105 protein-coding genes and 1 tRNA gene (1 of these 106 running past the window's edge) are annotated in these 115,343 nt (G+C 50.1%); 55 read left to right on the top strand and 51 right to left on the bottom strand.

What is annotated here, in order from left to right; translation table 11 throughout:
- From leuA to CDA54_RS14010, 5 genes are all read left to right on the top strand, one after another.
- Nucleotides 1-16: the 3' end of a 2-isopropylmalate synthase gene (gene leuA / locus CDA54_RS14030; protein WP_099035651.1), read on the top strand. The gene continues 1,538 nt to the left of window position 1, outside the view; 16 of the gene's 1,554 nt are visible here — the last part of the coding sequence; its start codon lies off the left edge, out of view; the stop codon is at nt 14-16.
- Nucleotides 17-1,114, top strand: coding sequence for a 3-isopropylmalate dehydrogenase (leuB, locus tag CDA54_RS14025; protein WP_099035650.1), 1,098 nt, complete (start codon nt 17-19; stop codon nt 1,112-1,114).
- Nucleotides 1,114-2,514, top strand: a complete 1,401-nt coding sequence (gene leuC / locus CDA54_RS14020) for a 3-isopropylmalate dehydratase large subunit (protein ID WP_099035649.1) — start codon at nt 1,114-1,116, stop codon at nt 2,512-2,514. Before leuB ends, leuC begins: the two co-directional genes overlap by 1 nt.
- 97 nt (nt 2,515-2,611) lie before the next feature.
- A complete protein-coding gene (leuD, locus tag CDA54_RS14015; RefSeq protein ID WP_099035648.1) occupies nt 2,612-3,211 on the top strand; it encodes a 3-isopropylmalate dehydratase small subunit in 600 nt (199 codons plus the stop codon).
- A gap of 99 nt (nt 3,212-3,310) precedes the next feature.
- Nucleotides 3,311-4,516, top strand: a complete 1,206-nt coding sequence (locus CDA54_RS14010; RefSeq protein ID WP_099035647.1) for a cyclic di-GMP phosphodiesterase — start codon at nt 3,311-3,313, stop codon at nt 4,514-4,516.
- Nucleotides 4,517-4,855: 339 nt separating this feature from the next.
- Here CDA54_RS14010 and CDA54_RS19960 read toward each other — a convergent pair whose 3' ends face one another.
- Nucleotides 4,856-5,638, bottom strand: coding sequence for a potassium channel family protein (locus CDA54_RS19960; protein ID WP_099035646.1), 783 nt, complete (start codon nt 5,636-5,638; stop codon nt 4,856-4,858).
- Nucleotides 5,638-6,540 (bottom strand): DUF350 domain-containing protein, encoded by a 903-nt coding sequence (locus CDA54_RS14000; protein ID WP_099035645.1) that lies wholly within the window; start codon nt 6,538-6,540, stop codon nt 5,638-5,640. Before CDA54_RS14000 ends, CDA54_RS19960 begins: the two co-directional genes overlap by 1 nt.
- 384 nt (nt 6,541-6,924) lie before the next feature.
- Between CDA54_RS14000 and glnE the strand changes: the two genes are divergently transcribed.
- Nucleotides 6,925-9,756, top strand: a complete 2,832-nt coding sequence (gene glnE, locus CDA54_RS13990; protein ID WP_099035643.1) for a bifunctional [glutamate--ammonia ligase]-adenylyl-L-tyrosine phosphorylase/[glutamate--ammonia-ligase] adenylyltransferase — start codon at nt 6,925-6,927, stop codon at nt 9,754-9,756.
- Nucleotides 9,757-10,088: 332 nt separating this feature from the next.
- On the opposite strand, the gene CDA54_RS13985 is transcribed toward glnE, so the two are convergent.
- Both CDA54_RS13985 and lpxL read right to left on the bottom strand, forming a co-directional pair.
- Entirely contained in the window at nt 10,089-10,697 is a 609-nt protein-coding gene (locus CDA54_RS13985) for a TcpQ domain-containing protein (protein ID WP_099035642.1), read from the bottom strand.
- Between the two features lie 27 nt (nt 10,698-10,724).
- Entirely contained in the window at nt 10,725-11,672 is a 948-nt protein-coding gene (lpxL, locus tag CDA54_RS13980) for an LpxL/LpxP family Kdo(2)-lipid IV(A) lauroyl/palmitoleoyl acyltransferase (RefSeq protein WP_099035641.1), read from the bottom strand.
- A gap of 157 nt (nt 11,673-11,829) precedes the next feature.
- On the opposite strand from lpxL, the gene CDA54_RS13975 reads away from it, so the two are divergent.
- The gene (locus CDA54_RS13975) at nt 11,830-12,870 is read left to right on the top strand and encodes an XrtA/PEP-CTERM system-associated ATPase (RefSeq protein WP_099035640.1); all 1,041 of its coding nucleotides are present in this window, start codon (nt 11,830-11,832) and stop codon (nt 12,868-12,870) included.
- Nucleotides 12,871-13,075: 205 nt separating this feature from the next.
- Here the strand turns inward: CDA54_RS13975 and lysS are convergent, their stop codons facing one another.
- The 4 genes from lysS to CDA54_RS13955 all read right to left on the bottom strand — a co-directional run bounded on the left by lysS (nt 13,076) and on the right by CDA54_RS13955 (nt 18,249).
- Complete coding sequence (lysS, locus tag CDA54_RS13970; RefSeq protein WP_099035639.1) at nt 13,076-14,614, bottom strand: lysine--tRNA ligase; 1,539 nt, start codon at nt 14,612-14,614, stop codon at nt 13,076-13,078.
- A gap of 43 nt (nt 14,615-14,657) precedes the next feature.
- Nucleotides 14,658-15,756 (bottom strand): peptide chain release factor 2 gene (gene prfB / locus CDA54_RS13965; protein ID WP_099035638.1). Its coding sequence is split into 2 segments (ribosomal slippage): nt 14,658-15,680 and nt 15,682-15,756, totalling 1,098 coding nucleotides; the frame shifts between segments, so codons are not numbered across the junction.
- A gap of 551 nt (nt 15,757-16,307) precedes the next feature.
- A complete protein-coding gene (locus CDA54_RS13960; protein WP_099035637.1) occupies nt 16,308-17,345 on the bottom strand; it encodes a general secretion pathway protein GspB in 1,038 nt (345 codons plus the stop codon).
- Nucleotides 17,338-18,249: an ExeA family protein gene (locus tag CDA54_RS13955; RefSeq protein WP_099035636.1), complete on the bottom strand. Its 912-nt coding sequence runs from the start codon at nt 18,247-18,249 to the stop codon at nt 17,338-17,340. The genes CDA54_RS13960 and CDA54_RS13955 overlap by 8 nt, the downstream gene beginning before the upstream one ends.
- Nucleotides 18,250-18,509: 260 nt before the next feature.
- Between CDA54_RS13955 and CDA54_RS13950 the strand changes: the two genes are divergently transcribed.
- From CDA54_RS13950 to srmB, 3 genes are all read left to right on the top strand, one after another.
- A complete protein-coding gene (locus tag CDA54_RS13950; protein ID WP_099035635.1) occupies nt 18,510-19,748 on the top strand; it encodes a multifunctional CCA addition/repair protein in 1,239 nt (412 codons plus the stop codon).
- A gap of 122 nt (nt 19,749-19,870) precedes the next feature.
- Entirely contained in the window at nt 19,871-20,593 is a 723-nt protein-coding gene (locus CDA54_RS13945) for a sulfite exporter TauE/SafE family protein (RefSeq protein ID WP_099035634.1), read from the top strand.
- A gap of 645 nt (nt 20,594-21,238) precedes the next feature.
- Complete coding sequence (gene srmB / locus CDA54_RS13935) at nt 21,239-22,477, top strand: ATP-dependent RNA helicase SrmB (RefSeq protein WP_099035632.1); 1,239 nt, start codon at nt 21,239-21,241, stop codon at nt 22,475-22,477.
- A 194-nt stretch (nt 22,478-22,671) separates the two neighbouring features.
- Here srmB and CDA54_RS13930 read toward each other — a convergent pair whose 3' ends face one another.
- Nucleotides 22,672-23,724 carry a TonB family protein gene (locus CDA54_RS13930; RefSeq protein ID WP_180237224.1) on the bottom strand — a complete coding sequence of 351 codons (1,053 nt, stop codon included), beginning with the start codon at nt 23,722-23,724 and terminating at the stop codon, nt 22,672-22,674.
- A gap of 346 nt (nt 23,725-24,070) precedes the next feature.
- On the opposite strand from CDA54_RS13930, the gene rdgB reads away from it, so the two are divergent.
- From rdgB to CDA54_RS13915, 3 genes are read left to right on the top strand one after another with little or no spacing between them, the layout of a single operon-like run.
- On the top strand, nt 24,071-24,664 hold the full coding sequence (gene rdgB / locus CDA54_RS13925) for an RdgB/HAM1 family non-canonical purine NTP pyrophosphatase (RefSeq protein ID WP_099035630.1): 594 nt from the start codon (nt 24,071-24,073) through the stop codon (nt 24,662-24,664).
- 7 nt (nt 24,665-24,671) lie between these two features.
- Entirely contained in the window at nt 24,672-25,814 is a 1,143-nt protein-coding gene (gene hemW / locus CDA54_RS13920) for a radical SAM family heme chaperone HemW (protein WP_099035660.1), read from the top strand.
- Between the two features lie 50 nt (nt 25,815-25,864).
- Nucleotides 25,865-26,998: an AI-2E family transporter gene (locus CDA54_RS13915; protein ID WP_099035629.1), complete on the top strand. Its 1,134-nt coding sequence runs from the start codon at nt 25,865-25,867 to the stop codon at nt 26,996-26,998.
- 89 nt (nt 26,999-27,087) lie between these two features.
- On the opposite strand, the gene CDA54_RS13910 is transcribed toward CDA54_RS13915, so the two are convergent.
- From CDA54_RS13910 to CDA54_RS13895, 4 genes are all read right to left on the bottom strand, one after another.
- The gene (locus tag CDA54_RS13910) at nt 27,088-28,296 is read right to left on the bottom strand and encodes a methyl-accepting chemotaxis protein (RefSeq protein WP_099035628.1); all 1,209 of its coding nucleotides are present in this window, start codon (nt 28,294-28,296) and stop codon (nt 27,088-27,090) included.
- Between the two features lie 121 nt (nt 28,297-28,417).
- Nucleotides 28,418-29,194, bottom strand: coding sequence for a DUF2884 family protein (locus tag CDA54_RS13905; protein WP_099035627.1), 777 nt, complete (start codon nt 29,192-29,194; stop codon nt 28,418-28,420).
- Nucleotides 29,195-29,477: 283 nt separating this feature from the next.
- Nucleotides 29,478-29,981 (bottom strand): PAS domain-containing protein, encoded by a 504-nt coding sequence (locus CDA54_RS13900; protein ID WP_099035626.1) that lies wholly within the window; start codon nt 29,979-29,981, stop codon nt 29,478-29,480.
- 1 nt (nt 29,982) lies between these two features.
- Nucleotides 29,983-30,978 (bottom strand): response regulator, encoded by a 996-nt coding sequence (locus tag CDA54_RS13895; protein WP_099035625.1) that lies wholly within the window; start codon nt 30,976-30,978, stop codon nt 29,983-29,985.
- A 298-nt stretch (nt 30,979-31,276) separates the two neighbouring features.
- Between CDA54_RS13895 and CDA54_RS13890 the strand changes: the two genes are divergently transcribed.
- Complete coding sequence (locus tag CDA54_RS13890; protein WP_099035624.1) at nt 31,277-32,227, top strand: DUF3034 family protein; 951 nt, start codon at nt 31,277-31,279, stop codon at nt 32,225-32,227.
- Complete coding sequence (locus CDA54_RS13885; protein WP_099035623.1) at nt 32,224-32,652, top strand: group I truncated hemoglobin; 429 nt, start codon at nt 32,224-32,226, stop codon at nt 32,650-32,652. Before CDA54_RS13890 ends, CDA54_RS13885 begins: the two co-directional genes overlap by 4 nt.
- Nucleotides 32,653-32,683: 31 nt before the next feature.
- Here the strand turns inward: CDA54_RS13885 and CDA54_RS13880 are convergent, their stop codons facing one another.
- Nucleotides 32,684-34,834, bottom strand: a complete 2,151-nt coding sequence (locus CDA54_RS13880) for an EAL domain-containing protein (protein ID WP_099035622.1) — start codon at nt 34,832-34,834, stop codon at nt 32,684-32,686.
- 186 nt (nt 34,835-35,020) lie between these two features.
- The gene (locus CDA54_RS13875; protein ID WP_099035621.1) at nt 35,021-36,598 is read right to left on the bottom strand and encodes an ATP-binding protein; all 1,578 of its coding nucleotides are present in this window, start codon (nt 36,596-36,598) and stop codon (nt 35,021-35,023) included.
- A gap of 294 nt (nt 36,599-36,892) precedes the next feature.
- Between CDA54_RS13875 and CDA54_RS13870 the strand changes: the two genes are divergently transcribed.
- Together CDA54_RS13870 and CDA54_RS13865 are read left to right on the top strand one after the other, a co-directional pair.
- Nucleotides 36,893-37,258, top strand: coding sequence for an Hpt domain-containing protein (locus CDA54_RS13870; RefSeq protein ID WP_099035620.1), 366 nt, complete (start codon nt 36,893-36,895; stop codon nt 37,256-37,258).
- Nucleotides 37,242-38,468 (top strand): response regulator, encoded by a 1,227-nt coding sequence (locus CDA54_RS13865; RefSeq protein WP_180237223.1) that lies wholly within the window; start codon nt 37,242-37,244, stop codon nt 38,466-38,468. The genes CDA54_RS13870 and CDA54_RS13865 overlap by 17 nt, the downstream gene beginning before the upstream one ends.
- 266 nt (nt 38,469-38,734) lie before the next feature.
- On the opposite strand, the gene CDA54_RS13860 is transcribed toward CDA54_RS13865, so the two are convergent.
- Nucleotides 38,735-39,064: a hypothetical protein gene (locus tag CDA54_RS13860; RefSeq protein WP_099035618.1), complete on the bottom strand. Its 330-nt coding sequence runs from the start codon at nt 39,062-39,064 to the stop codon at nt 38,735-38,737.
- Nucleotides 39,065-39,189: 125 nt separating this feature from the next.
- Nucleotides 39,190-40,002: an MbnP family copper-binding protein gene (locus tag CDA54_RS13855; protein ID WP_099035617.1), complete on the bottom strand. Its 813-nt coding sequence runs from the start codon at nt 40,000-40,002 to the stop codon at nt 39,190-39,192.
- 253 nt (nt 40,003-40,255) lie between these two features.
- Between CDA54_RS13855 and CDA54_RS13850 the strand changes: the two genes are divergently transcribed.
- Both CDA54_RS13850 and CDA54_RS13845 read left to right on the top strand, forming a co-directional pair.
- On the top strand, nt 40,256-41,665 hold the full coding sequence (locus tag CDA54_RS13850) for a YdgA family protein (protein WP_180237222.1): 1,410 nt from the start codon (nt 40,256-40,258) through the stop codon (nt 41,663-41,665).
- A gap of 177 nt (nt 41,666-41,842) precedes the next feature.
- Nucleotides 41,843-41,919: transfer RNA gene (locus tag CDA54_RS13845), tRNA-Ile, on the top strand.
- A 200-nt stretch (nt 41,920-42,119) separates the two neighbouring features.
- On the opposite strand, the gene CDA54_RS13840 is transcribed toward CDA54_RS13845, so the two are convergent.
- The 3 genes from CDA54_RS13840 to CDA54_RS13830 form a co-directional block, all read right to left on the bottom strand.
- Entirely contained in the window at nt 42,120-44,048 is a 1,929-nt protein-coding gene (locus CDA54_RS13840; RefSeq protein ID WP_099035615.1) for a GGDEF domain-containing protein, read from the bottom strand.
- Nucleotides 44,049-44,376: 328 nt separating this feature from the next.
- Nucleotides 44,377-45,120, bottom strand: a complete 744-nt coding sequence (locus CDA54_RS13835; protein ID WP_099035614.1) for a MauE/DoxX family redox-associated membrane protein — start codon at nt 45,118-45,120, stop codon at nt 44,377-44,379.
- Between the two features lie 170 nt (nt 45,121-45,290).
- On the bottom strand, nt 45,291-46,463 hold the full coding sequence (locus CDA54_RS13830; RefSeq protein WP_099035613.1) for a helix-turn-helix domain-containing protein: 1,173 nt from the start codon (nt 46,461-46,463) through the stop codon (nt 45,291-45,293).
- Nucleotides 46,464-46,651: 188 nt separating this feature from the next.
- Here CDA54_RS13830 and CDA54_RS13825 point away from each other — a divergent pair, with 188 nt between their 5' ends.
- From CDA54_RS13825 to CDA54_RS13800, 6 genes are all read left to right on the top strand, one after another.
- A complete protein-coding gene (locus CDA54_RS13825) occupies nt 46,652-47,323 on the top strand; it encodes a DUF2306 domain-containing protein (protein WP_143452299.1) in 672 nt (223 codons plus the stop codon).
- A 135-nt stretch (nt 47,324-47,458) separates the two neighbouring features.
- Complete coding sequence (gene cueR, locus CDA54_RS13820; protein ID WP_180237221.1) at nt 47,459-47,854, top strand: Cu(I)-responsive transcriptional regulator; 396 nt, start codon at nt 47,459-47,461, stop codon at nt 47,852-47,854.
- A 65-nt stretch (nt 47,855-47,919) separates the two neighbouring features.
- Entirely contained in the window at nt 47,920-50,382 is a 2,463-nt protein-coding gene (locus tag CDA54_RS13815) for a heavy metal translocating P-type ATPase (RefSeq protein WP_099035611.1), read from the top strand.
- Nucleotides 50,383-50,525: 143 nt separating this feature from the next.
- Nucleotides 50,526-51,509 carry a LysR substrate-binding domain-containing protein gene (locus CDA54_RS13810; RefSeq protein ID WP_099035610.1) on the top strand — a complete coding sequence of 328 codons (984 nt, stop codon included), beginning with the start codon at nt 50,526-50,528 and terminating at the stop codon, nt 51,507-51,509.
- Between the two features lie 99 nt (nt 51,510-51,608).
- Entirely contained in the window at nt 51,609-51,941 is a 333-nt protein-coding gene (locus CDA54_RS13805; RefSeq protein ID WP_099035609.1) for a hypothetical protein, read from the top strand.
- Between the two features lie 292 nt (nt 51,942-52,233).
- A complete protein-coding gene (locus CDA54_RS13800) occupies nt 52,234-53,043 on the top strand; it encodes a substrate-binding periplasmic protein (protein WP_143452297.1) in 810 nt (269 codons plus the stop codon).
- A gap of 7 nt (nt 53,044-53,050) precedes the next feature.
- On the opposite strand, the gene CDA54_RS13795 is transcribed toward CDA54_RS13800, so the two are convergent.
- The 4 genes from CDA54_RS13795 to CDA54_RS13780 all read right to left on the bottom strand — a co-directional run bounded on the left by CDA54_RS13795 (nt 53,051) and on the right by CDA54_RS13780 (nt 56,512).
- Complete coding sequence (locus CDA54_RS13795) at nt 53,051-53,662, bottom strand: YitT family protein (RefSeq protein ID WP_099035607.1); 612 nt, start codon at nt 53,660-53,662, stop codon at nt 53,051-53,053.
- Between the two features lie 62 nt (nt 53,663-53,724).
- Nucleotides 53,725-54,738, bottom strand: coding sequence for an ester cyclase (locus CDA54_RS13790; RefSeq protein ID WP_099035606.1), 1,014 nt, complete (start codon nt 54,736-54,738; stop codon nt 53,725-53,727).
- A gap of 18 nt (nt 54,739-54,756) precedes the next feature.
- The gene (locus CDA54_RS13785) at nt 54,757-55,758 is read right to left on the bottom strand and encodes a cupin domain-containing protein (protein ID WP_099035605.1); all 1,002 of its coding nucleotides are present in this window, start codon (nt 55,756-55,758) and stop codon (nt 54,757-54,759) included.
- Between the two features lie 13 nt (nt 55,759-55,771).
- Complete coding sequence (locus tag CDA54_RS13780) at nt 55,772-56,512, bottom strand: SDR family NAD(P)-dependent oxidoreductase (protein ID WP_099035604.1); 741 nt, start codon at nt 56,510-56,512, stop codon at nt 55,772-55,774.
- Between the two features lie 120 nt (nt 56,513-56,632).
- Here CDA54_RS13780 and hisD point away from each other — a divergent pair, with 120 nt between their 5' ends.
- The 4 genes from hisD to CDA54_RS13760 are packed head-to-tail and all read left to right on the top strand — an operon-like array spanning nt 56,633 to nt 60,385.
- Nucleotides 56,633-57,910, top strand: a complete 1,278-nt coding sequence (hisD, locus tag CDA54_RS13775; RefSeq protein WP_099035603.1) for a histidinol dehydrogenase — start codon at nt 56,633-56,635, stop codon at nt 57,908-57,910.
- Nucleotides 57,911-58,933 (top strand): LacI family DNA-binding transcriptional regulator, encoded by a 1,023-nt coding sequence (locus CDA54_RS13770; RefSeq protein WP_099035602.1) that lies wholly within the window; start codon nt 57,911-57,913, stop codon nt 58,931-58,933.
- A complete protein-coding gene (locus CDA54_RS13765; protein WP_099035601.1) occupies nt 58,926-59,636 on the top strand; it encodes an alpha/beta fold hydrolase in 711 nt (236 codons plus the stop codon). The genes CDA54_RS13770 and CDA54_RS13765 overlap by 8 nt, the downstream gene beginning before the upstream one ends.
- Nucleotides 59,624-60,385 carry an HpcH/HpaI aldolase family protein gene (locus CDA54_RS13760; protein WP_099035600.1) on the top strand — a complete coding sequence of 254 codons (762 nt, stop codon included), beginning with the start codon at nt 59,624-59,626 and terminating at the stop codon, nt 60,383-60,385. The genes CDA54_RS13765 and CDA54_RS13760 overlap by 13 nt, the downstream gene beginning before the upstream one ends.
- A gap of 57 nt (nt 60,386-60,442) precedes the next feature.
- On the opposite strand, the gene CDA54_RS13755 is transcribed toward CDA54_RS13760, so the two are convergent.
- The 3 genes from CDA54_RS13755 to CDA54_RS13745 are packed head-to-tail and all read right to left on the bottom strand — an operon-like array spanning nt 60,443 to nt 64,068.
- A complete protein-coding gene (locus CDA54_RS13755) occupies nt 60,443-61,321 on the bottom strand; it encodes a nuclear transport factor 2 family protein (RefSeq protein ID WP_099035599.1) in 879 nt (292 codons plus the stop codon).
- 2 nt (nt 61,322-61,323) lie between these two features.
- Nucleotides 61,324-62,409, bottom strand: a complete 1,086-nt coding sequence (locus tag CDA54_RS13750) for a nuclear transport factor 2 family protein (RefSeq protein ID WP_099035598.1) — start codon at nt 62,407-62,409, stop codon at nt 61,324-61,326.
- Between the two features lie 42 nt (nt 62,410-62,451).
- A complete protein-coding gene (locus CDA54_RS13745; protein ID WP_099035597.1) occupies nt 62,452-64,068 on the bottom strand; it encodes a sodium:solute symporter family protein in 1,617 nt (538 codons plus the stop codon).
- A gap of 128 nt (nt 64,069-64,196) precedes the next feature.
- On the opposite strand from CDA54_RS13745, the gene CDA54_RS13740 reads away from it, so the two are divergent.
- From CDA54_RS13740 to CDA54_RS13725, 3 genes are all read left to right on the top strand, one after another.
- Nucleotides 64,197-65,192 carry a nuclear transport factor 2 family protein gene (locus CDA54_RS13740; RefSeq protein ID WP_099035596.1) on the top strand — a complete coding sequence of 332 codons (996 nt, stop codon included), beginning with the start codon at nt 64,197-64,199 and terminating at the stop codon, nt 65,190-65,192.
- 360 nt (nt 65,193-65,552) lie between these two features.
- Nucleotides 65,553-67,946 (top strand): TonB-dependent receptor, encoded by a 2,394-nt coding sequence (locus CDA54_RS13730; protein WP_099035594.1) that lies wholly within the window; start codon nt 65,553-65,555, stop codon nt 67,944-67,946.
- 175 nt (nt 67,947-68,121) lie between these two features.
- The gene (locus CDA54_RS13725) at nt 68,122-68,796 is read left to right on the top strand and encodes an SDR family oxidoreductase (protein ID WP_099035593.1); all 675 of its coding nucleotides are present in this window, start codon (nt 68,122-68,124) and stop codon (nt 68,794-68,796) included.
- A gap of 436 nt (nt 68,797-69,232) precedes the next feature.
- Here the strand turns inward: CDA54_RS13725 and CDA54_RS13720 are convergent, their stop codons facing one another.
- Both CDA54_RS13720 and CDA54_RS13715 read right to left on the bottom strand, forming a co-directional pair.
- The gene (locus CDA54_RS13720) at nt 69,233-70,615 is read right to left on the bottom strand and encodes a M16 family metallopeptidase (RefSeq protein WP_099035592.1); all 1,383 of its coding nucleotides are present in this window, start codon (nt 70,613-70,615) and stop codon (nt 69,233-69,235) included.
- On the bottom strand, nt 70,599-71,933 hold the full coding sequence (locus CDA54_RS13715) for a M16 family metallopeptidase (protein ID WP_099035591.1): 1,335 nt from the start codon (nt 71,931-71,933) through the stop codon (nt 70,599-70,601). The genes CDA54_RS13720 and CDA54_RS13715 overlap by 17 nt, the downstream gene beginning before the upstream one ends.
- A 212-nt stretch (nt 71,934-72,145) precedes the next feature.
- On the opposite strand from CDA54_RS13715, the gene xseA reads away from it, so the two are divergent.
- A complete protein-coding gene (xseA, locus tag CDA54_RS13710) occupies nt 72,146-73,474 on the top strand; it encodes an exodeoxyribonuclease VII large subunit (RefSeq protein WP_099035590.1) in 1,329 nt (442 codons plus the stop codon).
- 24 nt (nt 73,475-73,498) lie between these two features.
- On the opposite strand, the gene CDA54_RS13705 is transcribed toward xseA, so the two are convergent.
- The 11 genes from CDA54_RS13705 to ndk form a co-directional block, all read right to left on the bottom strand.
- On the bottom strand, nt 73,499-74,380 hold the full coding sequence (locus CDA54_RS13705) for a hypothetical protein (protein ID WP_229748074.1): 882 nt from the start codon (nt 74,378-74,380) through the stop codon (nt 73,499-73,501).
- 123 nt (nt 74,381-74,503) lie between these two features.
- On the bottom strand, nt 74,504-74,974 hold the full coding sequence (locus CDA54_RS13700) for a SixA phosphatase family protein (RefSeq protein WP_099035588.1): 471 nt from the start codon (nt 74,972-74,974) through the stop codon (nt 74,504-74,506).
- Nucleotides 74,975-74,976: 2 nt separating this feature from the next.
- The gene (gene der / locus CDA54_RS13695) at nt 74,977-76,422 is read right to left on the bottom strand and encodes a ribosome biogenesis GTPase Der (protein WP_099035587.1); all 1,446 of its coding nucleotides are present in this window, start codon (nt 76,420-76,422) and stop codon (nt 74,977-74,979) included.
- An 11-nt stretch (nt 76,423-76,433) separates the two neighbouring features.
- Complete coding sequence (gene bamB, locus CDA54_RS13690) at nt 76,434-77,696, bottom strand: outer membrane protein assembly factor BamB (protein WP_229748075.1); 1,263 nt, start codon at nt 77,694-77,696, stop codon at nt 76,434-76,436.
- A complete protein-coding gene (locus CDA54_RS13685) occupies nt 77,693-78,310 on the bottom strand; it encodes a YfgM family protein (RefSeq protein ID WP_099035658.1) in 618 nt (205 codons plus the stop codon). Before CDA54_RS13685 ends, bamB begins: the two co-directional genes overlap by 4 nt.
- Nucleotides 78,311-78,319: 9 nt before the next feature.
- Complete coding sequence (gene hisS, locus CDA54_RS13680; RefSeq protein ID WP_099035586.1) at nt 78,320-79,600, bottom strand: histidine--tRNA ligase; 1,281 nt, start codon at nt 79,598-79,600, stop codon at nt 78,320-78,322.
- 104 nt (nt 79,601-79,704) lie between these two features.
- Nucleotides 79,705-80,820, bottom strand: a complete 1,116-nt coding sequence (gene ispG, locus CDA54_RS13675) for a flavodoxin-dependent (E)-4-hydroxy-3-methylbut-2-enyl-diphosphate synthase (protein ID WP_099035585.1) — start codon at nt 80,818-80,820, stop codon at nt 79,705-79,707.
- A gap of 37 nt (nt 80,821-80,857) precedes the next feature.
- Nucleotides 80,858-81,799, bottom strand: coding sequence for a RodZ domain-containing protein (locus CDA54_RS13670; RefSeq protein WP_099035584.1), 942 nt, complete (start codon nt 81,797-81,799; stop codon nt 80,858-80,860).
- A gap of 51 nt (nt 81,800-81,850) precedes the next feature.
- Nucleotides 81,851-82,855, bottom strand: coding sequence for a type IV pilus biogenesis/stability protein PilW (gene pilW, locus CDA54_RS13665; RefSeq protein ID WP_099035583.1), 1,005 nt, complete (start codon nt 82,853-82,855; stop codon nt 81,851-81,853).
- A gap of 28 nt (nt 82,856-82,883) precedes the next feature.
- A complete protein-coding gene (rlmN, locus tag CDA54_RS13660; RefSeq protein ID WP_099035582.1) occupies nt 82,884-84,005 on the bottom strand; it encodes a dual-specificity RNA methyltransferase RlmN in 1,122 nt (373 codons plus the stop codon).
- Nucleotides 84,006-84,155: 150 nt separating this feature from the next.
- Nucleotides 84,156-84,587 carry a nucleoside-diphosphate kinase gene (gene ndk / locus CDA54_RS13655; RefSeq protein ID WP_099035581.1) on the bottom strand — a complete coding sequence of 144 codons (432 nt, stop codon included), beginning with the start codon at nt 84,585-84,587 and terminating at the stop codon, nt 84,156-84,158.
- A gap of 509 nt (nt 84,588-85,096) precedes the next feature.
- Here ndk and sufB point away from each other — a divergent pair.
- The 7 genes from sufB to CDA54_RS13620 are packed head-to-tail and all read left to right on the top strand — an operon-like array spanning nt 85,097 to nt 91,185.
- Nucleotides 85,097-86,533 (top strand): Fe-S cluster assembly protein SufB, encoded by a 1,437-nt coding sequence (sufB, locus tag CDA54_RS13650; protein WP_099035580.1) that lies wholly within the window; start codon nt 85,097-85,099, stop codon nt 86,531-86,533.
- Between the two features lie 13 nt (nt 86,534-86,546).
- Nucleotides 86,547-87,311 carry a Fe-S cluster assembly ATPase SufC gene (sufC, locus tag CDA54_RS13645; RefSeq protein WP_099035579.1) on the top strand — a complete coding sequence of 255 codons (765 nt, stop codon included), beginning with the start codon at nt 86,547-86,549 and terminating at the stop codon, nt 87,309-87,311.
- The gene (sufD, locus tag CDA54_RS13640; RefSeq protein WP_099035578.1) at nt 87,308-88,567 is read left to right on the top strand and encodes a Fe-S cluster assembly protein SufD; all 1,260 of its coding nucleotides are present in this window, start codon (nt 87,308-87,310) and stop codon (nt 88,565-88,567) included. The genes sufC and sufD overlap by 4 nt, the downstream gene beginning before the upstream one ends.
- Complete coding sequence (locus CDA54_RS13635; RefSeq protein WP_099035577.1) at nt 88,564-89,796, top strand: aminotransferase class V-fold PLP-dependent enzyme; 1,233 nt, start codon at nt 88,564-88,566, stop codon at nt 89,794-89,796. The genes sufD and CDA54_RS13635 overlap by 4 nt, the downstream gene beginning before the upstream one ends.
- Before the next feature lie 18 nt (nt 89,797-89,814).
- Complete coding sequence (locus tag CDA54_RS13630) at nt 89,815-90,180, top strand: HesB/IscA family protein (protein ID WP_099035576.1); 366 nt, start codon at nt 89,815-89,817, stop codon at nt 90,178-90,180.
- A 43-nt stretch (nt 90,181-90,223) separates the two neighbouring features.
- Nucleotides 90,224-90,757, top strand: a complete 534-nt coding sequence (gene sufT, locus CDA54_RS13625) for a putative Fe-S cluster assembly protein SufT (RefSeq protein ID WP_099035575.1) — start codon at nt 90,224-90,226, stop codon at nt 90,755-90,757.
- A gap of 17 nt (nt 90,758-90,774) precedes the next feature.
- Nucleotides 90,775-91,185, top strand: coding sequence for a SufE family protein (locus tag CDA54_RS13620; protein WP_099035574.1), 411 nt, complete (start codon nt 90,775-90,777; stop codon nt 91,183-91,185).
- Nucleotides 91,186-92,040: 855 nt separating this feature from the next.
- Here CDA54_RS13620 and CDA54_RS13615 read toward each other — a convergent pair.
- Nucleotides 92,041-93,204 carry an IscS subfamily cysteine desulfurase gene (locus CDA54_RS13615; RefSeq protein ID WP_099035573.1) on the bottom strand — a complete coding sequence of 388 codons (1,164 nt, stop codon included), beginning with the start codon at nt 93,202-93,204 and terminating at the stop codon, nt 92,041-92,043.
- A 2-nt stretch (nt 93,205-93,206) separates the two neighbouring features.
- The gene (gene iscR / locus CDA54_RS13610; RefSeq protein ID WP_099035572.1) at nt 93,207-93,686 is read right to left on the bottom strand and encodes a Fe-S cluster assembly transcriptional regulator IscR; all 480 of its coding nucleotides are present in this window, start codon (nt 93,684-93,686) and stop codon (nt 93,207-93,209) included.
- 136 nt (nt 93,687-93,822) lie between these two features.
- Here iscR and CDA54_RS13605 point away from each other — a divergent pair, with 136 nt between their 5' ends.
- Nucleotides 93,823-94,143, top strand: a complete 321-nt coding sequence (locus CDA54_RS13605; RefSeq protein ID WP_229748076.1) for a helix-turn-helix transcriptional regulator — start codon at nt 93,823-93,825, stop codon at nt 94,141-94,143.
- A gap of 16 nt (nt 94,144-94,159) precedes the next feature.
- Here CDA54_RS13605 and cysE read toward each other — a convergent pair whose 3' ends face one another.
- Nucleotides 94,160-94,963: a serine O-acetyltransferase gene (gene cysE, locus CDA54_RS13600; protein WP_099035571.1), complete on the bottom strand. Its 804-nt coding sequence runs from the start codon at nt 94,961-94,963 to the stop codon at nt 94,160-94,162.
- A 14-nt stretch (nt 94,964-94,977) separates the two neighbouring features.
- The gene (gene trmJ, locus CDA54_RS13595; protein WP_099035570.1) at nt 94,978-95,709 is read right to left on the bottom strand and encodes a tRNA (cytosine(32)/uridine(32)-2'-O)-methyltransferase TrmJ; all 732 of its coding nucleotides are present in this window, start codon (nt 95,707-95,709) and stop codon (nt 94,978-94,980) included.
- A 183-nt stretch (nt 95,710-95,892) separates the two neighbouring features.
- On the opposite strand from trmJ, the gene suhB reads away from it, so the two are divergent.
- Nucleotides 95,893-96,672 (top strand): inositol-1-monophosphatase, encoded by a 780-nt coding sequence (gene suhB / locus CDA54_RS13590; RefSeq protein ID WP_099035569.1) that lies wholly within the window; start codon nt 95,893-95,895, stop codon nt 96,670-96,672.
- Between the two features lie 387 nt (nt 96,673-97,059).
- On the opposite strand, the gene secF is transcribed toward suhB, so the two are convergent.
- The 6 genes from secF to queA all read right to left on the bottom strand — a co-directional run bounded on the left by secF (nt 97,060) and on the right by queA (nt 102,834).
- Nucleotides 97,060-98,001: a protein translocase subunit SecF gene (gene secF, locus CDA54_RS13580; protein ID WP_099035567.1), complete on the bottom strand. Its 942-nt coding sequence runs from the start codon at nt 97,999-98,001 to the stop codon at nt 97,060-97,062.
- Nucleotides 98,002-98,013: 12 nt separating this feature from the next.
- On the bottom strand, nt 98,014-99,858 hold the full coding sequence (gene secD, locus CDA54_RS13575; RefSeq protein ID WP_099035566.1) for a protein translocase subunit SecD: 1,845 nt from the start codon (nt 99,856-99,858) through the stop codon (nt 98,014-98,016).
- A gap of 16 nt (nt 99,859-99,874) precedes the next feature.
- Nucleotides 99,875-100,021, bottom strand: coding sequence for a hypothetical protein (locus CDA54_RS19620; protein WP_180237220.1), 147 nt, complete (start codon nt 100,019-100,021; stop codon nt 99,875-99,877).
- A 57-nt stretch (nt 100,022-100,078) separates the two neighbouring features.
- Nucleotides 100,079-100,417: a preprotein translocase subunit YajC gene (yajC, locus tag CDA54_RS13570; RefSeq protein WP_099035565.1), complete on the bottom strand. Its 339-nt coding sequence runs from the start codon at nt 100,415-100,417 to the stop codon at nt 100,079-100,081.
- Between the two features lie 89 nt (nt 100,418-100,506).
- A complete protein-coding gene (gene tgt / locus CDA54_RS13565) occupies nt 100,507-101,634 on the bottom strand; it encodes a tRNA guanosine(34) transglycosylase Tgt (RefSeq protein ID WP_099035564.1) in 1,128 nt (375 codons plus the stop codon).
- Between the two features lie 150 nt (nt 101,635-101,784).
- Entirely contained in the window at nt 101,785-102,834 is a 1,050-nt protein-coding gene (gene queA / locus CDA54_RS13560; RefSeq protein ID WP_099035563.1) for a tRNA preQ1(34) S-adenosylmethionine ribosyltransferase-isomerase QueA, read from the bottom strand.
- 206 nt (nt 102,835-103,040) lie between these two features.
- Here queA and CDA54_RS13555 point away from each other — a divergent pair, with 206 nt between their 5' ends.
- Complete coding sequence (locus CDA54_RS13555; RefSeq protein WP_099035655.1) at nt 103,041-104,672, top strand: methyl-accepting chemotaxis protein; 1,632 nt, start codon at nt 103,041-103,043, stop codon at nt 104,670-104,672.
- Nucleotides 104,673-104,783: 111 nt separating this feature from the next.
- On the opposite strand, the gene CDA54_RS13550 is transcribed toward CDA54_RS13555, so the two are convergent.
- A complete protein-coding gene (locus tag CDA54_RS13550) occupies nt 104,784-105,056 on the bottom strand; it encodes a DUF6471 domain-containing protein (protein WP_099035562.1) in 273 nt (90 codons plus the stop codon).
- A gap of 153 nt (nt 105,057-105,209) precedes the next feature.
- On the opposite strand from CDA54_RS13550, the gene CDA54_RS13545 reads away from it, so the two are divergent.
- The 12 genes from CDA54_RS13545 to CDA54_RS13490 all read left to right on the top strand — a co-directional run.
- A complete protein-coding gene (locus CDA54_RS13545; RefSeq protein WP_062481534.1) occupies nt 105,210-105,599 on the top strand; it encodes a DUF2170 family protein in 390 nt (129 codons plus the stop codon).
- 13 nt (nt 105,600-105,612) lie between these two features.
- On the top strand, nt 105,613-106,293 hold the full coding sequence (locus CDA54_RS13540; protein WP_099035561.1) for a PspA/IM30 family protein: 681 nt from the start codon (nt 105,613-105,615) through the stop codon (nt 106,291-106,293).
- A 15-nt stretch (nt 106,294-106,308) separates the two neighbouring features.
- Entirely contained in the window at nt 106,309-107,352 is a 1,044-nt protein-coding gene (locus tag CDA54_RS13535; protein ID WP_099035654.1) for an ion channel, read from the top strand.
- Nucleotides 107,342-107,989, top strand: a complete 648-nt coding sequence (locus CDA54_RS13530; protein WP_099035560.1) for a YjfK family protein — start codon at nt 107,342-107,344, stop codon at nt 107,987-107,989. The genes CDA54_RS13535 and CDA54_RS13530 overlap by 11 nt, the downstream gene beginning before the upstream one ends.
- A gap of 581 nt (nt 107,990-108,570) precedes the next feature.
- Nucleotides 108,571-108,987, top strand: coding sequence for a DUF350 domain-containing protein (locus CDA54_RS13525; protein WP_099035559.1), 417 nt, complete (start codon nt 108,571-108,573; stop codon nt 108,985-108,987).
- Between the two features lie 12 nt (nt 108,988-108,999).
- Complete coding sequence (locus tag CDA54_RS13520; RefSeq protein ID WP_099035558.1) at nt 109,000-109,644, top strand: DUF1190 family protein; 645 nt, start codon at nt 109,000-109,002, stop codon at nt 109,642-109,644.
- 160 nt (nt 109,645-109,804) lie between these two features.
- Nucleotides 109,805-110,968 carry a glutathionylspermidine synthase family protein gene (locus CDA54_RS13515; RefSeq protein ID WP_099035557.1) on the top strand — a complete coding sequence of 388 codons (1,164 nt, stop codon included), beginning with the start codon at nt 109,805-109,807 and terminating at the stop codon, nt 110,966-110,968.
- A gap of 48 nt (nt 110,969-111,016) precedes the next feature.
- Entirely contained in the window at nt 111,017-111,568 is a 552-nt protein-coding gene (locus CDA54_RS13510; protein ID WP_099035556.1) for a rhomboid family intramembrane serine protease, read from the top strand.
- Nucleotides 111,569-111,804: 236 nt separating this feature from the next.
- A complete protein-coding gene (locus CDA54_RS13505; RefSeq protein WP_099035555.1) occupies nt 111,805-112,527 on the top strand; it encodes a YebC/PmpR family DNA-binding transcriptional regulator in 723 nt (240 codons plus the stop codon).
- 763 nt (nt 112,528-113,290) lie between these two features.
- Complete coding sequence (locus tag CDA54_RS13500; protein ID WP_099035653.1) at nt 113,291-113,539, top strand: RNA recognition motif domain-containing protein; 249 nt, start codon at nt 113,291-113,293, stop codon at nt 113,537-113,539.
- Between the two features lie 570 nt (nt 113,540-114,109).
- Nucleotides 114,110-114,598 carry a helix-turn-helix domain-containing protein gene (locus tag CDA54_RS13495; RefSeq protein WP_099035554.1) on the top strand — a complete coding sequence of 163 codons (489 nt, stop codon included), beginning with the start codon at nt 114,110-114,112 and terminating at the stop codon, nt 114,596-114,598.
- 204 nt (nt 114,599-114,802) lie between these two features.
- Nucleotides 114,803-115,343, top strand: a 541-nt coding sequence (locus tag CDA54_RS13490) for a hypothetical protein (RefSeq protein WP_188503279.1), incomplete at its 3' end; no start/stop codon positions are given.

Raw genomic sequence — 115,343 nt, 5'->3', positions numbered from 1 at the left:
AATAGCAGGGGTATAAATGTCTGAATATTCCATCGCATTATTACCCGGGGACGGTATTGGCCCTGAGGTGATGGAGCAAGCAGTGAAAGTGTTACGGGCCATTGAAGCGGCCTTTGAGCTGAAATTCTCACTTAAATCTTTCGATGTGGGCGGCGCAGCCATCGACAACCATGGTAAGGCTCTGCCTGAAGATACGCTGGCGGGCTGCGAAGCCGCCGATGCGATTCTTTTTGGCTCCATTGGCGGGCCGAAATGGGACAACCTGCCCTTAGACGAGCGCCCGGAGCGGGCTGCGCTACTTAAATTACGCAGCCATTTTGATCTGTTCAGCAACCTGCGCCCGGCACGGATTTATCCCGGCATGGAGCACCTGTCGCCACTTCGGGCCGATATTGCCGCCAGCGGCTTCGATGTAATGGTGGTGCGCGAACTCACCAGCGGTATCTATTTTGGCCAGCCCAAAGGCATACAGGGTGAAGGCGAAGAAGAATTTGCCTTTGATACCATGCGTTATTCACGCCGTGAGATTCGTCGTATCGCCAAACTGGCCTTCGAATCAGCGCGCCTGAGAAACAAAAAAGTCACCTCGGTAGATAAAGCCAATGTGCTGGTTTGCAGCCGTTTGTGGCGGGAAGTCACCGAGGAGGTGGCCACAGACTATCCGGATGTGACGCTGGAGCATATTTATATTGATAACGCCACCATGCAGTTGCTGCGCTATCCCAATCAGTTTGATGTGATGCTGTGCTCCAATTTATTCGGCGATATTATCAGTGATGAATGTGCCATGATCACCGGCTCCATGGGTCTGTTGCCCTCGGCCAGCATCAACGAACAGGGCTTTGGCATGTATGAGCCGGCAGGGGGCAGCGCCCCGGATATCGCCGGAATGGGTATCGCCAATCCTGTGGCACAGATTCTCTCCGCCGCTATGCTGCTGCGTTACAGCCTCAAACTAACGGCGGCGGCCGATGCCATCGAAATGGCAGTACAACACGCCCTTAAGGAGGGTGTCGTTACCGCAGAACTGTTGCCTGAAAGTCAGCGCAGCGAAGCCTGTTCCACCGCAGAGGTGGGAGATTACATTGCCAACAAAATTAAGGAACAGCACTGATGGGTAAGACCTTGTATGAAAAAATCTGGGATGACCATCTGGTGGCAAGAGCCGGAACCGACAACCTGATTTATATCGATCGTCACTTAATCCATGAAGTGACCTCCCCACAGGCTTTTGCCGGGTTGGAGGAGAAGGGGCGCAACCTGCGCTGCCCTGAGCGCACGTTCGCCACCATGGATCACAGCATCTCCACGCGCTCGCTGGCACTGGATGCCTGCGGCCCCACCAATCAGCTTCAATTGATGACCCTGAAACAGAATTGCGACAAGTATGGCGTCGAGCTGTTTCCTGTCGGCCATCAGAAACAGGGCATTATCCATGTAATTGGTCCTGAACTGGGGCTGATTCTGCCAGGTATGACAGTAGTTTGCGGTGATTCTCATACCGCAACTCATGGCGCCTTTGGCGCTCTGGCGTTTGGCATTGGCACTTCGGAAGTTGAACACGTATTTGCCACTCAGACGTTAAAACAGGGTAAAGCCAAAACCTTACTGGTAAAGGTCGACGGCACCCTTCCGGTTGGAGTCACCGCTAAAGATATTATTCTTGCCATTATCGGTGAAATCGGCCATGCCGGTGCCACCGGCCACGTGATTGAATATGCCGGCAGCGCCATTGAAGCACTGAGCATGGAAGAGCGCATGACCATCTGTAACATGAGCATCGAAGCAGGCGCGAAGGCCGGACTGATAGCCCCTGATGAAACCACCTATGCCTATCTGAAAAACAGAGAACGCTGTCCGACAGGGGCAGATTGGGAACAGGCGTTATCCTATTGGCAACAGCTTAAGTCTGATGCTGATGCCCATTTCGATACAGTGGTAAATCTGCAGGCCTCAGACATTACACCTCAGGTTACCTGGGGCACCAACCCCGGTCAGGTCATCGGTGTGAATGAGGCGATTCCACAGCCACAAAGCTTCAGTGATGAGGTAAGCCGCACCTCGGCACAAAAAGCACTGCACTATATGGGCCTTCAACCCGGCCAGAAACTCAGTGATGTGGCTGTCAGCCATGTGTTTATCGGTTCATGTACGAACAGCCGTATCGAAGATTTGCGCGCCGCTGCAAAAATTGCCGCCGCGGGTAAGGTTGCTGAAGGCGTGACAGCAATTGTGGTACCTGGATCAGCCCAGGTAAAACAGCAAGCTGAAAGCGAACAACTGGACAAGATCTTTACCGAAGCAGGTTTCGAGTGGCGTTTACCGGGCTGCTCGATGTGCCTGGGTATGAATGACGACATTCTGAAGCCCGGCGACCGATGCGCCTCCACCAGTAACCGCAACTTTGAAGGTCGACAGGGCCGGGGCTCACGAACCCACCTGGTGAGTCCGGCTATGGCCGCAGCAGCCGCAATCAAAGGTCACTTCGTCGATGTGCGGGAGTTTGATGTATGAGCCTTCTGATAATGCAAGCTAAACAAGCGTTGCTGGACATAGCCGCAGCAGCAGCCGCAATTCGAGGCCATTTCGTAGATGTGAGGGAGTTTGAACAATGAGTGGTATTACAAATTTACGTGGCACCGCCGCGCCGTTAGATCAGGCTAACGTAGACACAGACCAGATAATTCCTAAACAGTTTCTGACCTCAGTCAGCCGCAAAGGGTTTGGCAAACATTTGTTTCACGACTGGCGTTATCTGGATCTGCATGAACAGGAACTCAATCCCGACTTTGCATTAAACAAGACTGAACATCAGGGGGCCAGCGTGTTGCTGGCGAGGCAGAATTTTGGCTGTGGAAGCAGCCGTGAACATGCTCCCTGGGCACTTACCGATTATGGTTTTAAGGTAGTAATCGCCACCAGCTTTGCCGATATCTTTTACGGTAACTGCATGAATAATCAGTTATTGCCCATACAGCTGAACAGTGACCAGATGGACAAACTATTCAATGCCGTGGCGGATGAACCTGCTCTGGAAATTGAGGTGGATTTGCCGGCTCAGCAGGTGCGCTGCAAAGCTGGCCAGTTTGATTTTGATATCGCCGAACATCATAAGCATAAATTGTTAAAAGGTCTGGATGCCATTGGTGAAACGCTGGAGCTGGCCGAAAAAATAGACAGCTACGAGCGATCTATCCCCGCCTGGCGTTGATCTGACGCAAGTCGGTTCAGAATATCCACTTACCCACCTTGATCCCGGGCCTGTTTTGCACAATAGTGCAAAGCAGGTCTGACGTTCCGAGAATATGTAATGCTGAAAATATTTCCCATTGACCAGGTTAGATCTGGCATGTTTGTTAATCAGGTGACTAAACAGACGGCCACTCTTAAGATAAAAACCCGCGGTCTGATAAAATCCCAGTCACAGGTACAACGACTGATTGACAAGGGCATCAGGGAAGTTGAAGTGGATCTGTCCCGCAGTGTGCTGGAACAACCGCTGGAAATTGAAGACGATGCTGATGCTTTGGCAGAGGGCCCTGCCAGTAAAGTAACCCACCAGAAACCTTCAGATGGAGAACGGCTGGGAACCGCTAACACACTTTATGATAAGGCAAAGAACGTACAATCGCGGTTCATCAAGAAAGTAAAAAACAGCCGCCCGAGCTCGGTAAAGGAACTCGAAGAGCTCAGCGCCGATATTATCGACTCAGTCTTTGAGGATCCTAATGCCATCTGCTGCCTGACTCTGATTAAAGAGAGAGACAAGTATCTGCTTGAGCATTCGCTTAACTGCGCCATCCTGATGGCATTGTTTGCACGTCATCTGGGTTTTGACAAGGAATTAATCGATAACCTGGGGCTGGCCGGACTGATGATGGATCTGGGGATGAATACCATTCCCCCGGATATTCTTAATAAAAAAAGCAAACTGGATAATCAGGAATGGCAGATTATTCACGGCCATGTCGATGTGGCCACAGAGATCCTGGACGCCGCCGAGATTGATAATCAGGTGATCAGAGAAGTGGTAACGCACCATCACGAGCGACTCGATGGCTCGGGCTATCCAAGCGGTTTGTCCGGCGATGCGTTGTCGGTTTACGCGCGCATGGCGGCTATTGTAGACAGTTATGATGCCATGACCTCAACAAGACCCTGGCGCAAAGCCTACTCTCCCACTCAGGCACTGAAACAATTACTGGGGTTCAGTCAGGGTCAGCTGGATCAATCTTTGGTACATCAGTTTATTCGCTGTATCGGGGTGCATCCGGTAGGCTCCCTGGTCAAACTAAAAAGCGGTAAACTGGCCATCGTTACCCGTGCCAACAAAGAAGATCCACTTAGCCCGATGGTGATGACTTTTTATTCCGTACGATCCGGCCACTATAACGAAATCAAGCAGCTCGACCTCAGCAAAGCTCAGGACGAGATTGAATCCAGCGTACGCCCGGAAGAGTTTAAGATTAATCTGACCAAATTCTTTAAAGAGGTTTTTTTACAGCAGGTTAAGTAACGCTGCTGCCCGTCATGCCCGAATGCCGTTATCGGGCTTGTCCAGCACCTCTGACAGCACGGTGTTATTGAGCAGCACATTGCTAATTCAAAGGTTGCTGGGCATCCAGCAGTCTTTAAGAAAGACAAAATAACCACAGAGGCGCAGAGAACACTGAGGATAAAAAGTGAGGGGAGAGGTGTCAGGAGTGAGGGCTAAAACCTTGTAGCCCATGATGTAGCGCAGCGAAATCCGGGAAAACATTTATCCTACGAACATCATTTCCTCTCGCAGAGGCGCAAAGGCGCTGGGTTCCCGCCAACAACTGCGGGAACGACTTCCGGTCATGCACGAATGCTGTTATCGGGCATCGTCAGAGGGCTTTTTATTGTTATGTTCCAGCAAATGATCAATTTTGTGATGCAGGGATTGAATAGACTCATCCAGTTCCTCCACATGCTGCTGCATTTTAATGATCCGTTTGTTCTGAACGGCCAGCTGGTCCTTTTCCTGCGGCGTTATAAAATAAGAAGCAATATAACCTGAAATCACACCAAACAGACTGACACCGCTCAGAATCAGCAGGATACTGACTACCCTGCCCGCTGTGGAAACCGGGTAGTAATCGCCATAACCTACGGTAGATATGGTCACCAGACTCCACCAGATAGCATCCTCTGCGGTACGAATATTCGAGCCGGGCAAATCATATTCAATCAGATAAATAGATAAACCTGATGCCCCTATTAACACCACCAGCACTACCATCATGGTAGCCAGGGTTGTCTGAATCCTGTCTTTAAGCGATGTCAGCAACAGATGCCGGGTGTCTTTGATCAGGCGGATAACCCTCACAACCTGCAAAAAGCGGGCGAGGCGGAAAACCTCTACAGCGGGAATGCTGGCGACAAAGTCAATCCAGTGCTCTTTTACATATAAAATCCGGTCCCGGCTCTGGCTCAGGTTGTAGAAAAAGTGCAGCAGAAAAACCACACAGATAATGGTGTCCATAATCAACAGGTAATGACGTACATCCTCGGGCAGGCGCATTACGATCAGTACCGAAATATTAACCACGGCAACGATGGACAGCACCATCATGCCAATATCGAAGGGACCTAACTTTGTTCTGTGTTGTGTCATCAGGAAACCAGCCCTAACAATAACAGCGCCACCCCGATTGTGAGCGCCATTTCGATACTTGCCACACCAATATTGTGTTGTTGGTCTACTTCCCGTACCAGATTAATTCCCTTTAGTACCAGTCTTTTAGCGACCCAGGCCAGGATAATCGTCAGCAACGTAAACAACAGCGCAATAAACAGCCAGTTGATCAGGTTACTGATATAAGCCCAGGGGTGGTAGACCAGTATCTTACTCGCAGCACTCACCGCAAAGGCAACGCCCAGCAAGTGGCCGCCATGCTGGATCGCCAGAGCCACCTGTCCCCGCACCAGTACGTCCTGCATAGAATCATTCTGGTTATCCTGGGCAAAGCGCCGTTCCATTAACCGGGTCGTCACCAACATCACGGTCTGCGCCACAAAAAAGCCACTCAGAATAGCGATGCCGCTATATAGCGTAAAACCCTCTGTCCATAACATTACGCTGCGTATAATGATCGCCGTCGCGATGGTATTCGCGCCATCTACCAGGCCAATACTCACGTTTCCCTGAAGTATCTGCTCACGCTTATTAAAGCGATTAAGAATGACCTTGTCATGGGCCCAACGACCTATTTTAATCAGGATAATACCGCCAATACCAAATACCAGCATTTGCAGTGACTGAGTCAGGTAGTCATCGGCGGAAGCTTGCTCTGCGGCACTCCAGACCACGATACTTAACGCCAGCAGACTGGAGGCGACACTCACGCCAAAGGCGAAATTATCTTTACCGGAGAGCTCATTGGTACTATCTACCCGGGTCCACAGGGTATACACCCAACGCATGGCAATCAGCAGCACCAGAGCGATCAGTATATCGGCACTAAAATAAGCCAGCATCTCCGGGTTATACGACAACGTCAGAATCTCTGATTCCATGGCATACCTGCAGTAAGTCAATAATGCTTTAATTATTCGTTACTTATCAGGCCAATTGCAAGGTAATACCCATTCATCCGGATAATTAACCAGTTCACAGCGAGTCAGAAGGGCTCAGGTCAATGCGCCGCTGCAAAGGCACAGTGGTTTTACTCAGACAAATGGCACCGAACAGAAAAGTCCTGCTGGCCACAAGCCTCAAACGCTCGCCTGGCTGTGTTATGGTCCTTTGCTTTAACCCCGCAACTCGTCAGAGCCATGCCCTATCAGAGAACATGTTTGTGCTCGTTGAATGGGTCATTATCCGGATGGAATGGTATAAGCTGTTGGATCATGATGAGGCTGCTGGCATATTGACTATATCGGCAATGTAGCAGGACAAAAATGATGCTCGAACACCAGGCGCAAGACTACTGGCAACAACTCATGGAGGCACACCCTCAGGCGAGCTGGCTGCCAAAACACCAACAGACTCTGTTAAAGGTGCTGGGCCTGAGCGATTTTATTGCCCGCAGTTGTATACAGGATCTGAGTGTCGTGAAACATTTACTGGAACACGAACAACTCAGCGCCCCGCATCCTGACTACTTATCTCAGCTGAATCAACGGCTGGAATCTGTCAGCGATGAAACGTCATTACATGAACAGCTGCGACAGTACCGCCGTCAGCAGATGGTACGCCTGGCCTGGCTGGATCTGACCAATCAACAACAGATTGAAGACTCCCTGGAGCAGGTTTCTGCACTTGCCGATGCGCTGATTACCTCTGCCGCCGACTGGTGTTACAGCAAACTGGCAGAACGCTTCGGTTACCCGATGCTGGACGATAAACACCAGCCTATGCTGATTATCGGCATGGGCAAGCTGGGTGGTGCGGAGCTGAATTTTTCATCAGATATCGATCTGATATTTTGTTATCCACAATTGGGTGACACACAAGGCGCCAAAAAAACCATTGAGAATCAACAGTTTTTCACCAAGCTGGGGCAAAAATTAATTGCCGCACTGAACCAGATCACCGCGCAGGGCCAGGTTTTCAGGGTAGATATGCGCTTGCGCCCTTTTGGCGACAGTGGGCCCCTGGTGATGCATTTCGCCGCTCTGGAAGACTATTACCAGGAGCAGGGCCGGGAATGGGAACGCTACGCCATGGTGAAAGGGCGGGTGATCAATACCAGCGGGCCTTTTGCCGACGAGCTTAAGGCGATCCTGCGCCCCTTTGTATTCCGTCGCTATATTGATTTCAGCGCCATAGATGCGCTGCGCAATATGAAAGCACTGATCAGCAAAGAGGTCAGACGCCGCCAGCTAACCAATAACATCAAGCTCGGTGCCGGAGGGATTCGGGAGGTGGAGTTTATTGTCCAGACTTTCCAGTTGATCCGTGGTGGCCGCGAACAGGATCTGCAACAGCCGGGGCTGCTGAATATCCTCAGCGTGCTCACAGAGCGGGAGTATTTGCAGCAGCCGGATGCGAAAAGACTACGCGACGCCTACCTGTTCCTGCGTAAAACTGAGCACTGCCTGCAACAATTTTCGGATGAGCAAACACAACAGCTACCCACTGATGAACTTGATCGCGCCAGACTCAGGCAGGTGATGGGGTTCACACAGTATGCTGAGTTCGAGACCAGGCTGAAAAATGAGATGGCCTTTATTCACGATCAGTTTATGGAGCTGATTGGTGATGAGCCCGAGCATCAGAGTATTGAGGAGCTCAGTGATCTGGCCGATCTCTGGACACTGCCACTGGACGATGAAGAAGCACTGCCAATACTACAGAACTTTGTTTCGGTCAGAGAAGGTGAAGGGTTCTGGCAGAAACTGAAAGTATTTGCTGAAGAAATGCGCCAGCGCAGCATGGGCAAACGCGGCCGGGAGACGCTGGACAAGTTAATGCCGGGCATGTTGCAACTGGTACTGGAATGCCATAAACCAGAGCAATTGCTGGAGCGAATGACTGCCGTCATTAAGTCCATTTGCAGACGCACCACCTACCTGGAATTACTGCTGGAAAACCGCGGTGCCATGGAACAACTGACCCGGTTATGCAGTGCCAGCCCCTGGATCGCCGAACAGATAACCCATTTTCCAATCCTGCTGGATGAACTGCTTAACTCCGAGCATCTGTATGAACTGACGCCCCTCAGCGGCTATGCGGACGAGCTCAGGCTCAGTATGCTGCGGATCCCGGAGCAGGATCTGGAAGCCCAGATGGAAGCCCTGAGGCAGTTCAAGCTCAGCCAGCAACTCAAGATTGCCGCAGCCGATGTTACCGGCGTGCTGCCGGTGATGGAAGTCAGTGACCACCTCACCTCTCTGGCAGAGGCCGTGATCCAGGAAGTGGTACTGGACGCCTGGCAGCAAATGGTGGCACGTTATGGACGCCCAGCAGGTATAGAGGATGGTCAGCTTGGTTTTGGGGTAGTGGCCTACGGCAAACTTGGCGGCATCGAACTGGGATACGGTTCCGACCTGGATCTGGTATTTCTGCACAACTGTGACTCACAAGAGGAAACAAGTGGTGCCAAGGCCATTGAGTCTGGCAATTTTTACATCAAGCTTGCGCAACGGATCATGCACCTGTTCAACACCAAAACGGCATCAGGAGATCTCTACGAAACAGATTTACGCTTACGCCCCTCTGGTAACGCGGGGCTGCTTGTCTGTCATATTATGGGGTTTGCCGAATATCAGCAAAAAGAAGCCTGGACCTGGGAGCACCAGGCGTTGGTAAGAGGTCGTTTTGTATTCGGTGACAAACAGCTGGCGCAGGATTTCAGCGATATCCGCAAGCAGATTTTGTGTCAGCAAAGAAGCCTCGCGCCCCTGCGGGATGATGTCAGCAAAATGCGTGAAAAGATGCGCGCTCACCTGAGTAAAGAACATAAAGATGGACGAGCGTTTGACTTGAAGCAGGGCCGTGGTGGCATTGCCGATATTGAATTTCTGGTACAGTACTGGGTGCTGGCCCACAGTGCTGCACATCCCGCGCTGTGCGAAAATTCAGATAATGTGAGAATTCTCAGAACCCTGGAAATTCATCAGGTTATCAGTCCGGACTGGGTCAATGTGCTGACCCAGGCCTATCTGATTTATCGCAATGCGGGGCATCAATACACGCTGGCCGGAGAACCGGCTATCGATACCTCGGATAATCTGCAGCAGTTGCAACAACAAGTCAGCAGCATCTGGCATGAGGTGTTTGAGCAATAACGGACTTCGATATCCCGGGCTTTTCTTTGTTTGATCTCGCAGAGGCGCAGAGATCGCCAAGAAGAACCGTTGCAGATCGATGGCTTCAGATTCTGTAGCCTGCAAGGAGCGAAGCGGATTGCGGGGATACAGGGGCGGCTTGCCGTATTCCGCTTCGCTACATCAAGGGCTACGGGTTTTAGCCCTCACTCCTGACACCTCTCCCCTCACTTCTTAGCCTCTGTGGTTAATCAGCTTTTTTTGCGTGAATTCGTGGTTAAAAAAGGCGCTGGGTTCCCACCAAACAACGCGGGAACGACCATCTGTCATGCTGTGGTTATCGCATACCCGAGCTATACAGGGCTGCAATATTGCCTGAGGTAATCGTTGACCCTGTCGGTGATCACAAAGGTTCGTTGCCGGGGGCAGAAAAAGGCTTCTACGGTACCATTGAAATTACTGTCTACGGCCCGGGCTATCTGCCCCAGCGCACCGGCAATGGTGTCTTCAACCTGAAAACTGCTTTTCACAACAAAATCCTGGTTAAGCTCCCATAGCAGTTGCATGCCTTCAGCCTGGGCGTAAGCGGTAATCACCTCTCTTAACGTCCCTCCGGCTTTAAACGTCCGGTATCTGTGCTCTCCGACCCAGCGGCCGGAAACCGGCTTCTGCAAACTCTCCATACTTTGTAATCGCTCACCAAGAGGTTGCTCCGATGTTTTAACATCCATCACAAAGTCACTGGTGTTTTCCAGAGACAATTCCGGACCGGAGCGATACTGTGCATAGAAGTCGGTCAGGCCGGTTGCCGGGTTCCGCTTAGGCTTTTGTCCTTCAGGTTTGGGGCTGGAACTACGGATCGCTTCCAGATTAATCACCACGGTAGCGATAATGATCAGCACCAGTGCCAATCCCAGGTGCCTTATCCAGACTGAGTTTGTTGAGACCTTTTTCTTTTTCATAATCCTGATGCAATAATCTCTGAGCGACTAATACAATGATTCGGGAGTGTGTTCAGGTCGGGTTTTAAACCTTTTATGCATCCACAAATATTGTTCCGGTGCTTTTAACACCATTTCTTCAATACGTTTGTTAATCCGGCTTACATCCAGTTTATCGTCTCCTGAGGGAAAATCTTCAAGCCCGGGCAAAATATGAACTTCGTAGCCCTTATCGGTACGCAGTGGCAATAAAAATACCGTTTCACAATTTGCCTGACTGGCAAACAATAAGGTACCGGTTGTGGTTGCCGTTTCTTTTACTGCAAAAAAGGGCACAAACTCACAGCGTTTAGGACCATAATCCTGATCCGGAAAATACAGACCTAATTCCTGATGGTTCAGGGCCTTGAGCATATCCCCCACTGCCCGTTTATTAATCAGATACTTGTTCGAGCGGGCGCGGCCATGGTACTGCATATACTCCATCAGCGGGTTGTTGTGCCGCCGGTAAAACGCCACACTGGGGTGTTTTAATCCTATCACTCTGCAGTTCATTTCCAGATTCATATTGTGAATCACCAACCCGAAGACGCCTTTTCCTTTGGCCAGTATCTGTTCAACATGCTCATAGCCAACAACACGGCTCAGTTTTTTTACCCGCCAATCCGGCCACCACCATCCCATGCCCGTTTCAAAAAGCGCCATACCGGCTGAATCAAGGTTGGCCTTAACGAGTTGCTCGCGTTCCTTTGCAGACAGATCAGGAAAGCTCAGCTCGATATTGCGCTGGGCCACTTTGCGTCTGGATTTAAGCACATAATAGAGCAAACGACCCACGCCTTTGCCAAGCCACATCTGTAACCGGTAAGGCAGCCAGGAGATCAGATACAGTATGATAATACTTAACCAGGTCAGCCAATATCGGGGATGAAAAAAGGAAAGTTGGAATTTGGGAGCTTTTACCTGCACGAACGACCCTGCGTCTTTTTCGGGCATTTTACCCCAGTACCTGAACACAGAGCAAATAAGCGATGCGTTAGCCGGATGTTTTATTATTTGCTTGTTTCTGGCTCTGCACTTAGCATGGGGCACTGCCAGACACTATTGACCTTACGCCACAGGCTGTACTCTTTCTAGGAAGCGAGTTTTACACATGTACGAGAGCTTTTACGGACTAAATGCCAAACCTTTCCAGCTTACGCCGGATCCGAGTTTTTTCTTTGCCAGTAAATGGCATAAAAGGGCACTCTCTTATCTGGAATATGGCCTGGCCCAGGCTGAAGGTTTTATCGTCATCACCGGAGGGATCGGCACCGGTAAAACCACCATTGCCAACAGTTTACTGGAAGAGATTCAGGATGATATTTTTGCGGCACAAATTGTAACGCCCAAATTGTCTCCCGATGAACTGGTTAAAATGGTGGCCAGTAAATTTGATATTAATGTTGCCGGTAAAACCAAGGCTGATATTCTCAAGGATCTGGAAACCTTTTTGTTTCAGCTCAATCAGCAGGGTAAACGGGCGTTGTTACTGGTGGATGAAGCCCAGAATCTGCCACTGGAAACCATTGAAGAATTGCGCATGCTGTCCAACTTCCAGTCCAAGGGCAAACCGCTGTTGCAAAGTTTTCTACTCGGTCAGGAAGAGCTGCAACCGATCCTCAGAGCCCCGAATATGGAACAGTTCAGACAACGTATTGTCGCCTCGTGCCATTTATCGCCACTGACTGATACAGACGTCAAAAACTATATCGAGTTTCGCCTCTATCATGCAGGCTGGCGCGGCGCGGCGCTGTTTACCGAAGGCGCTTACCAGAAAATATTTGAATTCACCAAAGGCGTGCCGCGCAAAATCAATACACTGACAGACAGGATCCTGCTGTATGGGTTTTTAGAAGAGCTCAAAGAGCTGGATGAAGCCGCAGTGGAAGCGGTGGTCGATGAAGTGGCCGATGAAATGTTTATTCAGGACTCACCCGCGGTCAAAGACAACAGCCCCATCAGAGAACCGGATCAACCAAGCTCCCCTTCTGCCCTCGTGACCAAAGACATTGAGTATTATAAGTCGATGCTCAAAGAGCTGACGGATGCGCTGGATGATGCCATCAGCCAGAAGGTCAAACTGACCCGCTATATCGACAAACTATTGAAGAAAAAGTACAAGACCTACGTGCGACTGAAATCCGACGAGTAATAACTAAATTAACCACAGAGACACAGAGGTCACAGAGGTTTTAAACGGTAAATACCTCTGCGATCGCCGCGCCCCTGCGAGATCCCAGGCTTTTACCTATTGATCTCGCTGAGACGCAAAGGCGCTGAGAACACTGAGGAAGCAACGGATTATACCTTCAAACTTCTCTGTGACCTCCGCGGCTGTGGTAATCAGCTTTTTGCTGTCACTCCTGCGGGCGCATATGGGGGAATAGGATCACGTCTTTGATGGTGGGGCTGTCGGTAAACAACATCACCAGACGATCGATACCGATGCCTTCTCCTGCTGTGGGGGGTAGCCCGTATTCCAACGCACGGATATAGTCTTCATCAAAGTGCATGGCTTCTTCATCACCGGCGTCTTTTTCTTCCACCTGTTTGCGGAAACGGGCGGCCTGATCTTCAGCATCGTTCAGCTCCGAGAAACCGTTGGCCAGCTCGCGACCACCAACAAAGAACTCAAATCTGTCGGTTATAAAAGGATTATCATCATTGCGACGGGCCAGCGGTGATACCTCCCAGGGATACTCGGTAATAAACGTGGGCTGATCCAGCCGCTCTTCAGCGGTAGCTTCGAAGATTTCGCACAAATATTTACCGGCCCCCCAGATGCCATCCACTTCAGGCTCTTTGATATGCAGGGTTTTCGCCATGGCTTTTAAGCTATCGAGATGATTCTCAGGATCTTTGATCGCCACTTTATCCGCTTCCGGCCAGTATTTGAGAATGGCGTCGCTCATGCTCAGGCGCGCAAAGGGCTGAGCAAAATCATAATGATTTTCTTCCAGCACTTCGCCTTCAGTATCCCGCACCGTATTAACAATATCTGTGGTACCGAGTACGTCTTTGGCCAGAGTACGCAACATGTCTTCGGTGAGATCCATCAGATCGCGATAATCGGCATACGCCTGGTAAAACTCGATCATGGTGAATTCAGGGTTATGCCGGGTAGACAACCCTTCATTGCGGAAATTACGGTTGATCTCAAACACCCGCTCAAAACCACCTACCACAAGACGTTTGAGATACAGCTCTGGCGCGATACGCAAATACATATCGATATCCAGCGCATTGTGGTGCGTTACGAAAGGCTTGGCCGTAGCACCGCCGGGGATCACCTGTAACATCGGTGTTTCCACTTCCATAAAGTCCCGCTCACTCAGATAACGGCGAATGCCGTTAACGATCTGACTACGAACCTTAAAGGTGTCACGGGTCTGCTGGCTCATTATCAGGTCCACATACCGCTGACGATATTTGGTTTCCTGATCAGCCAGACCATGGAATTTTTCCGGTAACGGACGCAATGATTTGGTCAGCAGGCTGTACTCGGCCATATTCACATACAGATCGCCCTTACCTGATTTATGCAGCACACCGGTAACGCCGATAATATCGCCGATATCCAGGCTGCCAAAACGGGCTTTGATATCTTTCTGAGCATCCTTACTGGCATAGGCCTGAATGCGGCCTTTCATATCCTGCAGCAATAAGAAGGGCCCGCGCTTGGCCAGAATACGCCCTGCCACACTGACAACCTGGTCCAGCTCCTCGAGCTGCGGTTTGTCCATGTCGCCAAATTTATCCTGCAGATCCTGGCTATAGTGCTGACGATGAAAATCATTCGGATGGCCGTTGGCCTTGCAGTTTTCACGGATCTCAGCCAGCTTTGTGCGGCGCTCTGCGATCAGTCGGTTTTCTTCCTGCTGGATATCTGTGGTCATGCTCACATTTCCTGATTTTGGTAACTAAATACAGACACTGTTATCAGAGTCCCGATTTCAGACTCGCCTGAATAAATTTGTCCAGTCCGCCATCAAGCACGGCCTGGGTGTTATGGGTTTCAACGCCGGTACGCAAGTCTTTAATCCGCGAGTCGTCCAGCACATAAGAGCGGATCTGACTGCCCCAGCCAATATCCGACTTGGTATCTTCCATGGCCTGCTTCTGCTCGTTTTGTTTTTTCATCTCCATTTCAAACAACTTGGCTTTGAGCTGCTTCATGGCCTGATCTTTATTCTTGTGCTGTGAACGATCATTCTGACACTGCACAACAATACCGCTGGGCTCATGGGTAATACGTACTGCCGAATCCGTTCGGTTAACATGCTGACCACCGGCACCACTGGCACGGTAGGTATCGATACGCAAATCAGACGGATTAATATCGATTTCAATATTGTCATCAATTTCCGGATAGGCGAAAGCCGAGGCAAAGGACGTATGCCGACGGTTGCCTGAATCAAAAGGTGATTTACGTACCAGGCGATGCACACCGGTTTCAGTGCGTAGCCAGCCATAGGCATATTCACCGCCGAACCGGATCGTGGCACTTTTTATACCGGCCACGTCGCCGTCAGACACTTCAATAAGGTCCGTTTTAAAACCATGATCCTCGCCCCAGCGCAAATACATGCGCAGCAGAATATTGGCCCAGTCCTGCGCTTCGGTTCCGCCGGAGCCGGCCTGAATATCCAGATAACAGTCGTTGGTATCCTGTGGGCCACTGAACATCCGCTTGAATTCAAGCCCCTCAAGTTTTTTGATCAGGCTGTCAAGTTCCTGCTGACCTTCATCAAGGGTTTCCTGATCTTCTGCCTCTACCGCCAGCTCCATCAGCCCCTCAACATCTTCGCTACCCTGCTCCAGTTCAAGAATCGTGTCGACCACGCTTTCCAGAGCGACTTTTTCTTTGCCCAATGCCTGAGCCCGGTCTGGTTCATTCCAGACATCAGGGTTTTCCAGTTCACGATTAACTTCTTCAAGCCGCTCTTGCTTCAGATCGAAGTCAAAGATACCCCCTAAGCGCCGCCGTGCGCTCGCGAACATCAGCTATACCGGTTTTCAGTGGATTGATTTCTAACATAAATCGGTCATTTTTCTACAAAACAAAGGAGGCGAATTCTAGCGGATTTGCAGCGCTTTGGACAGGGGCAGAACGTTATCAGATATCAGCTTTTTGAAGGTCAAAGGATGTTCAGCGGACTTATTGGCCCATGGCTAAGGAGACTCATTTGAATACTCAAGGTCACTGGATGCCCAGCAACCTTTGATTCGGGCAAGTGCAATACTTTGACACCCAATATTCAAAGAAAGCTGGATAAACCCAGCAACCTTTGATTCGGGCAAGTGCAATACTTTGACACCCAATATTCAAAGAAAGCTGGATAAACCCGATTACACCGCTCGGGCATGACAGTCGGTCTTTCCCTCATGCAGTTGGCGGGGATCCAGCGCCTTTGCGCCTCAGCGAGATCAACAAATAAAAGCCCGGGATCTCGCAGGGGCGCGGGGAGCGCAGAGAAAACTGACGACTCACTTGATACGAAACGGCTTTGTTTTCCTTTCGTGTCTTTAGTGTTTTTCGTGGTTGATAGCTTTTTTATCGCTGCAGCTCGGTGTAGTGAGCATATTTTATTACCAGTCGGTCAGGGCGCGCATGCTGAATTCCTGACCTTTGTAGGCAAGGATGACATGCTGTGACTGAATCGCCACAATCCGCAGTTCCTGGTCCAGCCATCCTCCTTCTTTGAGTTCCTGACCATTGACTCTGACCCAGCGATCTTTTGGATTAGAAGCAAACATATGCGCCGAAAATGACAATGAAGGTAACTCAGCCAGCACCCAGGAAGGCAATTGATCAACAGGCACAACCTCCTGGGGTGGTTCGACTGTGGGTTCAGATACACTGGTATCGGTGCTTTCCAGCGCCGATACCGCCTGACGGAACTTGTCCAACAGCTCAGGAGAAATATCCCCCGCCGCCGGACTCTCTTTTTCAGCCCGCACCCGCTGGCCTTCCTCTTGTGTCTGAGAATCGTTACGTTGCCCGGTAACGTTCGTCTGCGTGTTGCCGCGAGCAGTGATGCCAGCTTCATCAACAGATCTTGTGGCATCAGTTCTGGCAACCTCTTCAGAGATTTCTGGCAGCGCGGAGGTATCCGTACTGACTTTATCCGGAACCGGTTGGGAGAGAGTGGAAACGGGTTTTGCGGTTAGCTCAGCCTGAGCATCACTGGCAAATAACGTCATCCACATCGGGTAATTGGCGATATTCCAGCCCAGCGCCAGACCACCGATAAACACCAGCGCTGCCATACCAGCCTTACGGGAATAATAATGCCAGTTGTCTGGCAATGACTGAACCGAGGGCAGAAACAGACTGCGATGGAACTGATCGGATAACCGGCTATCAACCTGATTGCGACTGCTGTCCTGCATCAGTAACGTTTTTGTCGGTGAATGGGCAACCTGAGAGTCAGCCCCATCAGCGACTTCCACCGTCTGGGCAGGATCGATCTCGACTTCCTGTACACCCATTTCCCTGAGGCCTTCGATCATCGCCCCACTGGTGACTAACCCCGACTTACGAATTCGTACCGGACCATTTTGTGCAGTAATCTGCACAATCACCATTCCCGGCCTGAGCGCATCAATAGACAAAAATTCAGCCATGCCAGCTCCCTGCTACATAGCCCAGCAATACCCCTGCCAGCATTAGTCCGGATAATATCAGTGTCCACTGTTTGCCCTGGCGCTGACGCACCACATCCTCACCGAGGATCTGTCCGGCTGCGACCATAAACAGATAGCGATGCACAACCAGCTGCTGCTTGGTAAAAGCCAGTGTCAGTGCCCGATCACATAAAAGATTTATCACTCTGGGGATTCCCCCGGTGATCTGATAAATCGCGCCCAGTGTCGACGCTTTAAACAGGCCCTTGTCTCCCCCTGCGACCTGCAGGCGGTGAGCCACATACTCTTTGACTTCCTGAGCGTTGAGCGGCAACAGGTGGTAGCGGGCGGTGATACGTTGGGCAAGCTGACGCAATTCATTGCGTTTGAGCAGTTGCTGCAACTCAGGCTGGCCAATCAGTACAACTTTGAGTAGTTTCTCTCTGTTGGTCTCCAGATTGGTCAACAGGCGCAATTGTTCGAGCACTTCCGGCATCAGATGCTGGGCTTCGTCGATGATCAGAATAGTATTAATGCCACGATGATGGTTTTGTGCCAGATGCTTGAGGATCAGATCGGTATAGTGTTTGAGACTGGCCTGATTATCTTTGTAGGCAATCCCCAATTCGTCACAGATCGTTTCCAGTAACTCCAGCGCCGAAAGAGTTGGATTAAGAATCATCGCCACCTGGGTATTGTCCGGCAATTGTTGCATCAGCTTGCGTGACACGGTGGTTTTACCTGTCCCCACCTCGCCGGTCAGCATCACAAAACCACCGCTTTCCCTCAGGCCAAAAGTCAGATGGGCCAGGGCTTCTTTATGCCGTGGACTGAGAAACAAATAATCCGGGTTTGGCGCAATCGAAAAAGGATTATCCGCCAGACCGAAATAATTAAGATACATAGAAAACTGCGACGCCTGAGTAAAGTTGGTTTCTATCCTGAAACAAAAGTATCCGGGTCAAAAGCATAGATTTTCGCCCACAACCGGCACGGGAGAGCGCAGTGTGCCAGACAGACATCAGTACTCTCAACACAAAATCCGGGCCAAAAGACCGCTTCCAAACGAACAGCCTCTAAGTTAACGATTTGCCTGAAGCAAGTCAAAGCAGTAAACATGAATATTTGGCATAATAGAGCCAGGCTTTTTTAAAGAGAGATTTGATGCAAATTTATCTGGTCGGCGGCGCAGTCAGAGATACCTTACTCAACCACCCATTTCATGAACGGGACTATGTGGTGGTGGGCGCAACGGTACAGGAAATGCTGGATCAGGGCTTTCGCCAGGTAGGAAAGGATTTCCCGGTATTCCTGCACCCCAAAAGCGCAGAGGAATATGCCCTTGCCCGCACCGAGCGCAAATCAGGTCAGGGTTATACGGGCTTTGTCTGTGACAGCAGCACCGACGTGACTCTGGAACAGGATCTGATGCGTCGCGACCTGACCATCAATGCCATGGCTCAGGACAGCGAGGGGCAGATCATTGATCCTTATCATGGCCAGCAGGATCTCGAAGCACGGGTTTTACGGCATGTTTCCGATGCCTTTGTGGAGGATCCGTTACGGGTGTTGCGGGTCGCCCGGTTTGCGGCCCGCTATCATCAGTATGGTTTTACCGTCGCGCCGGAGACGCTGGCCCTGATGCGCCAGATCAGTGCATCCGGTGAACTGGCGACGTTATCACCGGAGCGTATATGGAAAGAAACCAGCCGGGCACTGATGGAGACCCATCCACAGGTGTTTTTTGCCGTGCTGCGCGAAGCCGGTGCAATGAACGACTGGTTTGGCGAGCTGGATGCGCTGTGGGGCGTGCCAAATCCTGAGAGATGGCATCCGGAAATTGATACCGGAGTACATACCATGATGGTGTTGGAGCAGGCAGTCAGCCTGTCTGACAAACTCACTGTGCGTTATGCCGCACTGGTGCACGATCTGGGTAAGGGGTTAACGCCGCCAGAGCACTGGCCATCCCACCGCGGCCACGAAAAATCCGGTCTCAAAGCGATTCAGGCTTTCAGCGACAGACTGAAAGTTCCCAATGACTGTCGGGATCTGGCCCTGCTGGTAGGTGAATTCCATACTCACGTGCATAAAGCACTGGAGCTCAAACCGGCCACGGTGCTCAAAGTCTTCAATCGCTGTGACGCCTGGCGAAAACCAGAGCGTTTTGAAGATCTGCTCATCGCCTGTACCGCAGATGCGCGAGGCAGAACCGGCTTCGAACAGATTCCGTACGATCAGGCCGATTATTTTCGCCAGGCACTCAAGGCCGCCAGCGACGCAGATGTGCAACAGATCATCGCCGCCGGTCATCAGGGCAAAGCCATACGCGACACCCTTGAACAACACCGGACCACCGCCATCGCCGAAGTCAAAAAGGCCTTTACTCAGGCCAGTGCCTGACGCAACTGATCGCCAATGGGCATTACTCACGAATGTGACAACCAACAAATTTCAGAAACCAGGGTCCTGATATGGCATGATCACCTCCAATTGGTTTTTCTGTATCAGTCATACGGGTGGCGATGGAATATCTGTGGTTAGGTTTTGCGGTCTGGCTGGGCTTTACCGCTCAGGCGGTGACAGGGTTTGGCAGTATGGTGATCGCCGTATCTCTGGGCAGTCTGATGTTCAGCATTCCGTCATTGTTACCCATTCTGGTGCCCCTGAATATCTTTATGACCGGCGGTATGGCCTGGCGTCTGCGCCGACAAACAGACTGGTCATTACTTACCACGATGATATTACCGCTGATGATACTGGGCATGGGCGCTGGCATCTGGCTGCTGGACAGCCTGCCACCGACCTGGCTTAAAACCGGCTTTGCGCTGCTGGTATTGTGGTTTTCCAGTCGCGAACTGCTCAAACTTTATCGTCGCCAACAAATTGCGGCCCGGCCTGACTGGTGGCAAAGACTGTGGATGTTTTTTGCGGGAATCGCTCAGGGGTTATATGGCTCTGGCGGCCCCTTGCTGGTGTACGGCATCAGCAGTCGTCAACTGGACAAAGCCACATTCCGGGCCACGTTGGTCAGTGTCTGGTTTGTGCTTAACAGCCTGTATTCGGTAGTGATGCTGATTCAGGGCCGGGTTCAGCCTGTAGCACTGACGATTCTGGCGTGTCTGCCCGTTCTGTATCTGGCGGTTAAAATGGGCGACTGGCTTCACCACCGGGTTGATGAACGCCAGTTCAAACTGGGTATTTGCCTGTTACTGATCTTCTCTGCCCTGGCGATGCTGGTGGGGTGAGGGGAATTATGAATGCTGAATTATGAATTACCACGTAGCCCGGATGTAGCGAAGCGGAATCCGGGTAAACCCATGGGCATTCTCCCAACCCGCAATCCAGCAGCCTTTGAATATATAACTGTGGCATTTTGTCTCCGAGAAGAGGCAAAGGTGCTGGACACGTCCGCTGTGCTTCTTGCAGGCTACGCCACTGAAGACTGATAGCTGGTGGAATGATCAGTGAGGCGATAGCCGTAAAGATAGAGGTACAAGGAATCAATTGGTTGGACTGACGGCATCAGGCCTCTTGTGTTGGTCGAATAAATTCGACTCCAGTACCTAAACATAGAACAAATAAACGGTTCAGTGGGAATTCAAAGCACCTTATACAAGGCGCTTGCTTGTAGGTTTAGTGGGCCTAAATCAAAAGCGAGGAACGCAGTAGAAGGGGCTTTGAAACCCACCCTCCGGGCGAACGCTAGCGACTCCATGGCGGTGTTACGCCATCTTGACGTAGAACAACTATGCCTGCGATGACGTGCCTTGCCCTGAAGGCGCTAGCGTTCGCTGAACCAGTCATTTGCTCTGTGTTTAGGTACTATTAGGGATTAGCCTGTTCATCCTTTATAATCGCGGCCAGATTGTGATCATAAGGGCGAGAGATTAATGTTTGATGAGTTGGATTTGGATGACGCGCTGGTCAGCGCCTGCCAGGAGATGGGGTTTAGTAAGCCCACCAGCATTCAGCAGTTAGTGATCCCGCCTGCCATGGAAAGCAAAGATATTCTCGCCTGCGCCCCGACAGGAACAGGCAAAACGGCTGCATTTTTACTGCCCGCCGCACAGTTCTTGCTGGACTATCCGCGCCGCCAGCCCGGCGCCGTGCGGGTACTGATTCTGGCACCAACCCGCGAGCTGGCATTGCAGGTGCACCAACAGGCACTGGCCCTGTTACGCTTTACCCCGTTAAAGTGCGGCGTGATCACCGGCGGCATCAACTACGGCACCGACCGCGAAACCCTTGAAGACATGCCGGATATTCTGGTGGCAACCCCCGGGCGATTGTTTGAACATATCGAAAAAGAGTCCTTTGATTGTCGCGAGATAGAAATCCTTGTACTGGATGAAGCCGACCGCATGCTGGACATGGGATTCAGCGCGATTGTGAATCAGATTGCCGCCGAGGCAAGATGGCGCAAACAAACCTTTTTGTTTTCTGCCACCCTGGAAGGACCCGGTATTGCCCGTTTTGCCAGAGACATCCTCAAGGACCCGGTTGAAGTTTCTGCCTCTCCTTCTCGTCGTGAGCATGCCAAAATTCTGCAATGGCTGCATTTTGCCGATGATGCCCAGCACAAATTCGCCCTGTTGCTTCATCTGCTTCGTAACGATATTCAGCAGGCCATCGTGTTTGTCAAAACCCGCGATCGTCTGATGGATCTCAAAGCCAGGCTGGATTCAGAAAAGTTGGATTGCTGCTATCTGCAGGGCGATATGCCACAGGATAAACGCAACCTGGCACTGGGCCGGTTCCGCAAGGGTGAAGTGAAAATTCTGCTGGCTACAGACGTAGCGGCCCGGGGTATCGATGTCGCCGACATCAGTCATGTGATCAATTATGATATGCCCCGTACCGCAGATATTTATGTGCATCGTATCGGGCGTACCGGGCGCGCGGGTAAAAAAGGCACGGCCATCTCACTGGTGGAGGCCCATGATTACCTTATGGTGCCAAAGATTGAGCGCTACACCGACCAGACGCTTAAAGCCAGAGTAATTGAGGGCCTGAGGCCGAAAAATAAAAAGCCCGCTGTGCCGGCAAAGAAAAAGAAAGTTAAAAACACCAGCAAAACCAAAAAAGCCGCAGCCAGGACTAAGAAAGTACGTAAAAACAAAGGCAAATAAAGACGGGGACATCGCTGGGTTCTCGCCAACGGCGGCGGCAACGACCGTCCGTCATGCCCGAATGCCGTTACCGGGCACCTAGTGACTTTATATTCACTGTGAACATGACATTAAAAGACACTGGATTCCCGCCGAGGCGCAAAGGTGCTGATATAAAAAAAACCTTCTGTATCTCTGTGCTGAAATCTGCTGTTTTATAATGCTGCGGTCTGCTCTGTTTCAGAGACGGGCTGCAGTTCTACCAACTTAAATTCACTGCCGGGCTTACCTTTTATCTTTACTCTGCATTCGCCCCAGCTGGGCGGTATCTGCCATGACACATCACTGACAGCTTTAAATGTTTGCAACTGACGTTCACAGCGCACTTCCAGAGTATTCAGCGTGCCGCTTACCTCTGCCAGCTGAAAGCCGGAGCGGCTGAGGTGATGATACCAGTAGCGACGCTCATTAATACGGGCCGACACAAACAGCGGTTGGTCACTGTCGACGATCTGGCGGATTTGCTCAACATAGGGTGCCATGGTCGCAATCAGCTCCTCACTATCTGGCACCTGTTGTAGCTTTTCGTAGGTGCTCAGGGCTTCAGTAAACTGATTCTGCGAGACCTGCAATACAAACAGCCGTTGCAGTACATAGCGTAATTGCACATCCGGTAAGCGCCTGGCGCTAATACCGGTAACACGCTTAAAACTTCTGATTTGCTGCTCAACATTACCCACCGCCTGCTGATATAGCCCGTCTATCATCCAATACCAGCCATCCTCAGTAAGATTCCATTGTGGCCGTTCTCTGAGCTCGTCGAGCCTGTCTTTAGCCTCTTCCAGTTGTTGATTTTCAAGCAGTTCCTGAATGGCGCGAATTCTGGATGCAAAACGACGGGTGACACCCTGGCGCTGCTTATGCAAAGCAAAATCCAGTTGCACCTTATAGCATTGCTGTACCGGCTCACCATCGACCAGCGCCGGTTCATATTGCCAGCGTCTGACAGCTCTTAAGGCTTCACGTTCAAACCCCGCAACGCCCGACGAATCGAGTACTACTGCATCCACAACCTCGCCCTGCTTGTCTACCACAAAGTCCACTCTGACCCAGCCCTCTTTACCGGCCCTGGCTTCAGAACGCGGATATTTGGGCGGGTCACGTTCGATGGGCTCTCCATTTTGTTGCTCTGACAACAACACATCCTGCTCGGTAGCAGTAGCAAAGAAGGGGAGTAATATAAGCAAAAACAATCCGGCGGCTTTCATCTTAGTTCCTTTAAGTGACTGAAAGGGAGTTATTAACCTTATAGCATCTGAAGCCATCGACCTGCAACAACCTCAGGAATGACTTGCTCAGGTTCTCTCTGCGTCCTTTGCGACTCTGCGTAACATTTAGAATTGTTTAATGATCTCGCAAAGGCGCAAAGGTTTAAAAAATCTTTTGGTCTCTGTGCCCTCTGTGACTCTGTGGTGAATGCTTTGGTCACTGAGCGCTGGGCGCTTCACCTTGCATAAATTGTTGGATTTAAGTCCAACCTACAACTCCGGCAACAATGACGCGGTGGCATAAACAACGTAAAATGCCGGCAAATTCCAACGGGCAGACAACACAATGCAAAAATGGGTCATGGCCACAGGCAACGCCGGCAAAGTGAAAGAACTCTCTGCCATGCTTACTCCGCTTAATGTGGATATACGGGTACAGAGTGAATTTGATGTGCCCGAGGTTGCGGAAACCGGCACTACCTTTGTGGAAAACGCCATTATCAAAGCCCGCCATGCGTCACGTATTACCGGCTTACCGGTTATTGCCGATGATTCGGGACTGGCAGTTGATGCGTTGGGCGGCGCTCCGGGCATTTACTCCTCCCGCTATGCCGGTGAGAACGCCACTGATGCAGACAATGTACAAAAACTGCTTGGCGCCCTTGAAGGCCAGACAAACCGCCAGGCCCGCTTTATCTGTGTGCTGGTATGGATGCGCCATGGCGATGACCCCACCCCGGTTATTGCTCAGGGACAGTGGCAGGGTCTGATTACGCAACAACCATCCGGCGACGGCGGCTTTGGCTATGATCCGGTGTTCCGGGTAGCATCACATCAGTGCACAGCGGCAGAGCTGGAAGCCAGACTTAAAAACCAGCTCAGTCACCGCGCACAGGCGCTGCAACAATTGCTGCCACAACTGGAAGCGGCTCTTGGCTGAATCGGCTTTGCAAACTCCGCCACTGGCGCTGTACATCCATATTCCCTGGTGCGTACAAAAGTGCCCCTATTGCGACTTTAACTCCCATGGTCAGAAAACGCCGCTGCCCGAATCGGAATATATCAGCCATCTGCTGGATGATTTAGCCACAGATGCAATGTTGGTGGGCGACCGCCCCATAAGCTCTGTTTTTTTTGGTGGCGGCACACCCAGCCTGTTCAGTGCCAAAGGCATTGAACGCATTCTCACCGGCGTGGGTGAGCGGGTTAACCTGGCAGATGACGCAGAAATTACCCTTGAGGCCAACCCGGGCACGGTGGAAAGCGAGAAATTTGCGGCATTTCGTCAGGCCGGAGTCAACCGCATTTCCATCGGTGTGCAGAGCTTTGGGCAGGATAAGCTTAAGGCCCTGGGGCGTATTCATAACGCCGAACAGGCCAGCCGGGCAGCGGGCTATGCCCACAATGCCGGGCTCAGCAGTTTTAATCTGGATCTGATGCATGGCTTACCGGATCAATCTGTAGATGATGCTCTGTCGGACCTTCGTCGTGCGATCGGGCAGCTGCCCCCACACCTTTCCTGGTACCAGCTGACCATCGAGCCCAATACCCTGTTTGCGTCAAAGCCGCCGGTATTACCCGATGATGATGTACTCTGGGACATCCAGCAACAAGGCCATACACTACTTGAACAAGCGGGATACCATCAATACGAAATCTCTGGCTATAGCCAGCCCGGGCACCAGTGTCAGCACAACCTAAATTACTGGCGTTTTGGGGATTATCTGGGTATTGGCTGTGGCGCTCACGGCAAGATTACCGATGCTGGCGCAAATCAGATCCTGCGCACGGTTAAGGTCAAACATCCCAAGGGCTATATGGACCTGAGCAAGCCCTACCTTTTCCAGAGTCATAATGTCGTCAGAGCCGACCGGCCTTTTGAGTTTTTTATGAATCGTCTGCGCCTCCTGGAGCCCTGCCCAAAGCAGGACTACGAGCGCTATACCGGCCTGCAGATCGCCGAATTCGGACTTGCCGGAAAACTGACCGGTGCCATCGATGCCGGGCTTATCAATGAAACCCCACAAAGCTGGCAATTAACAGAGTCGGGCAAACGGTATCTGAACAACTTGCTGGAGAAACTGGTTTAATTTTACCGCCCTGCCATACTGACCTGGGGCTGAATAAAAAGGGAAAAACTATGCAGGAAAAACTGGAACAGCGCTCATTTCTGCTATTACTGCTGCTTATCACCGGGCTGTTTGGTTATTTGCTCAAGCCATTCTTTGGCGCCCTGTTCTGGTCCTGCGTGATTGCTATTATGTTCTATCCCCTGCACCATTATCTGACAGAGCGTTGGTCGGGGCGTCGTAACCTGGCAGCTCTGACAACCCTGCTCATCTGCGCCATAATGGTGATTGTGCCTACTCTGTTCGTGGCCGCTTCATTTTTTCAGGAAGGCGCCAAAATCTACCAGAAACTGCAGGACGGCGATCTCGATCCCGGCACCTATGTGGAACAGCTCAAAACCGCCTTTCCGGCGGTACAGGACTTTCTCGGTCGTTTCGGTATCGATCTTGAAAAATTTAAAAGCCTGCTGGCCGATAGCGCCGTCTCTTCCAGCCGCTGGATAGCAGAGAACGCGGTGCAGCTGGGTCAGGGCACCATGACCCTGTTCCTGAATATCGGTTTACTACTGTATGTCACCTTCTTTTTTCTGCGTGACGGCCCGAAACTGGTGATGCTGCTGGTGCGGGCATTGCCAATGGGGGATGAGCGGGAACACCAGTTGTTTGATAAGTTCTCTGAGGTCACCCGGGCCACCGTGAAAGGCAATCTGGTGGTGGCTATTGCCCAGGGCACCCTCGGCGGACTGATATTCTGGATACTCGACATCCCCGGGCCAATCCTCTGGGGCGTGGTTATGACAGTGCTGTCGCTGATCCCTGTGGTGGGCGCCGGTCTTATCTGGGCGCCGGTGGCTATCTATCTGTTTGCCATCGGTGAGTGGGTGGACGCAGCCATACTCACTGCTTTCGGCGCCGTTGTTATCGGACTGGTAGACAATATCCTGCGACCCATTCTGGTCGGCCGTGACACCAAGCTGCCGGATTATGTGGTGCTGCTGTCGACGCTTGGCGGATTCAGCTTGTTCGGCATCAATGGCTTTGTTATCGGCCCGCTGATCGCCGCGCTGTTCCTGACATTCTGGGAGATTTTTATTCGTGAGTTCAACCCGGGGTTCGATCCCTCAGACCTCAGGGGTGAACCTGAACTGGAAGAATGGCAGGATAAGCAGGAACAGGCCAGCGAGGCTTCAGACAGCACTAAATAACAATCGCGTAAGGAATCATCTCTATGTTGTTCGCCTTTATCGCTATCATTGCTGACCTGATTTATACCAATCCGCATAGATAATTGGTATTACAAGAAGCGCTGCAGTTGTTTTTGGGTAGTCTGAGTCTCTACGGTCAGCTCCCGGATATCCGCTTCCACCTGCTGCATATCAGTGCGGATCTCAGCGCCCAGTTCAGAAATACGGGCCACTGATGTATGGGCCTGATCATAGGTATGTTTAAGAGAATGTACCGACTCGCCAATAGACACCAGGCGCTGGTTATCGGCCTGCAGTTGCTGCACCATGTCTTCGAAACGCTCGCTGGTGGTGGCAATATCCTGCTGCGCCTGCCCGGCCATCTCCGTCAGCTTTGCTGACTCCTGTTGTGTATCCTGCACCAGGGTTTCCATCTGGTTAATAAAGTTGCTGATTTGGCCCGTCGCTTCATTCACCTTAACAGACAGCGTGCGGACTTCATCCGCCACCACCGCAAAACCACGCCCTGCCTCACCGGCCCGGGCAGCTTCGATGGCCGCATTCAGCGCAAGTAAATTAGTCTGGTCGGAAAAATCCTGCACCATTTTAAGAATATCGCGAATACTCGACGCATTGTCCTTCAGGCCGCTGACTGTCTTGTCAAAGTCCCGCAGTAATTCATCAATATTACCAATGTCTTTTGACAGAACTGTTAGCTTGCGGGTTGAGGTAGCGGCAGCACTGAGGTTTTCCTTGGTGGAATGGGCCACCTCATCGGTTTTACTGACGATGGCCTGAATTTCGTCATTCACCTGCTGACTGGAGGCAAAAATCTCATCGCTGATACTGTCCTGACTGGCGGCGTTGGCAGAGGTATTATTCACCTTTGCCAGAACCGCCTGATTCTTTTCACTGGCCTCGCAGGCATGCGCACTGATGTCTTTGAGCAACGTAGAAAGATTGCTGACAAAGGTATTGTAACCCTCGGACAATTGCCTGAATTCATCATAGGTAAAAGCCGGCAGTCTGCCGCCCAGGTCACCCTGTTTGTGGTTGATTTCATCCAGATTCTGCACCATGGCCCTGACCGGGCGAACAATCAGGTAAATAAGGTAAAAAAGCGTAAACAAAAAAGCTATTACACTAACAATGGTCAGCGTCATCAGTACCGTCGCAGACTCGGTCCAGGCAGCGTCAGAAAAAGCCAGCCAGAGCGTTAACACCTGGAACATAAAAAGAAAGGTTACATTACCAATAATCTTGCGGGTAAGGGTGGCAAAGAAGGTTTTCTCAACAAAAAGGTAAAGATCCCTGAACATAGTTTCTCCCGCGCAACGGACACTGATTGTAGGGTAAACATAGTACCTCAACACCGTACAATTAAAACATGATGTAAATCATCCAAATAACAATATTATTAACGGCCTGAGCGGGGTTTTCTTAAGCGCCGCCGGTGACAATAAGATTGTAGGCCTGTAACTCAGGAACCTGCTCACGCAGTGCTTCTTCTATACCGTCGAGGCGCTTGATTTCATTACAGAACCATTCCGCTTTTTTACGCAAGGTATCGGCCTGTGGCGCCACCCGGCGCTCAATTTCCGCGCCCATGGTTTCCAAACGGGTAGACAGGTCTTCCATCTTGCGCTCGAGACTGGTATCTCCTTCTGATGCCAGGCCACCAATGGCAGTCAGAATGCCACCAACCGATGTACCCAGCGCCTGCTCTATTTCCTGCTCCAGTTCCGGATCCATCAGCTCATCCACATTTTCCAGACTGCGGGGGCCGATATAATAGTTGTTGCTGGCACGGATAAATTTCGTTTTCACTTTGGTGCGTACGCGCCACAAGGCATCCTGAAGACGCTGATAACTGTCATGCTCACTGCCCACCAGCCCAACATACACATGATCAATGGTGCCGATAGCCAGATCGACCCCCTCACTGGCCAGCAGGATCACTTTGGGAACCGCATAGCGCAACCCTTCTGCCAGTTCCTTCAGCTGCTTCTGCGCCTCAGAATTCAGCTCAAGCCATTCGCCGTGCACAATCAATTGATCGGTACCATTAATCTGATACAAGGTGCGGGTATCTTCAATCACACGAATATGCCGTTCGTTCACCACTAATCCGAACTGCAGATCCGCCTCGCACATAAACGCCGATTGAACCGGTTGTGCCAGCAATAACAAAATAAATGTAACCAAGGCTCTCAACATACACCCTCAAAGTATCCCGGTAACCCTGATAACCTGAATGATATCCTTCAGTCTTACAGTCTGCCCGGATGATTAACGTCGGTTGATATTGTGCTACCGGCGTGGAATATGGCAAAGGGCTGACAGACCAGTGCAACGAAAAACAGGTTACACTGCATCTGCACCTGAGCGTGCAGCAACGAAAAGGCTCTGCGGATATTCTGAGCCCCCACTGCGACATTGTACCCTATTCAACAACGGCTTATCGCTGCGCGGGAAAAGCACCACAAAAGCACAGCCAGTTTCAGACACCAGAAGGGGTCTCGGCCGCTTTTTCATTCAGCTCGCTTAAGATCACCTGCGTCGACTCCAGCATTTTTTTACCCACGGCCACATCGGTGACGTCATAAATCATCATGCAAATGTTGTCTACCTTGCCCGTGGTACTGATCAAAGGTGAGAGAGTAATATTCTGGTACATGAAATCTTCCGTGCCCGTGATAGGCCGGTAATTAGGAAACTTCAACAAATAGGGTCGCTGTTCCCAGATGATAAAGGCACGGTTTTTCAGCTCAAATACGGGCCGGGCTTTGTTTCGGAACCACACTTCATTGACTTCTGAAAACAGGCTGAATAATGACTTGCCCCTTACCTGACTGGGCAACAGCCCTGAGTGACTCTCCATAAAACCGTTCCAGAGGTTAACTTCAAATTCCCTGTTCAGCACCACCAAGCCCACATCGACAGTTTGTAACATGTCCATCATCCAGTGAAACTCTGTCAGATCGTTCAGTGCTTCATCGGTCATGCTAATCCTCCAACAAATGTGAGAGTTTGTTATTCATGGTTTCCATGGACTCTTCGGTAACCAGCAAGACCAGATCACAGTGCACCTGATAGCCTTCAAGGCCATAACTGAGCTCAATTGCCAGTGTCCGGCGCCAACGTGTCTTGTTGATGTTAATCAGTTCGGTGATATTCCTGTGCTGGCCCAGCACTTCCGGGTGGCCCTGACTGAAATGCATATCTAACTGGCTGGCCAGCCCGTTAAGGCAGGTTCCGATAAGAATATTGGCTGCATCCATTAACAGTTCCAGCTGAACCTGATCATCCACTTCTTCTGAGATGTTGAGAATCTTTGCCACATCGTTAAAGCTGGAGTCGCTGAGAATAAACAGTGCTTCACCACAAATCCCCGGCCCGACAAAGCCCTGACAGATACCGGACACGGTGTCTTTGTCTTCGATATCCTGCAGCATCATGTGCAGTTCAGAGGCTTCAATCAGATTAACATTTGGGATAGGCAGTTTAACAAAAACATTGAGAATCCGGGCTAAGTGATCACCGGCCTGCCCCATCGCGATATTGGTGATTTCCTGATATATGTCTCTGATATCAGGATCCAGATTAGCCAGCTCCGGCCTGTCTTCCTCTATCTGGCCGTGCATAATCCGGTGCCTGAGCAGCAACTTCTCAAAGGAACCCGGGCTCACCGGTTTTTCAATAAAATCTAGAGCCCCAAGACGCTTGACCCGCTGATGGGCCTCGGGCTGAATATCACCGGAGATTACGATAACTGTCGTTTTCAGGCCCTGCGTCTGAATGGCCTCAAGAACCTGATAGCCATCCATCACCGGCATATTCAGATCCAGCAGCAGTAACTGCCCTTTGCCTTCCTTTAGCGCGGCTATGGCTTCCTCGCCATGTTTGGCAAAATGCACGGACACATCCCAGTCTTCCGGCAGGCACTTAGCCACTTGTTTGCGCGCCACCAGGGAATCATCACAAATCAAAACTGAATACATATTTTTGGCCGGCCTGTAATAAGCGATGTCACCTTTGCCTTATCGGCAAAACCACAGTGTTGTTGAATTATGCTCTGACAACTTCGGAGCCGCATTCCGTCACAATATGCATGATGACGCTCAAAACGAACCTTCAGAAACACATCCATACTACCTATTGATAGCAAGAAAATTCGCTTTTACCAATGCCTGCAGAGCAATAAACTTATATTTCTGTGCCCACAGCTACCCGCTCAGGGCTGGAATCTGATTAAAAACCTCGCCATACTGGAATCTCGTCCCCGGATAGAGTAACGCTATGATAAAAAAACTGTTTTTCTGCCTGAGCCTGACCAGCCTGAGCCCGTTGGCCCTCGCCACTGGCAGTTCGCTGGTCGCCACTGGCGGCATCACCAGCTTTGAGGGAACCGCTGGTGGCGGAATCACTCCCTGGGCCATGATTGCCGGTTATGGCTCCAAAGAAGAAATTCACGGCACTGGCGCACTACAACAATTAGATTTGGGGGAATACCAGTTACGCACCGTTGGTGCTGCAATAGGATTTTACGACAGGGTGGAGTTGTCAGTGCAGCGCCAGAACCTCAAGGTGGAATCCGGTATTGTCAGCAACGTATTCAACCTGTTAACCGATGGCGCTGTCAATACTGCGCCGGGCACCGATATTGAACAGGATATCATCGGCCTGAAGGTAAAAGTCTTCGGGGATGCGGTTTTCGACCAGAACAGTCCCTGGCCTCAGGTCTCGGTAGGTGCCCAATATAAGAAAAACCGGGATTTCGACACGTCGCTGCCACTTTCTGATGGCTCAGTTCCTCTTCCTGACACGGGTGTTCCCCAGTTATTGGGCGCCACCGAAGACGCCGGCACGGATTTTTATGTTTCTGCCAGTAAACTCTGGCTTGGCGGTGCCTGGGGCAATAATGTGCTGGCCAACGTGACAGCCAGAATGACAAAGGCCAACACCTTTGGTTTGCTCGGTTTCGAATCGGCCGCTGATGATGGCTATGAACTGGAATGGGAAGGGTCTGTCGCGTTATTGCCGTCGCCTTCTACCGCCGTCGGTATAGAATGGCGCACTCAGACCAATCGCCTCGGTGGGCTGGCTGAGGAGAAAACCGTAACGGATCTGTTTATTGCCTACTTCCCGAATAAGCACTGGTCTTTAACCGCCGCTTATGTAGACCTCGGCAACCTTCCATTTGACCAAAAGGCCAGTGGCCTTTATCTGTCTGCAACGGTGAATTTATGAAATACCTTCGCACTTCCTTAATCCTGATTGTAACGCTGCTGGCAGGCTGTGCCGGCAAACCTGAGCCTGGCCTGTATGAGGAAATCGGCGGCTCTGAGACCTTATCAAAAGTCTTTGGCCTGTCCATTAACCGCATTTATAACGATCCGGTGCTTGGTCCTCACTTTGAAGGGGTACCGAAGTCGCATCTGCGCAAAATGCTCACCGAACAAACCTGTGCACTGATTGGCGGTCCTTGTGAATATACCGGTAAAGGAATGCGCGAATCCCATCAGGAGCGAAATGTGACCGAAGCCGAGTTTTACCGGCTTGTGGAGCATGTTCAACAAGCCATGCGCCTGATTGGTCTGAGTTTTGAGCAGGAAAACCGTATTCTGGCAGCGTTAGCGCCATTGAAGGAGGATATTATCTACCAGGCCCGATAACTGCCGTATAGTTGTGATCATGATGGCACAGTCAGGTTGGCAGCCGTTGTCGCGCAATACCTACAATCTGATCGAGTCGATAATTGCTGCAGTCTGCCTCTGTGGCGACCCCAAGCCTTAAGGTTCCGGTAAAAGGCACTTGCTCAGTGTATTGCCGGAACCTGTTTTGCAGCCTTTCACTCACCGCATCAGCGGATTGCTGATAATGCTCCACACTCAATAAAATCCATTCATACTCGCCCAGTTGCCCGAGCAGATCTGAATCACGACAATACCCCGAAAGCCAGTCCCTGACGCATTCCGCCATAGCCTTTGTGTTGTTATCCTCAACAACGGGGGCTTTTATGCTGAAATCAACCAGAGCAAAAGACAAGTTGCATTGCTGGCATAACTCAAGTGTCGATTGTGCCCGATGGAAAAACAGCTCCCACTTTAGTAAGCCCGACTGTTGTTGCCTTGCATTGTTGTCCTGTTCGGACAACTCGACTTCGAGCATCGCAGCGAGCATCGTCAGTTTCGTTCGCTGCGCGGCATCCAGACTGAATACAGTTGTCGCCATTACGCACAACGTGCCAACAACAAAGCCCTTAGGTGAATGCACAGGCACACCAGCATAGCCTCTCACACCATGCTCCGTGACCAATTCAGACTGGCTGAATCTGCTATCCAGACTGGCATCTTCCTGGCTCAGGGGGGCACCAGAACGCACGATTTCACTGCAAAATGAACCCCGCTCAGACAACACTTCATTGCCGATACCAATTCCTGACTTCACCCAGATTCTTTCACTGGCTGCAACAGTAAAAAGCGCTATGGGCTTTTTCAGTAATCGGCTGGCAAGATGGGTGATGCGATCAAAACGCCGTTGAGCAAGTGCATTGTCGATACCTAGCTGATTCAGTTCCGACTCACGGATTTGCTCCACGTCTTCAACCCATTTCAACAGCCATGAGAAGACCTGTTCAGCAGGTAATGGGCGTGAAATCAAGAACCCCTGCACCATATCACAACCCAACTCACGCAGAAATTCCCAGGAGGATTGCTCCTCAATCCCTTCAGCGACGACTTTCATGCCAATGTTCCTGCTCAGCTCTACCATTGAGCGGATAACCGCTCTGGATTCTGCATTGCAATGCGCATTGAGGCTAAAGGACTGGTCGATCTTTAACTCACTAAAGGGCATTCTGACGAGCTGTAACATGGAGGAATAACCCGTTCCGAAGTCATCGATGGCGAGTTGAAATCCATGTACCCGGAGCCGGGTCAACGTTTTCAGTGAATTCTCCGTATTCTCCATGGCGCAGGACTCTGTAATTTCCAGAATCACCTGTTCTGTATTGATATGCCATTGCTGACACAGGTCGCGCAGTTCAATGAACAAATCAAAATCCGACAGGGAAAGGGCCGATACATTCAGCGACAGCGTTAGTTGGTCAAAATCCAGCATAGAACAGGCTTTTACGCTCTGAGTGGCAATTCTCTCACGCAACCCCGCAAACCAACGTATGCCTTGTTCAAACAAATAACGGCTCAGGCTGTTAATGATTCCCTGTTCTTCCGCTTCAGAGATAAAGCGAGAAGGTGCCTGCCAGCCAAATTCAGGATGATTCCAACGAGCGAGGGCTTCGAACCCGGATACCATCCCGGTTTTGCAATGCAGTTTGGGTTGGTAGAAGTAGCACAACTGATCACGCTCTGTTGCCAAACGCAATGCTTCTTTATTCAGACAGGGATGGGGAGATACAGTTTCCGGTGGCGCAGGAGGGCGGGTAACAGAGGTCTCTACAAGTGCTGCGTTATGCTGGCCTAACAACTCCCGTAATTGCGCCGTGGAAAAAGGCTTTGCCAACAAACCTAAAATGCGCAAGCCACTGTCATCAGCGGTCCGTTTGGCCGACTCCAACACTTTCTGGTCCACCCCGCTGGTAATGATAATATCCGTCTGACATCCCTTCTTTGCCAGCTCACTCAGAATCTCTACCCCATCCATATCCGGCATCACCAAATCCAGCGCGATGACATCGGGTTGCCACCCCTCCAGCAACTCAAAAAATGTTCGGTGATTTGTCGTGAACCGGGATTCCATGCCGGTAAACCGGGCGATCCGATCAATAGTCTGGGCAGTAAGGGGATCATCGTCCAGGATTAGTATTCGGCCCTGAATCTTGGATTTCCCTTGCATAGTAAACCTCGCGGAGAAGGACTAACTGAATTTCAGGCGATTTGTTAAGCGTTTGCTGCACGGGCCATTACTTTGTGTATTAATCTGGCACCCTATCAGCAAAAGCCAGTTTTCAGTTGAACAGGTTTATTGTTCACATTTAAGGATTGGTGATAAACATGGGCTTGTCAAAGAACCACAACGGATTCACTGTTTACTGTCTTGCATCGCCAGCAGTGATTTTACAGTGTTCAGCAGCTCCACCCTTCTGAAGGGTTTTCTCAACATCCGCACGCCGTTATCCAGCCGGTTATTATGGATGTCTGCATTCCCGGTATAACCGGAAATATACAGCGCTTTCATCTGCGGATAAGTAGTGGCAACGTTTTCAGCAAGCTCTATTCCTGACATGCCTGGCATGATCACATCAATGATTATCAGTGACATTCCCCCCTGAGATTCAAGTATCTCCAGCGCCTGTTGCCCATGGCTTGCAGCAAAAACCTGATACCCGGCTCGGGTCAGTACATCTTCTGCAAATTTTCGCACCATTGTATCGTCTTCCACCAGCAATATACGCCCGGTGTCGCAAGAATCTGTCGTATCTGCTTCTTGCGGGGTGGAGACAGGTAAATGAACACCTGTTACTTTTGGCAAGTACAGCCTGATACTTGTTCCTTCACCCGGCTGTGAGTCGATATTGACCTGCCCACCGCTTTGCTTAACAAAGCCGAAAACCATGCTTAAGCCCAGACCGGTCCCCTTTCCCCTGGGTTTGGTGGTAAAGAAAGGTTCAAAGACTCTTTGTACGGTAACGTCATCCATACCGACACCGGTATCGGCGACACCGATCATGACATATTGATCGCTGTAAATACCCGGATGCTCTGTGGCATAAGCGTCATCCATGTGAATATTAGCCGTTTCTATTGTGAGCTTACCTCCCCCTGGCATAGCGTCCACCGCATTAATGCAAAGATTCAATAGCGCATTTTGCAACTGCGAAGGATCCACCACTGTTTGCCATAATCCAGCTGACCGTATCCACTCAATCTCGATATTATCGCCCAGCGTAGAGCGCAACAAAGGCTCCATATCATTGACAAGCTTATTCACATCCACTAATTCGGGAGAGTGTGGCTGGCGACGGGCAAAGGCCAATAACCTCTGGGTAAGGTCGGCGCCACTCTGGCCAGCCGACAGAATCAGTTCAGCAATTTCCAATAGTTCGTCTTTGTCAGCGTTAGCTTCGTTGTCTGAAACCAGGTCTATAAGCATATCGGCGTTACCCATCACCACGGTTAGCATATTGTTAAAATCATGGGCGATGCCTGCCGTTAACTGGCCAAGACTCTCCAGCTTATGAGCCATCCGCAACTGCTCTCCCAGCACATGCTCTCTGGTTATATTGTCGTGGGTGACCAATACATGATTATCACTTGTTTCTACTGGCCGAACTCTCATTCGGTACCATCTGGTCTCGCCGGGAACACCACAAGGATAATCCAGCTCAAAGTCCTGCAACTGGCCTTTGAGTACCGAAGCAATACCTTCTGCTGCCTCATTGGAGAAAGTGGAATGTTCACCTGTGCTTTGAAAACATACGCTGAGGTAATTCTGACCAACCGCGGCATCGGCCTGGGTCAGGCCGTTTTCCTTTGCAAAATCCCGCCAGCCTTTATTAACAGCAATGATCTTGCCGCTGCCGTCCACCAGTGCAATTTCCAGTGGCAGGGTATCCAGCAACACACCAAACTGGCTGATAAACTCCTGCTCCCCCCTCATAAACCCCTCTCCTTTTTCTGACACTTTCCGGCTTGTGCATGACAAGCTGACAGCACCTATACGTCAGATAACCATCCTGCATACCATGGTGTTAGAGTATGGGTTGAAAAACCTACACTGTCTAAATAACAATGAGTTGTGAAAAAACAGCGCTATACTGGGTACGTGGAAGATTAACGCTACGGCGGTATCTCCGGCTTACCATGCAACCATAGCCAGTGACAGAATAAACAATGCGCCACAGCATGAAAGTATAGAAGAACTTCCCTGATTTCGGGCCTTAAAGGGGTTCCCATGAGCATAGATCCAAACAAAATCACAGAATATGTTGGTGACATTTCTGACGCAGAGCGGAGCGAAATGCTGACTAACTTCAAACAAAGCCTGAAGGACAGACAGTCAGAACTCCAGGCGGCAATAAAGTCGCAAAATTGGCCTGCATGTGCCCAGCTTACCCACAATCTTAAAAGCAATGCGTTGTACTTCGGGGCGGATAAATTACATGAAGTCAGCCAGGCTGGAGAAAAACTCTTCCTTAGCGCTACACTGGAAACAAATGACTTACATGCCTGGCTTGAGAAATTTAATCAGCAATGCCAGCTGGTTTTATCAAGCATCGACAGTGTGTTGAAGGATGAACGCCATGACCAAAAACCGTGATAAAAATGAATTTCATGTGTTTTTTTACACGACCAATCGCAAGGATGATGAATTACTCATCCATACGCTGCAAGACTCCAAACTCATTCTGAATGTCAGTAATTCCAAACTCGCTTTGGTGGAATGTCTGAAGCAGGAGTTTGGTAAAATCATTCTGATGTCTCAGGAAGACATTCACGACTCACTTGCCCTTTACTATCAATGCCTGGCCTTGGTACCGGACAATCAACTGCATGACCATTCGCTGCTGATCACCTGTTCACGCCAGGATGAAAAGCAGGCATTTCAATATTTCCTCAGCCGTGCGATTGATGATTATTTGTTGTCCCGCCCGCTATATGAGGTGCAGCGGCCCGTTACGGTTTGCTACCAGCAACTGGAAAAGTTAGGAATATACCTTAACCACTCTGCTCCCTTACCACAGCTGAAAGCCGGGCAGACATTGCCCGAAGAAAAAGAGGAGCTATTGCGGGTTGGCGTTGAACGCAAGAACCGCCTTAAGGTAGAGTTCGATAAGCTATTAAAAGAGTTTGATCAGGCCATCTCTGATACCGAAGCATCACTGCAACAGAATGAGCCGGACGAAAGCCTGCTGCAAAATTTACAGGAACAGCTCTCCACTCTTAAGCAGAGCAACTTCAGGCCCCGGTTAATTCGCCTGCAACACTCTGCACTCGATTTACTTGATGCTTTGCTGCTTAAATTTTCGCCTGCAAGAGAAGATAAGCCAGAGGAAACAGAAGAATCAGACACAGTGGACATGCCGCAGGACGAAATGCCATTGCAGACAGATAGCCCATCACTAAACCAAGACATACAGCCTGCCGATACCACCAAAAAAGCCAGAATACTGCTAGTGGAAGATGACAATGTCAGTGCGATGATGAGCCGTAAGTTATTGGAGAACCTGGGATTTGAAGTTCACTGGACATCTTTGGGAAGGCGGGCCTTAGCCTACCTGCAAACCCACCAGTACACCCTGATCCTGATGGATATTAATCTGCCGGATACAGACGGCCTGATGGTTGCTGACCAGCTCAGCCATATGCAATGTGTTAATAGTGACACTCCGGTCGCGATTCTCACAGGAAACAAGCATAAAAACCTGGTACAACGTGCTGCAAAGTCTGGCGCAAAGCACTATATCGTCAAGCCACTACACATCGACACCATGATCAAGCTGTGCCAGCAATACCAGATCGAAGTGTAATAATAGAAAAAGGGGCCACAAAGGCCCCCGAATCAGGGAAACAATACACATAAAGAAATTCAATACTGTATTGAGTGTTGGTTCACTACGCCAACAAAGGGGATTATAAGTAAGTAGTGTTACCTGAATATGTCATTGTGACGAGCTACAGGAAAAGTGTGACCAGTGGCAACTCAAGCGTTATTGGCAGGAAACAGATGGGAAGCTAAACGCAGCATAGGCAACAATCGACCTATGCCGCAAATAACGAATAACAATGCGTTGGCTCAGATAATGCTGCCCTGATGCAGGGTAATAAAGTATTTACTGTCTACTTTGCTGTAATCTACTTTGTATTCTTTGCCATTGAGGGTCTGAATAAACAACAGGATCTTTTCCTCGCCGAAGAAGTCGCTCAGGGTGACATCAATCAGCTCCATATCCATCATCTTGGCTTCGCGCTTATTTTCCGGCAACTTGCCCTGGTACTCTTTAATGCCTTTATGGGTCACCAGTACGGCTGGCATGTCATCGCCATTGAGCACTAACAGATCAAATTTACGTAATTTATGGATGAGGGTATTTCTACCACTCAGCAGGAAAGGCTTTTCGGTCATAATATTCCCCGTTGCAACAGGCGCCTCTTAGGCTATTTTTTATTGTAAACAGAAAGATACCAGAGTTTTAGGGTTATACCAACAGATTCGCGGCTGTTAGCCCATACCAACCCTATGTGTGAACTCTATATCCACTCGATAACCGACTCATGAAGGTTATTTAACACCATCTCGCAGGTTTCGCTTTCACCGGGCTGAAAGGTACAACTGTTGGCCTTATTCAGCTCAATACCCTTAAGCAGGCGATCAATATGAAACACCAGTGTATTGGCCGCACCCTCAGGGCGGGTCAGTTCAAATTCAAGCAAATTCGCTTTATAGCATGGCTGGGCTGCACTCTGATTGTCAGCGCAATCAACACCACCAAGATGAAAAGCCCAGGTGTCAGACACGGAACTCAGTTCTATTCGGGCAAACTTATGCCCGGACTGCACTGACCAGAACATGCTCGACAGATTTAACGGTGAAGGCTGTGTCAGTGGGTTCTGGCTAACGGGGCTCATCGGTACCCCCAATACAAACTGAAGACGCTCTATGGTGCCCAGATCCACCTCTTTGCTAAAACGAATCTGGTGATTACCCGGCATTTCGCCGCCACGCCAGCAATCTTTTTGCTCAATCGACACCAGTACCACATTGTCGGTTTGCCACTTACTGTTCTCCAGTTTCAGCTGCGCACCATTTTGGTCACGGAATTCACTCAGATAGAATTTGGAATGCTCCAGATACCAGCCACCACCACTCATGCCTAAAGCCGTTCCACAGGGCACCGGCTTGTCGTCGTAGCGCAACTCAACTTTCAGACGGGGCGGAGATGAGGCAAAAAAACTGCAACCGGATAACAACAACACACTCGCCAGCCAGCCAACCATTAACATGGGTGCGCGGTCGCATAATCTTTGAATCAGCGCTTCAGGAAACTTCAGGTGTTTTATCATTATCGGTTTAAAAAGATCAGACTGCTGCTATCAGACCACTATGATGCGTGTTTCACACTGTACCCGTCAAGACGCTTTAACTAATCGAATGTATTAATAAAAACGAATCACACAGCAGCGGAAGAGTATTGATTTATAACGCTGCCACCGGCACCCGTTAACTGGCATGAACCGGCCAGTTATAGTAATGTTGACGGCAGTTTTCAAAGCACCTGTCTGCCCTGACATTGTTACCTTACAAGGAGCGTATTTTATGAAAAAAGGTTTGCTGGCCGGAGCCATCGTCGTCGTCGCGACCTTAGCGATTTCCCCAAAATATATTGGTACCGAGGTCGAAAAAAGCCTGCAGCACAATGTCTCACAGATTAACCAAATGCCTGGTTATGAACTGGAGATTACCGAACTGGAGCAAAGCTGGTTTAATACCCGGTCAGTCATAAAGGTTAAGATGGATTTTCCCGGCATGGAACAAACCCAGGCGCAGCATAGTGCTGTGGCGCCGGAGTTTGAGGTTAACCTGAACGTCAACCATGGCCCATTGCTGCTGAGCAACTTAGGTGTTGTGGGTGTGGCAGACTGGACAGCCACCATTGACGGCCAGAAACTGAGAGAACATCTGACCTGGCCCGAAGAATTACCATTTTACCGTATACAGGGTGTAACCGGCTTAACCGGTAACAGCAGCTATCAGGACAGCTTCAGTGCCTTTACCGGCAACCAGAACGAGCAACTTTCCTCGCTTAACTTCAGTGGTTATACAGGCAGTGGTGAAATCACCGGTGGCGAGATTCGCTATCACGGCCTGGCGGATTCACTCAGCCTGCAAAGCAAAGAGCTGAACCTCGACAGCAAAGAGCTGGCCATTACGCTGCAAGCCGAGGCCAATTTCGCCATTATGCTGCGCGGCGAATTTTACAACAGTGACGCCCTGCTAAGCCTGGAAAAACTGAATATCACTCAGAACGCATCGGACCAGCTTATTGGCCTGAACGGCCTGAAGTTCCGGGCAAAGAGCCATGTAAATGATCAGGATAAAACCGGCGACCTCCTTCTGGATTATCGACTGGCCGGATTAAACATGCCGGAATTTAATGCCAGCGACTTACAACTGGCCATGCAGGTTAGTCAGGTCGACACTGATTTTCTTAAAAAATATCAAAACTTTGTGAGAACTTTAAATGCCACGGATGCAGAAGAAGTAAACCAGGCTACGCAAAAATTTATGCTCGACAACCTGCTGATGCTGCTCAAGCCAGAGCCTGAACTGAATATCACCAGCCTCAAAGGCACTCTCCCTCAGGGCGATTTTAATGGCCACCTCAACAGTAAACTGGTGAACATCGACAGCCTTCCGGAGAATATCGCTGACACAGGATTCTGGATTCAGCACACTCTGGCAGATGCGCAACTTCAGATAGACGAAGAAGTGGCAGAGTTCCTGGCCGCCCGGCAGATGCTGAGCCAGCTCGAAACCACGGTACCACCACAACAGTGGGATGACACCAAAATGCAACAGCTGGCTCAGAAACAGGCGCCGCTGATATTAGAGAACCTGGCGAAGCAAGGACTGCTCAAAAAGACAGAGGGTGGGTATCAGGCAATATTTAGCCTTAAAGATGGAGAAGCCATACTTAACGGCAGGCCGGTGCCCCTGCCCTTGTGATCTCATTGGGTGCCGGTGCCTTGAGCACCGGCACCTGTCATACAGCGTGATAAAACGGCTAAATAATCACCTCTTAATCAGTTCAGCGGAGGCAAAATGATGACATCAGAAAAAAAACTGCTTATACTGCGCACCGCTTTGTAGCCTTCCGGCTGCTGGCACCACACCGCAAAAAATGGCCCTTTAGCTCAGTTGGTTAGAGCACCCGACTCATAATCGGTAGGTCCCCAGTTCAAGTCTGGGAGGGGCCACCATTTTCCCTACGCTTCAACGATAGTTACTTAGTCAGGTAGCCAGTGGCAGAGCCTTTGTCACTTTTGTTCAACTTTATTTCTTGTTCAAAAGTATTGAACAAAGATATTAAATGAACAGAAACATCGACCGGTTGTTCATCTATAGAATGAAAAGGGTCGCGTCCAAATTAAACCCTCTTCCGGTGAGCAGGGTATCGATATCAATAACTGCTAAAAGCCCTATTTGAGTCTGTGTTGATATTGCTCTCAACACAGTTTCCGCCCTTCTCTTTCGCCTTATACAGTTTTTCATCGGCCTGATTAATTATCTCAGCGGGCGCGCTGTCCGGCGTGACCATTACTGCCCCCATGCTAATGCTGACAACATCCGCCTTACGGCTGTTATATTCATGGGGGATTTGCAGTGCCGCAACCTTTTCCACCACTTTGGTTAAGAATAAGGCATTGGCGTTGATCACGGCTTTTGGTATCAGCAGGGCAAACTCTTCACCGCCGTAACGATAGGCCATAACGCCATCAAGAGAGAGCAAACACTGGCTGACTTGTTGCAAAACCCGATCTCCGGCCTCGTGCCCATAATGATCATTAAAGGGTTTAAACGCATCAATATCAGCAAGAGCGAGAATAAAAGGGGTGTGTTCAGACAATACCTTTTGCAGGTCACGGTCGAAAGAACGCCTGTTCATCAGCCCCGTGAGGCCGTCGATATGAGCAAGATGCTGGAGACGCTTGTTCGCTTGTGCAAGCTCTGCGGTTCTCTCGCTGACCTGTTTTTCCAGGCTGTGCTGTGCGTTGACAAACCGTCTTGCCATGGTTCTGAACGCATCCAGTGCCAGCTTTACTTCTCCTTTAAACCGCCACTGTCTGTCGCTGCTGGCAATCACGTCCTGATAGTTTTTGGCGTCCATCTGGCTGGCAACTGACGCCAGCCTGCGCAAGGGCAGAGACACTTCCCGGGTAACCTGCCAGTGTACAATCAATAGCAGTAATCCCAATATTAACAGACCGGTAATGCTCAGCCGCAATGGTTGTATGCTGGCCTGTTCACGAATACCATCCTGCGGGTAAAGCGCCACATACCACCACTGCAACCTTGGTATCTGTTGCAAAATCACAAGATGGCCAGGAACGGCATTCTCAAACACCTCAGCGGAGGGCGCATCTCGCAGCGTATTAATCAGGCCATAAACCGACTGGTACAGAGGGTCGTCATAATTGTCATGGCTAAGCAAAGGCTGATTTTTAAGGTTTTCACTGATATCAGATGCGGCAATCAGATCCCCCTGATTGTTCAGTACCATGTAGTTTGCACCTACATCCCTTTGTGTTTGCAAATCATTCAGTAGCTTACCCAGCTCCACGTCAAAACTGGCATTCGCCAGATGTCTGCCGTTAAGATCTATGGGGTGTTGATAAGTGATGGTCCAGACACCAGCAGACGCATCATAATAAAGGCCAGTCCAGTTAGGTGCCCGCTCAGGGTTCTGCGACTGTAGGCTAGAGCGCAACACACTGTAATCGGTCATGATAAGATTTTCGTCCGCAATGCGCCCCCAGGCACTGTCCTCTGAATACATAATCAGTGCATTTTCCGGCATCGACAAATGACTGTTGCTGACCACTTTTGACCAGGCCGGCCCTAATTCATTCAGAGTCAAAGTGGCGGCAACAATACGGGCCTTGCGTTCATCATCCAGCGGCTCATCTGATTTCCCAATAAACGCCGACATACCTTTTATTAACTGATGATTATCCTCGGCACCATCAAAGTATTGCTGTTTCAGCCGCTTTACGCCCACGGAGGTCTGCTCGAACCAATCATCAAAAAGTGCACTACTGCGCCCAGAATGGGTTTGCTGAAAACGATACTGGCGAATAAAGGATTGAGTCAGTGTTTCTGCATTATCTGTAATCTGTGCAAACAACATTTCCGTCGGCACCAGTGCCATCTGAATATCCTGTTTAAGTGAAGTGACAATGCGCTCCTGAGAGCGAGGGTAAGCGGTGAAGAAAGTGATTGCCGATGCAACAAGCAAAACCAGCAATGCCCAGAGGATGATCCGAAATACCAGCCGCCGGCCTAACTGCTGATGAGGATGAAGGTGCCTGTTCTGATGCCTGCGTTCCAACGACTCAAACCATTAAAAACTGTTTGCAGAATAATAACTTATCTGACTTAGCTCCACTACCTCCAGAACTTATTCTGTTTACTACAAATAACCACATGGCAACGTTATGCACTGGTCAGCGGTTAGGGTGCGGAAGTATCCTGGCTTTCAATCCAATTCCCGGCGCTATGACTATTTTTTTGACAAAAGCCAGGCACTACACCCGATCAATATTCATGAAGATCAGACAAAAATGCCTGCTATCTATCCTTTCGGGTTTTAATATTCTGATTCCAATCCGTATCGTCATTGCGAATTGGTAAAGAAAAAAGCCGATAATCCGGGGGTGCTAAAGACTGGCTGTTGTCAGCATCCAGGCACCGGCCGCCACCATGATCAGATTTTCGGTTAACGAAATAAAACCAAGGGGTACCTCGCTGTCGCCGCCGACACAGGCACATTTAAGCTCCCGTTTGTCGATATAAACCGCTTTGACCACAGAAATACTCCCAACCAGTCCGATAAACAGCGCCACCGGCCCAACCAGCCAGCCCCATATTCCTGCCAGCATGCCAATACCGGCGTAAGCTTCGGCAAAGGGATAGATGTAAGCATAAGGTACCCAGCGCTGCGACAATAAATCATAGCCAAGAAACTGATTGGTAAAGGCTTCCACATCCTGCAGCTTTTGTAAGGCCAGCAACGCCATGGCAAAGGCCACAAAACGCTCTGCTGTGGGCACTGACCATAGCGCTGTGCCCATTACCCAGTTCACTGCCAGCGCCATTAACAGGGCCAGAGCAAAGATTGCGATAACCGGGTGGTAGGCCGCAGCGGGTCTGTTGTCGGGTCGGGTTTTGCCGAAGTAGTCGAGCAGTTCGTCGTAACCCCCTATGCGCTCGCCATCGATAAAGGCTTGTGGGGTGGTATCGACATCATGCTTCTGCTGAAATTCATCGGTTTGTTCGCGACTGGTAAGGTGATGATCATCAACCTCATAACCTTCCCGTTCGAGCAGCGCTTTGGACTTCATTCCGAATGGGCAAATGTGTTCGTCCGTCACCATGCGATACAGTTCTGCTTGTTTCACCACAAATCCTCCCTTATTCGTTTCATTATGTGCCACTTTAGTCGCTGTGTGCGCGAATTCAAGGTGACCAGAGGCCTTGCGGGTAAAACAGACGTCAGGCTCCTGGTGAGCGAGGCTTAATGGAGCTGGTCTTAATACTTATACTGCACTTGCCGTGACTGATCAGAGACTGATTACGCCAGTACCTGCTGCCGGTATTCACTTGGCGTCATGCCGGTATACAGTTTAAAGGCTTTATAGAATGACGAGCGGGCGTTAAAACCAACACTTAGTGCCACATCCAATACCGATTGCTGATTGGCCAGAATCAGGGGTTTGGCGGCCTCTATACGCCAGCTGTTGATGTAATCAAAGAAGGTCTGGCCGAGGGTCTCATTCAGGGTCTGCGACAGATAATTTGGGGTTACGCCAATGGCTCTGGCCAGCCTGGTCAGAGAAATGTCAGAGTCAAGATACAGCTTGTCGTCGCGCATGGCGTTTTCCAGCTTGTCAGCAATGCGTTTTGACTGTTCGTCGCCCAGGGAGGAACGCTGATATTTAGCAGCATTTTCTGTTGCCAAAACTGGCGTAATAACCTCCTGCGGCGCCAGATAGTGGCCTTCAAAGCCCGGACGCTGCCACAAACCCCAAGCCGATAATAACCAAACCAGTGCCCATACCATCCACGCCCCACCCTCGCGGCTGAGCACAGCATCAAGGTAAAGGTTGTCAGTGATCACCGACAGCGCGGCCAGCACCCAGGCAACGCCCAAGCCCCCCATCAACAGGGTGATCCAGTGCAGTTCGCGGTTTTCGTTATTGGCAAACTGTTGTTTCAGGGTTTGACGATAACGTTTCAGTCTTTTAACAATTCGTACCAGATAGTAGCCAGATTGCGCAATCCAGCCCATTACCAACGTGAATACCGCAATCATCAGCGCACCAACATATCCGCTCATGTCGCCTGTGCCGTTTGTCAGCAGAGGGATTTTGATTTCATCGGGCAGCAAGCCGGTAAGCAGCGCACAAACTGCGCCGATTATCGCCAGCGCAAAATGCCTGAAATTTTTGTTCTGCCACTGCCAGGGCTTTTCGCTGGTCAGTGAGGCGATATAAAACCACAGTAATGGCCCTAAGCTAAGCAGGGCCGGTAACATCAGCAACAATGACAGCACCCGGCCAGCCGGAGCATAAACATCGACAACGGGGCGGGCTATTAACACCAGTAACGTCAGCAGTACGGCCGCAAGAAACTTATGCGATACCGGCGATGAGGAGCGTGAAAAAATCAGCGTCACCGCCAGTAAAATCTGTCCTGCGGTTGCCAGGGTGATGTCGAACACCAGGTTGCTTGCTGTATTTTCCATGTTTAGTCATTACCCATTTTGCATACTCATCGTATAGCCAAAACCCATCCACGACAGCGCTAGATACCTGTCCGCCTGCTCACAGAGACAGTCAATACCTGTCTTCGCCGTCACGCCAGGACGACAACCCTCGCGGATTCATGCAGATTACACCGGCACCTCAACACAAATCAAAGGAAGAACATAATATGTCGGTCATTATGTGGGTTCACGTTATCTTCGGCACTGCCGCCGTTTTAGCAGGCTTTATTGCACTTACAGCTAAGAAAGGCAAAACCTGGCATATCCGCGCCGGTAAAATTTACCTTATAACCATGCTGATAATGGCATCAGCCGGGGGCGCAGCAGCGCTGATGTTACCTCAGGCAATCAATGTGTTTGCGGCGGGCCTGACCGCCTACCTGGTTATCACTGCCTGGCACGCGGCAAATAAAAAACAGCTGGGCCGTGGCCCCTTTGAAATAATCAGCTGTGTGTTTATTCTCACTATCGCCAGCATCTGCCTTGGCATAGGTGTTGAGGCCATGAACAGTGCCGAAGGTGCCTACCACGGTTATACCTATGATGCCTATTTTATCATTGGCGGCATCGCCGCTTTTGCGGCCCTGATGGATATCAGCTTACTGCTGCGCGGCAATGTTGCCGGTAAGCAGCGCATTGCCCGGCATATCTGGCGCATGTCGGTATCTTATTTCATCGCTGTGGGTTCGTTGTTCGAAGGGCCCGGGGCTCAAGCCTTCCCAGACTTTCTGCGCGAATCGGGAGTGTTAGGGATTCCGGCGCCACTGGTGATTTTAGTTATGCTGTACTGGTTAATCAGAACCCTGATGCCCAGGCCTGGCTTTAAGTTCAGTCACTGACCCTGCCTCTGGTTCACTGAAGCAGTCAGAGCAGCGGCATCACAACACCAGACATTGTTATTTAGAGTTAGAAATGGATTTCATCTACTATTGCCTTCACAGATTGAAACTGAACATTGTCTGATAAGGTATCTGATGAATATTGGTGAAGCGGCGCAGCGTACCGGGCTTAGCAATAAAATGATCCGCCACTATGAAGCACAGGGGTTATTTACACCGGCGGGGCGCAGTGAAGCCGGATACCGCTTATACAGTGAACAGAATATTCAGGTGTTGTGTTTTATTCGCCAGGCGCGGCGGCTGGACTTTTCCATTGCCCAGATTGCCGGGTTATTGCAGCTGTGGCAAAACCCGCAGCGCTCAAGCCGTGACGTCAAGGAAATGGCCGAGGCGCATCTGGCTGAGGTCGATCAGAAGCTGCGTGAACTGAAGTCGATGAAAACAACATTAGAGTCGATGATTAAGGCCTGTAAGGGCAATGATGATCCAGCCTGTGCCATTCTCAGCAAGCTGGAAAATCCCATAGAATAGCCCTTGACCCTGACACTATGGTAAGGACGATACTGAGCTTCGGGTATTGAACCAGGGGAAACCTCATGACCGCCAGTCAACAGACAAACAAAGAGCTACACCTGCAACTCAGCGGCTTAAGCTGCGCCTCATGCGTAAAGCGGGCCGAAAAAGCACTGACAGACACGCCGGGGGTGCACAGCGCCACCGTCAACCTGGCCAGTGAAAGTGCCAGTGTCACAACCGATGCCGATACCGGGCTGTCGGTGGTACTGCAAGCCTTACAAAAGGCCGGTTACCCGGCCCGCACAGAAATGATAACGCTGGATCTGTTTGGCATGAATTGCGCTTCCTGTGTAGCCAAGGTGGAAAAAGCACTGCAACAGCTCGGTGGTGTTATCAATGCCCGCGTTAATCTCGCTTCCGAACAGGCCCGCATTGAAATACTCGAAGGTGAGACAACAGCGCAGCAACTGATCAGTGCGGTGCGCGAAGCGGGTTACGACTCCAGGGTTCATGGCAGCGATGCGACCACCAGAACAGATCATAAACAGCAGGAGCAGCAAAGCCTGAAGCGCTCACTGTGGCTCGCGGCAATACTTACTCTGCCGGTATTTATTATGGAGATGGGCAGCCATCTTATTGCGCCCTTTCATCACTGGCTGATGAATAACCTTGGCCAGAGCACCAACTGGACAATTCAGTTTATCTTAACCACCGCGGTGCTTGCCCTGCCCGGCCGCCGTTTTTTCCGTATCGGTTTTCCTGCTCTTATTAAAGGCTCACCGGATATGAACTCACTGGTGGCGCTGGGTACCTCAGCCGCCTGGTTGTTTTCATCGGTGGCGCTGTTTCTACCTCAATGGTTACCCGCAGGAACCCGGAATGTGTATTTTGAGGCGGCGGCGGTGATCGTCACCCTGATCCTGCTTGGCCGATTTCTTGAGGCGCGCGCTAAAGGGCGCACTGGCGACGCTATAAGGCGCTTAGTCGGTATGCAGGCAAAAACCGCACGGGTTAAACGCAGCGGCGAGATTAAGGATATTGCCCTTGAAGAACTGGTCAAAGATGATCAGGTGATCGTCAGGCCCGGTGAGCGTATTCCGGTGGATGGCGATGTGACCGAGGGCAGTTCCTGGGTGGATGAGTCTATGCTCACCGGTGAGCCGGTGCCAGTGGAAAAACACACTGGTGATCAGGTGGTTGGCGGTACCGTCAATAAAAATGGTGCCCTGACTGTTACCGCCACCAAAGTGGGCGCCGACAGCGTACTGGCACAGATCATCCGTATGGTGGAACAGGCTCAGGGCACGCGGTTACCGGTTCAGGCGCTGGTTGATAAAGTGACTTCGGTTTTTGTGCCTGTGGTGATATGTATGGCCCTGCTGACCTTTGCCCTCTGGTTATGGCTGGGGCCATCCCCGGCGCTGACCTTTGCGCTGGTCAATGCCGTCGCGGTACTGATTATTGCCTGCCCCTGTGCCATGGGCCTGGCCACGCCGGTTTCGATTATGGTGGGAACCGGGCGTGCAGCTGAAAATGGCGTACTGTTCCGCAAAGGCGAGGCCCTGCAAACGCTGCGCAGCGCCTCGGTTATCGCGCTGGATAAAACCGGCACCCTGACCAAAGGCAAACCGGAAATGACCGATTTCGAGGTGGCCGAAGATACGGACGAAAACGCGTTACTGGCGATGGTGGCCGCGATTGAAGATAACTCTGAGCATCCTATCGCCGAGGCCATTGTCAGAGCCGCAAAAGAGCGGGAACTGTCATTGCCACCAATCAGCGATTTTAACACCCACGCCGGCATGGGCGTGCAGGCACAAACTGAAGGTCATCGTCTGGAGATCGGCGCAGATCGCTACCTGCAAAAACTGGGTTATGAACTTGGTGCATTTAAAGACACCGCCGACAAACTCGCCGGTGAGGGTAAAACACCGCTGTATGTCGCTGTTGATGGCAAAACTGTTGCCGTTATCGCAGTGGCAGATACCCTGCGCGAAGGCTCCGTTGAAGCAGTAAAAGCATTTCATCAGCTTGGGCTGAAAGTGGCCATGGTAACTGGTGATAACCGCCGTACTGCCGAGGCTATTGCCAAAAAGCTGGGTATTGATGATGTGATGGCCGAGGTAATGCCGGACGGTAAAGTCGAAGCAGTTAAACAACTGCGCCAGAGATATGGCCAGCTCGCGTTTGTGGGCGATGGCATTAATGATGCCCCGGCCCTGGCCGAGGCTGATGTGGGGATTGCCGTTGGCACAGGTACCGATGTAGCCATTGAGTCAGCCGATGTGGTGCTGATGCGCGATGATCTGCGTGGTGTAGTTAATGCCTTTGCCATCAGTCGTGCCACATTACGCAATATACGCCAGAATCTGTTCTGGGCCTTTGCCTACAACGCCGCTTTAATTCCGGTGGCTGCGGGCCTGTTGTATCCGTGGTTTGGTATCCTGCTTTCACCCATGCTGGCGGCAGGGGCCATGGCCTTGTCCAGTGTGTTTGTGCTGACCAATGCGTTAAGGTTGAGAGGTTTTAAAAGTCAGTACTGAACAGAGATAACAGCCCAGACTGTTCGTAATTGATTAAGTTAATCTGATAAAGCGAACTATAGAGTTAAGAATTTCTTAATGTTAAAGTAAACAGGGCCTGTTGCGAACAGGCCCTGTTTATCTGTTCACAACAGGCCAATATCATGAGCACCACAACGCCCTCAACACAAACTTGCCGCAGCGCCGTATTGCCCACCCTGGATCCTGATATGCTCAGAAGCTTTGTGGCAATTGCGGAAACCGGCAGTATGACCAAAGCCGCAAGAATCGTATTTCGCACCCCGGCTGCCATCAGCATGCAGGTAAAAAAGTTAGAAGAAGTTTTACAGCGCAAACTGCTGGAGCGAATGTCGCGTTCCATTGCACTGACCCCTGACGGCGAACTATTGCTCAGATACAGCAGGCAACTGCTTAAACTCAATGAAGAGCTCGTGAGTCAGTTTCTGTGCCCCAGATTGAACGGCAAAGTGACCTTAGGTATGCCAGAGCAGTATGGCACCCATGAACTGCCCGCTATCCTCTCGCAATTTGCCAAATCACATCCATCGGTACAGGTGGATGTGGTGTTAGGCAAAAGTATTGAGATTAAACAACGCTTTGAAAATGGTGAAATCGACCTCGCTCTGGTATCTCATAATCTGCATGTCACACCCGATACGATACTCAAAACTGTGCGCCTGGAGAAACTGGTGTGGGCCGTCAATAAGAACAGCAACGTTATACATCAGTCATCTCTGCCGCTGGCGTTGGCGGAGCATGGCTGCCCCTGGCGCACATTAGCCCTTGAGGCGCTGGACGAGGCGGGTATCGATTATCGCATCGCCTACTCCAGCGAAAACTGTACCGGCCAGCTGGCTGCAGTGATGGCCGATCTGGCTGTTGCGGCTGTGCCCGAAAGCCTGGTTAAGCCACCATTGAAAAAGCTCGGACATACAAATCGTTTACCTGAAATTGGCAACGCACAAACCAGCCTGATGCTGAATTCATCGGCCAGCGAGGTAACACTGGCATTGAAAGATTTTATTTTACAGGTACTGGATCCCCGGGATATGAAAGCAGAACCGTCAGAGTCTGAAAATGAATCGCAAGGCTGTATCAGGGACACCCTGGAACATCTTAAAATTTAACCATTAAGATTTTCTTAATGTACAAATAAATGCTTTTAGTTTTACTGATTTCACCTACCACTCTACATTTGAAACGCCTCATAACCAAAGGATGTTTCTATGAAAAGTGCATATTATGTCATTTTGTTACTACTACTGACTTCCCATACACCCATAACTCTGGCACAGGAAGTCAATCAGAATACCTTTCTGACGGAGCAGGATTATCCCTATCAGATGCTGGTCAGGATCACGGATAAAGTTGAAGTACATTACACAGAAAACGGCTCTGATAGTATCAACTGCAGCACCCGCATCCTGCGCGGTGACAAAGAAATTATCACCGACAATGTTGAGACTGAGCGACTGCTGTTCGTAAAAGACGCAATGCGGGCCTGTCTGCCAAGAGGCGACGCCAAAATAGTACTGAAGGAGATATTCAGCTTACTGTAAGGTTAATCCCGAAGACGCAGTGCGGTCAGGTACGATCTTACCGGCACTGCACCTCGGGTATTCTTTGCGCTCTTCTCATTTACCCCGACCTGGTGTCCTTCCCTCCTTCAGACTTATGCCACCCTTTAAAGGAATTTATTTACAGGAGCCAAGTATGTCTAAAGTGATATTGATTACCGGTGCCTCAAGCGGTATCGGCGAAGCCACAGCCCGCAAGAAGGTTTAGAAAGTGCCCCCTTTTTATACTCAGGTAATCTATGCTAAGGCATATTGGCTAAAACAAGTGCAAAAGATGGCAAAGCAGCTTAAGTGTTTTCTGACATTCACCCTGGCATCATTGGGCCTCTGTGCCATCCAGCCGGAGGTTCAGGCACGGCAGACTTGTGAACAGTTAAAAGCGGTCGTCAGTGAGAACTGGTTTCCGGTCTCATTTGCCGTCCCTTCAGATACCTCCAGAATCAGTGGCATCGCTGTAGAATTGCTTCTGCAGACCGCCAGGGAGTTATCGGTAGAACTGAGTTTCGTCCGGCCACTACCCTGGAAACGAGCACAGTTGTGGCTGGAAATGGGTAAAGTCGATTTAATCATCGGTCACTATTCAAATCAGTATCGGGAACAAAACTGGTTGATGTCAAAGGCACTGTTTACTAACGATATTCGAATTTTTTATCCGGTAAAGTATCAAGGCATTATTACCAGGCTGGCAGATATAGAAGGATTAAAGGGCGTTGTTCCCGCCGGAGCCAGCTACGGTGACAGACTGGATCGAAAGATACGACGCCTGGCCACGACTCAGGAATTTAAAGATAATTTTGCCATGCTGGGTGCAGTGCTGCAGGGAAAATTTGATTTTGCTGTATCGGCTTTACATGACGGCCAGGCCCACCTGGCCAGGATGGGTATTCAGGATCAACTGACTGTCTCGCCCTTTTCATTGGGTGCCAACACCGTACACTTTAGCTTTTCTGAACGTTCCCCTTGCCAGCATCTGTTCTCTCAATTTGACAAAGTTGCCAATGAACTGGCTACCCGCCAGCATATTGATGAGTTGCAGCAACAAAGTGAACGGCTCTATTTCGCTGAAATCGAGCGGATACCATAGATCTTCCCTAGCCAATCCCCCGGTAACCGCGGGGTTTGTGATTAAGTATAATCACCAGATTAAGCAAACTAACCGCAAGGCAGGACAATATCAGCCCCATCAGCGAAGCGTGAATATAACTAAGACTTATTATCAGGATGTCAATTATAAGCTGCGTCCGGCCAATATGAATGCTCCAGCGCCTTTCCATATACATCGCGAGGATGGTGAAACCACCCAGAGAGCCGTTGTGGCGCAGCAGTATCAGCAGGCCGCATCCGAATAACATCCCGCCGGCAACGGCCGCATAAAGAGGATGAATATAAGCAATATCCAACACACTCCACATGTGATCCACACACAAAGACACCAGCGAGGAACAGAACACGCTTTTAAAGGCAACGACTTTGCCGATCCTGAAATAAGCCAGCAGATAAAAGGGCAGGTTCAATATCACCAGCAGAGTACCAAAACTTACCGGCACATAATCAACCAACAGCATGGTCAGGCCTGTCAGGCCACCGCTGATAGCACTGCTGGCCTCAAAGAAGGTTACTCCCAGCGAGAGCAGCATGGCGGCCAGCAACAGGGCGAAAGCTTCCTCCAGCGTGGAATACATGCGAGGGAAGAGCAAAGGCATTACCTCCGGGGGATAATAGACGCACTTTTAAGGCCAGCCCTATCCTGACCTCAGCGGCCATGTCAGCAACGTTTGTTATCTACCAGTTGGCGTAATCGGGCAAGCACATCCACCCCGATTTGCCGATAGACGTGAAGCAGATCAATCAGCACCCAGTTTTCACGTATCATACCCTTCTCGTTGCGCCAGAAATCCAGACTGCGCATGGTGATTCTTTTGTTGACCGGAGGAATACCCAGCCAGCCATCCTCAGAGATGGTCATATGCATACCCGGCCAGCCGGTAAAAGCCACATAATTGTTCTGGGAAAATAAATGACCGTTGTCAGGATCGCCGTTGCGATCTGGCATACCTTGTAAAAAAGCCCTCTGATGAACCTGACGAAAGCCCCGGATACCACGCCCGGTGCCAATGCCAGAGGGCCCGTACCAACTGGCTTTCGGGTGCCAGTATTGTTCCAGTTGCATGGCGTCCACACCTCCCTCGGCATATTTGCCCAGGCTTTTTAACATAGCCTCCACCAGCTGATGGCTTTGTTGTGTTAACGCGGGATCCTCTTCTCTTTCCTGTATGCCATCCTGCGTTTTCGGGGCCGGAACGTGCCATTCACGCCCCAAACTTGGGGACATGGGCCAGGCGTTAGCCTGCATCATCAGCTCCGGCAGGTCCCAGATAGCCTGTACCTCAACCACTTTATTGTCTTCAAACCGGTAGAACTCATGGAAGCGCATATGCATTTGCTGGCCGGTCGCAGGAATACCTAACCAGGGTGCATTAAACAGCCCCGTGTAATAGCCGCAATAACCAACCCATTGCTGCCCCTGCCCATCTTCACCAGCAACAGCGATGGTATCGCGCCGCTCCAGATCGGGAACAGCTTTAGACAAGGGTTCGTAGACGTTTTCCAGTAAGGTGCTGGCTCCGGTCATCGAGTCAAATGGCACGCAAAAATTGATGCTTGCGGCCGGGTGAAACAGATCCTGGCTAATACGCACCAGCGTATCGAGAGAAAAGTTGTACATGGCCTCCGTGTAGGGCGCCATCAGGGATTTAAAATGTTGATTGTTAGTGATCATAGTAGCCCTCTTGAGGAATTAACAGAATATCGGTGCCTGAGGCTGATTACCGCGACGAGTGATATAGACTACACAGGGTTGATCGCCGGTATTTTCAAACTGGCGCACCGCACCTATAGGGGTAGTAAAATTATCGCTTTTGCGCAGGATAATAGTCTCACCGCCTGTGCTTACACTGAGTTCGCCCTGGTGCACCATGAGCACTTCCTCTTCGGCTCGGGTATGAGCGGCAATAGCCGCACCGGCGGGCAGTTTCAGCGCGCGAACTGCAAAACCATGCTCCCAGTTAAGATTCGACTCCCCGAGTTGCTCTGCCTCTGAAGCAGGCCCAACCAATGGGGCTTCCTGCGCATCTGAATTCCTGACCAGAGCGGAGTCAGCGTGCCAATCAAAAGCGTTATAGCGCAGTACAACCTTTTCCAGGTCGTCATCGGTTACGATGCGATGCGCCTTCACCTGCTCTTCACTTGTGACGGGCATAGGCCTTACACCCTCAGGTACCTTCTGCCCGGCCCTGGTATCCACCAGCGCTCCATTTTCGAGCAGAATCAACCCATATACCCGTGCCATCTCAAATACACTCGGCACCCATAATACCCGTCCGGGGTCATCTCCTCCCAACACCGCGTAAAGATAGCCGAGATCATTGCCCACATTTTCAAACCCACGAAAAATATCCATGGGAATGGATATCACATCACCTTCATTCAAAACCACCCGACCATCATCGGCGTTCACACCGCTGGTAAACGCCCACTGGCCTCTTTCAACGACAAAAAATTCTTCAGTCAGATGACTGTGCTGAGAGTTCAGGCAGCCTGGTGGCTGGCGGGCACCTCCTATATTGAATCCGTGCGCTACAGTAATATGAATGTGTTGGTCCGGATTCTCCGAGACTCCGGGACCGATAATGGTAAAGTTCTCTTTTTTGTCACTGCCCGGCGAGCGGGTATCAATGAAAGCATTTTTGCAGGGAATCAAATCGCTATAGCGCACCAGGCGCTGTTGCACAGATTTCATGTTGTACTCCTGATTAGTGTGCGGTCCAGCCACCGTCAACTTTGACGCAACTGCCGGTGGTTGTGTTGGAAAGAGAGCTCAGCAAAAAGATGCAGGCATTAGCCACATCATCCACTGTTCCGAGATGATTAAGGGGGATGTTAGACATCACCATTTTTCTGAACTCAGGATCATCGAGCATGGGCTCGGTCATTGGGGTTTTGATAAAAGTCGGTGCAACCGTATTGACCCGGATGTTACTCACTCCCAGCTCGACCGCCATCGCTTTGGTTAGCCCCTCAATAGCATGCTTGCTCATGCAGTAAAGGGTTCGTCCTGGCGAGCCAACAAAACCCATCTGAGATGACATATTTACGATGCTCCCGGACTGCGCCCGCAGCATAGGACTGATAGCCGCCTGGGCGATTTTGTAGGCAGAGCGGATATTCAGTTGAATAACGGCATCGATGTTTTCATCGGTTTGTTCAATCATCGGAGCAACCCGGTTAAGCCCGGCGTTATTAATCAGACCATCCAGCGAGTCAAGATTGTGAATCCTGTTACAAAGTTCATCGCGGGTAACATCGCCTACCCAGTACTCAACAGAGCCTGTGCAGCACTCCTGCATGCCTTTTAAGTCAGATTCAGTTCTCGCTACTGCGATCACCTGAGCACCACATTCTGATGCCATCAGGGCACAGGCACGGCCGATACCCTTTCCGGCACCCGTAATCAGTATTTTTTTGCCGTCTAACAGTGATGGAGAAAATCCCATAAAGACACCTTTAAATTTAACATTGCATTCGAAGTCATTATTATGTACTTTTATGTCAAATTCAAGCTAAAATAGTATGAATTTATTGTAAATACAAACCAATCCTGCCAGAGGTAAGAGATGATCAAATACTTAAAATCCGGAAAAAATAAAGACGATAAAAACATTGATAATCAGAATGTTAAAGAAATTGTCGAGGGAATTATAAAAGAAATAGAAAATGAAGGAGAATCTGCGGTACAGCGATACTCAAACAAGTTTGACAAGTGGACTCCGGAGTCTTTCAGGCTTTCACGAGAAGAGATCGATGCCTGTTATGCAGAGCTTAGTGAGGATGTTATTAATGATATTAAATGGGCTCAGCAGCAGGTAAGAAACTTTGCAGACATACAGCGGGCGTCGATGAAAGATGTGGAAGTTGAAACATTACCAGGCGTCACTCTGGGGCATCGTCATATTCCCGTAGACAGTGTCGGTTGTTATATTCCCGGGGGTAAATATCCGCTGGTCGCCTCAGCACATATGAGTGTAATAACGGCCAAAGTGGCTGGCGTCAAACGTGTCATTGCTGCAACACCGCCATTCAACGGCAAGCCCTCACCTGCAGTTATTGTGGCTATGGATATGGCCGGCGCTGATGAAATTTACACCTTCGGTGGCGTACAGGCCATCGCAGCAATGGCAGTCGGCACCGAAAACATCGAGCCGGTGTCTATGATTGTTGGCCCAGGCAACGCCTTTGTGGCAGAAGCTAAACGGCAACTGTTCGGACGTGTTGGTATCGATCTTTTTGCCGGCCCTACCGAGACGCTCGTGATCGCTGATGACAGTGTTGATGGAGAGCTTTGTGCCGCCGATCTGCTCGGACAGGCGGAACACGGGCCGAATTCACCAGCAGTATTGCTGACCAATTGCCAACAACTGGCTGAGGATACGATGCGTGAAGTTGAGCGCCAGCTACAGATTCTGTCGACCGGCGAAGTAGCAGGCGCAGCATGGCGTGACTACGGAGAGGTGATAGTCTGTGATACCCATGAAGAAATGTTAGAGGTAGCCAACAACCTGGCATTTGAACATGTGCAGATTATGCTTCGCAATGCAGACAGTTTCCGCGAAGGTATGCGTAACTTCGGAGCACTTTTCCTTGGGCCTGAGACCAATGTAGCTTATGGTGACAAATGTATCGGCACAAATCATACGCTACCCACCAAGGGAGCGGGCCGATATACTGGTGGTCTGTGGGTGGGTAAGTTCCTCAAGACCTGCACCTTCCAGCACATAACTGAAGAAGCATCAGTGGCAGTAGGCGAGTATTGCTCGCGTTTATGCGCTATTGAAGGCTTTGCCGGGCATAAGGAACAGGCCGATATTCGAATAAGACGCTATAGGAAAAGCTAATTGAGTAAAAATAAACGCGTGACCTCTTATGATGTGGCCCGGGAAGCCGGGGTGTCGCAATCGGCTGTCTCCCGGGTATTTCGTCCCGGGGTCAGTGTTTCTGAAAAAACCCGGGAGAAGGTGCTTAAAACTGCCGACAGGCTGGGTTACAGGCCTAATGCGATTGCCAGAATGTTGATCAACCAAAGTTCCGGGATGATAGCGGTGATCGTATCTTCACGGGCTAACCTCAACTTCCCTGACGTATTAAGCCTGCTGAACAAGCAAATTGCGTTACACAATAAACGGGTATTGTTGTTCACACTCGATGAAGCAGAGCAACTTGACGGGGTCATCGAGCAAATTCTGACCTACCAGGTTGATGGTGTGGTAGCGCTGACCGCTCACTTCGAGGTCGAGAGTGTAAAACAGTTCGCACAGCATAATATTCCGGTGGTTCTTTATAACAGGGAGGTGCCGGATCATTCTGTCAGTTCCGTATGCTGCAATCATGATCAGGGGCTGAAAATGCTGGTGGACTTGTTGGTCAGACACCACCATCGCCGATATCTGATAGTAGCCGGCCCCCAAGACTCCGACGTCGCCACAGCACGTTTAACCGGGGCACAAAAGGCATTGCTGCAGCACGGCATTGATAACGTACCGGTGGTACGCGGAGACTATTCCTATGAGTCGGGCCAACAGGCGCTGCATAGCCATCTGCAAAATGCAATGGCGCCTACCGCTGTTATCTGTGCCAATGATGCCATGGCCATAGGCGTTATCGATGAAGCACGGGAGAAGCAGCAATTGCGGGTTCCCGAGGATTTGTCTGTGGTCGGCTTTGACGGCATCAGCGCATCAGCCTGGTACAGTTACCGTCTGACGACTGTCAGCCAGCCTACCAGTTACATGACTAAGGCTGCTGTAGACACACTGGTTAACCTGATCGAAAATCCACACAATCCTCCGGAAAGCCGCTACTGGCCGGGCACCCTGATTGAAGGTAACTCGGTTGCCACAGCAAGGAGTGAAGATGAGTAAGATAGCTTTTTTGCCCGGCACCCTGTGTAACAATGCGCATTTTTCTCACACAATAAACGCTCTGCAAGCAGACGGGCATCAATGCATCGATGTTCATTTTGGTCACGCGAACTGCCTCACTGACATGGCCGCAGCCGTACTAAATGCCACTCAAAAACAGCCTTGTTATCTGGCTGCTTTCTCCATGGGGGGGATGGTGGCATTTGAGTTGCTCCGCCAACATCCCGAAACGGTAAAGGGCGTAATACTGATATCCAGCAACGCCCATAAAGATAAACCCGGTGGGGAAATGGTTCGCAGGGAACATCTTGCAGTAGCGGCAGAAGATGGGCTCGAACATATGTTGCGCCAGTATTATTTACCCAAATATCAGGCGCGCCCAACACCGCAAAGCCAGGAATTGATCGTTGAGATGGCTCAACAGGTCGGTCTTGAAGGCTACAAAGCGCAGTTGCGGGTACTTGCTGAACGCCCGGACTCCTATCAGACCATCGCAGTGGCATCGGTACCTTTTCTTCTTATTAGTGGTGAAAAAGATCCACTGTGCCCGCCAGCCGGGCAACAGCGTATGGCGGCCAGGGCAAAGCAAGTGAAACAGATACTGCTGGCCGAAGCAGGCCACTTTGTCAGCCTGGATCAACCCGAAGCCGTAACCGAATCACTAAGCCAATGGCTAAGAGAGCAGCAAGTATGCAAAGATTAAAACAACGTCTTCAATCTGGTGAGCCGGTTCTGGGGACTTTTCTAAAAACCCCCCATTACCATGTGGCAGAGGTGATGAGTCGCACTCCCCTGGACGTGCTGTGTCTGGATGCGGAGCATGCCCCTTATAACCGCAGCGATTTGGATGCCAACGTACTGGCTTGTCATGCAAACCAGAAACCCGTCCTGATTCGGGTTGCGGATGCTGAGAATGCCACATTACTAAACGCCCTGGATATTGGCGCTGACGGCGTTGTGGTTCCTCATGTAAAAAGTGCCGGGCAACTGGAGCGAATCATCAAAGCGTGTTTTTATGGTGATCAGGGCAGAGGTTACGCAGGCTCTACCCGGTTTGCCGGTTATACCACCCACACCTTACCGGATAATCTCGAAGCGAGTAAAGAGGCGGTCGTTATTGCTCAGATTGAAGATATTGATGCCCTTGAAAGTATCGACGATATAGCCGGGGTGGAAGGCTGTGATTGCTTATTTATCGGGCGTATGGATTTAACAGTGGCTCTGGGGGAAACCGATGCCAAAGCCGCAAGAGTAGTAGACGCGGTTGAAGTTATCCTAAAGTCGGCCCGGCGTCACGGCCGTTCAACCGGCATTTTTGTCGCCGATCTGGATGAAATTCCCCACTGGCGAAAATTAGGCGTGAGCCTGTTTCTGCTCAGCTCTGATCATAGTTTTATGTTATCCGGGGCAACGGCACTGAGAAAACAGTTTGATCAAAAAACGATAGGCTGAGTGGCCTTCGCCATGCGCTCAGAGGTTGCCAACTCTGAGCGGCTATTCTATCTGCGACTAAACCTTACCATTGCCGCTGAACACAGAGGCAACCGCAAAAGCTTTCTGGAATGCTGCCTCGTCAAATAACAGTCGTTCTTTTGTGATGCCCTGTGAAGACAACTCAAGATAGCTGGTTATCGGCAGGCGTACCCTGATAGGGTTGCCATTGTTGTCTAACATATCACCCTCAATACGCCATCCAATGGCAACTTTTTTCTGGGTGCTGGCGTCTATCAGGATTTTCTCAAGTTGTGCATAACTGCGGGTTAAGCGTGTATTCATCATCGCGACCAGTGTGATTAAATCGGCTGGCTTCCGGACCTGTTGCGACGGGTACTGCCAGTCACAATCGGCAGCATATAAATGGGAGACAGCGGCTAGGTTGAAGCGCTGCCAAATGCTCCACCACTGCTCCAGTTGAGCCACAGGCTGACCTTTGATAGTCAGTAAATCTGCTGGTACGGCGTGGCGGGTGTGCGGGTGACACTGCTGATCAAAATCACTTAAAACCAGTGGATCCGGTGATGGCCACCAGTCCTTAAGTTGCTCTAGGTTCTGATTCGAAAACTCGGCCAGCTCCTCAGTATCGAGGACAATTTCAAGCGATTTGATATGACTATGATTATGATATAGCCAGGCCCCAACGGACAATGAGCGCTCGCCATTGCTAAGCTGATACAGCACAAAGCGTTGCTGTGCTCCGGTATCAATAACCACTGGTTCGGCTTGTTTAACCAAACCAACATGAGCTAACCATTTTGCCCACAGCTGCTTTTGCTGGGTCTGCCCATAAACATGCCTCTGCCCCTGGCTCCAACAAGTACTGTGCAGCAACGCCTGCTGTAAAGACTTTACGTCTGCCTGGGTAAAAAATCGGGAGATAACTTGATACATATTCAATCCTCACTTCTTTTCGACTGATGGCGCAACAGGTTAGCGATGGCGGCCACTTCATCGAACACTGTCCATTCCTGCAGGATCTGCCCGTCGCTCAGTTCAAAATGGGTCGCGCCCAGAACATAGTATGGGTGACCGTTGCAAGCCTTGAGCCTGCTATCCCGGGCCTGATAACTGCCGGAAACCCCCCAGCGCAGGGCCACATGAGAGCGATTTTCGTCAAAGGGCACGACCGCAATATGATCAATAACCATACGAGCATCAGGACAAGTCGCTAACCATTGGGTCAGTAATCCGGAGATGGCTGCAAGTCCCGTCGCCTGTCTTCCGCCTGGCCACTGCACTTGCGCACAGGGATGATAGAAATCACTGAGCCGGTTTAAACACTTGTGATTAAAAATCTGCTCTGCCCACCCGTCAGCGAACTCCGCCCACTGTGTGTCTGTGTTCCTTGTATCGCAGGCCATTGCCTGGCCGTCACGGGTACGCTGATATTCACTTTTCAGCCAGTGATTAAAGATTTGCCCCGGTTGTTGCTGCGCCTGAAACATGGCCGCATCTACAGGGTCAATGCCCAACTGTTTTACCAGAAAGCTGTTGTCGCGCATCAGCCATTCGTAGTAAATCTTGTTGTCCTTGCACAGACAATCGGCAATAGTAGTAACCCGACCGGTCTTATAGGTAGGCGGGCCAAACTCAGACGGGCCCTGATTAGTCATAATACTGGTAATGCGGTGAGAGGAGTAATATACCTCATCAGGCTCTTCACTCCAGATAACGTTCTCGCCGATAAGTGAACGATCCGGGAATGAAGCAATGGTTCTGAGCGTGTTTTGTACCACAGTTTCCACTGAGTCACAGTATGCCCCCAGTGTATGCACCGGGCAGTGATCTTCATAGTAGTCGTAGCACAAGCCGATGTTTTTCTGCTCCCAGATTCTGTGGGTAATTCGCAGGATAAAATCGGCGATATCCACAAATTCATGATCAAATCCAACCAGAGCTTGATTCTTTGGACGGGTCGGATGCAGCAGACCGTTAATAGTCTGCCAGTGCAACACCTCAGATGTAGTAGGCTGAGTCATAAAATGGGTCCTCCTTAAGGCCGGACGAGAATCAGTTCAGCTTTATGAGACTAAAAACTGAATGGAAAATAAGAAGGCTAATGTGACCAGGAAGAAGCCAAACAGAAGGTAATTTACCCTGTCGACTCTTCCCGGAACCTTATACCAGCCGCCCTCCTTTTCAGCCAGATTATTGGCTTTGAAATACCGTTGCTGGCCAATAACTGTATATTCAGAGTAACGCTTACTGGGCCCGTCTATCAGTAAGCTGGCGACAGTGGAAATAACAATATTTGCAGTGGCGCCGATAAGACAATACCAGGGCCAGGCAACATCAGAATTCAATGCCACCAGTGCAACAATAATAAATCCGGATACTGTTCCGACTATCAACCCGTTCTCACTGGTATGTTTTGAGAAAAACCCGAGGAAGAACATCCCCATCTGCGCACCGACAAAATAGGAGCCCACCTTACTGAGAACTTCCAGAATGGATCCCTCACTGAACAGATGATAACCAATAGCCGGGAATACGATAATGACGGCAAAAATAACAGTGAACAGTCGCGAAACCTTCAGATAATGGTTCTCTGTAGCATCAGTTTTTAAATATTTACGATAAAAATCTACTGTTGCTACCGTAGAAAGAGAGTTAAATGACGAATCCAGACTGGACATCGATGCGGCCATTACAGCGGCGGCAATGATCCCCATCAGTCCCGGCATGCCGTAGTCGGCGGCAAACTGCAAAATAATAGTGTTACTGTTTTCAAATTCCCGACCCTGGTAAAAATCGTAAAAGAGTACCCCTAATACAATAAAGAACAGGTAAATAAAGAAGGCACAAAAGCCCATCAGCAGGTATGACTTTTTTGCATCGCCAATGTTTTTAGCCGCCAAAGTACGTTGCACCATCATCTGGTTAGTGCCATAGACAGTGATGTGATACAGCGTCATGGCCACAATGCCACTCCAGATTGTCGTTTCCTCGGTGATGTCAAAGTCCCAATTCAGCGGATCCAGTTTGCCCTGCGATTTGAGCGTCGACAATGACTCACCGATGGACGTATCCCCTGTGCTGATCAGGGCGTACATAATAATTCCTGCGCCGGCAAAAAGGATCACCGACTGAATGACATCGGTCCAGATTACCGCAGTGATGCCGCCCATCATGGTGTAAATCAGCGCTATCAGCGTGACGATAATGATTGCCCAGGTTACCGGTACACCAGTAATAAACGACAGCACCAAAGACGTGCCATAGAGGATAGCCGCAGAGCTCATAATCTGGCTGATAATCCAGATCCCGGAAACCAGTCCCCTCGCCCTTTTTCCAAAACGCTTTTCCTGATACTCGTAGATGGATGCGACGCCCGAGTTATAGAAAAACGGAAAAAATATGATGATAACTGCCATAATCACTAAAGGGTAATTCAGGTGCAGAGCTATCACGGAAAGCCCATCTGAATATGCCCAGGCGGGAGCTCCGAGAAAGGTCATAGCACTGACATAGGTGGCAATGACAGAAATGCCAATAGCCCACCATGGGGTCTGCTTCTGACCCAGATAGAAATCGTCTGATGTGTTTATTTTCCTGCCGATTATAAAACCTAACAACAGGTTAGCGACAATATAAATGCCCAGGATGGACCAGTTTAAAGCTCCAAAACTCTCAGTCATGATATGAACTCTTTTTGCTTGTCATTGAGTCTGATTGTTTACAATATTAACTAATCTATTACATAATGACTTCGAAGTCATCAGTTCTTTAGAGAATTTTTATCCAACCCCACTTTAAGGAGATAAGCATGGATTTCAGTCATGAGAAGAATCTGGTCAGGCAATATATAGAAGAATTTGATAAGGCTGAAGCCGACTCAATCCAGGCCGTTACAGAGCTGCACTTTACTTCGGATGCAAAAATATACGCCTGTTACCCCTTTGATCAGGAACAGTCACCTGCTGCTTTAACCACGTCTTTGTGGCAGCCACTAAAAAACAATTTTACGGCTTTGCATAGAAGGCAGGACGTGTTTATGGCAGGCATCAATGAAGCTGACGGAAGTTGCTGGGTAATGAGCATGGGGCATTATATGGGCTTGTTTGATAAAGCTTTTCTAAAAATCCCTCCAACTGGCAAGCTGACCATGCTGCGATATGCTGAATTTTTCAAAGTAGAAGATAACAAAATAACGGCTCATGCCGTCTTTATGGACTGGATAGCTCTGATGAAACAGGCCGGCCTGAACCCGCTACCAGCGGAGACCGGCAACAGTTTTGTTTATCCCGGCCCCATGCACCATAACGGCTTACTGTTTAATCAGCAGGATCCCGGCGAGTCTGATAGAACCCTTGCTCTGGTGAATCAAATGGTGGCGGACTTAGATCAGCTTAATAAATCTGGTAATGATCAGTGCCCACCAGAGTTGTTAGCCAAGTGCTGGTCACCAGATATGCTTTGGTATGGTCCTGCTGGTATTGGCGCCTCTTATACCATTGAACGCTATCAACAACAGCATCAGTATCCTTTTCGGCAGGGCCTCAAAGACAAGGTCTTTAACGGGCATGTATGCCGTTTTGCAGAGGGAGAGTTTGCCTGTTTCTTCGGCTGGCCGAACTTGTCTAACACCGCTGGCGGAGGGTTTCTGGGACTTCCTGCTTCGAATATTCGTGCAGATATGCGCGTTGTGGATGTGTACTCCCGCCAAGGCAATAAGCTGGCAGAGAACTGGGTATTTATGGACATTCCTTATTGGCTCAAACAGCAAGGTTTAGATGTTCTGGCCCGAACCACTTCAATATAGCGGGATCTATGAGCCTGACTCCTTCGGTTTCAGGCACGCGGGTTGTTTTGCCGCCACTTGTGAAACAACCTTATCAGCACAACAATACTTCGAAATCACACACAAAAGGCAACATAAAGCCCAACAGAACAAAAAAACCTAGCATCAACACACTGATTTTAAATGGTTTAATAAAAAAACAAGAAACGAGATTTAATTTCATTAGCAACTTTTTAACATTTATATTGACTTCGAAGTCGTTTTGATTATATTTTAAATGAGGACAATAAATCATCAACCATTCTCAGTGGTGTCGTCGGTCAGTTATCAGAATTGAACGAATAGGACACTTATATAATGTAGACAGGCAGGGCAAACACTATGAACAAAACACAATTAAATTTTCGTCGTAAAGCCATATCCGCAGCAGTGCACTGCTCGTTGACACTGGCTTTTGTCACTACGGCTAAGGCGCAGGAAGAACAAGCAGAGCAACAAGCTGGCATTGAGCGCATTGAAGTTACCGCCAACAAGCAGCCTCAGGATCTGCAGGAAGTGTCCTCTTCCCTAACTGCGCTTAGCGCCAGCGATATAGAGCGGGCCGGTATTATTGATATTACTGGCCTGGAGAATCTCACACCGGGCCTGCGCATCGGAAGCTCCGGCGGTGAAGTCAGGCCTGCCATGCGCGGTGCCCGCACCAACGAAGTAGGCGTCGCAGGAACCGGTATCGCTGAACAGGTGGTAGGAATATTTCAGGATGGCGTTTACGTACCCACCACCACCGCTGGCCTGGGCGCCTATTCAGATGTTCAGAGAATAGAAGTGTTGCGTGGCCCTCAGGGAACCTTGTACGGACGTAATACCTTTGCCGGTAGTATTAATGTTATTTCTAAAGAGCCCGAACTGGAATACACCTCTGGCTCGATAAAAGCAACTCACGGCTCTTACAACCGTTCTGCCTACGAGACAGTATTAAACCTGCCTGTAAGTGACGAGGTCGCAACCCGCTTTGTGGTATCTGCAGACCGTCACGACGGCATGATCGAGAACCATGTGGTTCCGGGCCCATCCGATGATTTACGTGAAAAAAACCAGTTTTATGCACGCAATATTACCAAATACGATACTGACGATTTTAAAGCCATGTTGCGTATTGATTACAGCAAGAAAGACTCTAATTCCGAGGCGATTTGGGGCTATCAACAAATTGCTGGCTATCAGATTACAGAAACCTCACCAGGCTCAGGTATATTCGATGAACAAGCCACAGTCACGCCGGGCCATATTTATCAACCGGGCGATGCCCAACGAGATGATAAGGGGCCTTATGATGTTTACCGCAATGCCATGTCTCTGGATAAGCAAGAAAGCTGGTCAGCAACAGCCACACTGGAATGGGCACTGGATATCGCAAATGTAAAATGGACCACTAATTATTCAGAATTAAGTGGTCAGCAGTTCTACGACAGTGATTACAGTGACGGCGGCCTGGATATTGTTGGTGGGTTTGGTCGCCAGGATGATCAGCAAGCCATATCTACTGAGCTACAGCTTTCATCGGTAGAAAATAACGGGCCTTTTTCATGGATCGCCGGGGCTTACCTGTTTTCACAGGAGGCGGACTGGGAATGGCTGTGGCGGGAAGACACTACCGGTGATGGCATAGCAGATGATCTCGTTGTGCCTTCCTGGGGCAACCCCGACCATGATCCGCATAAAGTAGACTCACTCGCGTTATTTGGCCAGGCACGCTATCAACTAACAGATACCACCGGCGTATTGGCCGGACTGCGTTATAACAAAGATGAAAAGACCTTTACAGGCGACAGTATTCCCGATTGGGACGATTCTGCCGTGTTGTGGAAACTCGCCGTGGAACACAATCTTGCAGAAGACATCATGTTATACGCCAGTGCAGCCACCGGCTATCGGACCGGTGGTGCGAACGATACCCGGGTGGTAGCCCGTGGGGCCGATCCTTTATATGACAACGAAGACGTGATCTCCTATGAATTGGGCATGAAAAGCTACCTGTTCGATAACGCGGTGCGTCTGAATCTGTCTGTATTTGCAAATGAATACTCTGACGTAAAAGCACAACTTTTTGCCGTATCCTGTAACGATATCAATGCGGGTCTTTCAGTAGTGCAATGTGTCAACCAAGGCGTTAGCACTACCTTTGAATACTATGAAAACGGCGGTGACGTATCCACCTATGGACTTGAAGCTGATTTACAATGGCGTCCTACCCATGCCCTGACCATTAACTCCACCCTGTCATTGTTAGATTCAGAATTTTCCAATGACTACGCCGTGGGTAATAGTGATTTACGGCCTTTGCTGGGACTGGGGAACTTCCAGGGTCGTCAGGATATCAATGACCCAAACAGTCAATTCAGCTTTAAGGGCTGGTCTCCGGCCATGTCACCAGGTTACACATTCGGGCTCAGTGGTCGCTATGAGATTGAACTGGATGAGGGCCTTTTGACACCTTATCTGCAACTGACTTTTGTAGATGACTACTATGCCTTTGACACCAACATTCCAGAGGCAAAAGTTGATGCCCACATCATGGCAAACGCCAGAATAAGCTGGGAGATAAACGATAATATTCAGTTGGACGTCTTTGCTAATAATCTCACTGACGAGGCTGTATTGACCAGGGCTGTTGTACATTCTCAGATTGTAGATGGACTGCCCATCAATTCCGTTCAGGCTAACTGGAATAATCCGCGCACCTTCGGTATCAGCCTGAAATATTCATTCTTTTAATATCAAACGTTGATATTCTCCCTGTGCCCGGATTATTCCGGGCTTTTTTATCCATAAGAATTATTATGAAGCCATTCATATAAGCGCAATTAATCAGTACTTAAACACCAACGATTTATGCCATCATTATTCAGCGACGTCCGCTCAAAACTCGGAAAAATAACAGGAGCCAAATATGTCTAAAGTAATGTTGATTACCGGTGCCTCCAGCGGTATCGGTGAAGCCACAGCCCGCAAGGCGGCCGCTGAAGGGCACAAGCTGATCCTCACCGCCCGCCGGGGTGAGTTACTGGAAAAACTGGTGGCAGAATTTGGTGAATCCCATGCGGTGGGCATCGCCGCCGATGTGACCGATTTTGCGGCACTGGAAAATGTGGTGAAAACCGGCGTAGAGAAATTCGGCCGTCTGGATGTGGTTTTTGCCAATGCCGGTACGGGCGCTTCAGTGCCCGGCACAGAGCAGGGAGATCCAAAGGAATGGGATAAGATGATCAGCCTGAATATCAATGCCCTGCTCTACACCGCCAAACTGACTCTGCCGCACTTACGCGAAACCACCGGGCATTTTATTATGACCGGCTCCGCCGCCGGGCGTATCACCCTTAAAGGCTCAGTCTACGGCGCCACAAAATGGTTTGTGCATGGTTTTGCCAGTAATCTGGCTGAAGAGATGAAGGAATGGCAGGGCCGCCTGACCACCATCGCACCGGGCATGGTGAATACACCATTTTTTGACGAACCCAAGCCCGACAAACTGGATCCGCAGGATGTGGCCGATGCCGTGCTGTATGCCATCAATGCCAACCCGCGCAACTGTGTACGTGAGGTGTTTCTGATGCCGGCGTATTAAGGAACCTTTAATAAAGACAAGAATAACCACAGAGACACAGAGAACACAGAGGTACTAAGGGTTTAATGTCCTCAACCACTCTGTGATCTTTGCGCCTCAGCGTGATCTTCAGAATTTCTTATTGATCTCGCAGAGCCGCAAGGGCACTGGATTCCCGCCAAAGACACGCGGGAATGACAGACGGTCATACCCGCGTGTCGTTACCGGTATCCAGCGACTTCAATAAAGACAAAAATAACCACAGAGACACGGAGAACACAGAGGTACTAAGGGTTTAATATCCTCTACCACTGTGCGATCTTTGCGTCTCTGTGTGATCTTCAGAATTTCTTATTGATCTCGCCAAGGCGCGAAGTCCAGAGGGATTAACCGCTAAGCCCCTTTTACTTCTCTGTGCCCTCTGTGGCTCTGTGGTGAAATCCTTCTTTCACGGCGGTTAAAGACTAATCTGCTGTGTATCGATCTTCGTTTCAATCAGCTCACCGTATTCACTCACTACTGGCCTGAGCGCGTCGGCGTTGCCAATTACCACCATTTGCAGATGCTCTTTTGGGAAGTACTGCTTGATCAACGACTTGGTTTTATCCAGATCCAGTGCATTAACATTGTCACTGAAGTTATTGATAAAGGTCTCGTCATAGCCGTATACAAACATACCACTGAGCAATTCAGCCAGCTCACCGGACGTTTCATATTTGGGTGGAAACTGTCCTTTTACATAGGCTTTGGCAGAATCCAGTGTCGCTTTATCAATACCCTGTTGCCAGAGTCTTGCGTAGGTTTTCAGGGTCAGGTCGATGGCTTCTTTGGTTTTATCGGTCTGGGTAAAAGTATAAATACTGAAACTTCCCCCCTGCTGATAAGCACTAAAGCTGCTTCTGGCACCATAAGTCAGCCCTGTGTTGACTCTTAACTCATCATTCAGCCAGGAAGTAAAACGCCCGCCCAGTATGGTATTAACCACCTGCAATGCTACATAGTCCGGGTTGCTGCGGGCGATTCCCTTGCCACCAATAATATAGGTGCTTTCCCGTGCATCAGGCTTATCAACCAGCAGCACTTTGGCTTTAGCAGGCTTCACTTTGGCTGGTGGCACTGAAAAGTTCTCGCTGTTACCCTGCCAGTTGCCGAACAGGGCTTTGATTTTACTGATTATTTTGTCGCTGTCGAAGTCTCCCACTATGCTGATGGCCGCATTGTCGGGTCGATACCATTTGGTATAAAAATCTTTTAGATCAGATACCTGCATAGTTCTGACGCTGGCGATATTTCCACTTCGCTGTTTCGCATAGGGGTGCCCGGCAAACAATAGCGCATTAAAATAATCACCGATGACTGCCTTAGGGCTTTCCTGAGCCTGTTGCAACGCTGCCAGATGCCGTTGCTGGTAGGCCGCCACTTCCTGTTCTGCAAAGTCTGCACGCAACAATGCATCTGCCAGCATCTTCAGTACTTTATCTTCGTCTTTGCTGGCAAATGATGCGGCCACCTGGCTGGCTTCCAAACCACCACCGGCATTGATATTGGCACCGATAAAATCCAGTTGCTGTTCAAATTCGGCGCGCGTTAAGCCACCACTTCCCAGTAACAACGCGTTAGCGGTCATTTCAGCCTGACCAGACTTGTTGTCCTGCACAGCACCAGCTTTAACGGTTACCACTGCGTCAATCAACGGAACTTCGTGCTGCTCCATAAGATACAGGGTGAGGCCATTTTCCAGCACCAGCTTTTCGTAAACAGGCAGTTTAAATTCTGCCGCCGACACGCTGAATACGCTGAACGTCAGAATTGTCAGCAGACGATTAACGATCTTGTGCATAGGAATCTTCCTTATTATTCAGAATACCGACAGTACCATTGGCTTTTTTCAGGTAGGTTTTCGCGACTCGCTGAATATCAGCGGCGCTGACTTTATCTAATTGCGCGGGGAGCTCAAACAGTTGCTTGTAATCGTCAAAATAGACCTGATAGGTGCCGATAGTATCGGCCTTACCGTTGATGGTCTGCATCTGGCGGTAAAAACTCACCAAGCGGCTGTTTTTAACTTTCTGCAGCTCATTGTCACTGACCCCCTGTTCAATAACCTCACTGATTTGCGCGACCAGCCCCTTTTCAAGGTCTTCTGCAGAAGTATCCGGTGTGGCGATGGCGTAGAGGTAAAACAGGTTGGCATCAAACGAGTCAGGAATATAGGTCATCACATTGGTGGCCAGTTTTTGCTCAAACACCAGAGACTGCTTTAATCTGGAGCTGTTGCCATTGGCGAGAATGTCACCCAGCATTTGCAGAGCGTAGTTATCTTTGTGGCCGGTGGGCGGAATATGAAACGCCATCAGCAGATTGGGGCTGGTAACCGACTCTTTCATTACATAGGTGCGCCGCTCGCCTTTCTGCTCAGGCTCCACCGTATGAATCTTACGCGGTTCGGGCTGAGCCGGAATGGGTTCGAAATAGGCCTCAGCCAGTTTTTTCACCTCATCAAATTGTACCGCACCAACGATCACCACCACGGCATTATTCGGTGCATAATAGGTTTTATGGTACTGACGCAAATCTTCGAGAGTCCAGTTGGCAATGTCAGAATCATGTCCAATTACTGACCAGCTGTAAGGGTGCGCACGAAAGGCCACGCCTTTGACCTCTTCATGCAGAGTGCGGAAGTTGGAATTTTCCAGGCCGGTACTGCGCTCAGACATCACCACGCCTCGTTCACTTTCCACCACTTGTGGGTCAATATCCAGATTAGCAATCCGGTCGGCTTCGAGATCGAACATAAGCTCCAGCGCATCAGCCGGAAACCAATCGGTATATACGGTGAGGTTTTCGGTGGTGTAGGCATTGTTGGCACCACCTGCGGCTTCCATTGTGCGGTCGAACATTTTAGGGCCGTATTTTTCTGAACCGTTAAACATCATGTGCTCAAAAAAATGCGACAGACCGGTAATGCCGGGGTATTCATTCCGTGAGCCCACTTTCCAGAACAAATACATATTGGCATTAGGAATAGAGTCATCTTCAAGCACCAGGATCTGCATGCCATTTTTCAGGGTAAATTGCTGTATGTCGTCGGCCTCAGTGGCTTGAGTTACTGGTGCTATCAGTAACAGTGACAAACACAGCTTCAGTATGCTCTTCATTATTTATTTTTCTCCGTATAAGCATAAAGATAAATTACAACACCGGGCAGTGTATCCGCCCATCATCATTAAAACCAATGGGCTGAATGTTTATTTTTCAGAAAAGTGTAAGCAGCATTTACAGCGCTCAATCTGACCCTTGCGACTTGGCTTTAAGCTGCACAGGCATTATGCTCTGCAACTGACTCTCTCTGACCAGCGAACGCCGTATTATGCAAGCTTCCCGTGACACCATTTATACCGTCAGCCGACTGAATCGCCAGGCCCGGATGGTGCTGGAGAGCGAAATCGGTCAGGTGTGGGTACGGGCGGAAATCTCAAACTTTGTGGCAGCCGGCTCGGGTCACTGGTATTTCACCCTCAAAGATGACCGGGCGCAGGTGCGTACGGCCATGTTCCGCAATGCTAATCGCCGCGTGACGCTGCGCCCTAAAGAAGGCGACCGGGTGCTGGTCAGAGCAACATTGAGCTTGTACGAACCCAGAGGTGATTATCAGCTGATTGCCGAACACATGGAGCCTGAGGGTGAAGGGCTGCTGAAACAGCAGTTTGAACAGTTAAAACAACGTCTGGCTGCAGAAGGTTTGTTTGATCAGCAACACAAGCACCCTATTCCACACCCCATTGTAAAAGTCGGTATCATCACCTCTGCCACCGGCGCTGCCCTGCATGACATTCTTACCGTGCTGAAACGGCGTAACCCGGCGATTGAAGTGATAATTTATCCCAGTCAGGTTCAGGGTGACAGTGCCCCGGCGCAGCTGATAAACGCCTTACAACTGGCCAATCAGCGAAACGAGGTGGATGTATTGATTCTGGGCCGTGGCGGCGGCTCGCTGGAAGATCTCTGGTGCTTCAATGATGAACATCTGGCGCGGGCTATTTTCTCTTCCGGCCTGCCAGTAATCAGCGCTGTAGGCCATGAAGTGGATGTCAGTATTGCCGATTTTGTCGCCGATCTGCGAGCACCCACTCCCTCCGCCGCAGCCGAACTGGTCAGCCAGGATAAACAAGAGCTGGAAAACCGGCTGGCACAAACAATCCGGCGTCTGCATCAGGCCATGAACACTCAGATAAAGCAATTACAAGGCCGCCAGAACCTGGCGTTGGAGCAATTGCAACGCGCCCATCCCAAGGCCAGACTACAACAACAGAACCAGCATCTGGACAGACTGCATAGCGATCTGAATCACGCGCTGGCGCGTCAGCTTGGCCATGCACGGGAAAACGTGACCGGATTGCAGACCCGGTTACAGCAGCAATCGCCACAACAAAAGCTGCAGGCAATGCAACAACAGCTGCAATACCAGTGGCAGAGTCTGAATAGCCACCTGCGCAAGAATATACGCGATAAACACCAGGCCCTTGCCAATAACAGTCATTTACTCAACACCGTCAGCCCCCTGGCGACATTGAGTCGGGGCTACAGTATCAGCCTTAAAGATGATCAGGTGGTTAAAACAGCAAAGGCATTAAAACCCGGCGATGAACTCACTACACGTTTTGCCGATGGCGAAGTGAAAAGCAAAGTACAGCCTTAGACCAATCCGCATAGATAACGGGTACTAGTTTTCAACCGGATTCAGTATATTCACTTTCTCCGATGCTTTAAAAAAGCCAGCCTGGGTGTAGGCTCGTTTAATTCTCTGTTGCGAACGCAAGACGTTCAGGCCTTTTTCGATAGCCTTATACGCCTTTTCGCCATCAGGGTGTTTACGGCTAATCACAAAATGCCGGCTTCCCCAGAGAATTACGGCAGTGTCTTTAACCGGCTGTAGCGAGAGGTGCTCAAGCACATAAGGATTCTGCTCTGGCAGGTAAGGCATCAACATAAAATCAACCCAGCCCCGATAGACCATTTGCACCTGACTAACCCAATCATCTTCCCTGACCAGTTCTTTTAGCCCAAGTGTTTGAAAGGTCTTCCAGTCCGTTTGCCATAGGGGGGTTGAAACCGCACTCAGTGAGGCTAAGTCGCTGGCAGTCTGAATTGACAACACTGCCTGATTATCCGGCCGGGTATAAATGGCGGCAACGTACTCTCCGTTTCTTATGACAGGACTGCTGATGTAGACACTGTCTTCAATTTCCAGGGCATCTTTATACCAGTAGCTGTCGAAGCTCATCAGCAGTTTTCCCTGCTGCAGTAACCGGGTATTGCGAAAGTTGACCTTTCCGGCGGCATAGCAAAAAGACTTGTCAAAACCACCTTCAGCCAATGCCTGCTGCGCGATAATCATGTCAACGACATCCCGACGCATGCCTTTTACAGAAAAGTCGTTAATTTCAGTGACAGGGCGATTAGCCGTAACCCGGGTGTAATCCTCGTAAACATCGTCACGGATATAAATCAGAATGCTGTCCTTTGAATCGCACGCAAAGGCGCTGACCGGCATCAGCAGCCAGCATAACAGGAGTATTAGGGTTAAAAGATGCGATACAGACATAATGAACACCAGATTAGCCGGATTCCGGTTTCAGTGCCAGTCGCTTAAACTTAGTACAGAGGGGAATAGGGTAATAACTTCAGTGATTCTGAGCGTACCGCCCAACGTTAAAGGCAGTGGCGTTTATAACGAAAAACGCACTGTTCTGACGTTATTCTGATGCATCTGTAACTGGTAAAGATCACCATAATCAGACTCATCCATGGCGTCGGCCTGACCGCCCAAAATCTCAATCAGTTGTGGCGTGGTATTGCTGTGCCCTACGATAACTGCAGTCTCACCACGCTGTTTCAGGTTTACAGCAAATTCATCCAGGCGGGATGGATCATAGTGCACTACCTTAACATCAATCCGCTGCGATAATGCCGATACGGTTTCCCGCGTGCGGCGGTAATCAGTACTGTAGATCCTGTGTATATCGGCATGCTGCAGCAATCTGGCCAGACGCTGCGCTTGTTGGCGTCCGTTATCGGTGAGCAGCGGATTTTTACTGCCATCATCCTGTTTCTGTGCATGGCGCAACAGGTACAGATCGTACTCAGCCGCCCAAAGCGGCTGAGATACCAACAACAACAGAGCCAGTAAAATCTTCATGGTTATTTTTTCTTGTGAAACGCCATCAGTCTTCTGCGTTTACGCTGCTGTGACAGCGTAAGCTGATTCTTTTTACCTTCGAAAGGATTGGCTCCTTCTTTAAATTCAATCCGGATAGGCGTACCCATCACTTTGAGAGATTTACGGTAATAATTCATCAGATAGCGCTTATAGGCATCGGGCAGATCCTCTACCTGATTACCATGCACCACGATCACCGGCGGGTTATACCCTCCGGCATGGGCATACTTCATTTTCACCCGACGGCCACGTACCAGTGGCGGTTGATGATCGTCCTGCGCCATCTCCATAATCCGTGTCAGAATGGCAGTATTAATACGCCGTGTTGCGGAGCCATAAGCTTCCTGCACCGATTCAAACAGATTGCCGACACCGGATCCGTGCAGTGCAGAGATAAAGTGCAGACGGGCAAAATCAATAAAACCAAGGCGGCGATCCAATTCCCTTTTTATCTCGTCTTTAACATCGGTATCCAGTCCGTCCCACTTATTCACCGCCAGTACCAGAGAGCGGCCTGAGTTAAGCACAAAACTGAGCAGGCTGAGATCCTGGTCGGTAATGCCTTCACGGGCATCCACCACCAGCAATACCACATTGGCCTCTTCGATAGCCTGCAGGGTCTTGACGATGGAAAACTTTTCCACCACATCTGAGACTTTTTTGCGCTTACGCACACCAGCGGTATCAATGAGAATATACTCGCGGTCATCCCGGCTCATCGGAATAAACACGCTGTCGCGGGTCGTTCCAGGCTGATCGTAAACCACCACCCGCTCTTCGCCGAGAATACGATTGGTCAGGGTTGATTTACCGACATTCGGCTTGCCCACAATGGCCAGTTTAATCGGCAAGTCCTGTAACCGTTTGAGTTGCTGCTCGGCATCTTCCTCTTCATGGTTAACCGGTTCATCGGATACCAGCATATCCGGAAAACTCTCTGCCAGAGGATGGAGTAAGTTCTGCAACAACTGGCTTATACCACGGCCGTGGGCGGCGGCAATCTGATGTACCTCACCCAGAGCCAGGGCGTAGAATTCAGCACTCTCGCTGTCTCCGTCAATACCGTCGACTTTGTTAGCAACAATGTGCACCGGCTTATTTTGCAACCTCAGATGTCGGGCAATCGCCTGATCAGAAGCCGTAATACCGGTGCGGGCATCGAGCAGAAACAGTACCAGATCAGCTTCTTCCACGGCTAACAGAGACTGCTGTGCCATTTCGGCATCAATACCCTGCTCATCACCACTGATACCGCCAGTATCGACGACAATGAACTGCATTCCCTCGTAGTTGGCCTGACCATATTTACGATCCCGGGTCAGACCGGGAAAATCCGCCACCAGCGCATCACGGGTGCGGGTCAGACGGTTAAAAAGCGTGGACTTGCCCACATTGGGACGACCGACCAAAGCTACGACGGGTAACATAATAATTTTTCCTAAGGTGTATCTATAGCTTTAAGCTGACCATCCCGGGTAACTGCAAAAAGCCGCTGCCCTTGTACTACCGGCTCAACATACACCCCTTCATCGGTGTCGTCATCACCCACAGCAATGCGTGCGACTAATTTTCCGTCACTTTGATTTAACCAGTGCAAAAAGCCGTACTTATCTCCCACTACAATATAGTCAGAAACCGGTGCAGCCGCTGTCAGTACTCTGTCCCGAAGGGTATTCTGACTCCACAGCTCAACGCCGTTACGTCTGTCCAGAGCATAAACGACGCTGTTGGCGTCCACTACATACAGGTTGTTGCCATCCAGGGTAATTCTGCGATAGGAACGATACTCCCGCTTCCAGATAATACGCCCACTGCGTAATTCCAGTGCTGCCAGGGTGCCATCAAAGGAAACAATATAAATGACGCCACCGAGTACCAGCGGTTCTACATCAATATCAACAATCCTGTCCAACTCCGTGGCACCTGAGGGTGACGCTACGGTCTGCTCCCATGCCACCTGGCCATTATTCATAATAACAATGGCCATTTTGCCTGACGCGGTTCCTACCATGGCACCGCCGCTGCTAATCGTCGGGGAAGCAATGCCGCGCAATGACAGTGGCGGCACATCGGATTCATAGCGCCATTGCTCTTCGCCGTTTTCCGCATCCAGCCCTAACATCAGGCCAGAGCCAGTGTTAATCACCACCATACCTTCTTCAACGGCAGGCTTAGCCAGTACTTCACCGTCTACATCGACCTGCCACACCGTATCACCGGTATTCACGTCTAACGCATAAACCTCGCCGTTTTCGGTACCAAAATAGAGCTTTTCATAACTGGCACTGAGGCCACCACCGATTCTGGCAGACTCTCCTGACTCCCAGAGTCTGGCGATGCCTGAGAAAAAACCTTCATTATTGTATCTGGCAAAATCTTGTTGCCAGATGACGTTACCTGTTTCAGGGTCTAAGGCTTTAACTTCACCATGACGGCTGGCTGCAAAAAGCTTATCGTAAGCCAATGTGGGCTGCAGACGGGAAAAATGATCACCAACGCCACCTTCCATCTCTTTCTCCCACACTAATTGGGGAGAAAACTCGGCCTGAATAGGCTCCAGTTGCTGGATCTTCAGCTCTTCCTCGTCGGTAAACCATGTTGTCGCGTCCATCCACTGCGGCATAATGGAGCAGCCCGACAGACCCAGGACTGCCAGCAAACTCAGTGCTCTCATTGGTTTAATCAGTTTAAAATCATTCATAGACTTGCCAATACCTGCAGATTGTCCAGTTTCATTTTTAACAGGTTATTGCCGGCATTCAGCTGCAGTGCCTCGCTGTAGGCTGAACGAGCCTGGTCGGGCTTATCCTGAGCGACGTACACATCTCCCTGAAGTTCCAGCACCAGAGATTTAAAGCTCTGTGCCTCTACAGAAGACAGCGTCGCCAATGCCTCTTCATAAGCCTGCTGCTGAATTTGCACTCTGGCCAGTCGCACTTTAGCCACACTGGCCAGCGCATCAACACCGGCCTTGTCAGCGGCCAGCTTCAGTTGTGCGGCCGCCTCGTCAAGATTGCCCTGTTCAGCAGCCTGTTTTGCCAGCTGGAAAGACGCCAGCGCCGCATAATGGTTATCCGGATTTTCAGACACAAAGCTTTTTGCTTTGTCATATTCATTCTTCTCTAGCTGTGCCATTGCCTGTTCATATTGCAGTGAAGCCTGCTCCTGACTGGCAATACGCTGATCATTGTAATAGCGCCAACCCCACAGCCCTCCCAGGCCGATTACGGCGCCGAAGATGATTGCAGTGCCATTATCTTTCCAGAATTTTTTGATGGCTTCGACTTGTTGTTCTTCTGTGCTGTATTCTTCCACCACATTCCCCTACTTATGGTTAAATATCTGTTTCAGCATTGGCGCCAGCTCAGTGTCACCAACATGCTCTTGTGGCCGATCTTCTCGCAAGTATTTTATCGATACCTGCTGTTGCTGCGCCTCTTCCTCTCCCACGATTAACGCAAGAGTGGCGCCGCTTTTGTCAGCCCGTTTAAGTTGTTTTTTGAAATTTCCACCACCGCAATGGGTCTGCAATCTCAGCATCGGCAGATTGTCACGCAAGGCTTCAGCCAGTTTAACAGCATAGCTTTCGGCGGCTTCTCCCATGATGCACAGGTATGCCTCAACTTCCTGTGGCGCGCCACTTTTGCCCAGTGCTTCTAGCAGCAAAACCAGACGTTCCAGGCCCATGGCAAAACCCACTGCCGGTGTGCTCTTACCGCCAAGCTGCTCAACCAGGCCATCATAGCGTCCACCGGCACAGACTGTGCCCTGCGCACCGAGTGCATCGGTAACCCACTCAAAAACAGTACGGTTATAATAATCCAGGCCCCGCACCAGACGCGAATTAACCCGGTATTGGATACCCAACTGATCTAATCGTTCACACAACTGCTGAAAATGTTGTTCAGACGCTTCATCCAGATAATCCAATAAGTCAGGCGCATCGACCAGTAAGGTCTGCACTGCCGGATTCTTGCTATCCAGCACCCGAAGCGGGTTACTGTGCATACGTTTCTTACTTTCTTCATCCAGGCTGGCTTCGTGTTGCTGCAAAAAGGCCACCAGAGCCTCTTTATAGCGGGCTCTTGCCTCGACAGATCCCAGAGAGTTAATTTCCAGAGTAACCTCGCCGGCAATCCCAAAACGCTGCCAGAGCCGCGCACTCATCATGATCACTTCAACATCGATGTCAGGCCCCTGTAGCCCGAAGGCTTCGACACCGAACTGATGAAACTGGCGGTAGCGGCCTTTTTGCGGACGCTCGTGACGGAACATCGGCCCCATATACCACAGGCGCTGCTGTTGGTTATAAAGCAGACCATGTTCATTGCCGGCCCTCACACAACTGGCGGTACCTTCGGGACGCAATGTAAGACTGTCACCATTGCGATCCTCAAAGGTGTACATCTCTTTCTCGACAATGTCCGTGACTTCACCGATAGATCGTTTAAACAGATCGGTGCTTTCCACGATAGGAGTGCGGATCTCCTGATAGGCATAACCTGCCACCAGATCACGAATGCTCTGTTCTACCCACTGCCATGCCCCTGATTGTTCGGGCAGGCAATCATTCATTCCGCGAATAGCCTGAATTTGTTTTGCCAACTTTAACCTGTCTCTTATATTTGAATCGGGGGTGTTGCTATCACCGGCAACACCATTGCAAAAGCGGCGATTATAGGGACTTTATCGCCAAAGTAGTACCTTAATCAGGCGTTTTTCACTTCAATACGCTGGTTCTGATCCAACATTGCTGCTTTGGCCCGGATACGCTTTTCGAGTTGATCCACCAGGTCTTCGTTGTCCAGTCGCTCTTTCTGACGCTGGCCATCGAGATAGAAGCCACTTTTATTACGGGCGCCGGTCAACCCCAGATCCGACACCTCTGCTTCACCGGGACCATTAACTACGCAACCGATAATGGAGACATCCATTGGCGTCAACAGGTCTTCCAGGCGCTGCTCTAACGCATTCACCGTACCAATCACATCAAACTCCTGACGAGAGCAACTCGGACAGGCAATAAAATTAATGCCACGGGAACGGATACGTAACGATTTAAGGATATCGAAACCCACTTTTATTTCTTCTACCGGATCTGCAGCCAGCGAGATGCGAATCGTATCACCAATGCCTTCTGCCAGAAGCATACCCAGCCCAACAGAACTTTTTACCGCCCCGGCCCGCAAGCCTCCGGCCTCAGTAATACCCAGATGCAATGGCTGGTCGATCTGTTCTGCCAGCAACCGGTAAGCCCCCACGGCCAGAAACACATCAGAGGCTTTGACACTGACCTTAAACTGATCAAAGTTCAGACGATCCAGAATATCCACATGGCGCATAGCCGACTCAAGCAGGGCCTGTGGCGTGGGCTCACCATACTTTTCCTGTAAATCTTTTTCCAGCGAGCCACCATTAACACCAATGCGGATCGGAATGTTCTTATCTCTGGCACAGTCTACTACTGCGCGGATACGTTCTTCATTACCGATATTACCGGGATTAATACGCAGGCAATCGGCACCGTACTCTGCCACTTTCAGGGCAATACGATAATCAAAATGAATATCCGCTATCAGCGGAATGTTGACTTGCTGGCGGATCGTCTTAAAGGCTTCAGCCGCATCCATGGTCGGCACTGATACCCGCACGATCTCACCACCCACAGCCTGAATTCGCCTGATCTGCGCAACCGTGGCCTCAACATCTGTGGTCAGCGTATTGGTCATCGACTGCACCGCAATAGGCGCACCATCTCCAATGGGGACACTGCCGACATTAATCCGGGTGGATTTACGACGTTTTATCGGTGATTCACCAAACATAACCTTCTCTTATCCTGATAATCTGTATGAACCTGTGTTATTCAGCCAGCGGCAGGGTAAAGCTAGCCGTTCTGTCCTTATCGAAACCTGACATATCCACTGAGTCACCGGCATAGGTAATCGCCACTACACCGGGCGCACCAAGGGTAACATCAAAGGGGGGGATCCCGGAGATCGGCATCCTGCGCCCCTCAGCTTTGACACCATAGGCAATAGCTTCACCAGTGGCATCGACAATATTCACCCAGCATTCACCGCTGAACTCAAAGACCAGTTCAACCGCTTCTATCATCTGATTAGCCGGTGGCTGCTGCTGTTGCTCGGGCACGCTGCTCTGAACCTGAGGTGTTTCAGCATCGGCCTGGTTATCAACAGAGTCATCAGCGGCCTCTGCCTCTGTATTCAAAGACGGCTCCGGATTGGCTGCTGGCTGCAGTTCAGAAGTTTCACCGGCACTATCGTTGTCTTCCACCGGCGTTCGTTGGTCATTTTCCTGCACCGTAAAGTCGGATACCGCTTTACTTTCCGGCCCTGTGGTTTCGGTAACAGTTTCAATGGCCGGCAGAATATCGCTGTCGCTTTGCTGAAACCACCAGACCACCACCAACGCCAGAATAATACCCAAAATCAAATAGGACACCAGCATCAACCTGTCATCATTGGCCTGGAGCGACATTTTCCTGGAAAAACTCTGTAATTTTGCCGGCTCCGGGGTCTCTGTATTGAGCCGTTCGTAGGCTTCAAGCACCTCATCCACAGGCACGTCCAACAACTTGGCATAGGCCTTCAGATAACCACGGATAAAGGTGACGGAAATAGCTTTATCAAATTGTTCCGTTTCCAGATCCTGAACATTAGCAAGGCGCAGATTCAGCCGGCTGGCAACCTCTTCCTGGCTCAGACCCTTTTCGACCCGGGCATTCTTAAGAAGGGTGCCGGGCCCTGCAACTTGTTCTTCGGCTGACTGTTCGTCTGTCATAATACTGCGTAAACTCTATGCTGGTTTGATTCTCAACAGCCTATTGCGGGTTTAAGGTTGCGATACCCGTAATCTGCTGCCAATTTTAATGTCCTGCGCATCGGTCAGGTTATTCCACTCGATCAGCTTGTTCATTCTGATATTGTACTTCAATGAAATCCGGTAAAGATTTTCGCCGGGCTGTACCTCATGGTACTGAGCTGTATCCGAACTATCCACCACTTGCCGATCTTCTGGCTTTGATGCGGCCTCTGGCTCCGGTGCGGTCTCAGGTAATGGTTCAGCGGGCTTCACCCGCTCCTGCACTGCCATCTTTTGTTGCACACGGGCGGTTAGCTGGTGTTCAGGATACAATTGCATCAGCATAGTAGCGTATCCACGCGCCCCTTGCAGGTTCTGTAAGCCTGATTCTGCCTGATAAGCCATATAAAGTGTACGCGGCGTCACCCTGCCCTGACGTTCATATTGTCTCAGAACGTCCTTTGCTCGCTGCCATTGTTGATCTTCAATCAATGTTTCGGCCAGTAGCAACATGCTTTGCCCACGTCCTGGCTGATGGTTCAGGGCTCTCTCAAGATAATCCATCGCGTCATCAAGCTGCCCCTGACTGCGGCTGCACAGTGCCATATTTTCATAGGTTTCGGCTACCCGATTGTAGCTCTGACTGTTCACCGCTTGCATAAAGTAGCCCTGAGCCTGGTCATAACGACCAAGCTGGCATAAAAATGCACCGTAGCTGTTGAGAATATCCGCATTGTTGCGGTCCAGCTGCATGGCCTGACGGTAGGACTTTTCTGCCTGTTCGAATTCTTCCACGCGCTGATAGTAATAGGCCAGACCAAAATGCACGTCAGCCATTTCTGGCGCAAATTCCAGCGCTTTATCGAGATTGCGCTTCGCCTGACTGAAGTTACCGTTTTTCAGATATGTCAGACCCAATGAGATGCGGGTTTTTGCCGCTTCTGCGGCATCGAAATTGTTCATTCTGTCGTGCACAGACTGGCTCGCACAGGCAGAAAGAAACAAGCATAGTGATATCAGAAGAAACTTAGGCATAAGGTCCCGAATTGAAAACAACAATCTATCAGGCCATTCTTACTGAAATTTGTTCACCCTTCACCTGTTTTTTCATCATCCGTCGGGTTCTGTCCACCACATCGCCCACCAGCTGACCACAGGCAGCGTCGATATCTTCGCCCCGGGTCTTACGTACCACCACTGTATAACCGTATTCCATCAACACCTTTGAGAAACGATCGATACGTGAATTACTGGAACAGGTGTAAGGTGAACCCGGATAAGGATTAAAGGGGATCAGGTTGATTTTACTCGGGGTATTTTTCAACAACCGCCCCAGTTCGTGCGCCTGATCGGTACTGTCGTTAACGCCATTGAGCATCACATACTCAATGGTTACCCGCCCCTGATTCGCATTGGACTTGCCCAGATAACGGTGTATACCATCCAGCAACTGCGCAATCGGATACTTTTTGTTAACCGGCACAATTTCATTACGCAACTCATCATTAGGAGCATGCAGTGACACAGCAAGGGCAACATCAATCTGATCGCCAAGCATATCCAGCGCAGGAACCACGCCGGACGTACTCAGCGTAACCCGTCGTTTAGACAGACCAAAACCAAAGTCGTCAAGCATAATATCCATGGCCGGCACCACGTTTTTAAGATTCAGCAACGGCTCACCCATCCCCATCATCACCACGTTGGTAATGGGACGCCTTGAGGTATCACTGGACAAGCCAATGGTTTTTGCTACCCGCCAGACCTGGCCGATGATCTCGGACACCGAAAGGTTGCGGTTAAATCCCTGCTGTGCAGTAGAGCAGAACGTACATTCCAGCGCACAGCCAACCTGTGACGATACGCACAGCGTGGCGCGATCAGATTCCGGGATCCAGACAGCTTCCACTTCCTGACCACCGGACAATGCCAGGGCAAACTTGATCGTACCGTCGGTCGCATTCTGCAGATAAGCGATCTCCGGAGCCTTGATCTCTGCCTGTTCAAAGAGTTTCGCCCGCAGTACTTTGTTCAGGTTGCTCATCTGCTCAAAGTCGTCAACACCGTGCTGATAGATCCATTTCATGATCTGGTCAGCACGAAAAGGCTTTTCACCAATACTGGAGAGAAAGTCCCTTAATCCCTGACGATTAAGATCAAGCAGATTTTTTTTACCGGCGGTCATAGTGTATTACCTGAACAACAAAGGATTTAACGGGTGCGTATTGTACATTTTTTAAGCGCAGTTACCAATCATACTGCTATGCACAACCAAGCGAAGCATTTCAACTAAAAAGGGAGCCGCAGCTCCCTTTTAATAATGTGCCGTCGCTACTTAACGGGTGCGGGGGCAAACCTCTTCGTCAGAGAAAAAGTAAGCGATCTCTCTTGCAGCAGATTCAGGTGCATCAGAACCGTGTACTGCATTTTCGTCGATGGATACGGCGTAATCTGCACGCAGTGTACCAGCCAGTGCTTCAGACGGGTTAGTAGCACCCATGATTTCACGGTTTTTCTTTACCGCATTCTCGCCTTCAAGTACCTGCACCATGACAGGGCCAGAGGTCATAAATTCAACCAGAGCGGCAAAGAAGGGGCGCTCTTTGTGTTCGCCATAGAATCCTTCAGCCTGTTCCTTGCTCATGTGCAACATTTTCGAAGCAACAATGCGCAGTCCGGCAGTTTCAAAACGGTTATATATTGCACCGATCACGTTTTTCGCAACGGCATCTGGCTTGATGATAGAAAAAGTACGCTCAAGAGCCATGTAAGTCTCCGAATTAGGTAGAGTTGAAAATTTGAGCGCGGATTATATGCAAAAATACATCGCTTTGCTATCCATACTCCACAACAAAATATTAACTGTTAGCAGGGCTGGGTTACAGGCGAATCCAATCCCCCTGCAGCGACGTGGTAAAACTACCATGCACACTGTGACAAAAGGATGAAAGCCTGTGTGCTGGTATTTTATTGACGATTTTCAACATTCTGAGCCAACAATATTGTTGGCCGGATATCTGACAATCAAGCTTTGTGGCCGGGCTGTGTTGTACAACGGGCCAATCACAACAGTTTATTCTGCCGGTAACGCGTTGCCGACGTGCATTTTGCCCCAGTCAATACTTGAGTAAAACGCTCAGGTAATATAGAATCGAAGCAAATCTAAAACCGTTGTCCGCTCCCTTCTTGAGTTTTGACATGCAATGACTCAGGCAGCTAATGCCAGAGAATATATGTAATGGCATCAGGGCAACCGCATCAGGGTGAAACCAGAGTATGAGTGAACAAATCGATCAGGCGTTATCCCGCAAATACGATGCCGGATTTGTCTCTGACATCGAATCTGAAACCTTTCCCATTGGCCTGGATGAAGATGTGATACAACGCATTTCGGCCATGAAAGGTGAGCCAGAGTGGATGCTGGAGTGGCGTCTGCGTGCCTATCGCAGTTGGCTGACCATGGAAGAACCGGAATGGGCCCATGTGCACTACCCCAAGATCGATTATCAGGCCATCTCCTATTACTCTGCGCCTAAGAGTATGAAGGACAAGCCCAAGTCACTGGATGAAGTAGACCCTGAGCTGCTGCGTACCTACGAAAAGCTGGGCATTCCACTGCATGAACAGGAAATGCTGGCCGGTGTAGCAGTGGATGCAGTATTCGACTCTGTGTCAGTGGTGACCACCTTCCGGTCAAAACTGGAAGAGGCCGGGGTGATTTTCTGCCCGATTTCTGAGGCCGTGCATAAGTATCCGGAACTGGTGAAAAAGTACCTGGGTACTGTGGTGCCCCGTTCTGACAATTACTTTGCCGCTCTTAACAGCGCCGTGTTTACCGATGGCTCCTTTGTGTATATTCCCAAAGGTGTGCGCTGCCCTATGGAGCTGTCTACTTATTTCCGCATTAACGAGCAGAATACCGGTCAGTTTGAGCGTACCCTGATCGTCGCGGACGAAGGCAGCTATGTGAGTTACCTCGAAGGCTGTACCGCACCGCAGCGGGATGAAAATCAGCTGCACGCAGCAGTAGTAGAGCTGGTGGCGATGGACGATGCCCAGATCAAATACTCCACCGTACAAAACTGGTATCCCGGTGATGAAAACGGTAAAGGCGGTATCTACAACTTCGTCACCAAGCGGGGCATTTGTCACACCAACGCCAAGATTTCCTGGACTCAGGTGGAAACCGGCTCAGCAGTGACCTGGAAGTACCCCAGTTGCATACTCAAAGGGGATAACAGTGTCGGCGAGTTTTATTCTGTGGCACTGACCCGTGGCAGACAGCAGGCCGATACCGGCACCAAGATGATCCATCTGGGTAAGAACACCAAATCCACCATTATTTCCAAGGGGATCAGTGCCGGCAACAGCAATAATGCCTATCGCGGCCTGGTGCAGATGGGCCCTAAAGCCGATGGCGCACGTAATTTTACCGAATGTGATTCACTGCTGATAGGTGATCGCTGCGGGGCTCATACCTTTCCTTATATTGAGAGCCGTAACCCTTCAGCCATAGTCGAGCATGAGGCGACCACCTCGAAGGTCAGCGATGACCAGTTATTTTTATGTAAACAACGTGGGCTGGATGCAGAAAAAGCCGTATCCATGATCGTTAACGGTTTCTGTAAAGAAGTATTCAGAGAATTGCCGATGGAGTTCGCCGTGGAAGCGGGCAAACTGCTCGAGATCAGTCTCGAAGGCTCAGTAGGATAAGCGGGGAAATTTAATGCTTAAGATTCAAAACCTGCACGCCAGTGTGGAGCAAAAACACATACTCAAAGGTCTGAACCTGGACATCAAACCCGGTGAAGTGCATGCCATTATGGGCCCCAACGGCGCCGGTAAAAGCACCCTGGGGTATATTCTGTCCGGCCGCGAAGGTTACGAGGTGTCTGAGGGCAGTGTCGATTTTCAGGGCGAAGACCTGCTCGAAATGGAGATAGAAGATCGTGCCCGCAAGGGGCTGTTTCTGGCCTTTCAGTACCCGGTAGAAATCCCGGGTGTGAGTAATATGGAATTTATGAAAGAGTCGGTCAACGCGATGCGCGAACAGCGTGGCGAAGAGCCTTTATCTGCCGCTGAGTTCCTGAAAAAAGCCAAAGAAGCCTGCAAGCAGGTACAACTGCCACTGGATTTCCTCAAACGTGGCGTTAATGAAGGCTTCTCAGGCGGCGAAAAAAAACGTAATGAGCTGATGCAGATGATTTTGCTTGAGCCGACGTTATGTATTCTCGATGAGTCGGATTCAGGCCTGGATATCGACGCCCTGCAGGTAGTGGCCAACGGCGTTAACAGTCAACGTGACGGTAAACGCAGCTTTATTGTCATCACCCATTATCAGCGTCTTCTTGATTACATTGAGCCGGATCATGTGCATATTCTGGCTAACGGTAAAGTGGTGAAAAGCGGCGATGCCTCTCTTGCCAAAGAAGTGGAAAAAGAAGGTTATGCCTTTCTGGGACAGGATAACGCCGAGGAGGCCGGCGCATGAGTCAATGGTTGCAGCAGGTCATAGATCGTGGCCAGGCCATTGATGACTGGCTCAGCCCCGTGCGGGAGCAAGCTCTGGAGTCTCTGCGCCAGACAAACTGGCCAAATCGCCGCGTGGAAGCCTGGAAATATACGTCACTGGTACCACTGGAACAGCTGACACTGAGTAGCGATAGCACAAAAACCTCCACCGACATTGCCGATATCGAAGGCCTTAACAGCCTGGATCTGATATTTGTGGACGGTGAGTTACAATCCGATATTACTGCAATGACCCTGCCAGAAGGGCTGCATATCAGTAGCTTGCGTGATGCAGCCGATGAGCAAAAAACAACCGCTAAGGCACTGTTCAGTCAGATCAAACCGCAGCGTCATTTGTTCGGTCTGGTAAACGATGTGCTGGCTGAAGATGGCGTGATTATCGATATCGATGCCGACAGCCATATTGAACGGCCCGTGCGTATCACTAATCTGAGCACCCAGGGGCAGGAATCACATCACCGTGTACTGGTGCGTCTGGGAAATCGTTCCAGTGTTACCGTCATTGAGCAGGGACAGGGTGAGCAGGCCAGTCTGAGTACCGGTTTTGCCGAATATGACATTGGCGAACATGCACAGCTTGAACACTACAGAATGGCCATGCATACCCATAAAGCCATTCATATCGGTGGCTGTCACTTTAGTCTGCAGGAACAGGCAAGACTTAACAGTACGCTGGTTGGTTATGGCAGCCAGTTGTCACGTGTGGATGTCGATATCATCCACAATGGTGAACATGCCAAAGCCAAATTTAACGCCATTTACCTGCTTGGTGAATCAGAGCATTTTGATCTACACAGTACCATTGAGCACGCCGTGCCTAATGGCACCACGGAAGAGAATGCCCGGGGCATTGTCGGCGACAAAGCCAAAGCCGTATTTAATGGCCGTATTCATATTCACCGCGATGCGCAGAAAACCCTGGCAGAGCTGAATAACCGTAACCTGTTGTTGTCCCGTCGTGGTCAGATCAATACCAAGCCAGAGCTGGAAATCTACGCCGACGACGTACAGTGTGCCCACGGTGCCACCGTCGCCGAGATCGAGGAAGAAGCCCTGTATTACCTTCGCTCGCGCGGCATATCCCGTTCGCAGGCCCTGGTGATGCTGAACTTTGGCTTTATACAGGAGCTGGTAAACCAGATGCCGAATCAGGCGCTGGCCCACTGGCTGCAGCCGAAGTTGCAGGCACGCTTTGCGGAGATGGAAGTAAAATGACCTCCCCTTCAGGTATCCTGAATAGCGAACAGATACGTGCCCAGTTCCCTATTTTGCATCAGCAGATCGAGGGGAAACCTCTGGTGTATCTGGATAATGCTGCCACAACACAAAAACCTGAGGCCGTTATCCAGGCAATTACGGACTTTTACACCCAGTGCAATGCCAATGTCCATCGCGGCGCACATCATCTTTCCGATGAGGCCACCCGCCGTTTTGAAAAAGCCCGGGACACGGTAGCCGACTTTATTCATGCCGGCAGCCGCAAGGAAGTGATCTGGACCAGTGGCACCACTGAAGGCATTAATATTGTGGCCAGCGGTATGGCGCAGCGCCTGCAAAGTGGCGATGAAGTACTGGTGACAGAAATGGAGCATCACGCCAATCTGGTTACCTGGCAGCAGGCCTGTGTCCGCAGTGGTGCAATACTGAAAATAGCGCCGATACATGATAACGGTGCACTGAACACAGAAGCTTTTGCGTCACTGTTGTCACAGAACACAAAATTCGTTGCCCTGCCGCATATTTCCAATGCCCTGGGCACCATTAATCCGGTTAAAGAGCTAACCGCATTAGCCAGGGAAAAAGGTGCATTAGTACTGATTGATGGTGCTCAGGGAGTGGCACACGGAAATGTGAATGTGACCGACATCGGTTGTGATTTCTATGCGTTTTCCGGTCACAAGCTCTTTGGGCCCACCGGCATTGGTGTGCTGTGGGGCAAAGAAAAGGTCCTGCAGGACTGGCCCGTGTGGCAGACCGGTGGCGAGATGATCGCCAAAGTCACTTATGAGTGCTCCACCTGGGGTGAGTTACCCAATCGCCTTGAAGCCGGCACGCCAAATATTGCCGGTGCCATCGGTCTGGGTGCCGCCATTGACTGGTTTATGAGCCTTGATCTGAGTGCCGTACAGGCTCATGAGCAGGCCCTGATGGCCAGTGCCCTGGAACAGGCCGAAGCCTTTGAAGGTTTGAAAATCATAGGCAATGCACCCAATAAGATAGGGGTGCTGAGTTTTAATTTGCAGGGCAGCCATCCCGCCGATGTGGGCTTTATCCTGGATCGCCAGGGCATTGCGATACGCACCGGCGATCATTGTGCGCAGCCACTGATGCGACGTTTAGACGTACCGGGCACTGCCAGAGCGTCTTTTTCTGTGTACAACACCTTAGAAGAAGTGGACGCGCTGTTTGTTGCCCTGAAGAAAGCCCAGAGCATGCTGGCCTGACAGGTTAAGGAGAATGATATGAGTGTTGAGACATTTACCCCCACAATGAATAGTGGTGATGCAGTAAGTCTTACCGAATCTGCAATAAAACATTTTGAGGCAAAACTGAACAATCAGCCCGGCCATATGGTGCGCTTGTCGACAAAAGTCAGCGGCTGTACGGGTTATGCCTATGTGCTGGATGTTGCTGAGCAGGCAGAAGACGATGATACTCTGATTAAAGCCAGCGACACGCTTACCCTGGCGATCAGTGCCAAGGCGCTGGATCTGATAACAGGCACCGAAATTGACTACGTCAAAGAAGGTATCAACGGCGTAGTTAAATTTAATAACCCCAATGTGGTCAACGAATGTGGCTGTGGTGAAAGCTTTAATGTCACCTGAGCAATCAATGAGGCCGGGAATGATGCCCGAAGAGGTTCGGTAAATGCAGCAAAAAATGGTCGTGACCGAGCGGGAATGCAAAGCCAGGCGAGTGCCAACCGGCGAGGCACAGGTTATTCCGGAAGGCGAGTTCGTCAATATCACTCAGGATCTTGGTGGCAATTATACGGTGACCTGGCGTGGCAATATGCTGCGTATCGATGGAACCGATGGCGATGCCATAGGCCGTAAACCCCAAAAAATGGACTTTCCTGCTCCTGAAGACGGACGCATTCATGAAGATCAGGTGATGCAGGCGCTGGAAACTGTCTATGACCCGGAAATTCCCATCAACCTGGTTTCGCTGGGATTAATTTATAAGGTCGCTGTCAATCAGGACACCCGGACCGTACATATCGATATGACGCTGACTGCCCCCGGCTGTGGTATGGGCCCGGTATTAGTTGGTGATGTAGAATATCGGGTGGGGATGGTACCCAATGTCAATAAGGTTGAGGTGGAGCTGGTATTCGATCCGCCCTGGTCCCGTGAAATGATGAGCGAAGAAGCCCAGCTTGAAGCTGGTGTGTTCTTCTGAACAACCTGAGATCCATAATGAAATTACCCAACAGCGAAGAAATTGTTGAAGATCTGGCGTTTTTTGATGACTGGGAACAGCGCTATCAGTACATCATTGATCTGGGCAAGAGTATCCCACCCATGGATGAAAACCTGAAAACCGACGATCGGCTGGTCAGGGGCTGTCAGAGCAGCGTATGGCTGGTGAGTCATGACCAAAATGGTACGTTACAGTTTCAGGTAGACAGTGACGCTGTGATTGTTAACGGGCTCCTGGCACTGGTGATGGCTGCTTACAATGACAGAACCCCGGCGCAGATCCTGGATTTTGATATCGACGACTACTTTAAACAACTTGATCTGGAGCGTCATATCACCCCGACCCGTGGCAACGGCCTGCGTGCCATCGTCGCCAGGATCCGGGCCATTGCGAAGGCTAAAAAGTAAGGGGGAAACAAAAATAACCACAGAGACACAGAGAGCACAGAGGTATCAACGGTTTAGCCCTTTTACTTCTCTGTGCCCTTCGTGCCTCTGTGGTGAAATCTCTTTTCGTGCTTTGTACTCCGGACTATCCCTGTCCTGCGCCTGTGGCCGCCATTAAACTACTGGCGTTAAAAATCGCTCCAGGCGATTTTTTGTGCGGCTCGCGGTAGAGGAAAGACGCTGGATTCCCGCCAACTGCCGCGGGAACGACATTCGGTCATGCCCGAGTGTCGTTATCGGGCATCCAGCAGCCTTTGATGCCATCTCGGCATTGAGTCATCAAAGTTGCTGGACAAGTCCAGTGACCTTTGAGAAAGAATGAAATAAACACAGAGAGCACAGAGGTATCAACGGTTTAGCCCTTTTACTTCTCTGTGCCCTTCGTGCCTCTGTGGTGAAATCTCTTTTCGTGCTTTGTACTCCGGACTATCCCTGTCCTGCGCCTGTGGCCGCCATTAAACTACTGGCGTTAAAAATCGCTCCAGGCGATTTTTTGTGCGGCTCGCGGTAGAGGAAAGACGCTGGATTCCCGCCAACTGCCGCGGGAACGACATTCGGTCATGCCCGAGTGTCGTTATCGGGCATCCAGCAGCCTTTGATGCCATCTCGGCATTGAGTCATCAAAGTTGCTGGACAAGTCCAGTGACCTTTGAGAAAGAATGAAATAACCACAGAGAGCACAGAGGTATCAACGGTTTAGCCCTTTTACTTCTCTGTGCCCTTCGTGCCTCTGTGGTGAAATCTCTTTTCGTGCTTTTCGTGGTGAAAAAACCCCGCAATCCGCTGCGCTTCTTACGGGCTACACTGATAACTCCCCTACCAGTCCAGTGCCATTCTCTTCAGATCGCTGATGGCAGCGTGGATATGCTCAATGGCGAAATCGATATCCTGTTCTGTGGTAAAGCGGCCAATCGACAGGCGAACAGAGCTGTGAGCCAGTTGATCGCTCAGCCCCAGTGCCTTGAGCACATAAGAGGGCTCTATACTGGCCGAGGCACAGGCAGAACCACTGGAAACTGCCAGATCTTTTAGCGCCATCAGCAGCGCCTCTCCATCAACATCCGCGAAATGAATATTGAGATTGCCGGCAACTCTTGCCGACTCACTGCCATTTAAACCAATGCCTTCAATATCGCTAATCCCACGCCAGAGACGCTGACGCAGTGCCAGAATCCGTTGATTCTCCGACGCCATCAGCTTGCCGGCAAGGGCAAACGCCTCGCCCATGCCAACGATCTGATGTGTCGGCAACGTACCGGAACGCATGCCCCGCTCATGTCCGCCACCATGGATCTGCGCATTAAGATGAATACGCGGTTGACGTCGCACATACAGCGCCCCTATGCCCTTAGGACCGTAGCTTTTATGAGCTGAGAAAGACATCAGATCAACCGGCAACTGCTGCAAGTCGATGCCAACCTTTCCGGTGCTTTGCGCTGCATCCACATGAAACAATACCTGATGCTGACGGCATATCTCGCCGATAGCAGCAATATCCTGAATCACGCCGATCTCATTATTAACCTGCATCACCGAAACCAGCACCGTATCGGCGCGAAGGGCGGCTTTAAGTTTATCCAGGTTTAACAATCCATCGGCTTCAGGGGCCAGATAAGTGACCTCAAAACCCTCTTCTTCAAGCGCCGAGCAGGCATCCAATACTGCTTTGTGCTCAGTTTTCAGGGTAACAATATGCCGCCCTTTATCTGCATAGAACCGTGCGGCACCTTTAATAGCGAGGTTGTCAGATTCAGTAGCTCCTGAGGTAAAAATGATTTCACGGGGATCAGCGTTCACCAGTTCACCAATCTGATTGCGGGCAATATCGACAGCTTCTTCAGCCTGCCAGCCATAGCGATGGGAGCGTGAAGCTGGATTTCCAAATACGCCGTCCATGGTCAGATATTGCATCATTTTATCGGCAACAGCAGCATCAACCGGTGTGGTGGCGGCGTAATCAAGATAAATGGGCTTTTTCATACTCAGACTTGTAAGGTAATTTTCATTCCGGCATCGGCCTGATGCTTGCTACTGTCCTGGCGCTTCGCCACCAGTTTAATGTCTTGTTTGGCCATCAACTCACCGAGACTGATACCGTTAAGAAATTCAGCTATACGATCACTGAGATCGCTCCACAAACTATGGGTAAGACAGCGTTCGCCTCCCTGGCAATCTGACTTGCCGCTGCAACGGGTGGCATCAACCGACTCATCTACAGCATGAATCACTTCACCAACAGAAATTTCTGTAGCATGGCGGCCAAGCTTATAGCCACCACCGGGTCCGCGCACACTGGATACCAGCTCTTCGCGACGCAGACGTGAAAATAGCTGTTCAAGATAAGAAAGGGATATTTCCTGACGTTCAGAGATGTCAGCCAAAGGAACAGGGCCTCGCTGCGAGTGCAGCGCCACGTCCAGCATGGCAGTCACTGCATACCGACCTTTAGATGTTAGTTTCATGCCTTTAGCCTGTACTTTTTCATGCTGAAGAGCATGCCATACCCGACTAATTTAGTAAAGTATAAGTCCCAGTAAAACACTCAGGTATTAGTATCGGCTTTCGTCGACACAGATACCTGATAAAGACTGTCTTCCTGTGCAGCCCAACCTCAAAGTGGCGGATCTTGCCCGCGCATTAGATGTATCTGAGTATCGGATTAGCCGGGTAATGAAGGAACACCTGCAGGCACGCAACTTTAACCATTATGTGAATAGGCTGAGAATAGAACATGCCCGGCACATCCTGGCGCAACCACAGTACCAGCACTGGCCAGTTCTGGTGGTGGGTATGGAGAGCGGGTTTGCCTCTGTCGGCCCCTTTAACCGGGCATTTAAGCAGTTTACCGGCCTTACCCCGAACCAGTACCGACTACAAACAGTCGGCTCGGTTCAGGTATCTGCATCCGCTTCTGGCTGAGGGCCAGAAACATCACCTAGATCTTGGGGTCGAAGGCCTCTTTCGGGTCTTTTTTCTGATCGTCGGTTTCCAGCCCCTCAAAATCATCCAGATCAATACTCGGCAAAGAGTCGGCGCACACATCGCCGCCCATCTTATTGATGGCTTTGCACATATCTTCTACCTTCGTGTCGATCAGGTGTACGTGATCCAGCATACGGCCAATGGCGTTTGCCACCGGGTCCGGATTATCCGGTGATACTGCATAGGCGTCGAAACCATATTTTCGGGCAATCTTGTCTCTGTCATTGGCTTTTTCTAAATCTTTCGCCTGAGCAACGATACGACCGGGAATGCCCACCACTGTCGCATCATCGGGAACGTCTTTAACCACCACAGAATTTGACCCCACTTTGGCGCCTTTTCCTATAGTGATGGGCCCAAGCACCTTGGCCCCGGCTCCGACCACCACATTATTCATCAGCGTGGGATGTCTCTTACCGGCATTCCAACTGGTGCCTCCCAGGGTTACGCCATGATAAAGGGTGACGTCATCTCCGATCTCAGCGGTTTCCCCGATGACAATGCCCATGCCGTGGTCGATGAAAAAACGGCGACCAAGCGTCGCTCCCGGATGAATTTCAATACCTGTGATCCAGCGCGCGAAGTTTGACACCACTCTGGCCAGCCATTTCCAGTTCGCCCGCCATAACTTATGGCTGAGCCGGTGTATCCAGATTGCATGTAACCCCGGATAGGCAGTTAAAACCTCAAACGTGGTACGGGCCGCCGGGTCGCGGTGAAAAACACTCTGAATATCTTCTTTAATGCGCTCAAACATGGTCTTTTAGGGCTCTAGTCCTGGCTGTCGATACGCTTGTCCACCGAGGCCAGGATGCCTCGCAGGATATTGAGTTCCTGCGCTTCTGGTCTGGCCCGGTTAAACAAACGACGTAGTTTCGTCATTACCATACCCGGATGCCTGGCAACAATAAAATTCGTTTTACTTAGGGTTTGTTCCAAATGACTATAAAAACCTTCCAGTTCCTGCGTCAAAGGATACTCAGGCTGCGCGGTTGGTTCAGATTCAGCATGCTGCTGACCCGCCAGATGTGCCATACGAACCTCATAGCACAAGGTCTGCACCGCCGCGGCGAGATTCAGAGAACTGTAATCCGGATTGGCCGGAATACACACATGAAAATGACATTGCTGCAGCTCTTCGTTACTCAGACCATTGTTTTCGCGGCCAAATACTAACGCAACCGGATGCTCTGTTGCTTCGGCAACCAGCTTCAAACCACACTCCCGCGCATCCAGCATTGGCCAGGACAAGGTTCTGGAGCGGGCGCTGGTGCCCACCACCAGTCCACAATCTGCTACCGCCTGCTCCAGATTCGGTACCGTTTTACAATTGGCCAGAATATCTCCGGCACCGGCTGCCAGGGCGCTTGCCTGACCATCAGGTGCTTTAACCGGGTCGACTAAATACAGCTCGGACAGCCCCATGGTTTTCATTGCCCGGGCCGCCGAGCCGATATTGCCCGTATGAGAGGTATTTACCAGTACTACGCGAATATTATGCATTGCCAGTGATACGTTCAGTAACCAAAAAGTGGCGCCGATAATAACATAGTCTTAGGCACAGCAGGCACTGGCCCATTGCAATATTCTGACGCTCTGCTAGAATGCGCGGCGGTTTCCCGGCTATATGTTTTATCGGCAGCGGGAACAATACAGATGTTCTTTTACAATTGATGGTGACTTGTTATGCATGCAATGCTGAATATTGCCGTGCGCGCTGCGCGCGTGGCTGGAAATATCATCGCTCAGGGTTTTGAACACCGTGACGATCTGATGACCGAATCTAAAAGTGAAAATGATTATGTAACCCGCGTTGATAAAGAAGCGGAGCAAGCCATCATCAATAAAATCCAGCAATCCTACCCCGATCACAGTTTTGTGGGAGAAGAAGGGGGTGTGATTGAAGGCGATGACGACTTCAAATGGATCATCGACCCGCTGGATGGTACCACCAACTTTGTTCGCGGCGTTCCTCACTTTGCCGTATCTATTGCCTTAATGCATAAGGGCCGTCTCGACCAGGGCGTTGTCTTTGATCCCATCCGCAATGAATTATTCACCGCCAGTCGTGGTGCCAGTGCCCAGCTCAATGGCTACCGTATCCGTTGTTCCAATGCCAAAGAACTCAGAGGCAGTCTGCTGGCCACAGCCTTTCCGTTTAAAAATAAAGAACAGGAACTGGCTGAATCTCTGCAATTGTTCAGTAAAGTCTATCCTCAGTGTGGTGATATCCGCCGCAGCGGCTCAGCCGCACTGGATATGGCATATGTCGCCGCAGGACGACTCGATGGATATTGGGAGAAAGGCTTAAAGCCCTGGGATATGGCTGCCGGCGCGCTGTTGATTCAGGAAGCTGGCGGACTGGTAACAGACTTTAAAGGCGGCCATGAGCCAATGAAAACCGGCAGCCTCGTATGTGGCAGCACCAAACTGGTACCTGCGCTGTTAAAAACCTTTAAGCAATAAATCAAAGACAAAAATAACCACAGAGTCACGGAGGGCACAGAGATGATAAGACTGTTTTACACCTCTGTGTTCTCTGCGCCACAGTGGTGAAATCGCTTTTTATTCGTGCTTTTACTCCGGACTCACAACCTTTAGCCTCAAATCCAACGAGGCGCGTCCGCTGCGCTCCTTGCAGGCTACACCCCGCTGTAAGCAATAGACTTTGAGATCAATTTCGCGCAGAGTGCCAGGCCGCAGAGGAAATAAAAAGGCGATGTCCGCTGGTGCTGACATCGCCTTTTTCATAACATGCGGTAAATTAACCCCACCAATTTTCACCTTACAATCTCTGTGCCCTCCTTGGCCCTGTGGTGAAATTTCCCTTCCCTGTGGCCCGTGAGCCTTATATCAGACCAGTGGGTCCTGATCGGCTCCCTCTTTCTCCACTTCCGGAGGCATCAGATCTTCTTTACTGATCCCCATAGCCAGCGAGATTGAACTGGCAACGTAGATAGACGAGTATGTACCGATAATCACGCCCATCAGCAATGCCGTAGCAAACCCATGGATCAACGCACCGCCTTTAAAGAACAACGCAAGCAATACCAGAATAGTGGTTAATGATGTGATCACCGTACGGTTAAAGGTTTGCGTCAGCGACCAGTTGATCACTTCTTCAGGCCCACCTTTGCGAAGTTTACGAAAATTCTCACGGATCCTGTCCATTACCACGATAGTATCGTTGAGTGAGTAACCTATTACTGCCAGCAAGGCGGCCAGTACAGTCAGGTCAAACTCCAGTTGCAGGATAGAGAACAGCCCCAGAGTGAGAATCACGTCATGGGCCAGTGCCGCAACGGCACCAACACCAAAACGCCACTCGAAGCGCATGGCCACGTACATCAGAATACAGAGCAGCGCCACCAGCATCGCCAGCCCGCCCTGTTCAGTCAGTTCCTGACCCACCTGAGGCCCGACAAACTCGATCCGACGCATCTCCACTTGCTGGCCATCGGAGCGCAGGGCCACCATGACCTGGTCACCCATAGTAGCGGCTTTTACACCCTTACGGGGTGCAAGGCGAATGAGTACATCCGAGCTGCTGCCAAACGTCTGTACTACCGCATCGCCGAAGTCGGCCTGTTGCAATTGATCGCGAACCTGAGATAAATCAGCCGCACCTTCATACCCCACTTCAATAACCGTACCACCGGTAAAGTCCAGGCCCCAGTTCAGCTGATTAACAGCCAGCGAAGCAATGGACCCAATCACCAACAATGCCGACAAAATCATCGCCGGCATGCGCAGCGACATAAAGGGAATTTCCTGATCAAATTTAAATAATCGCATAGAACAATTCCCCTAGATTGAGAGTTTGTTAAGGCGCTTACCGCCCCAAACTGCATTAACGATAGCGCGGGTACCAACTATTGCTGTAAACATAGAGGTCAGAATACCTATTGCCAATGTAATGGAGAAGCCTTTCACCGGCCCGGTACCTACAGCAAACAGAATAACCGCGGCGATTAATGTGGTGATATTGGCATCAGCAATGGTCGACAATGCGCTGTCATACCCATGGTGAATGGCCTGTTGTGGGCTGCGCCCATCGCGGATTTCTTCGCGTATCCGCTCAAAAATCAGCACATTGGCATCCACCGCCATGCCCACGGTAAGTACGATACCTGCCATACCGGGTAAGGTCAGCGTGGCACCCGGGATCATCGACATCACGCCTACAATCATCACCAGGTTAATCACCAGAGCGGCATTGGCTACCAGACCAAACTTTTTATAGTAGGCCACCATAAACACCAGAATCAGCACCAGGCCCCAGACAATCGCCTGCATCCCCAGGTCGATATTTTCTTGTCCCAGGCTTGGCCCTACAGTGCGTTCTTCAACGATCTGGATGGGAGCTACCAGCGCACCGGCACGCAGCAACAAGGACAAATTCTGAGCTTCGGCCGGCGAGTCAATACCGGTGATACGGAAGCTGTTACCCAGCCGTGCCTGGATGGTCGCCACATTGATCACTTCTTCGTGCTTATCGAAGATAATCTTACCCTGCTGGTCGGTTTTACCACTGGGTTTGTATTCGATAAACACCGTCGCCATTGGCTTACCGATGTTGTCCTTGGTACTGCGCGACATCTTACTGCCGCCTTCAGAGTCCAGATCAATATTCACCTGCGGACGACCATATTCATCAAAGCTGCTATTGGCATCAATAATATGATCTCCGGTCAGCATCACTTGTTTTTGCAGCAATTGGGGCTGGCCGTTGCGGTCCATTAATAACTGTGAACCTGGCGGAACTCTTCCTTCCACGGCATCGCGCACATCATGATCCAAATCCACCAGACGGAATTGCAGGGTGGCGGTGGCGTTAAGAATTTCCTTGGCGCGGGCGGTATCCTGAATACCAGGCAACTGTACAACAATGCGATCGGAACCCTGGCGCTGAATCACCGGCTCGGCAACACCGAGCTGATTAACCCGGTTGCGCATAATCGTGATGTTCTGCTTGAGCGCATATTCCTGTATTTCTTTACGGCGCTGCTCAGACAAGTTTGCGGCCAGCGTCTGTGCACCAATATCCTCGATTTCAAGGTCAGGGTTATTGGTGCTCAAAAAGCGTATAGCCTGGTCCAGGGTTTCCTGATCACGGAACTGAACTTCCACTTTATCACCCTGTTGCTCCACACGACGATAGCGCAAGCGCTCTTCACGCAGGCTGTTACGAAAATCATCTACCATCTGTTCCTGAGCGCGGACAATAGCGGCATTCATATCCACTTCCATCAGAAAGTGCACACCACCACGTAAGTCCAGACCCAGCTTCATAGGTGTTCCACCAATATTCTGCAACCATTCTGGTGCTGCAGGCGCCAGGTTCAGCGCGACCACATAATCACTGCCCAGCAGTGCGGCCAGCGAGTCTCTGGCACTGAGCTGATCATCGCCATCTGCAACCCGGATCAACAGCTGGTCATCCTCCATCTGGACTGACTTCACACCAATCTTAGTGTCATCCAGATGGTTGCTGACTCTGTCCATCAGGTCTAAATCCACCACTGCATTACGCCCGGCAGAAATTTGCACTGCGTGGTCCTCACCATAGAGGTTGGGAGACGCGTATAACGCACAGACGGCAATCACCAGGATCACCATCATGTACTTCCATAAGGGATATTTGTTTAACACTGACTTATCCTTTTGATCAAAACACCGGAAACGCCTGGGCATTCCGGGACAGCTTCTGCACGGCGGGTAAAAGATCGGCCAGGAATTCTGTTCCCGACAACCCGGTCATACCGTACATTCTGTGCATCGCCACTTTTTTTTCGCGTCCATGCGAGCGCGGCATACTGTACATCCTGTACATAAAGAAGGCGGCCATGCCGCCTTCTCTCGCTTTACTGCTTCAGATACTTTTTATGGTGCCTTTGGGCAATACTGCTGCCACAGAAGACTTCTGCACCACGACGTTGGTGCTGTCATTCAGCGCCAGTTCGATAAAATCTTTCTCGTCACTGACTTTTGCGATTTTTCCAACCATACCGCCCTGCGTCAGCACTTCATCTCCCTTGCTCAGCGAAGCAATCAGATTTTTGTGCTCTTTTGCCCGCTTCGCCTGCGGACGATACAGCATGAAATAAAAAATCAGACCAAAAATCCCCAGCATGATCAGCATTTCAAAGCCGCCGCCCTGGCTGCCTGCAGGTGCCGCCTGTGCATAGGCGTTAGAAATAAAAAAGCTCATAATATTCCCCTGGTTTTGTTGTTTTCATTTTATCACCGTCCCAATGGCCGGTGGTATTTTGTCTGACCTGCCGGTTAGTGGCAGAAAGTTTACGCACTCGTGTCACTCAGCGCAGGCACATCCATGTCTTTAGCGGCATAAAAGTCAGCCACAAAATCGTCCAGCGTATTGCTGGTGATAGCACTGCGCAGCCCCTCCATCACCCGCTGATAATACCGCAGGTTATGAATGGTATTGAGCCTGGCGCCAAGAATCTCATTGCACTTGTCCAAGTGGTGTAGATATGACCGTGAATAATTTTTACAAGTGTAACAGTCACATTTTTCGTCAAGCGATGCCGTATCGGTCTTATGTCTGGCGTTACGAATTTTGACCACCCCCTCGGTCACAAACAGATGACCGTTTCTCGCATTACGGGTCGGCATCACACAATCAAACATATCAATACCGCGCCGCACGGCTTCAACAATATCCTCTGGCTTCCCTACTCCCATCAGGTAACGGGGCTTGTCCGCCGGTATACGATGGGCCGTGTGATCCAGAATACGAATCATGTCTTCTTTGGGTTCTCCCACCGACAAACCGCCGATGGCATAACCGTCGAAACCAATCTTCTCAAGGCCTTCCAGCGACAACTGACGTAACGCTTCGTACATACCGCCCTGCACTATACCAAAGAGTGCAGAGGGGTTATCGCCATGGGCAGATTTACTGCGTGCCGCCCAGCGCAATGATAATTCCATTGAAGTACGGGCTTCTTCGTATGTTGCCGGGTACGGTGTACATTCATCGAAAATCATCACAACATCAGCGCCTAAATCACGCTGTACCTGCATAGATGTTTCGGGGGTCAGCATGATTTTCTCACCGTTAATGGGTGAGCGGAAGGTAACGCCCTCTTCGCTGATTTTGCGCAGATCTCCGAGGCTGAATACCTGGAAGCCACCTGAATCGGTCAGAATCGGCTTGTCCCAATGCATAAAGTCATGCAGGTCACCGTGCATCTTCATGATTTCAGTTCCGGGGCGCAGCATCAGATGAAAGGTATTACCCAGGCAAATCTCTGCCCCGGTATTATCCAGTTCTTCCGGCGTCATCCCCTTAACCGTGCCGTACGTGCCTACTGGCATAAACGCCGGGGTCTCCACTGTACCCCGCTCAAACTCAAGGCGCCCGCGACGGGCTTTGCCGTCAGTGGCCAATAAATTAAATTTCATGTAATTCCTTATCAGCACATCGAAAAAACAGTCCAAGGCTGAAGCTGAGTTCCTGCCTTATGGGCGCGGAAAAAAATGACGCATGATTATAAAGGATTCCCCCTCTACAAAGACACCCTTTATTATCCTGCACAACGTAAACCTTCAGATTTAACCTGTCTTCGCTTTCTCAATAAACATGGCGTCGCCATAGCTGAAAAAGCGATATCTGTGTTCAATGGCCTGATGATAGGCATGCATGATGTTTTCTTTGCCGGCAAAGGCACTGACCAACATGATCAGTGTTGATTCAGGCAGATGGAAATTGGTAATCATGGCATCCACTACGGCAAACTCATAGCCCGGGTAAATAAAGATATTGGTATCACTGAAGAACGGCTGCAGCGCCTTTTGTTCCTTCAGTGCGGCCTGCGCAGCCGATTCCAGCGATCTGACCGATGTCGTACCCACTGCCACCACCCGCTTACCGGCAGCTTTGGTACTAAGCACCGCATCCACAACCTGCTGTGACACTTCGGCATACTCTGAGTGCATCTGATGCTCTGCAATGTTTTCCACCCGCACCGGCTGAAAAGTGCCCGCGCCCACATGCAATGTCACAAATGCAGTATTGATACCTTTTTGCTTCAGTCTGTGCAGAATTTCCTGATCGAAATGCAATCCCGCAGTGGGAGCGGCGACTGCACCGGGTTTATCGTTATAAACGGTCTGGTAGCGTTCTTTATCTGTCTGCTCATCGGGTCTGTCAATATAAGGGGGTAAAGGCATATGACCATATTGTTCGAGCAATTCCAGTACCGGCTGATGATGATGAAACCGCAACTCGAACAGCGCGTCGTGACGTTTAACCATCTCAGCGTCCAGTTGTCCTTCCAATAATAACCGACTGCCGGGTTTTGGCGCTTTGCTTGCGCGCACGTGAGCCAGTACTCTGTGAGAGTCCAGTATGCGCTCGACCAATACCTCAACCTGACCACCGCTTCGTTTTTTGCCGAGCAGGCGCGCGGGAATCACTCTGGTGTCATTAAATACCAGTAAATCACCTGGTTCGAGCAAATCGATAACGTCGGTAAACTGCAAATGACGCACTGCACCATCCTGGCCCTTTAAATGCAGCAAGCGACTGGAGCTGCGCTGATGTGCAGGATAGCGGGCGATCAGCTCATCCGGTAAATCAAAGTGAAAATCGGATACTTTCATTGGGGACACCCTATCAGCCTGTTGTTGCAGTGAAATCAAACGGGCCGCTATTCTAATCTGTGGCTCCCGCATGAGCAATTGTGTGATGGGATGATGACTGAAGTCGTTGTCATAAAACTATCATAACCTCTTCGCCGGATTATATTAGAATGCCGGCGACTGGGATGCAGAACCGTCTTTCCCGCTGTATTTTTACGAGGTTTTTTATGTTGCCCGAACGCTTTCAAAGACTCCGTCCCAAAATTCTCGGCCTGCTCGGTGCGGGTATTCTCTCGGTAGGTTTGATTGCCGCCATTGGGATCTGGTTACTGGCGTCGCAGATCGCACACTATGAAAAGCTGATACAACAGGAAGTGTCTGCCGCAAGCCTGGCCGATCATATCAATCTTAATTTCAAACGCCAGGTCCAGGAATGGAAAAACGTGCTGCTTCGCGGCCATGACGCTCAGCGCCAGAAAAAATACTGGAGCAGCTTTATGGCATTGCACCAGCGGATTCAGAATGACAGTGACAAATTCCTGCGCCTGCAGATAGCTGGCGATCTCAGGCAACAAATGTCTGACTTTAGATCCACCCATCAGCGCATTCTGGCTGACTATCAACAAGGTTATCAGGCCTTCGTTAACAGTGGTTTTGATCATAAGGCCGGAGACAAAGCGGTGGCCGGTATCGACAGAGCCCCCACTAAACAACTGGAAGAATTAAGCGGGCAGTTGCACAGCATCATATTGCAGCAAAGCGAGCACAACGCACAGCAGGCACAAAGCGCAATCAGCCTGAGCATACTGGCCATAGTCCTCGCCATTGTGATCAGTATTACCGTCAGCGCCCTGTTTATGAATACCAAAGTTGTGCGCCCGCTCACTACTTTGATCGATCATTTACGTAATGTCAGCAAAGGCCAGTTTCAACAACAGGTCATTATTCATAGTAAAGATGAAATCGGGCGTATGTCTCGCGGTATTGAAAGTCTCAGACAGAGTCTGTTAGATATCTGCAGTGGTCTGGACACAACACAGAAAGACCTGGATCACGTATGCACCAGTCTGGTGGACAGTGCCGGAGCCATCAGCAGTGGTGTTACCGAACAAAATCGTGGCACCGACGTTATGCACAGCTCAGTTCAGCAGATGAGTGACAATGCTAATGAAGTCAGCCACTACGCCAGTGATGCCAGCAGCGCTGCCAATGACGCAAAAGACGCGGCAGGCAACAGCATAGAAGTGATGAAACAGAGCATCAGCACCATCGGTCAGACGTCAGAGCAAATTCAGGCCACTGCCGCAGTAATTGGTGCCCTGGATGAAGACGCACGCAAAATCGGCACCGTACTGGATGTGATCAAAGGCATCGCTGAGCAAACGAACCTGCTTGCCCTGAATGCCGCAATAGAAGCAGCCCGAGCCGGTGAGCAGGGCCGGGGCTTCGCTGTGGTGGCTGACGAAGTCAGAACACTGGCCGCCCGCACCCAGAAATCCACGGAAGAAATTCAGCAAATGATCCAAAACGTACAGCTCGGTGCCAGTAATGCCGTTCGCGCGATTGAGCAAGGCCAGCTGCAGACCAGTGAAAGTGTCAGCAAAGTGCATGCCGCCGACGAGCACTTGCAGAAAATCAACGGTGCGATCGAGCAAATCGCTGACCTCAATCGAAGCATCGCCGATTCTGCCAGACAACAAAGTGGCGTCAGTGAGCAGATTATGGCTAACCTGACAGAGTTGTCAGAGATTGCCCGTGTAAACGGCGAACATGCCAACTCCTGTGAACAGGACAACCGTACGCTGCTGGAGGTAAAAGACCGGATGGCGAGCATTATCGCCCGGCTAATGCACAAATGAATTTCACCACAGAGTCACAGAGGACACAGAGAGGTTAAGGAACTAAACCGGTTAGTACCTCTGTGTTCTCTGTGACTCTGTGGTGAATATGGCTTTTATAGCAAAGCGGCTCTAGTCGGGCAGTGTTACCCCCATCTCTTTAAAGATATCCAGGATTTCCTCCCTCTCAATGGGCCGGGCATTGAGCACAAACATAATTTGTAACAATAGATCGGCACCCAGAATACCCTTATTGACTTTATTTCTCAGGTTGTCTGCGCTTTGATTAATACCGATTTGTGTAAGGCGCTCGCTAAGATCCTGATATTTTGCGCCGCGCCGGGACATCTGCGCTTTAATCAGGCGCTGTACCAATTGGCGCCAGTTTGCGTTGGGTCCTTGCATGACTCTCTCCAAACAATCTATTTGTGACTTATAATTTACACTAAGACCTTATTTTATTCAAAAATAAATAAAATAATATTTGACGGAGAAGAAGTTGTCTGTCTATGATAACTTCCATTATGAAACGCTGTGTGCCTGTTAAAGGAGTAAAACATGACCTGGGAGCTTGCTCAGTTAGAAGCATTATTCAGTGACAATAAAGACTTAGTGGTAACCCGCCAGCAGGATTGTCTGTTAATTGCTAACGAAGACGGTATCGATGCCTGGCTGGCAATCAGCGGCGAGCAGATTATTGTCGAAACCCTGTTATTTTCGGTTGCCGAAGTTAAAGACAAGGCTGCCCTGAACGAAGAAATACTGAAAACACATATGTTGTTTCCACTCACTACTGTGGGAATTTCTGTAGTAGCGGATGAAGAATATTACACCGCTTTTGGATCACTGAGTTCTCAGTCCAAAGGTGAGAGCATTGTGATTGAAGTAGAAACCCTGTTCCAGAATGTGGCGTCTTTCCTGGATGCCTATCAGGATCATTTGAAGTAAACGAGGAGGCGTTATGTCTGTTTGGAGAAAATTAATCACTGCTGTTAAAGGCGGTGTTACCGAGGCGGCAGAGTCTGTTGCCGATAGTCAGGCCATTCGTATTCTGGAGCAGGAAATCCGCGACGCCAAAGAAGAGCTGCGCAAATCGGATCATGCCCGCACCCAGATTCTGGCCAAGTGTAAACTGGCGCAGCAAAAGGTGGACAGTCTGGCCGGCTCAATCGGCGAGTATGAAAACCATGCCCGTCAGGCGGCTGACAAAGACCGGCAGCTGGCACTGGATTGTGCCCAAAAAGTCTCAGAACTGCGTTCAGAGCAGGATGCCGAGCAACAGATGTTAGATCAGTTTAAACAATCAGAGAAAAAACTGGCTGCCAATATTTCTCAGGCTAAAGCAAATCTGCGCAGACTGGAACAGCAAGTGGATATGGTCAAGGCCACCGAATCAGTGCAAAAGGCCCAGGTTGCGGTGTCTTCTCGTCACCTCGGTGCCAACAGCAAGATGAAAACGGCTACCGAGTCTCTGGATCGCATTCAACAGCGCCAGACAACCCGCAGTGCAGAGCTTGAAGCGGCCGAGGAACTGGCCAGCAACGAAGATAATGATGATCTGAGCTCCAGACTGGCGGCAGCCGGTATCCAGGGTGGTAAGTCTTCCGCCGATGATGAGCTCAGCCGTATTCTGGGTAAATAACGGAGCCCGGCGTTGATATTTTTCAAACTGCGCAAACTGCTCAGTCGTTATCTGCAAGACATGCGCTGGTACGTTATCGTATCAGCGTTTTTCGTTTATGCGCTGCTGAGCTGGCTGTTGTTGGTATGGGCCGGGGAAACCGCACTGTATCAATGGCCTGATTATCTTTATTGGTTGGTGGTGACCAGCTCAACGGTAGGTTACGGAGACCTCTCGCCCACAACTGAGGCCGGTAAATATGCGGTATCACTGGTGATTATTCCGGTGGGATTAAGCTTATTTGCGCTGATTCTGGGTAGAGCTGCAGCCTGGGTATCCAGCCAATGGTTTAAAGGAGCAAAAGGGATGAAAGATTTGCATTTGGATAATCATATCCTCGTTATCGGCTGGAATGGTCAGCGTACCATTCAGTTACTCAATTTGTTGCTGCGGGAAAAAGAACACGCCCCGAATACTCCCGACATTGCACTGTGTGTGAGGGCTGATGTGGAGAATCCGATGCCCGACAAAGTCGAATTTGTCAGGGTCGAATCCTTTAATCAGGATCTGGATATGGACAGGGCCTGCATTGGCGACGCCAGTGTGATCATTATCGATAATGATTTTGATGATATGACCATGACCGCCGCGCTTTACGCCAGTAAGCGCAACCCCGGGAGCCATATCATCGCCTACTTTAAAGATGAAAGCCTGGTTGGGTTATTACGCCAGCACTGCCCGAATGTGGAATGTACGCCCAGCGTGGCAGTAGAAATGCTGGCCAAATCAGCTTTTGATCCGGGTTCCAGCGCCCTGCACCATGACCTTCTCAGTGTGCAGGAAGGGCAGGCCCAGTATTCTGTGGCAATACCAGAGCTTAGTAAGCCTCTCACTGTGGGTCAGCTGTTTAGCGGGCTGAAAAAACATTACGATGCGACCCTTATTGCCTTGTCTGATGAAAGCAAAAAGATCATGCTTAATCCCACCGCAAATCAGCAAATCAAGGCCGGAAGTAAGATCTACTATATTGCTGAGAATCGCATCACCAGAGTTGACTGGGAGGCCATGTATGCTGAGTAAGTGGTTTGGAAAAAAACAAGAATCTACCGCACCCAAAGCTCCCGAAGTCATGGGGCTGTACCTGGGCGGTTCATTTCAGCTCGATGAGCTGAAGTTACGTTTATTGCAACCACAATTGCTGATCGATGGTGCCGCCAGTACCCATCTAATTCAGGCAGTGGGAGAAGTCGAGCTCGACAGTGGTGGCAAGTTACTGCGTTTTTATACCGATGATGATGCGTTCTTGCAGGTAGTACTGGATGGCGGTGACACAGAGCAGCATATTACCGATGTCAAACTCTGGTATTTTTATGACACTAAAACCGTAGGCTCTGACAGCCAGTGGCAGGCTTTGATCGACAGTGGTATTTCTCAACCGGAATATGAACTGGAACAGGTTACCTTTACCCGGGTCTGGGATGCCGTCGGTGATGCGTCTCCGCCAGTGGCCATGACAGAAAAAACCTATGAACAGGACGGTGATATCAGTGAAACCGACCAGTTCGTGATGTTGTACGAGCGACCGCTTGAGAACGACGATGCCGAGTTTGTGATGGTAAGCGGGGAAGAAAAAATTATCGATGACAGGGCAGATCGCTGCCTGGTGATAAGCACGGGGCTGAATCTGCAACCCGCAGATATTAAAATCAACGGATAATTGATTTGAACATTATCTTAGGAAATTTCAACACAGAGTCGCAGAGAACGCCGAGGAAGCAATACTATGTACGGTCCAATTTATTGGACTTGTGCAGCTAAGCTGGAGTTGTCAGGTGAATCCGATCTCGCAGAGACGCAAAGGCGCGGAGAAATACATAATTGGCGCTAAGGCGAAGGGAATGTAAAAGTAAGAAAGATTTATTTCTCAGCGGCCTGGCAGAATCCCCGTATTCCGTTGCACTCCATACGGGCTACGGGAACAGATTAGCGGATAGCTCTTGCACCTCAGCGCCTTAGTGTCTCTGCAAGATCAAAAATAAAGAGTTGGGTGAGTCAGTTATCAGTAAGAGGTCCTGATTTTCATCAGGATGACGTTTTCCGCTGAACCGAATAAGCTAAAAATTGCTTACGCGGTCTGTAGGTCGGGCTTTAGCCCGACAATCAGCGATACATGTGAGATCTGTCGGAATTAATTCCGACCTACGCAAAAACGATTGCGCCTTTACCCTCAGCCGGTTTCGCGTATGCTGGGGAAATAAACAATCTGAATTATCTTAACAATAAAACGAGGAACACCTTATGGACGCTGTGATGTTATCGCTTTCCGGGCTGGGCAATTTCGCCCTGTATTTTATCGTTTCCATTATTCTGCTGTTTGTATTCAAAGTGCTTTATGCTTTGGTCACGCCCCATGATGAATGGAAGCTGGTCAAAGAAGATAAAAGCATCGCCGCTGCAGTGGGCTTTGGTGGCTCAGTTGTTGGCTTCAGTATTGCCCTTGCGGGTGCTGCCAGCAATGCCGTGTCACTGGTCGACTTTGCCATCTGGGGGCTGGTCGCACTGATTGCCCAACTGCTGGCTTTTGCCCTGCTGCGTTTTACTTTTATGCCCAAAATTGTCGAACGCATCAACAGTGACGAAATCTCCGCCGGTGTAATGCTGGCCGCCATGTCTATTGCCATCGGCCTGCTCAACGCCGCCTGCATGACATATTGATAGGAGGAGACCATGCAAGATAAATTGCCAGATTATCAGCAACAACAGTCACAGGAACCCCGCCAGAAGCGCTCTTCAGGCATCAACCTGAACCGTATGCGTAAAGGGTTTGCGGTAAAGCCTCTGGCCCTGGGTGTAGCCACCGTTCTGCTCAGCGCCTGCGGCAACAAGCAGGAAGCCAAGGTTTACACATCGCCTGATGATTGCATCAGCGACAACCCGGATTATGCCGAACAGTGTCGCACCGCCTATAAACAGGCGGTAGAAGAAGCCGCACGCACCGCGCCTAAATACAACAATGCGCAGGATTGCGAATACGATTTCGGCCAGCAACAATGCCGCCAGGTGCAGACCTCCAGCGGGTCATTCTTTATGCCTTTCATGGCCGGCTATATGCTGAGTAACCTGATGTCACCCAGAGGCTATTATTCACAGCCGCTGTTTACCTCCTATTCGCGCCACTCTTCTTATCGCAATCGCTGGATCACCTCTGATGGTTATGATTACGGCAACCTGCGCAACCGGAATCTGCGCGTCGGTCAGGATGCCTTTAAGAAAAAGCCTGCCGTGACCCGCACCATTAAACGGGGCGGCTTCGGCTCTACGGTCAGGGCCAAATCCAGTTGGGGCAGCAGCTCCAGAAGCTGGGGCGGATAGCGTATTCACCACAGAGCCACAGAGAGCACAGAGTCTGAATAGTGGAGAAAATGCATATTATATCTATGCGTTTCACGGCGGCTCTGTACTAAGTTATTAACCGTTAATCGATTCTCTGTGTTCTCCGTGCCTCTGTGGTTAAAAATAAATTAAGAAGGCAATGCTGAGACTACCTATTACCCCCCGAGCAAACTGGAAGCAGAAAGCGGCCGAGTTTGGCTTTCATTTTCACACCCTGTATGGCGAACCCTACTGGGATGAAAGTGCGTATTACCAGTTTTCCTTAAAGCAAATCGAAGAAGATCTCGAAGCCCCTACCGAAGAGTTGCATCAGATGTGCCTGGAGGTAGTGGATAAGGTGGTCAGAGACGAACAATGGTTGCGGGCCTTCTGCATACCCGAAACGTTCTGGCAACAGGTGTCTGATTCCTGGCACCATCGCGATCCGAGCCTGTACTCACGGCTGGATCTGGCGTATCAGGGGAAGGGCCCGGCCAAGTTATATGAAAATAACGCCGATACTCCCACCAGCCTATATGAATCTGGATTCTGGCAGTGGTTGTGGCTTGAAGAACAGGTGAATCGCGGGCTAATCAGCAAAGGCGCTGACCAGTTCAATTCATTGCAGGAAAAGTTGGTTCACCGCCTTAGTGAGATTGCTCATCACTATCAAATTAATCAGATGCACTTCGCCTGCTGCAAAGACACCGAAGAAGACCGCGGCACAGTACAATATCTGCAGGACTGTGCACGGGAGGCAGGCTTAACAGATGACTTCGTGTATATCGAAGATATTGGTCTGGGTGAGTCAGGGCATTTTACCGATCTGAAAGACCGGGTAATAAACAGTTTGTTTAAACTTTACCCCTGGGAATTTATGCAACAGGAGGCGTTTGGCGAGCATATTAAAAGCGCCGAAGTAAACTGGCTGGAGCCTTTGTGGAAGTCGGTGCTCTCAAACAAAGCCCTGTTACCTATGCTGTGGAAGCTGTTTCCCAATCATCCGAATCTTCTGCCCTCCTGGTTTGAACAGGACCTGCCCGCAAGTTATCAGCATAAATTGATTAAAAAACCCATCTTCTCCCGCGAAGGGGCTAATATCAGTCTGGTGGAAGACGGCCAGACGCTGTTAGAAAGTGACGGGCCTTATGGTGAAGAAGGCTTTGTTTATCAGGCATGGTATCCCCTGCCCCGCTTTGGTGATAATCATACTTTGATTGGCTCCTGGCTGGTAAATGACAAGGCTGCCGGAATCTCTGTCCGCGAAGACAGCGGTCCCATTACCCAGGATATGTCGCGCTATCTGCCCCATGTGATTTTGTGAAGAGAGTAATGAGTGAAGTGTGAGGAGAGAGGGGTGAGGAATTCATAAATGCTTAAAAATCAGTTAAAGATAACACTCTGGTTGCTGGGGCTGTTCCTGGTAGTGGAGATTATCAATCTGTTCACTGGCCGCAGCCTTAATCAGTTCGGTTTGCTGCCGCGGGAAGTTGAGGCGCTGCCAGGTATTCTGTTGGCACCATTTTTACATGGCAACCTGGCCCATTTTTTATCCAATATCATCCCACTGGGCATCTTCAGCTTACTGATGCTGGAATATGGCCTGCGCCGCGCGTTGTTCGTTAATCTATGGATCATCCTTGTATCCGGTATATTGGTCTGGCTGCTCGGGCGCTATGCCCTGCATATCGGAGCCAGTGGCTTAATCTACGGTCAGTTTGGCTTTTTAGTACTGGCGGGCTTTTATCACCGCCAGTTCCTGAAGATCCTTATCTCTGTGGGTGTCGGCTTGGTTTATGGCTCGATGATTTTTGGCGTATTACCCGGGCGGTCTTTTATTTCATGGGAATATCATTTATTTGGCTTTGTTGCAGGATTAATAGCAGCCCATTACTTCAATGGCCGCAAAAGCAAAACAACCTAGTACAGTGCGCCCGGGCATGTGATCTCGCAAAGCAAGGAGCTAGGCCGCAGAACGAAGCGGCCCCCGCAGACAGTGGCATATTATTAAGAAGCAACAACCCGCAGGTAAGCAATTGTCGCTTCCAATGGGTATAAAACTGGTCAAACACCTGCTGTTAAGGCTAAAATTCGCCCCCTTAACGGATTCGGTGGTGTATTCCACGATCGGCAAATTCTAATCAGTAAAGAGAGCATTTTATGGGCAGAGCATTTGAAGTTCGCAAGGTTGCGATGGCCAAAACCCAGGCAGCAAAGAGCAAGGTTTACTCAAAGTACGGTAAAGAGATTTATGTGACCGCCAAAAACGGTGGCCCTGATCCGGATACCAACCTCTCTTTGCGTCGTCTGATTGAAAAAGCCAAGAAGGATCAGGTACCCGCCCATGTGGTGGAAAAGGCCATAGATAAAGCCAGTGGTGCAGGTGGTGAAGACTATTCCACCGCCAGATACGAAGGCTATGGCCCCGGCGGCTGTATGGTGATTGTGGATTGCCTGACCGATAACAACAATCGCACCATTACCGAAGTACGCAATTGTTTTACCAAGACCAATGCCAAAATTGGTGCACCCGGTGCGGTCATGCATATGTTTGATCATCAGGCTATTTTTGCCTTCGCCGGTGACGACGATGAGCCCGTGCTCGAGGCTCTTATTATGGCCGATGCCGACGTTACTGATATAGAAGTGGAAGATGGCATGGTCACCGTATTTGCGCCCCATACCGAATTTTATAAAGTCAAAACAGCACTGACCGAGACCTTTGAGGGTATTGAGTTTGACACCGAAGAGATCACCTTTGTGCCTCAGACCACCACCACCATTACCGGCGACGATATTCCGCTGTTTGAAAAGTTTATGGATATGCTGAACGACTGTGATGATGTGCAGGATATCTATCACAACGCACAGGTCGATGAGTAAGGAGTGAGGACTGTGTAGGTCGGAATTTATTCCGACATATGTGCCAGTGGCGTAGCCCGCGATAAAGCGCAGCGGAATCCGGGAGCTCGATACACAATNGTAGGTCGGAATTTATTCCGACATATGTGCCAGTGGCGTAGCCCGCGATAAAGCGCAGCGGAATCCGGGAGCTCGATACACAATTCCCGTAATCCGCTTCGCTCCTTACAGGCTACAGTTCTGTTGAACCCGATATTAACCACAGAGGCACAGAGAACACAGAGATTCGAATGGCTAAATGCTTTGACTCCTTTGGTGTTATTCGTGCCTTTCGTGGCCAAAAGCTTTTCAACCACTAAACTCACGAACATAGAATAATCTCTCGCAGCGGCGCTGAGACGCAGAGGTTTTACGGTGTTCTTCTGTTGCCATCTTCGTGCTCTTCGCGTCCTTCGTGGTTGAAGGCCTTTGGACCACGAAGCGCAAGCTGCTGTTAGCCGGCATGCATAGGCGCAGAGATATTAACGATTTAATGCCCTTCACTTCTCTGTGCCCTCTGTGTCTCTGTGGTGAGATTATCTTTTTCGTACGCTTCGTAAGTGGCGTAGCCCGCGATAAAGCGCAGTTAAAGCCCTCTCTATACGGAGGGCTTTTTTATCAGTGTGATAAACACCTTCACTTTGCGATATATTGGCTGCCTGCATAAATGGCCAGCGCAAAGATCAGGCATGACGCAGATATGCCAGCGTTATTGACTCAACAACAACGACTAATCGGAAAATATATGAAATTAATAGTGCGTAACCTAGATCGAGCCACGACTGAAGATGAACTGAAGCGCATGTTTGAGGAATTTGGCGCCGTTCAATCATGCAATTTGGTCATCGATCAGGCAAGCGGTTTATCGAAGGGGTTTGGTTTCATTGAGATGCCGAAGGCAGGTGAAGCAAAGGCCGCCATCAAAAACCTCAACAATAAGTCTGTCGGCAACAGTAAAATACGCGTTAAAAAGGCCGAAGAGAAAAAAGCATAATAATAAGGTCAAGTCGCTGCTCACCTCACCGGGTAAAGGGAGCATCACTGCGGGAGCCTGGGTCACAGGATGCAGCGAAGGATATTGCACGGTGTCAAAATAGCGCCTGACACCAACCTACCGCAGCGACGAGAGCCGGCAAAGTGCAAAGAACGGAAGTCACTTTTTTCTTTTTTTACGACAATAGCGTTATCGTTCTTTTCACTGTCAATATAGCAACCGTTTATTTGTAGTAAGCAGAGAAATATCCTCTGGGATTCTACTACTAGTTCTTTTTTTCATATATTTCACTCTGATAAAAGCTTCAAGGTTGATAGCCTAGAGAAAAATATGACTCCCCCTCTATTATTTAGGTTGGTATCGTTGTGTTGGTTTGATTCCAAGTTGGTATGGTTAAATACGTCTTAATTCGGAGGTCATTTACGCCGTCATGGTAGAGGCCTTTGAGTCCTCACAGGTGTAGATAATTTAGTCCCCACCCTGGAGTCATATATTACTCCATAAGATCGTTGATACCTTTTATTTTCCAACATAGTATGAGTTATGAATCGTTCAATCAATGAGTGAACCATGACGGCGAAGGTTAAAAAAACGGCAGAGCAAGATATAAAGGCTAATGAAAGAAAGTGGGGCAAGCTACTTATGGATGCTGGTTGGACAGCTTTTCCGAGCATTATCCTAGAGAAGCAGCATGCCTTGGGGCTTACTGCTATGGATGTAAACATCATCCTCTACCTATCAACTCATTGGTGGGAAGCGGAAAGAAAGCCATACCCATCCAAGAAAACCATTGCGCAGGCGTTGGGTGTAACACCTAGAACAATTCAAAAGCGTATTGCCTCTTTAGAGCAAATGGGTTTTGTTAAGCGTGAGTATAGACCTCATGAACTCAAAGGTAATGATACCAATGTATATGACTTTTCGGGTTTGATAGAGGCTACAGAACCGTTTGCTCAAGAAAAACTAGAGGAAAAAGCTGCTGCACAAGAAGCTAAAAAAGCAAGGAAAAGCAGAGTAAAGCCTAAGTTAAAAGGGATCGACGGAGGAAAGAAGCGGTGATTAGAAAGACGAAAGCCAGCTTGATGCTGGCTCTCTTAAATCCGCAATCCGGCGTTTTTATCTAAAGACAGTCAACATCCGGTGCTTTCATACTTAATAAGGAACCGTGGACATGTCCTTTCAGCCCTTGGACGTAAAGATAACAAAAAACACTGTCAATAGCAATAGAGTGTAATTGTAGTAAACGGCAGATAAGAGAATATTATGAATTACAACGAATTAAAGCGAAGTCTATCGCCGTATAAATTAAACAGTTACCAAAGCTACCTTGGTTGTCAAACGGATAAGGAGCTGATTGCGGCGTATATGGTACTTCAAAGTCTTCAAGAAAAATTTTACTTACCTCTTCAATTAGTAGAGGTTACGTTGAGAAACAACATCAATGGCGGTATTCGGGATCTTCTTCATAATAGAGGCGCCACTACGAATCAAATAAACAGATGGTATAACTCTGTTCCTGTCACACAGGACTCTACTAGGCAGGTTGCCAAGGCTAAACAAAAAGCAAGTAGGGAAGTTCGAGGGAGAGGAGCAAATCATAATGATGTTATCGCAAGACTTAGCTTTGGATTCTGGGTTTACTTACTCGATACACCTCATAGGATCACGGGGCCGGCAAATCAGGCTCATCAACTTTGGCCGTTCCTAAACGACAAGGTATTCCCTAATAGGGGTGGGAAAGGTATACCCGCACTATTTAATGACCTGAATACGCTAAATAAAGAGACTGTAAAAATATCTGTGT

Origin of the sequence: Lacimicrobium alkaliphilum (assembly GCF_002591895.1) — a bacterium.
Classification (GTDB): domain Bacteria; phylum Pseudomonadota; class Gammaproteobacteria; order Enterobacterales; family Alteromonadaceae; genus Lacimicrobium; species Lacimicrobium alkaliphilum.
The sequence above is the reverse complement of the archived record's forward strand: the minus strand, read 5'-3'. Positions and strand labels throughout refer to the sequence as shown.

Coding starts and splice junctions, on each gene's coding strand:
- leuB (WP_099035650.1), top strand. CDS start 17: ATGTCTGAATATTCCATCGCATTATTACCCGGGGACGGTATTGGCCCT.
- leuC (WP_099035649.1), top strand. CDS start 1,114: ATGGGTAAGACCTTGTATGAAAAAATCTGGGATGACCATCTGGTGGCA.
- leuD (WP_099035648.1), top strand. CDS start 2,612: ATGAGTGGTATTACAAATTTACGTGGCACCGCCGCGCCGTTAGATCAG.
- CDA54_RS14010 (WP_099035647.1), top strand. CDS start 3,311: ATGCTGAAAATATTTCCCATTGACCAGGTTAGATCTGGCATGTTTGTT.
- CDA54_RS19960 (WP_099035646.1), bottom strand. CDS start 5,638: ATGACACAACACAGAACAAAGTTAGGTCCCTTCGATATTGGCATGATG.
- CDA54_RS14000 (WP_099035645.1), bottom strand. CDS start 6,540: ATGGAATCAGAGATTCTGACGTTGTCGTATAACCCGGAGATGCTGGCT.
- glnE (WP_099035643.1), top strand. CDS start 6,925: ATGATGCTCGAACACCAGGCGCAAGACTACTGGCAACAACTCATGGAG.
- CDA54_RS13985 (WP_099035642.1), bottom strand. CDS start 10,697: ATGAAAAAGAAAAAGGTCTCAACAAACTCAGTCTGGATAAGGCACCTG.
- lpxL (WP_099035641.1), bottom strand. CDS start 11,672: ATGCCCGAAAAAGACGCAGGGTCGTTCGTGCAGGTAAAAGCTCCCAAA.
- CDA54_RS13975 (WP_099035640.1), top strand. CDS start 11,830: ATGTACGAGAGCTTTTACGGACTAAATGCCAAACCTTTCCAGCTTACG.
- lysS (WP_099035639.1), bottom strand. CDS start 14,614: ATGACCACAGATATCCAGCAGGAAGAAAACCGACTGATCGCAGAGCGC.
- CDA54_RS13960 (WP_099035637.1), bottom strand. CDS start 17,345: ATGGCTGAATTTTTGTCTATTGATGCGCTCAGGCCGGGAATGGTGATT.
- CDA54_RS13955 (WP_099035636.1), bottom strand. CDS start 18,249: ATGTATCTTAATTATTTCGGTCTGGCGGATAATCCTTTTTCGATTGCG.
- CDA54_RS13950 (WP_099035635.1), top strand. CDS start 18,510: ATGCAAATTTATCTGGTCGGCGGCGCAGTCAGAGATACCTTACTCAAC.
- CDA54_RS13945 (WP_099035634.1), top strand. CDS start 19,871: ATGGAATATCTGTGGTTAGGTTTTGCGGTCTGGCTGGGCTTTACCGCT.
- srmB (WP_099035632.1), top strand. CDS start 21,239: ATGTTTGATGAGTTGGATTTGGATGACGCGCTGGTCAGCGCCTGCCAG.
- CDA54_RS13930 (WP_180237224.1), bottom strand. CDS start 23,724: ATGAAAGCCGCCGGATTGTTTTTGCTTATATTACTCCCCTTCTTTGCT.
- rdgB (WP_099035630.1), top strand. CDS start 24,071: ATGCAAAAATGGGTCATGGCCACAGGCAACGCCGGCAAAGTGAAAGAA.
- CDA54_RS13915 (WP_099035629.1), top strand. CDS start 25,865: ATGCAGGAAAAACTGGAACAGCGCTCATTTCTGCTATTACTGCTGCTT.
- CDA54_RS13910 (WP_099035628.1), bottom strand. CDS start 28,296: ATGTTCAGGGATCTTTACCTTTTTGTTGAGAAAACCTTCTTTGCCACC.
- CDA54_RS13905 (WP_099035627.1), bottom strand. CDS start 29,194: ATGTTGAGAGCCTTGGTTACATTTATTTTGTTATTGCTGGCACAACCG.
- CDA54_RS13900 (WP_099035626.1), bottom strand. CDS start 29,981: ATGACCGATGAAGCACTGAACGATCTGACAGAGTTTCACTGGATGATG.
- CDA54_RS13895 (WP_099035625.1), bottom strand. CDS start 30,978: ATGTATTCAGTTTTGATTTGTGATGATTCCCTGGTGGCGCGCAAACAA.
- CDA54_RS13890 (WP_099035624.1), top strand. CDS start 31,277: ATGATAAAAAAACTGTTTTTCTGCCTGAGCCTGACCAGCCTGAGCCCG.
- CDA54_RS13885 (WP_099035623.1), top strand. CDS start 32,224: ATGAAATACCTTCGCACTTCCTTAATCCTGATTGTAACGCTGCTGGCA.
- CDA54_RS13880 (WP_099035622.1), bottom strand. CDS start 34,834: ATGCAAGGGAAATCCAAGATTCAGGGCCGAATACTAATCCTGGACGAT.
- CDA54_RS13875 (WP_099035621.1), bottom strand. CDS start 36,598: ATGAGGGGGGAGCAGGAGTTTATCAGCCAGTTTGGTGTGTTGCTGGAT.
- CDA54_RS13870 (WP_099035620.1), top strand. CDS start 36,893: ATGAGCATAGATCCAAACAAAATCACAGAATATGTTGGTGACATTTCT.
- CDA54_RS13865 (WP_180237223.1), top strand. CDS start 37,242: ATGACCAAAAACCGTGATAAAAATGAATTTCATGTGTTTTTTTACACG.
- CDA54_RS13860 (WP_099035618.1), bottom strand. CDS start 39,064: ATGACCGAAAAGCCTTTCCTGCTGAGTGGTAGAAATACCCTCATCCAT.
- CDA54_RS13855 (WP_099035617.1), bottom strand. CDS start 40,002: ATGATAAAACACCTGAAGTTTCCTGAAGCGCTGATTCAAAGATTATGC.
- CDA54_RS13850 (WP_180237222.1), top strand. CDS start 40,256: ATGAAAAAAGGTTTGCTGGCCGGAGCCATCGTCGTCGTCGCGACCTTA.
- CDA54_RS13830 (WP_099035613.1), bottom strand. CDS start 46,463: ATGGAAAATACAGCAAGCAACCTGGTGTTCGACATCACCCTGGCAACC.
- CDA54_RS13825 (WP_143452299.1), top strand. CDS start 46,652: ATGTCGGTCATTATGTGGGTTCACGTTATCTTCGGCACTGCCGCCGTT.
- cueR (WP_180237221.1), top strand. CDS start 47,459: ATGAATATTGGTGAAGCGGCGCAGCGTACCGGGCTTAGCAATAAAATG.
- CDA54_RS13815 (WP_099035611.1), top strand. CDS start 47,920: ATGACCGCCAGTCAACAGACAAACAAAGAGCTACACCTGCAACTCAGC.
- CDA54_RS13810 (WP_099035610.1), top strand. CDS start 50,526: ATGAGCACCACAACGCCCTCAACACAAACTTGCCGCAGCGCCGTATTG.
- CDA54_RS13805 (WP_099035609.1), top strand. CDS start 51,609: ATGAAAAGTGCATATTATGTCATTTTGTTACTACTACTGACTTCCCAT.
- CDA54_RS13800 (WP_143452297.1), top strand. CDS start 52,234: ATGGCAAAGCAGCTTAAGTGTTTTCTGACATTCACCCTGGCATCATTG.
- CDA54_RS13795 (WP_099035607.1), bottom strand. CDS start 53,662: ATGCCTTTGCTCTTCCCTCGCATGTATTCCACGCTGGAGGAAGCTTTC.
- CDA54_RS13790 (WP_099035606.1), bottom strand. CDS start 54,738: ATGATCACTAACAATCAACATTTTAAATCCCTGATGGCGCCCTACACG.
- CDA54_RS13785 (WP_099035605.1), bottom strand. CDS start 55,758: ATGAAATCTGTGCAACAGCGCCTGGTGCGCTATAGCGATTTGATTCCC.
- CDA54_RS13780 (WP_099035604.1), bottom strand. CDS start 56,512: ATGGGATTTTCTCCATCACTGTTAGACGGCAAAAAAATACTGATTACG.
- hisD (WP_099035603.1), top strand. CDS start 56,633: ATGATCAAATACTTAAAATCCGGAAAAAATAAAGACGATAAAAACATT.
- CDA54_RS13765 (WP_099035601.1), top strand. CDS start 58,926: ATGAGTAAGATAGCTTTTTTGCCCGGCACCCTGTGTAACAATGCGCAT.
- CDA54_RS13760 (WP_099035600.1), top strand. CDS start 59,624: ATGCAAAGATTAAAACAACGTCTTCAATCTGGTGAGCCGGTTCTGGGG.
- CDA54_RS13755 (WP_099035599.1), bottom strand. CDS start 61,321: ATGTATCAAGTTATCTCCCGATTTTTTACCCAGGCAGACGTAAAGTCT.
- CDA54_RS13750 (WP_099035598.1), bottom strand. CDS start 62,409: ATGACTCAGCCTACTACATCTGAGGTGTTGCACTGGCAGACTATTAAC.
- CDA54_RS13745 (WP_099035597.1), bottom strand. CDS start 64,068: ATGACTGAGAGTTTTGGAGCTTTAAACTGGTCCATCCTGGGCATTTAT.
- CDA54_RS13740 (WP_099035596.1), top strand. CDS start 64,197: ATGGATTTCAGTCATGAGAAGAATCTGGTCAGGCAATATATAGAAGAA.
- CDA54_RS13730 (WP_099035594.1), top strand. CDS start 65,553: ATGAACAAAACACAATTAAATTTTCGTCGTAAAGCCATATCCGCAGCA.
- CDA54_RS13725 (WP_099035593.1), top strand. CDS start 68,122: ATGTCTAAAGTAATGTTGATTACCGGTGCCTCCAGCGGTATCGGTGAA.
- CDA54_RS13720 (WP_099035592.1), bottom strand. CDS start 70,615: ATGCACAAGATCGTTAATCGTCTGCTGACAATTCTGACGTTCAGCGTA.
- CDA54_RS13715 (WP_099035591.1), bottom strand. CDS start 71,933: ATGAAGAGCATACTGAAGCTGTGTTTGTCACTGTTACTGATAGCACCA.
- xseA (WP_099035590.1), top strand. CDS start 72,146: ATGCAAGCTTCCCGTGACACCATTTATACCGTCAGCCGACTGAATCGC.
- CDA54_RS13705 (WP_229748074.1), bottom strand. CDS start 74,380: ATGTCTGTATCGCATCTTTTAACCCTAATACTCCTGTTATGCTGGCTG.
- CDA54_RS13700 (WP_099035588.1), bottom strand. CDS start 74,974: ATGAAGATTTTACTGGCTCTGTTGTTGTTGGTATCTCAGCCGCTTTGG.
- der (WP_099035587.1), bottom strand. CDS start 76,422: ATGTTACCCGTCGTAGCTTTGGTCGGTCGTCCCAATGTGGGCAAGTCC.
- bamB (WP_229748075.1), bottom strand. CDS start 77,696: ATGAATGATTTTAAACTGATTAAACCAATGAGAGCACTGAGTTTGCTG.
- ispG (WP_099035585.1), bottom strand. CDS start 80,820: ATGTTTGGTGAATCACCGATAAAACGTCGTAAATCCACCCGGATTAAT.
- CDA54_RS13670 (WP_099035584.1), bottom strand. CDS start 81,799: ATGACAGACGAACAGTCAGCCGAAGAACAAGTTGCAGGGCCCGGCACC.
- pilW (WP_099035583.1), bottom strand. CDS start 82,855: ATGCCTAAGTTTCTTCTGATATCACTATGCTTGTTTCTTTCTGCCTGT.
- rlmN (WP_099035582.1), bottom strand. CDS start 84,005: ATGACCGCCGGTAAAAAAAATCTGCTTGATCTTAATCGTCAGGGATTA.
- ndk (WP_099035581.1), bottom strand. CDS start 84,587: ATGGCTCTTGAGCGTACTTTTTCTATCATCAAGCCAGATGCCGTTGCG.
- sufB (WP_099035580.1), top strand. CDS start 85,097: ATGAGTGAACAAATCGATCAGGCGTTATCCCGCAAATACGATGCCGGA.
- sufC (WP_099035579.1), top strand. CDS start 86,547: ATGCTTAAGATTCAAAACCTGCACGCCAGTGTGGAGCAAAAACACATA.
- sufD (WP_099035578.1), top strand. CDS start 87,308: ATGAGTCAATGGTTGCAGCAGGTCATAGATCGTGGCCAGGCCATTGAT.
- CDA54_RS13635 (WP_099035577.1), top strand. CDS start 88,564: ATGACCTCCCCTTCAGGTATCCTGAATAGCGAACAGATACGTGCCCAG.
- CDA54_RS13630 (WP_099035576.1), top strand. CDS start 89,815: ATGAGTGTTGAGACATTTACCCCCACAATGAATAGTGGTGATGCAGTA.
- sufT (WP_099035575.1), top strand. CDS start 90,224: ATGCAGCAAAAAATGGTCGTGACCGAGCGGGAATGCAAAGCCAGGCGA.
- CDA54_RS13620 (WP_099035574.1), top strand. CDS start 90,775: ATGAAATTACCCAACAGCGAAGAAATTGTTGAAGATCTGGCGTTTTTT.
- CDA54_RS13615 (WP_099035573.1), bottom strand. CDS start 93,204: ATGAAAAAGCCCATTTATCTTGATTACGCCGCCACCACACCGGTTGAT.
- iscR (WP_099035572.1), bottom strand. CDS start 93,686: ATGAAACTAACATCTAAAGGTCGGTATGCAGTGACTGCCATGCTGGAC.
- cysE (WP_099035571.1), bottom strand. CDS start 94,963: ATGTTTGAGCGCATTAAAGAAGATATTCAGAGTGTTTTTCACCGCGAC.
- trmJ (WP_099035570.1), bottom strand. CDS start 95,709: ATGCATAATATTCGCGTAGTACTGGTAAATACCTCTCATACGGGCAAT.
- suhB (WP_099035569.1), top strand. CDS start 95,893: ATGCATGCAATGCTGAATATTGCCGTGCGCGCTGCGCGCGTGGCTGGA.
- secF (WP_099035567.1), bottom strand. CDS start 98,001: ATGCGATTATTTAAATTTGATCAGGAAATTCCCTTTATGTCGCTGCGC.
- CDA54_RS19620 (WP_180237220.1), bottom strand. CDS start 100,021: ATGCCGCGCTCGCATGGACGCGAAAAAAAAGTGGCGATGCACAGAATG.
- yajC (WP_099035565.1), bottom strand. CDS start 100,417: ATGAGCTTTTTTATTTCTAACGCCTATGCACAGGCGGCACCTGCAGGC.
- tgt (WP_099035564.1), bottom strand. CDS start 101,634: ATGAAATTTAATTTATTGGCCACTGACGGCAAAGCCCGTCGCGGGCGC.
- queA (WP_099035563.1), bottom strand. CDS start 102,834: ATGAAAGTATCCGATTTTCACTTTGATTTACCGGATGAGCTGATCGCC.
- CDA54_RS13555 (WP_099035655.1), top strand. CDS start 103,041: ATGTTGCCCGAACGCTTTCAAAGACTCCGTCCCAAAATTCTCGGCCTG.
- CDA54_RS13550 (WP_099035562.1), bottom strand. CDS start 105,056: ATGCAAGGACCCAACGCAAACTGGCGCCAATTGGTACAGCGCCTGATT.
- CDA54_RS13545 (WP_062481534.1), top strand. CDS start 105,210: ATGACCTGGGAGCTTGCTCAGTTAGAAGCATTATTCAGTGACAATAAA.
- CDA54_RS13540 (WP_099035561.1), top strand. CDS start 105,613: ATGTCTGTTTGGAGAAAATTAATCACTGCTGTTAAAGGCGGTGTTACC.
- CDA54_RS13530 (WP_099035560.1), top strand. CDS start 107,342: ATGCTGAGTAAGTGGTTTGGAAAAAAACAAGAATCTACCGCACCCAAA.
- CDA54_RS13525 (WP_099035559.1), top strand. CDS start 108,571: ATGGACGCTGTGATGTTATCGCTTTCCGGGCTGGGCAATTTCGCCCTG.
- CDA54_RS13520 (WP_099035558.1), top strand. CDS start 109,000: ATGCAAGATAAATTGCCAGATTATCAGCAACAACAGTCACAGGAACCC.
- CDA54_RS13515 (WP_099035557.1), top strand. CDS start 109,805: ATGCTGAGACTACCTATTACCCCCCGAGCAAACTGGAAGCAGAAAGCG.
- CDA54_RS13510 (WP_099035556.1), top strand. CDS start 111,017: ATGCTTAAAAATCAGTTAAAGATAACACTCTGGTTGCTGGGGCTGTTC.
- CDA54_RS13505 (WP_099035555.1), top strand. CDS start 111,805: ATGGGCAGAGCATTTGAAGTTCGCAAGGTTGCGATGGCCAAAACCCAG.
- CDA54_RS13500 (WP_099035653.1), top strand. CDS start 113,291: ATGAAATTAATAGTGCGTAACCTAGATCGAGCCACGACTGAAGATGAA.
- CDA54_RS13495 (WP_099035554.1), top strand. CDS start 114,110: ATGACGGCGAAGGTTAAAAAAACGGCAGAGCAAGATATAAAGGCTAAT.